We start from the raw sequence: 112355 nt of genomic DNA, 5'->3' as shown, positions 1-112355 counted from the left end.
CAGCCGCGGCAGGCGGGCAAAAGTGGCGGCGCCGGCGTAGCGCGGGATGCGGGAGGAATCGATGGGGCCAAGGTTGCCATTGGCCTCGATGCGCAGCTCTTCCAAGGGAGGAGTCTCCTTCGAGGGTTGTCCGACGGGTGTGACTGCCATCATACACTCGGAGTTGTCTGCTGCGCATCAGTTGTTTACCTGATCCGGCTGCCCCCGCGCCCCGGGCGCGGCCGAGCAGCCCTGCCGCCCGGCTTTCCGCGCCGGCCGTGCGCTCCTCCCCAATTACTCGCTGCCGCCGGCCCCGCCGCCCCGCCCGGAGCCGCGCGGATCCGCGGATTCCAGCTGCCCCGGCACGCTGGCCGGGTAAGTGACTGGGCGGGAACGCACACAGCCGGCGGCGCGGAGCCCTCGAAGTTGTCCAGATAGCAGGGTTGCCCGGTTTCGGCGGGGGCAGCGGCAGCCTGCACTGGGCCTATGGATCCCCAGGCCTACCTGGCCCAGCTGGGCGGCATCGCCCGGACCGGCCAGTTTTTGTCCGCCGGCTACAGCCGACGGGATGTTGCCCGGCTGGCCCGGGTCGCCCGCCAGCCACGGCGCGGCGTCTTTGCCCTGCCGGACTGCAGGCCCGAGTTCCTGGCCGCACTGCACCACAACGCCCGGGTCAGCTGTGCCAGCGCCGCCGGCCACTACGGCCTGTGGCTGCGGGATCCGCCCGCCCGGCACCATCTGGCCTGCAACCACGGACACGGCCGCGGCTTCGTCCGGCACCGGACGGTGCGATTCGAGGGGCCCGCAGAACTCCCCGTGGCCGCCGTCGAAGACGTGGTGCTCCATGCCCTGGGCTGCCTCACTCCCCCGGCGCCCACCGCCATCGCGACGTCGGCGATGCGGCTGCTTGGCGTCCCGCTGGAACTGCTGAAAGCCGAACTCACAGCCGACCGGTCCGGGACAGCCCGGCGGGCACTGCGGCAGCTGAACCTTCGAGCTGAGTCCATCGTTGAAGTGGACGCCCAGCATCTCTTCAGGACCAACGGCATCGGCTACGACGCCCAGGTCCATCTGCCCGGCATCGGAAGGGTCGACTTCCTGCTCGAAGGGTTTCTGATCGTCGAGGTGGACGGCTTCGCGTTCCATTCGAGCCGCACGGCGCTTCGCCGGGACCTGCAGCGAAACAATGCCGCGACCCTTAGAGGTTTCGCGTCGCTCCACTACATGCCCGAGGACATCTGGTTCAGGCCGGAGCACGTCCTGGCCGAGATCCGGGCGGTCCTGGCCGAGGGACCGCGGCACATCCGTTAGAGCCAAGGTCAGGCAGACCCCACAAGACCAACCCGCTGAAACCACCCGCAGCCCAATCCAACCCGATGAACTCACACTTGCGCCGACGGGCCGAGGAGCGTCGGGCAGGCCTCGGGCCAGGGGCTGCCGGACGCTCCCGCCCAGTTACTTGGCCGGCCGCGTCAGGACTTCCGCGGAAATCCGGGGTCGCTGGATCGGCCGCCGCTGCGATGCGGGTGGTAACTGGGAGGGACGGCCCGGGGTGAGGGGCTGAGGCCAGGCCAGGCCAGGCCAAGAGAACCTACCGGCTAGCGGCGGGAACCAGCACCCAGAGCACCTCGACGGGCTCGTCGGTGGGGTTGATCCAGGTGTGCGGCTCCCGGCCAGGGAAGGTGACGGTGTCGCCGGTTCCCAGCTCGAACTCCTCGTTGGTCAGGATGAGCCGGATGCTGCCCTTGACCACGTGGAGCACATCGACGTCGCAGTCCACGGCGTACAACTCGGATTCGCCGCGCCCGCGGGGCTCGATCACGGCCTGGATGATCTGGACCCGGCGCTCGGAGCGGGCGGTGAGCAGGCGTTCCACGATCCCTTCGCCGCCGAGCGAGATCCGGGGGCCCTCGCCCTGCTTGGTGAGGTGGGTTTCAGATGCGGCAAACAGCTCGCCGATCGAGATGGAGAGGACCTGGCACAGCGTCACCAGTGAACTCACGGAGGGCGAGGTGAGATCCCGCTCGACCCTGCTGAGGAAGCCTTTGGTCAGGCCGGTGGCGTCGGCGACCTGTTCGATGGTGAGCCGCTGGGACTGCCGGGCGGCACGGATCCTGGAACCGATGGCAACGGGTACGTTGCTCGGTTCTACGGGTAGAGCCTTCATAAAGGAACCTTTCACGGCCGGCCGCGCGGCCCCATCATTGGTGCCAATCCTAGCCGCAGACCGGTATCGGGACGCCCGGAAGGACACGCCGGAGCAAGACCTTGACTGTTACCCCCGTCACAACTTACTGTTTGGCAACAACTGTTGCCTATGAGGCAATGGGGGGTTGTCTCACTGGCTGCCCTCCCGCAATCTACCGTCAAGCACTAACGGACGCCGGCCGCAATGTTGCGGCCCGGACGCCCTGCGCTGCTTCCGAACAGCTCCAAGGAGCCCCCTTATGGACGCAAGTTTCGTCAACATCGCCATCGTGGTGGTGTACCTCATCGCCATGCTGGCCTTCGGCTGGTGGGGCAAGTCCCGCACAAGGAACAACAGCGACTTCCTGGTGGCAGGTCGCCGGCTCGGGCCCTTCCTGTACACCGGCACCATGGCCGCCGTCGTCCTCGGCGGCGCCTCGACCGTCGGCGGCGTGGGCCTCGGCTACAAGTTCGGCATCTCCGGCATGTGGCTCGTGGTCGCGATCGGCGCCGGTGTGCTGCTGCTCAGCCTGCTCTTCGCCAGCACCATCCAGAAGCTCAAGATCTACACGGTCTCCCAGATGCTGACCCTGCGCTACGGCAGCCGGGCCACCCAGACCTCGGGGATCGTCATGCTCGCCTACACGCTGATGCTCTGCGCCACCTCCACGGGCGCGTACGCCACGATCTTCGTCGTCCTCTTCGGCTGGGACCGCGCGCTGGCCATCGCCATCGGCGGCGCAATCGTCCTGGTCTACTCGACCATCGGCGGCATGTGGTCCATCACCCTGGCCGACCAGGTGCAGTTCGTGATCAAGACGGTCGGCATCTTCCTGCTGATGCTGCCGTTCACGCTCAACGCCGCCGGCGGCCTCGACGGCATCCGCAGCCGCGTGGACGCCAGCTTCTTCCAGATCGACGGCATCGGCGTCCAGACGATCATCACCTACTTCGTCGTTTACACCCTCGGCCTGCTGATCGGCCAGGACATCTGGCAGCGCGTGTTCACCGCCAAGACCCCCACGGTCGCGCGCTGGGGCGGCGCGACGGCCGGCGTCTACTGCATCCTCTACGGTGCCGCCGGCGCCCTGATCGGCCTGGGAGCCCGGGTCGCCCTGCCCGACATCGACGTCAAGGCCCTCGGCAAGGACGTGGTCTACGCCGAGGTCGCCACCAACCTGCTGCCGATCGGCATCGGCGGCCTGGTGCTCGCCGCGGCCGTTGCCGCGATGATGTCCACCGCTTCCGGCGCCCTGATCGCCGCCGCGACCGTGGCCCGCGCCGACGTCCTGCCTTTCGTCGCCGGCTGGTTCGGCAAGAACATCAACACCGACGACACGGACAACCCGGAGCACGACGTCAAGGCCAACCGTTTGTGGGTGCTGGGCCTGGGCGTCGTGGCGATCGTGATCGCCATCATCACCAAGGACGTCGTCGCGGCGCTCACCATCGCCTACGACATCCTCGTGGGCGGCCTGCTGGTCGCGATCCTTGGCGGCCTGGTGTGGAAGCGCGGCACCGGCGTTGCCGCCGCGGCTTCCATGGCAGTCGGGTCGGTCCTGACCCTCGGCACCATGATCGTGCTGGAGATCAACGCCGAGGTCCCGCTGGACGGCATCTACGCCAACGAACCGATCTACTACGGCCTGCTGGCCTCCGCAGTGGTCTACGTCGCCGTATCACTGCTGACCAAGCCGACGGATCCCGCGGTGATGAAGAACTGGCACGACCGTGTTGCCGGCGACGCCACCGAGGAGCAGGAAGAAGTCCCGGCGCTGAGCCACTAGGCCCATGCCCGGCCCGGGAAAACGGGCCAGGCAGCACCGGCTCTCATGACGACGACGGCGGTGCCTCCCACGCGGGGAGGCACCGCCGTCGTGCTGTCCGGATTGTTCCTGAAACAGCCTGTCTGAGGCGGTGCCGTCTACTCTTCTTCCTCGGCTTCACGGAACTCGTCCGTATCGGCGGGCACTATCGGTTGCTCGTCTCCGAGGAAATCCTCCGCGTCGAGCGGGACGTTCCGGTCGGCTTCTTCGAGCAGCTCCTCGTCCACGGTCTCCGCGTCGCCGACCGGGGCGTCCTCGGCAAAGTCGTAGGCAGGATCAGACTCGACGGAGTCCCTGGCCGGCTGGGCGGCCTGTGGTCCGGTGTTGTCCATGGTGCGACCTCCGTGCGCTCGGGCTGCGGCAGTGGTGTTGACGCCGCCCGGGCCCGCAGCCTGACGCCCGGAAACCGGCCGGACGGGCCTGCCGAAGAACCCGCCCTGACCCTTATTCGAACACCGCAGGCGGTGGGGGTCAAGGGCCGTCCTGCCCGGACGCCGCCGGGCAGTAAGCGTGCTTACTTTACGGCGTACCGAAACTTTCCACTGAGGATTGCCAGCCGAAAATCCGCGGAATTGCGGGGTACGCTGGAGTCGCAATGGGGCCGAATCATGCCCTATCAAGCCCAGGAGTTTACGTGTCTCAGCACGCCCCATCTGACCCAAACCATTCTGCCCCAGGCCCCGCCGCGGGTTCCCCGTCGTACCCGGCGGCAAGCCCCGCCGCAAGTCCCACGGCAAGTCCCGCCGCCTCCACGGCGGACATCAAGCGCTGGCGGCAGTACCTCGCGGACGAACGCGCCGAGGCCTCCGTCTACCGCGACCTCGCGCAGAACCGCAGCGGCGAGGAACGCGACATCCTGCTCGCCCTGGCCGAAGCCGAGGGACGCCATGAGGCGCACTGGCTGCAGCTCCTCGGCGAGCATGCCGGCCGGCCGCGCCCGGCCTCGCTCCGCAGCCAGTTCCTCGGCTTCCTGGCCCGCCATTTCGGCTCCGTGTTTGTCCTGGCCCTGGCGCAGCGCGCCGAGAGCCGCTCCCCGTACGCCAACGACCCCAACGCCACGCCGGCCATGGTCGCCGACGAGCAGATTCACGAGGAAGTGGTCCGCGGGCTGGCCACGCGCGGCCGCAACCGCCTCGCCGGGAGCTTCCGCGCCGCGGTGTTCGGCGCCAACGACGGGCTGGTCAGCAACCTGTCCCTCGTCATGGGCATGGCCGCCTCCGGCGTGGGCAGCTCCGTGGTCCTGCTCAGCGGTGTGGCCGGCCTGTTGGCCGGGGCCCTGTCGATGGGAGCCGGCGAGTTCATCTCCGTGCGGTCCCAGCGTGAGCTGCTGGCCGCGACCCGCCCCACCCAGATCACGCTCGCGGCGGCGCCGTCGCTGGACATCGAACACAACGAACTCCTGCTCGTTTACCTGGCCCGCGGCATGTCCCGCGAGGCGGCCGAGCACCGCGTCGCCGAGCGGATGGGGCTGCTGGACTGCGACTGCGATCCGAGCCTTTCGCTGCGGCCGGAGCTTCCCGAGACCGAGGACCAGCACGAGGCAGTGGGCACAGCGTGGAGCGCCGCGGCGTCGAGCTTCTGCTTCTTCGCCTCCGGCGCGATCGTGCCGATCATCCCGTTCCTGCTGGGCATGACCGGGATCGCCGCCCTCGTGGTGTCCGCTGCCCTGGTGGGGATCGCGCTCCTGCTGACCGGCGGCGTCGTCGGTCTGCTCTCCGGCACCTCCCCTGCCAGCCGCGCATTCCGCCAGCTCGCCATCGGCATGGGCGCGGCCGCCGTTACTTATCTTCTGGGCATGGTGTTCGGCGCGGTGGTCGCCTAGTGGACGATCCCGGGCTCCGGGACCGCACCCCGCGGCACAGCCGCGCCCGCAGCGCCGTCAGGGTGGTCCGTAACCTTGCGGCCGTCGTCCTGATCGCCGGAGCGGCCTTCCTGTCGGCCGGACTCGTGTACGGCGATCCGCGTTTTGTTGGTCTGTTCGAGTTCAACGGCGGAGCCGACGCCAAGCCGGCCAGCGCCCCGGCGAGCCACCCCACGGCCAGTCCGGCGGGGCGGAAGGCCGGAATCCCCGCAGACGGATCGCAAATGGCCGTTCCCCCGCCGGGATTCGAAGAGCAGGACCAGCCGCTGGGACAGCCGCAGACGCCGCCGTCCGCCAGCAAGTCCTATAAGTTCCTGGCCACCAACGCCGACGGCGGCCCGGTGGGCTACTCCCCCTGCCGGCCCCTGCACTACGTGGTCAACTCCGCCCTGGCCCCCAAGGATGCCGGGCCGCTGGTGGAAAACGCGATCAAGACCATCTCCGAAGCGACCGGAATCAGGTTCGTCAACGACGGCCCCACGACGGAGGCCCCGTCCCAGTCCCGCGCTCCGTACCAAAAGGCGAGATACGGCGAGCGCTGGGCTCCCCTGCTGATCGCCTGGACCACTCCGGAACAGGCGCCACAGCTCAAGGGTGCCGTGATCGGCACCGGCGGCAGCACCCACTTCAGCTTCGGTGACGGCCCCAAGAGCTTCGTCACCGGCAGCCTGGAACTGGACGCACCGCAAATCACCGAGGACCTGGACCGCGGGGACAACTCGGCTTATGCCACGGCCGTGATCCTGCACGAGCTGGGCCACGTGATGGGCCTGGAACATGTGGAAGACCCCACGCAGCTGATGTACCCCGAGATCGGCGCGCCGGACGGGCTGGCCGCCGGGGACCTGAACGGCCTCTACGAGCTGGGCCACGCCCCCTGCCGCAAGGACCTCTAGGGCCTTCAGGACGGCCCTTGGGCGCCGCGGACTCCTAGCGCTCCAGCACCGCGAGGGCTTCGTCCACCGTGTCCACCAGGAAAATCCGGTTTTCCATCCGCCGTCCCGCGGCAAGGCTCTGCAGCAGGGGCCAGGCCGGGAACCTGCGCAGCCAGTGCTCCTTGCCCACCAGCACCATGGGCGTGATGGTCTCCGGGGCGCCGTAGTAGTTTTCGCAGGCGTCCTGGAAGATCTCCTGCACGGTGCCGCCGGATCCCGGCAGGAAGATGATCCCGCCGTTGCACAGCTCGAGCAGGACGGCCTCGCGGATGGCGTTGGCGAAGTACTTGGCGATGTGCGTGGCGAAGAAGTTGGGCGGCTCGTGGCCGTAGAACCAGGTGGGAATGCCCAGCGACGGCGTGCCGTCCGGATGGCGTTCGACGACGGCGGCCGCCGCCCGCGCCCACGCCGACACCGACGGCCGGAAGCCGGGCACGACGGCGAGGTCAGTCAGCGCCTGCTGGAAATCCGTTTCGTCCGCAACGCTGAGATAGGCGCCCAGGTTGGCGGCCTCCATGGTGCCCGGGCCGCCGCCGGTGGCGACCACCCTGCCGTTGCGCGCCAGCAGGCGGCCCAGCAGCGCCGCCTCGGTGAAGCCGGCCGAGCCGCGGCTGGCGGCATGGCCACCCATGACGCCCACCATGGTTCGGCCAAGGCACAGCTCCGACCGGGTCAACTCCTCGAGCGCATCACCGATCGAGTGGTCGTGGAGGGCCGCCGCGAGCGTCGCGTCCAGGCGGTGCCGCTGGCCCGGGCGGATGCTCCACTGGTAGACCCTGGCGTCCAGGGTGTCCTCGTAGCGGGTCTCCGCAACTCCCGCGTAGAGCTCCTGCGGCGTGTAGAGCCGGCCGCGGTAGGGGTTGAACGGGACCTTTTCCAGCTTGGGAAAGATCAGGGCGCCGCGGCCGCGCAGTGAATCTTCCACGCCGTCATCGAAGGTGCAGCCCAGGAAGATGGCACCCTGCGCGTCGAGGGACTCCAGCGGCTCCCGGCGGCCACGCAGGTCCAGTGACTGGACGTGCCAGCCGTGCATGGACCGCGCGCCTGCCGCGACCAGCCGGTCGAAGCTGCCGACGCTTTCGACCTCAAGGGTGCGCGGACTCGGATGCAGGCTGCGGGCGGCGCTCATCCGGCGGGCCTAGTGAAGCTGGTCCGGGGCGGGTCCGGCCCCTGCTGCGGCTTCCGAGGTCATGTAGGCATCGAGCTTGGCGAGGGTCTGCTCGATGTTGGCCGGGTGGCGGCGGGGGTAGCCGGCCAAGCGGAGGAGGATCCTGGCCCGCACTTCCCGCGCGTCCCACTGCTCGGTGACCAGGGTGCCCGGATTTCCGGCGGCGTCAGCAATCGGATTCAGCAGGTAGCGCCAGACGTGGCCGCCGAAGTGCCGCCACGCGATCCGCCGGCCCTCCTCGAACTCGCAGACCGTGTTGAGGATCTTGTAGTCCAGCTTGATATTCATTTCCATGCCGAACTTCGCGCCGAGGGCCAGCCGTTCGGGACCGCGCGGCTGGGCACCCTTCACGGTGCCCGAGCCGTCGATGACGCTGTGCAGTGCGGGTGTGGCGAGCACTTCGAAGATGGCTTCCGGAGCGGCCGCGATGAAGCGGCTGCGGGACACGAGATATCTGTTGGTCATCCGGCAATCCTAGCCCTGCGTTGTGATGCGGAACCGGTGGTGCAAAATGAGTCATGCAGATTCCAGCACGGCCCTTCGGCGGCCGCCCCCGCATCGGCCTTCCCGTCCGGCTCAGCAGTTCCCTGGACCCCGATCCGCGGGTGGCCGAGGCCAACGCGCTCTTTGACTACGTCGTTGAGCTGGTGCGCGAGGGTGGCGGCGAGCCCGTGCCGCTGACCGGCGCCGAGGGACTGGCCGGGCTCGACGGCGTCGTGCTTCCGGGCGGCGGCGACCTGGACCCCGGGCTCTACGGGGAGGAGGACGGCGGAACCTGCTACGACGTCAACCCGGAGCAGGACCAGCTGGACCTCGCGGTGGCCCGGCAGTCCATCGACGCCGGACTGCCGGTGCTGGGCATCTGCCGCGGGCACCAACTCCTGAATGTGCTCTACGGCGGAACCCTGATCCAGGACATGGACCCGGGCGTCGTGGCGCACCGGGAGCCGGATCCCGTCCATGGCTCGGGCCCCTGGGCCTGGCACGAGGTCGGGATCGCCGGAGGCTCGAAGGTGGCCGGGCTGTACGGCAGCACCGGACCCGCCACGGGATCCGGCGCTGCAGCCGCAGTCACGGTCAAGATTGCCTCCGGCCACCACCAGGCCGTGGCCCGCGTGGCCGAGGGACTTGTCGTGACCGCGGTGGCCGACGACGGGACAGTGGAGGCCTTGGAAGACCCGAAGCGCTGGGTGGCCTCGGTGCAGTGGCATCCGGAGGCCCTGGAACTTCCCGCCGCGGAACGGCAGGCCCCGTTCCGCGCCTTCGTGGAGCTCTGCCGGAGCCGTGCGGCGGCCGCTAGCTAGAGCCGCTGCAGCTCGGCGTCGTGCCGCGCGTCCTCGGTCTCGCTGGCAGCCGGCCCGTCCACGGCCGCCGCGAGCCGTCCGGCGTCGTCCTTAGCGGCACCCTTCCCGGCGCCCTTTTTGGCAGCAACGGCGGCGAACGCCATCACCACCAGGCCCAGCAGGGTGATTCCGGCGCCGGCCCAGATCGGCGAGGTGTAGCCGAGTCCGGCGGTGATGGTCACGCCACCCATCCACGCACCCAGGGCATTGCCGACGTTGAAGGCGCCGATGTTGGCGCCGGAGGCCAGGGTGGGCGCGCTGTCGGCGTACTTCATGACGCGCATCTGCAGACCGGGCACGGTGGCGAAGCCGAAGCCGCCCAGCAGCACCATGGAGGCGATGGTCATCGGCTGGTTGGCCGAGGTGAGGGCGAAGACGACGAGCACCACGACGAGGGCGGCCAGCACCACGAGCAGGGTGCGGTCCACGTTACGGTCCGCTGCCTTGCCGCCGACGGTGTTGCCGATGAAGAGGCCCACGCCGAAGATGATCAGCAGCCACGGCACGGTGGCCGCTGAGAAGCCGGTGACCTCGGTGAGGGTGAACGCAATGTAGGTGAAGGCGCCGAACATGCCGCCGTAGCCGAGGATGGTCACGAAGATGGACAGCCAGACCTGGCCGGAGCGGAAGGCCCGGAGTTCGCCCCGCAGTCCGCCAGCAGCAGCCTCCCCCGCGCCGGTCCTGGGAACCAGGGTGAGGATTCCCACGAGGGCCAGTACGCCGATGCCGGTGATGGCCCAGAACGTGGATCGCCAGCCGGCGGCCTGGCCGAGCATGGTGCCAAAGGGCACGCCCAGGACGTTGGCCGCCGTCAGCCCGGTGAACATGATGGCGATGGCGCCGGCCTTCTTGGTGGGGGCGACCATGCCGGCGGCCACCACCGCACCGATCCCGAAAAACGCGCCGTGGGCCAGGGCGGCAATGATCCGGCCGACCATCATCAGGGCGTAGTCGGGCGCGACCGCGGAGACGAGGTTGCCCGCGATGAACAGCACCATGAGCACCGCAAGGACAGGCTTGCGTTCGAAGCGCGTCACTGCGGCCGTCAGGACCAACGCTCCGACGACGACGGCGAGCGCGTAGCCGGAGATCAGCCATCCGGCGGTAGCCTCGGTGACGCGGAAGTCTGCGGCCACTTGGGGCAGCAGGCCCATGATGACGAACTCGGTGAGTCCGATTCCGAACCCGCCGAGGGCGAGTGCTATCAGGCCGATAGGCATGGATGAGCTCCTTCAAAACTGTACGGGGGGATTTGCGAAGCGTAAGCTATTAGTTGCAGACGCGTTATTTATTGTTGCACACGCAACTATAGCGCGCAAGCAACTACTTTGTGAGCTGCCCGCTCTCCGCTGTTCGGAGCGCGGCTGTCCGAGTTGGAAGGGAGCACAACAGATGGGCATCAAGGACGACGCCGTCGAGGTCCGGGCGCAAGGCTGGCGGACCCTCGCGGCGCTGCACGGGCTGATCGAAGCGGAGCTGGAGCGTTCGCTGCAGGGCGAGGCGCAGCTCTCGGTGGTGGAGTACACGGTGCTGGACGCGCTGAGCCGGCAGGACGGCTGGCACATGCGGATGCAGCAGCTTGCCCGGGCCACGGCCCTGAGCCCCAGCGCCACCACCCGTCTGGTCAACCGGCTCGAGGAGCGGGGCCTGCTGACCCGGATCCTGTGCGCGGACGACCGCCGCGGGATCTACACCGAACTCACGCCCAGCGGGATCGAGCTACTGGAGCAGGCGCGGCCGGTTCACGACCACACGCTGGAGCGCGCCCTGGCCCAGGCGCAGGAGGTTCCGGAGCTCGCCCCGCTGGTGGACGCGCTCCCCCGCTTGCACGCGGGAGTCTAGGCGGCCGGCGCCGGACGGATCCTTCAGGTCCTCGAGCTAGCGGGGCTCGTCACGCGCACGCGGGACGCCCAGCGCCGGCCCGTCCACCTGAACCCCGCACGGCTGGAGGCGCTCACCGCATGGATCGACCAGTACCGGCTGGTCCGCGAGGAGCAGTTCCGCAGCCTCGACGCCGTGCTCCAATCCCAGGCCGCCGCGCGCGGCACCCAGGCAAAGGACTCATCATGAGCAACGCCCTGAAACTCACGGTTCCGGAAGGACTGCCCTTCATCGACTTCGAGCGGGAGTTCGACTTTCCCGTGGCGGACGTCTTCCGGGCCCACAAGGAACCCGAACTCGTCGCCCAGTGGCTCGGCCCCCGGCGGATGACCATGGATGTGGACCACTACGACTTCAGCACCGGCGGCAGCTACCGCTACACGCACACGGGGCCCGACGGCGTCGCCCACCGGTTCAGCGGCGTCTTCCACACCGTCCGGGAGAACGACTTCGCGATCCAGACCTTCGAATACGGCGGCTACCCGGACGTGGTGAGCATCGAGTTCCTCACCTTCCGGGACCTCGGCGGCGGCCGCACCCGGCTGACCGCGCGCGCCGTCTACCCCAGCATGGAAGCCCGTGACGGCATGGCGCAGCCCGGGATGGAAGACGGCCTGACCGAAGGCTACGAGCGGCTCGAGGAGCTGCTGGCCGGCGCGAAGGTCTGAAGCGCTTCGTCCAGCACCCGGCCGAAGTTCGCGGCGTCGTGCGCAAAGCGGCCCAGGAATAGTCCGTCGGCCGCCGCCAGCTGCGGCAGCAGCCCGGGCCCGGCGCTCCCGCCGTAAATGATGGGACAGGCCGCGCCGAGCCCCTGGCGGATCAGCCGCACCACCGCGTTGACGTACGCAGGTGCGGCGGGCTGGTCCGCCCCGATCGCCCAGACCGGTTCGTAGGCCAGGACCAGGCGGGACGTCAACGACTCGTCGCCCCCGGTCGCGGACCGGAGCTGGCGCAAACAGAAGGCCGCAGCCTCCTCGGGGCCCAGCGTGGCGGGTTCGCCGATGCAGAGCAGCGGCGTGAGCCCGGCGTCGACGGCGGCCCCGACCTTGCGGGCCACGAGGTCGTCGTCCTCGCAGAACAGTGCCCGGCGCTCCGCGTGGCCGATCTCCACCAGCGAGACGCCGAGCTCGGCCAGCATGCCCGGGCTGACCTCCCCGGTCAGCGGCCCGTCCCCCCAGGCGCAGTTCTGTGCGCCAAGGAGCACGGGCGAGCCGGCCAGGATTTTCCCGGCCTCGGCCAGGACCGGGAAGGACGGGATGACGAACACCCGGACGTCCCGGCCCGCGGCCAGGGCGGGACGGGCGTCCACCACGGCGCGCACCTCCGAGAGCCAGCGCAGGCTTTCCTGGTAACCCAGATACATCTTGGTGCTGACACCGATGTGCAGGGGCGTGGCGCTGGTGCCGGAGGTGCGGCTCATGGGTCTCCTTTAGGTGGGGCTGGGCAACCGGACCGGATCTAGTCCAGCAGCTCGTCCGCCTTGTTGCTGAACCGCCGGGTGGCGAACATCATCGCCGCCGCCACGAAGGGCAGCACACCCAGGGCGTAGACGCCCATCGAACCCGTGGGCGAATGCGTGGCCTCGTTCACCGCCGTCCGCAGGATCGGGGCGACGAAGCCGCCCAGGTTGCCCAGCGAGTTGATCAGGCCGATGCCCGCCGCCGCGGCGGAGCCGGCGAGGAACGCCGTCGGGTAGGACCACACGACCGGGCCCACGGCGAGGAAGCTGCAGACCGCCAGGGTTATGAAGATCATGCCGAGCACCGGCTGGTGATTGGTTCCGGCCCAGGCCGAGCCGAAGATGCACAGGCCGGTGGAGAGGAACAGGATGGTGCCGAACTTCCGCCGCTTGGCCACGGTGTTGGCCGCCCGGCCGATGAAGTAGCAGGAGAAGATGCCGAAGAACCAGGGCACGGCGATCAGCAGGCCGACGGCGAGGCCCACCTTCTGCCCGGTCAGGGACGAGACCTGCTGCGGCAGGAAGAACGTCACACCGTAGACCGCGATCTGCAGGCAGAAGTAGATCGCGGTGAAGTACCAGACGCGGCCGTTGCGCATCGCGGCGAGGATGCCGCGGGGGCCGTGCTCGTCCTTGATGTTGTCCTCCAGCGCCATGACTTCCTTGAGCGCGAACTTCTCCTCGCCGCTGAGGAACTTGGCCTTTTCCGGACCGTTGATCAGGAAGAAGAAGGCCGCGATGCCTGCCAGGACGGCGAGCAGGCCCTCGACAAAGAACATGACCTGCCAGCCGCGCAGGCCCGGCACCTGGTCACCGATGTTGATCAGCCAGCCGGAGAGCGGGTTGCCGATCATCTGGGAGAACGGCTGCGCCAGGTAGAAGATGGCGAACATCTGCACGCGCACCTTGTTGGGGAACCATTCGGCGAGATACATGATCACGCCCGGGAAGAGCCCGGCCTCGGTGACGCCGAGGAGGAAGCGCAGGATCACAAACGAGGTCTCGCCCTGCACGAAGGCGAAGCAGGCCGAGACAATGCCCCAGGTGATCGCGATCCTGGCCAGCCAGATCTTGGCGCCCACCTTCTTGAGCAGCAGGTTGCTGGGAATCTCGAAGATCGCGTAGCCGATGAAGAAGATGCCGGCACCAAGGGCGAAGGCCGCGGCGGACACGCCCTTGTCTGCGCCCAGGGCGGCCTCGGCGAAGCCGACATTGGTCCGGTCCAGGAACGAAACGACGTACAGAATGACCAGCATCGGCATCAGCCGGCGGGCCGCCTTGGAGATCGCGGACTTCAGGACCGGACGGGCCAGAAGCTCCTTGGATGTAGCGGTGGTTACGGACACAGCACTCTCCTTCGAGTGATGAGGTGGGGTGGTTCCCCCGCGGGCCGGCGGCCCGCGGTTTCTGCTGGCTCCCGCGGTCGGGAGCCGTCAGTGCATGTACAGGCCGCCGTCGACGTTGAGCGTTTGGCCGGAGATGTAACCTGCGTCCTCGCCGATCAGGAAGTGGATCGCGGCCGCAATGTCGCGGGTGCTGCCCACGCGGTTCACCACCAGGTCCTTGACGAGCTCATCCTTGCGTTCCTCGCTGAGCGTCCCGCCCATGATGTCGGTGTCGATCGGACCGGGTGAGATGGCGTTGACGGTGATGTCGTACTCGCCCAGTTCGCGGGCGGTGGCGCGGGTTAGGCCGATGACGCCGGCCTTCGCCACGGAGTACGGGGTTTTGCTGAAGGTTCCGCCGCCGCGCTGGGCGGAGACAGAGGAGATGTTGACGATCCGGCCGAGCCGGTGCTTGACCATCGATTCGGCCGCGCGGCGGGTGGCGTAGTGCACGCCGTTCATGTTGATGTTGAGCACCCGGTCCCACTCGGCGGCATCGAGTTCGAGGTAGGGCACCGGGGAACTGACGCCGGCGATGTTCGCCAGGGCGACGAGCTGCGGCAGTTCGGCCTCGATCTCGTCGATCGCGGCGCGGACCGAGGCCTCGTCGCCAATATTGGCGCCGGCGCCGTGGGCTTTCACGCCGTGCTTTTCCGCCAGTTCCTTGGCCAGGGCCTTGCTGGCGGCGTCGTCCAGGTCGATCACGCCGATGTTCCAGCCGCGCTCGGCGAGGTAGTCCGCCGTGGCCCGGCCGATGCCGCGCTCGGAGACGGCGCCGGTCACGATCACGGTGCGGTCTGTGGGGAATGAGGTCATGGAAGTCTCCTTGAGAAGTTAGGGTGCAGCGGTTGTCAGCCGAGGCGGTTGTCAGCCGAGGGGCGCGGGGCCCAGTTCCTCGATGAGCTTCTGCATGGCGACGTAGGCCTTGTTCCGGTAGGCCACCAGGGCGGCGGTCCGTTCGGCGGGAACGTTTAGGAAGCCGGAGCCGGTCTTGGTTCCGAGCTGGCCGGCGTTGACCTTTTCCTGGAGGATCTGCGGCGTGGCAAACCGCTCGGGGAAGCCGGTCTGCAGTGACTTGTAGCAGAACGCGTACACGTCGAGCCCGGCCATGTCCGCGATCGCGAACGGCCCGAAGAACGGCAGCCGGAAGCCGAAGGTGGTGCGGACCATGGTGTCCACATCCTCGGCCGTGGCGATGCCTTCCTCCACGACCTGCGCGGCCTCGTGGAAGAGGGCGTACTGCAGCCGGTTGAGCACGAAGCCGGTGACATCCTTGACGGTCGCGGTTTCCTTGCCGGTCTCCCCCACGATCGCGCGTGCGGCTTCCACGGTGGCCTCGGAGGTGCCCGCGTGCGGGATGACTTCCACGCCCGGGATGAACGGCGCCGGGTTGGAGAAGTGGACGCCCAGGAAGCGCTCCGGGTTCACCACGACTTCGGCGAGCTTCGCGATGGAGATGGTGGAGGTATTGGAGCCGATGATGGCGTCCGGCCGGGCGGCGGCACTGATCCGGCCCAGGGTGCCGTGCTTGATCTCCAGGACCTCGGGTACGGCTTCTTCGATGTATTCGGCGTCCGCGACGGCCTCTTCGATGTCCTTCGCGGCCCAGAGGTTTTCCTTGAGCCGTTCGGTGGAGCCGGCCGGGAACAGGCCTGCCGCGACGAACTCGTCGGATTCCTTGAGCAGCCGCTCGTAGTTGCTTTGGGCGATCTCGGCGGAGACGTCGGCGAGGGCGACGCGGGCTCCCGCGAGGGCCAGTACCTGCGCGATTCCGCCGCCCATGTAGCCGGAACCGACGACGGCGATGTTACGAGGGGTCATGTGGTTTCAAGTCCTTCCGGGGCTCCTTCATAGGAGTGGATTGCGTCCACCTTGGCCGCGGATGCGGAGGTGTCGTCGAAGCGGTGGCCCAGCCATTCGCCGACGAGTTTCTTCGCCAGTTCCAGGCCGATCACGCGCTGGCCCATGGTCAGCACCTGGGCGTTGTTGGACAGCACGGAGCGTTCCACGGAGTAGCTGTCGTGCGCGGTGACGGCACGGATGCCGGGGACTTTGTTGGCCGAGATGGCCACGCCCAGTCCGGTGCCGCAGATCAACAGGGCCCGGTCGGCCTCGCCGGCGGCGACCTTGCGGGCCGCGGCGACGGCCAGGTGCGGGTAGGCGGTGCTGTCGTCCGGTCCGACGCCGACGTCTTCCACGGACGCGACCCGGGGGTCGGCCTCGAGCAGTTCGCGCAGGGCGTTCTTGTATTCGACGCCGGCTTCATCGTTGCCGACGACGATCCGCCAGCCGGGCTGGGGGTCGGTGGTGCTGTGACTTTGTGTCTCGTGTGACAAGGAAATTCTCCTTCAGCTGCGTTCGATGGAGGCTGCGTAGTCGGCCACCCGGCCGGCGATCAGGCCAAAAGACACGGCGCCGGGGTCCGGGTGGCCCAGGCTCTTCTCGGCCAGCGGCCGTGCCCGGCCCTTCCTGGGGCTGAGCGCCGCGGTGGCTTCGGCGGCCTGGGCGGCCGCGTCGGCCGCGGTCCGCAGGCTGCGGGCCACGCCGTCGCCGTCGTCGATTGCCCGGTTGAAGACGTCGGCGAAGGGAAGCAGCGCGTCCACCATCGTCTTGTCTCCGGCTTCGGCCTTGCCGAGGGTGATGATGGCGTCCCGGAGGGCGTCGACGGCGGCGGCCGCGTCCGCCGCCGTGTAGGTGTCCTTGCTGCCAAGGGCCCGGCCGACGGCGGTGACCGCGGCGCCCCAGAGCGCTCCGGAGGTGCCTCCGGCGCGTTCGGCCCACTGCTCTCCGGCCGCCGCGAGGAGTTCCTCCAGCCCGGCACCGGCCGCGTGCGATTGTTCGGCCGCTGCGACGGCGGCGTCCACGCCGCGGCGCATGCCGATGCCGTGGTCGCCGTCGCCGGCGATCGCGTCGAGTTTGCCGAGGGCTTCCTCGTGTTCGACGACGACCGACTGGGCCACCTTGAGCACGCCGACGGCGGTGGCGGCCAGCGAGGTCGACGCCGCCGTGGCAGCCAGCGCGGGCGCTGCTTCGGCGTCGGCCTGTGCGGAAACGGTCCGGGCCCGGCGCGGAGCCAGGTTGCCCTTGCGGAAGGCGGGGGTGTCGGCCGGCGCGGACCAGAACTTCTCCAGCTCCGGATCCAGCCAGAACAGCGTCAGCGACAGCCCGGACATGTCCAGGCTGGTGACGAGCTCGCCGCATTCCGGTTCAACGATTTCAAGTCCGGCGGCGGTCAACAGGGCCTCGATCTTGCCGAACAGCACGAACAGCTCGTCGTACTTGACCGTGCCGAGGCCGTTGAGGATCGGCACCACGCGGCGGCCCGCGGTTTCCGGCTTGTCCTTGAGCAGTCCGTCCACCAGCAGTGCTGCCAGTTCGCTGGCCGTCGGCAGCGGCTGTTCGGAGATGCCGGGTTCACCGTGGATGCCGAGGCCCACGGACATCATGCCCTCGGGCACCGTGAACAGCGGCTCCGCGGCGCCGGGAAGGGTGCAGCCGGCGAAGGCGACGCCCAGCGAGCGGGTGTGGTGGTTGGCCTTGACCGCCAGCCGCTCCACCTCGTCCAGGTCCAGCCCGGCCTCGGCGGCGGCGCCGGCAACCTTGAAGACCGTCAGGTCCCCGGCAATGCCGCGGCGCTTGCCGATCTCCTCGAGCGGGGCGCTGGCAATATCGTCGGTCACCAGCACGGTGCGGGTCTCGATGCCCTCGGCGTTGAGCTTGTCCTGCGCCTGGCCGAAGTGCAGCACGTCCCCGGCGTAGTTGCCGTAGCTGAGGAGCACACCGCCTCCGGACTCCGCGGCCTTGACGACGCGGTAGACCTGGCCCGCGGAGGGCGAGGCGAACATGTTTCCGCAGGCGCTGCCCGCGGCCAGGCCGGCGCCTACGAGGCCGGCGAAGGCCGGGTAGTGCCCGGATCCCCCGCCAATCACGAGGGCGACCTGGCCGGCCGGCGTCTCGGTGGAGCGGACCACGCCGCCATCCACCCGTGCCACGTACTGGCGGTGGGCGGCGGCGAAGCCGTCGAGGGCGTCGTCCGCGAAGCTTGCGGGATCGTCAAATATCTTGGTCATGATTCCTCGTTGAACCGGTTGGAGCGGCTGGATCAGACGGCGGGCCGTGGGGCGCCGCCGGCTTAGAGTGCGGGGACGGCCACCGGGAGCTGCCGGCCCTGGGACACCAGGGACGTGCCGAGGGCGTACCCGTCGCGCTTGGGCAGGACCTGGCGGCGCAGGTAGTCCTGGTTGGCGGCGGTGACGCTGAGGCCGTCCCCGCCGTAGTGCTCGGTGCAGATGATCCCCTGGAAGCCGACGGAGATGGCGAACTGGAAGGCCTCGCGGTAGCTGATCAGGCCGGATTCCATCGGTGCGGGTATGGCGACGTACTGGTCCTTCGCCCGGTTTTCGTCGCGGATGTAGTTCTTGACGTGCCAGTAGTTGGCGTACGGCAGCGTCTTGTGGACCATTTCCCGCCAGTCCTCGATGGGCCGGTGCAGGCGGATCAGGTTGCCGATGTCCGGGTTGAGTCCGACATTGGGCAGGCCGATGTCCTGGACCAGTTGTACCGACGAGTCGGCGGTCCCGAGGTAGGTGTCCTCATACATCTCCAGGGAGACCAGGAGCCCGAGCTCGGCCGCGTGCCGGCCGACTTCGCGGATCCGGGTGACGGCCTTCTGCCAGGTTTCCTTGTCCCCCACCGGGTCCTGGTGGCCTTCGACGGTCCAGAACCAGAGCTGTTCGCGCTGGGTGGGGGTCAGGGCCTGGTGCAGGCCGATCGAGACGACCTCGCAGCCCAGCTGCGCGGCGGCGTCGAGGGTGCGGTGGGTGTAGGCCAGGTTGTCTTCCCAGTTGGCCTCGTCGATCACGCTGCGGCGGATGGCCGAGATGGCCGGGAGACCGATTCCGGCGTGACCGGCGGCGTCCGTGAGTTCATCCAGCCGGGCCGGGCTGAGGTCCCCCGGGCGCACCCAGCTGTCGGTCAGGTCGGCGTTGGCGAAGCCCGCGTCAGCGACTTCCTCGAACACGCGCTGCCACTCGGCGGCGGGGGCATCCTGGACGGAGGTTCCGTCGGGTCGGACGCCCGGGAACTGCAGCAGGGCCGCGGTGATGGGCCAGTTTTCGGCGGTGTACGACATTGTCACTCCAAATCTTGAATCACATTTCCTATAGGATTCACCCGATAGGAAAGCTTGTCAAGGGTTTTTCATGGAGTGAACCGCGGGCCGACTTGGACGCCGGGGCCTGGTGGCGGGCAGCGGAACTTGCCGCTGCCGGGCATTGCTGCCGGGTTCTGGCCTAGCTGCGCACTTCGCTGTCGTGTACTTCGCTGTCGTGCTGCGAGCGCTGCTTGACGCCTTCGATGTGCGCGATCATCTTCTGGCGCGCGAGCTCAGGGTCGCCGGCCTCGAAGGCCTGCAGGATCTCGGTGTGCTCCGCGATCGCGAAGTCGGCGTCGGTGACGCCGAGGCCGCCGAAGAAGCGGAAGCGCTGCACCTGGCCACCCAGCGCGTTGTACGCGGAGAGCAGGAACTGGTTGTCCGCGGACTCCGCGATGAGCCGGTGGAACCGTTCGTCGGCCTCCCAGTAGGCGCGGAACTCGGAAAAGGATGGCCCCCGGGGCGCCGCTTTGAGGTCGTCGATGGCCTGCGCCAGCTGGGCGGTGAGCTCGGCATCGGCGTGGCTGCAGGCCATGAAGGCGTTGGCCGGTTCGATCACCAGGCGGGCGTCCATCAGGTCCGCCAGCTCGTCCGCGGTGAAGAGCGGCGCCACCCGGTAGCCGCGCAGGGCGGTCCGGCGCACCATGCCGGTGGCTTCCAGCCGGGCCAGCGCCTCGCGCACGGGCGTCGGCGAGACGTCCAGCTCACGGGCCATCCCGTCGATGCTGACGGGCGTGCCGGCTTCGAGCCGGCCGTCCATCAAGGCGATGAGAAGCGCTTCGTAGACGTGGTCGGCGAGGACCTGCCTGCTGACGCCGCGTGAGGCCGGATCCTTGATTGCCATACTGGAATCCTATAGCCGCCCCGCGCCGACGGGCGTAGCGGCGGACGCTGCAGGCCCCGCCTCGCAACGGCGCAACTTAGAAAGCATGCTTATATTGTGATGATCGGGGGCGGCCGCGTTCACTGGTGACGGAGTCGCCTCCCGGGGCGCTGGGCCGCTGCGCCCCGCAGGCGCTGGTGCCCTCGTGATGGAAGAATTGGAAGGTGGAATTAGATGCCCACATGGGTGCAGGCCCTGTTATGGGGAACCGTGGCGGGCGCAGCGCTGGTCCTGGGTTCGGCCATTGCCTGGAAGTGGACCATCGCTCCGAAAATCGTCTCCTCCATCATGTCCTTCGGCGCCGGAGTCCTCATCTCCGCCTTGTCGTTTGACCTTGTCGATGAAGCCGAACGGGGCGGCGGTCTCTGGCCGACCGTGGCGGGATTCCTTGCCGGAGCACTGGTCTATGTTGGGGCGAACGCCCTGCTGGCCCGGCAAGGAGCCAAACACAGGAAGCGCTCCGGCGGCAAGCAACCCTCTGAGAAGGACAAGCCGGGCAGCGGCACCGCCATTGCCATCGGAGCCCTGCTGGACGGTGTTCCCGAATCCGTCGTCCTGGGGCTCGGTCTCGTTTCAGGCGGATCGGTCAGCACGGCCGTACTCGCAGCTGTATTCATCTCCAACGTTCCCGAAGGGCTGTCCAGCACAGCGGGAATGAAAAAATCCGGCCGCAGCGCCGGTTACGTTTTCGGCGTGTGGGGAGGCATTGCCCTCATCTCCGGGCTGGCGTCGCTGATCGGCTATGCCAGCCTGCAAAACGCTCCGGCAGAAATGGTCGCCTTCATCACCGCGATCGCCGCCGGGGCGATTCTGGCCATGCTTGCCGACACCATGATCCCGGAGGCTTTCGAAGAACACCATGTCCTGACGGGCCTCATTGCAGCTGTCGGCTTCCTGACGGCCTTCACCATCAGCCAGGCCGGGGGCTAAAGACACCCCCGGCCGTCGGCCCGCCGGAAGTCAGCGTCAGTGCCCGCGCAGTACCTCAATCACGGACGAGTCGTCCCGCCGGCCGAGGCCCGCGCGCCGGCCGCTGAGGTAGAGCTGCTCGGCCGCGGCGGCGAGCGGCGCCGGGTAGGTGCTCTCCCGCGCCGCCTCGACCACGAGCCCCATGTCCTTGACGAAGATGTCCAGGGCGCTCCGGACCTCGGTGTTGTCCGGGTCCACCATCCGGGAGCCCCGGTCATCGAACATGAACGACGCCGCAGCGCCCGAACGCAGCACTTCCCAGGTCTGCTTCGGGTCCAGGCCCAGGGCCTCGGCGAAGGCCAGGGCCTCCCCCGCCGCGGCGATGTGCACGCCGCACAGCAGCTGGTTGACGAGCTTCACCTTCTGCCCGTCGCCAACGTTGGTGCCCACCACGGGGGCGGAGCTTGCCATCGCGTCCAGCAGCGGCCGCACCACCGCCAGGGCCCGCTCGGAGCCGCTGACCATCATCAGCAGTTCGCCGGTGGCGGCGCGCTTGGTGCCGCCGGAGACCGGCGCGTCCACCAGTTCGACGTCGAACGCTGCCAGCCGCTCTGCCAGCGACACCACGGCGGCTGGCCCGACGGTGGCCATCAGCAGGACCACGGTGCCCGGACGCAGGGTCGCGGCGAGTTCGTCCGCGCCGAAGAGTACCGCGTCGGCCTGGGCCGGCGTCGCGACCATCAGGGCGACGACGTCGGCCTCGGCCACGGCCTCCTTGGCCGTGGCCGCCGGCGCGAGGCCGGGAACAGCCAGCGACTGCGCCCGGCCTTCGGCGACGTCAAAGGCGGCGACTTCGTGTCCGGCTTCGGCGAGGACGACCGCCATCGGTCCGCCCATCGCGCCCAGCCCGATCCATCCGACCTTGGTCATGGGGTTACTTCCTTTCCTGGTGCCGCGGACGTGGCGCCGCGGAAGAGTTCAATGGTGTCGGCGAGCGCGTTCTCGTCACCGACGTTGCCCGCAAAAACGACGTACGGCATGCCCTGCACGCCCGGGGCGGCTTCGTCGGGCCGGAGCACCGAGACCATGCCGGGGAACAACTGGCCGAGCACGGTGGCACGCCTGATTCCGAGACCCCGCACGGCGACGTCGTGCGAGGTGATGCCGCCCTTGGCGATCACCCAGGCGGGCTTGGCGGCAAGGGCAGCCTGGACCACCTCGATCAGGGCCGCGGACACGCTGCGGGCGATCTCCAGGCTGGCGGCAGCGTCGGCGCCCTTGAGCAGCGACCGGGAGGTGTAGAGCAGGACGTCGGAGTCGGCGAGGGCGCTGACCACCCGGGCCGCGGTGTCCGCAATGTGCGCGCCGCGCGCCGCCGGATTGACGAGGTCGGCGACGGACAGTTCGACCTCGGACACGCCGCCTCGTGCCTGCGCCGCAGCGACCTGGCGTGCCGTCTGTCCCACATGGGAGCCGACGACGGCGAGCCCGTGGCCGGCCGGGCGGCCGCCGGGCCAGATGTCCTGCGCCTGCAGGGTCGGCTTGGGGTCGAGCCCTGCGAGCGCACGGACAAAGGACGGCCCGGTGCGGTGCAGGAAAACTTTGCCTTCCCGCTGGACCTGCTGCAGGCCCAGCACGACGATCTCCAGGTCCGCGAACTCGGTGGCGTTGACGATGATGAGCTGCAGGTCGCTGGCCGAGCGCAGGATCTCCGCGACCCGGTCCTCTCCCCCGCGGCGGATGTCCTCGAGGCTGATGCTGAGCACCTGCTCCGGGGTGACGGTGCCGCCGCTTTTCTCCGCGACGAAATCCTTCAGATCGGAGGACCGGTACCCGAAGGTCGCGTCCTTGGCGAACTCGGTTTCTCCGGCCGGGACGGGTTCCCCGCCCACCATGGCCCAGTGCACATCCCCGGCGGTGAAGCGTCCGGCTTCGAAGTACGACGGCGCCAGCAGGACGCCGTCGAACCCCTGCCCGGTGACCTCGCGCCGGACGGCGTCGAGCGTGCGGATTTCGGCCATCACGTGGCCGCGGAGCGTCGAGTCGCTGCGGCTGACCAGGTCCAGGGGTGCGCCGAGCCGCTCCTCGAGCTCGAACAGGGCCCGGCCGGCCGCCTGGTTCAGGGCGACGGCGTCGGCCTCGTCGAGGCTACGGGTGTTGGTCAGGATGAAGCAGGTCGATTCCGGCTGCGCAAGGGCCGCGGCGTACTCGTCTGCCTCAAGCACGGTGACGACGGAGACGCCGTGCACGGACTGCGAACCGGTCGGGTCGTCGTCGAGCACTGCGGTCCGCCGTCCCGTGGCGGCGCGGTAGTCGCGGATCCGCTGCCGGGCATCGGCCAGGCGCACCGGTTCAGGGGCGGGGGCGGGGGCGGCCGCGGCGCCGGGGTGTGCAGTGCGATGTCCGTCGGGGTGGGTTTCGTGGGTCATGCTGTGATCCTTCCGGGTGCCGTGCGGCCGGAGCCGCACGGCACGTCGAGAGGCGCCGGGAGGTCAGGAGACCTGCAGGCCGCCATTGATGTCGTAGGTGGCGGCCGTGATGTAGCCGGCGTCCTCGCTCAGGAGGAAGGCCATCAGCGCCGCGACTTCGTCGCGGGTGCCGACCCGGCCCATCATGATGCCCTCGGACATGGCGGCCTTGCGCTCCTCGCTCAGCGTGCCGCCCATGATGTCGGTGTCGATCGGGCCCGGGGCCACCGCGTTCACGGTGATGCCGAACTCGCCGACTTCGCGGGCCAGGGCACGGGTGAAGCCGAGGATTCCGGCCTTCGAGGCGCTGTAGGCCACCTTGGAGAACGTTCCGCCGCCGCGTTGCGCGGAGATCGAGGAAACGCTGACGATCCGGCCCAGCCGGCGTTCGATCATGCCCTTGAGGACCCGCTGCGAAACGATGAAGGTGCCGCGCATGTTGATCGCGAAGACCTTGTCCCATTCGGCGACGGAAGTCTCCATGAACGGCGTCGGCGAGCTGATGCCGGCGAGGTTGGCGAGGCCGACGATGGGTGGAAGCGACTCCTCGACCTCGGTGATGGCCCGGTCCACCGAGGCCTCGTCCGAGACGTCGGCGCCGACGCCGATCGCCTTGACGGCCCGGTTGGAGCCGATCTCGGCCGCGGCGGCCTTGGCGTCCTCGGCGTTGATGTCCAGGATCGCGACCGACCAGCCGTCGCGGGCCAGCCGGTCTGCCGTGGCGCGGCCAATGCCGCGGGCGGAGGCGGCGCCGGTCAGGACGACGGTGCGTTCGGCGGGGAAAGTGCTGTGTGTCATGAGTGGTTCCTAATGGCTGTCTGCGGCGGGGGCGGTCGCCCGGGGGGCGGAGACACCTTCCGGACGCTTGCGGGCGTAGAGATAGGTGGCGACGGCGGTGATCGCAAGGCAGGCCGCCAGGAAGGTAAGGCCGCTCTGGCTGTTGCCGGTGGCGTCCTTGAGGATGCCGACGATGTACGGGGCCACGAAGCCGCCCAGGTTGCCGAGCGAGTTCACCATGGCGAGGCCGGCCGCTGCTGCGGCGCCGGTCAGCGCCGCGGACGGCATGGCCAGGAACGGGGCGATCGCCGAGTAGATGCCCATGGCCGCGAGGGTCAGGAAGACCATTGCGAGGACCGCGTTGACCGGCAACAGGTAGCCCGCGCCGAGCAGGCCGACGGCGGCAAGCACCATGCTGGCGCTGGCGTGCCAGACCCGGTTGCCGGTACGGTCCGAGCGCTTGCTCCAGAAGTAGACGAACACGGCCGCGATGGCGTACGGGATGAAGACGATGAAGCCCACCTGGACGGTGTCGAACTTCCCCAGCGCCTTGACGATGGTGGGCATCCAGAGGCCCAGGCCGTAGATGCCGCAGACCAGGCCGAAGTACAGGGCCGAGTACGCCAGGGTGCGCGGATCCTTCAGGCCGGCGAGGAAGTTGTGGTTGCCGGACTTCTGCTTCTCGGCCAGTTCCTTGCTCATGGTGGTGGCGAGCCAGTCGCGCTCTTCGGGCTTGAGCCACTTGGCGTGCTCCGGCCGGTCAGTCATGACGAACGGCGTGATGACACCCAGCACAATCGCCGGGATGCCTTCAATGATGTACAGCCACTGCCAGCCGTGCAGGCCCGCAACGCCTTCCAGGCCCAGGAGCATGCCGGACACCGGCGCGCCCAGGGCGTTGGAGACCGGCTGGGCCAGGATGAAGATGCCCAGCACGGTCACGCGCTGCGCGGCCGGGAACCAGAGGGTCAGGTAGAACAGGATGGCCGGGAAGAAGCCGGCTTCGGCCGCACCCAGCAGAAAACGGATGATGTAGAAGGTGGTCTCGCCGTTGACCAGGAACATGGCGGTGGCGAAGATGCCCCAGCTGATCAGGATGCGGGCAATCCACTTGCGGGCACCGTAGCGGTACATGCCGCCGTTGCTGGGGATTTCCAGCAGGGCGTAGCCGAGGAAGAAGATGCCGGCGCCGAGGCCGTACGCGGCTTCGGTGAGGCCGATGTCGCCCTGCATGCCGAGCTTGGCGAAGCCGACGTTGTTGCGGTCCAGATAGGCGACGAAGTACAGCAGGACAATCAGCGGCATGAGCCGCCGGCGGACCTTGCGGAGGGTGGTCTGGCCCAGTTCGCTCAGGGCCGGAGCTGCAGTCAGGGAGGTCATCGCGGGCCTCCACCGGTGATCAGGGTGCCCTGGGAAGGGACGTGCGCGCGCATGAAGACTCCTTTGGCTGGCGGCGTTTCGTTTGAGGGTAGATATCAGATGTCTGATATCTATAGGAGATTCTAATCACACGAAAGTGCAGCGTCAACAGCTTTGGTAAATGAGCCCGGAGGTGGCCAAGCTCAGGGCAGCGCCCGCGGGCGTCAGCTGGCGCCCGCGCGGGTCAGCTGGCGGCGGCGCCGCGGCTGGAGACCGCGAGGTACCGTTCGTAGTCCTCGAAGGTCTGGGTGATGTGGGCGTCCATCGCGGAGCGCGCGGCCGCAGGCTCGCCGGCGGCAATGGCGGCCAGGACCTGTTTGTGGTGGTGGATCGCGTGCCGCTGCACATCCGGGAACGCCGAGGTCTCCCGCCGCATGGCGTACAGCAACGTCGAAAGCTGGCCCAGCAGGGCGGGCACGAACGGGTTGCCGGAGGCCCGCAGCACGGTGTCGTGGAAGGAGATATCCGCCAGGGTCAGCGCGTCCACGTCGCCGGAGTGGTGCGCGGCCTCCATCAACTCGACGCTTTCCGTCATGGCGGCGAGGTCGGCCTGGCTGTGGCGTGAGGCCGCGAGTTCGGCGGCGCCGGTTTCGACCATCCGGCGGACCTCGAGCAGGCGCAGAGCAACCTGGTCCGAGGCCACCCCCCTTGAGGCTGCCCGCATGATCGCGTCCAGGCCGGTCCAGCGCTCGGGCGGATTCACGAAGGTGCCCAGGCCCCGCTTCACGTAGACCACGTCCTGCGCCTTGAGGACCTTCATCGCTTCACGGGCGGTCAGGCGGCTGACCCCTGACTCCTTGGCGATGTCCGCTTCCGGCGGGAGGGCATCGTCGGCCTTGATCTGGCCGCTGAGGATGTACTCGAGGACTTTGTCCACGACGACGTCGACCAGCGTCCGTCGCGTTTCTGCCATCGTGATCCCCTGCCTGCGCGCACTCAAGCGCGCGCTTTGCCTTTCCTAAACACTACTAGACGCACGGCGGCGGTCCCTGCCGCCGTCGTGCCTTAACGAAGAAACGCGAGGTCACTCCGACCCCATCCCGGTGAGGGGATGGGCCGGACGTGACCCCGCGTTGCCTTGGTGCTGGGACCTAGAGTGCCGCGTAAACTTCGCGCAGCAGCTTGGCGGTCTCGGACGGCGTCTTGCCGACCTTGACGCCGGCAGCCTCGAGGGCTTCCTTCTTGGCCTGGGCGGTGCCCGCGGAGCCGGAGACGATGGCGCCCGCGTGGCCCATCGTCTTGCCTTCCGGGGCGGTGAAGCCGGCCACGTAGCCGACGACCGGCTTGGTGACGTGGGCCTTGATGTAGTCGGCCGCGCGCTCTTCGGCGTCGCCGCCGATTTCGCCGATCATGACGATCGCCTTGGTCTCCGGGTCAGCTTCGAAAGCCTCGAGGGCGTCGATGTGGGTGGTGCCGATGACCGGGTCGCCGCCGATGCCGATGGCCGTGGAGAAGCCCAGGTCGCGCAGTTCGTACATCATCTGGTAGGTCAGGGTGCCCGACTTGGAGACCAGGCCGATGGGGCCCTTGCCCGTGATGTTGGCCGGGGTGATGCCGACCAGGGCCTCGCCCGGGGTGATGATGCCGGGGCAGTTCGGTCCGATGATGCGGGTGACCTGCTTGCCGTCGGCGTCGACCTTGGACTGGGCCAGTGCCCAGAACTCGGCGGAGTCCTGGACCGGAACGCCTTCGGTGATGACGACGACCAGGCCGATGCCGGCCTCGATGGCTTCGACGACGGCGTCCTTCGTGAACGCCGGCGGCACGAAGACGATGGAGACGTCGGCGCCGGTCTCGGCCATGGCTTCCTTGACGGTGCCGAAGACGGTGATCTCGTTATCGCCGTGCAGGACCGTGGTGCCGGCCTTGCGGGCGTTGACGCCGCCGACAATGTTGGTGCCGGCCTTGAGCATCAGGGCGGTGTGCTTGGTGCCTTCGCCGCCGGTGATGCCCTGGACGATGACCTTGGAGTCCTTGTTCAGATAAATAGACATAGTCGTGTCCCTTTACTTAGCTGCGTTGGCGAGCTCGGCAGCCTTGTCGGCGCCCTCGTCCATGGTGGCGGCCAGGGTAACCAGCGGGTGGTTGGCCTCGGCCAGGATGCGGCGGCCTTCCTCGACGTTGTTGCCGTCAAGGCGGACGACCAGCGGCTTGTTCGCGGAGTGGCCCAGCTCGGCCAGTGCGCCGACGATGCCCTTGGCGACAGCGTCACAGGCGGTGATGCCGCCGAAGACGTTGACGAAGACGGACTTGACCTGCTCGTCACCCAGGATGACGTCGAGGCCCGCAGCCATGACCTCGGCGGAAGCTCCACCGCCAATGTCCAGGAAGTTGGCGGGCTTGACGTTGCCGTGGTTCTCGCCGGCGTAGGCGACGACGTCGAGCGTGGACATGACCAGGCCGGCACCGTTACCGATGATGCCCACCTCGCCGTCGAGCTTGACGTAGTTGAGGTCCTGCGCCTTGGCCTTGGCCTCGAGCGGGTCCGCGGCGTCCTTGTCTTCAAGGGCGGAGTGCTTGGGGTGGCGGAAGTCGGCGTTCTCGTCGAGGGTGACCTTGCCGTCCAGGGCAACGATGTCGCCGGCGCCGGTCTTGACCAGCGGGTTGACCTCCACGAGGGTGGCGTCTTCCTTCTTGAACACGTCCCAGAGCTTGAGGATCACGGCGGCGACCTTGCCGCGCAGTTCCTCAGCGAAGCCTGCGGCGGCGACGATCTCGTCAGCCTTGGCCTGGTCGATGCCGACGGCCGGGTCGATCGCGATCTTGGCCAGGGCTTCCGGGCGCTCGACGGCGAGCTGCTCGATTTCCATGCCGCCTTCAACCGAGCACATGGCCAGGTAGTTGCGGTTGGCCCGGTCCAGCAGGACGGAGAAGTAGTATTCCTCGGCGATATCGGCACCCTGGGCAATCATCACCTTGTTGACGGTGTGACCCTTGATGTCCATGCCGAGGATGTTGGTGGCGTGCTCGAGTGCCTCATCGGCAGTCTTGGCGACCTTAACGCCGCCGGCCTTGCCGCGGCCACCGACCTTAACCTGTGCCTTGACGACAGTTACGCCGCCGATCTTCTCGGCAGCTGCCTTTGCTTCTTCAGGGGTGTGCGCCACGATGCCAGCAAGCACGGGTACACCGTGCGCCTCGAACATATCGCGCGCCTGATATTCAAACAGGTCCACGGTTTAGTGTCCTTCTACGTCGAAGTAGTTTCTGTACAGCCGGACCCCACGTACTCGCGGTTACCGGGCTGCGGAATAAACGCACCCTGCGACAAGCTTGGAAACGAGCCACACGGCGCAATGCTCCTCTTTCGAACTCTAGTCCTTCGTTTGGACCAGCCCGACCCAGACTACCCGTTATGTGAGTAAGGACACTATTCTATTGAGCGTAGAAAAACCCCTAGATTACGGGGTTTTTGGGGCTTCCGACGGCGCCGCGGAGGCCGCCTTGGGGGCCGGCAAGATCAGCTCGTAACGGTCGCGCGCAACGAAGAAGGCGACGCCGGCGGAGACATTTCCGCAGGCTACGCCGCCGTTGTAGGCGGAGCAGCGCAGGCCGTTGCGCTCGACGTTCTTCCCGTCCTCGAGAACGGGAAGCTGCGAGATCGGACCGGTGCGGGTGCCCTTGGGGCCAAATTCGGTTTCCTGCTGTGTGACGCCGGAGCGGCACTCGCCGTAAACCGCCTTGTCCGGGGTCAGCAGGGCCGTGCCGCCCAGGTAGCCGAGGCCGGTGCCGGCGCAGTCGTCCCGGATGTCCTTTACTTCGGGCTTCGGGTAGGCGGCGAGCTCACAGTGGGCCACCGGCACGGTCGCGAACTTGCCGTTTCCGCTGCCGCCGAAGCCGTTCTGTTCATAGACTAGGTTGATGTGGTCGCCCCGGGCCGAGGTCAGCGAGCAGACGATGTTGCGGTCCATGGTGACGAAGCTCAGGGAGTCCTGGCCGGCGCTAAGTGTCGCCGGGTCCGTCAGGGGTGCCTGCTTGAGCTGCTCCAGGGCGGGCAGCGGAGCCGGCGGGACGTAATCCGGGTCCTTTTGCGTGACGGTGCACGCCGTGGCCGCCAGTGCCAGGAAGGCGGCCAGGATCCCCAAAGATGTCCGTCGCATGCGCTCCATTATGCCGGTCGGCGCGCGGTTGCCGGCGGATCCGCGGGGCGGGTGAGAGCCCCGGTCACGCGTCGATCTTGGTGAGCGGGGCGTACCGCAGCAGGAGCCGCTTTTCGCCGACGCCGAACTTCACCTTCGCGACGGTCTTGTCTCCCGCGCCCTCGACGGCCAGTACGGTGCCGTTGCCGAAGCTGGTGTGGTTGACCTTGTCCCCCACGCTGACAGCGACGATTTCTTTCTGCGGCTGGACCCGGTTCTTGGCGATGGCGGCGGGGACGTCGGCGTTGAACCCTGCCGCTGAGTCCGCCCCGGTGCCGCGGGCGGTGCCGGCCCCCCAGAAGGAGCCGCCGTAGCGGCTTGACCCGATCGATCCGCCGCTCCCCCAGCTGCCGGCCTGGCGGGTGGAGCCTTCCCGCTTCCACTCGACCAGCTCGGCCGGGATCTCCTCGATGAACTGGCTGGCGGGGTTGTACTGGCTCTGGCCCCACATGCTGCGGACCTCGGACCGGGTCAGGTAGAGCCGCTTCCGGGCGCGGGTCAGGCCCACGTAGGCCAATCGGCGTTCCTCTGCCAGTTCCTTGGGGTCGGTGGCGGAGCGCTGGTGCGGGAACAGCCCGTGCTCCATGCCGGTGAGGAAGACCACCGGGAACTCCAGGCCCTTGGCGGTGTGCAGGGTCATCAAGGTGACGACGCCGAGGCGCTTGGCTTCGGCGACGGCGGCGGCTGTGTCTTGGGCGTCCCCGCCCGGCGCGTCCGGGATCTGGTCGGCGTCCGCCACGAGGGAGACCTGTTCCAGGAAGGCGCCGAGGGACCCTTCCGGGTTGTCCCGTTCGTATTCGCGGACGACGGCGACCAGTTCGGCGAGGTTTTCCACCCGGGATTCGTCCTGCGGGTCGGTGCTGGAGCGCAGGGTGGCGAGGTAGCCGGTCTGCTCCAGGACGGCTTCCAGGGCAGCGGCAGCGCCGGAGCCGGAGGCCACCTCGGCCAGGTCGTCGAGGAGTTTCACGAAGCCCAGCACGGCGTTCACGGAGCGGGTGGCCATGCCGGGTGCTTCCTCGGCGCGGCGGGCGGCGGCCATGAAGGAGGTCCGGTCGCGCTGCGCCAGCGACGCGACGGCGCCCTCGGCCCGGTCGCCGATGCCGCGCTTGGGCTCGTTGAGGATGCGGCGCAGGTTGACGTCGTCGTCGGGGTTGACCAAAACGCGCAGGTAGGCGAGGGCGTCCTTGATTTCCTTGCGCTCGTAGAACCGGGTGCCGCCGACCACCTTGTAGGGCAGCCCGACGCGCACCAGGACGTCTTCGATGGACCGGGACTGGGCGTTGGTGCGGTAGAAGATCGCGACGTCGCCGGGCCGGAGGTTGCCCTCGTCCTGCAGCCGGTCGATTTCCTTCGCGATGAACTGGGCCTCGTCGTGCTCGTTTTCGCCTACGTAGCCGACAATCTTTTCGCCGTCGCCCTCGGCCGTCCAGAGCCGTTTCTCCGGCCGGTTGGGGTTCCGGGAGATCACCGAGTTGGCGGCGCTGAGGATGGTCTGGGTGGAGCGGTAGTTCTGTTCGAGCTTGATGGTCCGGGCGTCCGGGTAGTCCTTCTCGAACTCCACGATGTTGCGGATGTCCGCGCCGCGGAAGGCGTAGATGGACTGGTCCGAGTCGCCGACGACGGTGAGTTCGGCGGCGCCGGGGCCCTCGCCGACGATCTCGCGGACCAGGGCGTACTGGGCGTGGTTGGTGTCCTGGTACTCGTCCACGAGCACGTGCCGGAAGCGGCGCCGGTACGAGTCGGCGAGCGCCGGGAAGGCCCGGAACATGTAAACGGTTTCGGCGATCAGGTCATCGAAGTCCATCGCGTTGGCCTGTCGCAGGCGCTGCGTGTAGCCCTTGAAGACTTCGGCGACGGCCTGTTCGAAGGGGTCGCTGTAGTTCGCGCTGGAGGCGTAGCTGTCCGCGTCGATCAGCTCGTTCTTGAGCGCGGAGATCTTGTGCTGGATGGCCTTGGGCGCGAAGCGCTTGGGGTCCAGGTCCAGGTTCTTGGCCACGAGCGTGATCAGGCGGAGCGAATCGGCGGAGTCGTAGATGGAGAAGTTGGAGTTCAGGCCGACGTTGGCCGCCTCGCGCCGCAGGATCCGGACGCAGGAGGAGTGGAAGGTGGAGATCCACATGGTCTTGGCCCGGCCGCCGACCAGGAGCTCGATCCGCTCGCGCATCTCCGCGGCGGCCTTGTTGGTGAAGGTGATGGCCAGGATCTCACCGTGGTGCGCGCGCCGGGTGGCGATCAGGTAGGCGATGCGGTTGCTGAGCACACGGGTCTTGCCGGAGCCTGCGCCGGCGACGATCAGCAGGGCGCTCCCCGCATGCTTGACCGCTTCCTCCTGCTGGGGATTGAGTCCTTGCAGGAGCTCTTCCGCGTTCGGCAGTTGGGGGCGGTCCCAGTCCTCGCCGTTACCAGCGCCGCTTCCGCCGTGGGCCCCGAAAGCGGGTGACCTCAGGTCCGGCATTCCGGTTCCGGCCCCCGGGTTTCCGGACGCTTTCGCGGGCGCGGCCGGATGCGAGGCAGCTTGGAAGGGTCCGTCGGCGTAGGGGTCAAACAACATATCCATGGTGTTAACAAGTCTAGGCGGTGCCACTGACGGCACCGTCCGCGGCAGCCCCGCTCCCGGACGGACATGCCCGTCCCCTCCGCCCGCGGGTGGACATATTGCCATTGTGTCCACGCTTAGGGCTGAAGAATGAGCATGCCCATCTGTGCGGGGCGGCGAGGAATGAGCATGCCCATCTGTGCGCCGGACGCGGACCCGGCTTACCCCACGGAGCCTGACTCCAGCGCCGCCCGGAGCTGCCGCACCGCCGTCGTACCTCCGGCCACGAACCACTCAAGTCCGTTGACGCGCACGACGTCGGTGGCGCCGCCGGCGGCGAGCACGATCGCCTGGCCCGGCAGCCAGTCCCACTCCGGGGAGCTGTGCTGGAACCAGCAGTCCAGCTCGCCGTCGGCCACCCGGCCGAGGTCGCATGAGCCCGAGCCGAACATCCGCAGCGCCGCCGCGGAGGTCGCCGCGGCGTGCCACGGCATGGCGCACATCGGGTCGGCCAGCCAGGTGGGATGGATGTATGTGGCGGCGCCGAGCTCCGCCAGCGGCGTCTCGGCGCGGCCCATGCCATCTGCCTCGCGGGGCCGAAAACTGGTCAGCGCCTCACCGTTGAGGGTAGCCGCGCGGGCGGTGCCGCCGAGCCAGAGCTTGTCCTCTTCCGGCTGGAAGATGGCGCCGAGTAGTGGGCCGGAGGAATCCTTGAGCGCGATCGCGGAGCACCAGTAGCTGGAGCCGTGCAGGAAGTTGTAGGTGCCGTCCACCGGGTCGATCACCCAGGTCCGGCCGCTGCTGCCCTGCTCGGAAGCACCTTCTTCGCCGAGGATGCCGTCGTCGGGCCGGCAGCGCTGCAGCTGTTCGAGCACGTAGGCTTCGGCGGCGTGGTCCGCGGCGGTCACGACATCGGAGACGGACGTTTTCCGCTGCCCCTCCAGCCCTGCCTGCCGCATCAGCAGCGCCAGGTTGCCGGCCTCCCGCACCAGGGCCTCGGCGAGCTGGTAGTCGTCCAGTTCGGGGCTGAGTTCCGCGGTGCTGTGCCGGCCGAGCCGGTGCCTGACAAGTTCGTTGCTGCCTGATTCGCTCACGCGTTCAGCCTATCGGGCGCCCCGAGGTGCTGAACAGGCAGGCCGGGTTGACGGTGGCCCTGCCTGGGACCGGCCGGCCTGGCCCCAGCGAGGGGCGATAATGGAGCCATGGCCAAGACACCCGCCCAGCGGATCAAGAAACACGGCGCGAGCGCGGCCGTTCCCCAGCACCATCTGCCCGCGGTGATCAATCCCAGCACCACCCGCACCCCGCAGAAGGCGCAGAGCAATAGCAGCCTGATCCTGATCGCGGGCGTCGTGGCAAGCCTGTTCCTGTTCTGGTACGTCCACCTGCTGACCCTGGACCAGCTCACCCAGCTCAGCGGCGGCCTCCCGATGCCCGATTCGCTGATCGGCGGCTTCGACCGGGGCTTTGTGGAGCAGCTGCGCTCGGCCATGGACGGTGACGCCCGCGGACAGCTCAACTATGTGCACAAGACGGCAGGGACACTGTTTCCGCTGATCTTCGGCTTCACCTGGTTGCTGCTGATCGGCACGAACGTGGCCAGGAAACCGCTGCGCTGGGCGCTGTGGGCGGTGCCGTTGCTGTTTGCGGGTGTGCGGCTGTGGGGCAACGCGGCCATTGACGCCATGATGTCTGCGGCCACGCTCGACGGCGGCCAGGTCGTCTTGGCGTCGGGGCTCACGGTGGCTGGCTGGGTCCTGTTGGTGCTGAGCCTTGTGGTCGGCGGCGCGGCAGTGTTCCTGGGCCGGAAGAACTCCTCCGCACGGGCAGACGCTTCGGGTTCCGCTCAGGCCTAGCGGTTCGGGATCCAGGGCCGGGGAATTCGCGGCCTCCCCGCTCTGCCGCCCGGTGGACATGCCCACTCCTGGCCGCGAGCAATGAGCATCTTCCCTATATGTCCACTGCTCGACGCCGGCGAGGGGCATACTCAGTGTGCCTCTTCGGCTGAGAATGTTGGCACCACCGGACATGCCCACTCCTGGCCGCGAGCAATGAGCATCTTCCCTATATGTCCACTGCTCGACGCCGGCGAGGGGCATACTCAGTGTGCCTCTTCGGCTGAGAATGTTGGCACCACCGGACATGCCCGCTCCTGGCCCCGACCAATGAGCAGATTCACTATATGTCCCCTGCACGACGCCGGCGAGGGGCATGCCCACCCGGCCGGCCCGACCAAGAGCGTTGGGGCCCCGGGACATGCCCACTCCTGGCAGCGACCACTGAGCATCTTCCCTATATGTCCACTGCACGACGCCGGGGAGGGGCATGCTCAGAAAACGCGATTAGCTGCGGTCGAAACCTGTCACACGAAGCAGCCAGGACCATAAGGAGTCCCGGCCCAGTTCGGCTTTGAGGAAGTCTCGTGCCTGCTGGGCGCGGTCGGGCGCTCCCGCGCTTTCGAAGTGAACCACCGCCTCGGCCAGAGGCTGCCGGGCCGCATCCTTGTCACGCATTGCGATATATGCCCTGCCCAACAGCAGGCATACGTCGCCGAGAATCTGAGGTGTAACGCTTCTCGAGGTTGCACGGATTTCTTCCAGGACGGCCACCGCAGACTCTGCATCGCCAGCTAGATAGCTCCAGTGTGCGCGATTGCGCCGCAAAAGAAGAAGATCGTTTTCGCTGCCGCCGATGACGTCTGTGGCCAACTCGGCGCGTTCGATGCAGCGAAGCGTGTCCTCGTCCGCAATATTTGCTGCGAGGCGCATGGCGGCAGACGCCTTGTTGAATTTCGCCCAGACGTCCAGGTTTTTGGTAGGTGAAAACGTCGCGGCCGCGAGCTCGTGGTACCGCAGACCGTCTTCGACTTTGTCACACAGAAAAGCCACGTTTCCGATGACCCAATAAGCCTTGCCAGCAAGCTGATCGTCAACATCGTCAGAAATGACGCCAGCAAGAGCCTTGCTCTCATCCCAAGCCTCAGCCAGTTTTCCGCCGTCTGCCAATGCAGCGATCAGCGCCTGCCTTGCTTTTACGTTGATTTCTATGTCCGACTCCGCGGATGTGAGATTCGCAGCAGCTCGAGCAGATTCCGCGGCTCGCTCCAGCAGACCCGCGCCCTGGCGTGCCTTCGCGAGCAAAATATGAGTGCGGGCCTGGTCGCGGGGAATCGGTGGCTCCGCCAGGTCCGATATGAGGCTGGCGGCCAAAGCCGCACAGTCCTCAAAACGTTGGGCATCCAGAAGATTTTCGGCTTGGAGGAAAGTCATGTTCCACCACGAAGTGGGGTCCCCGTCACGCAAAGCGATCTCGGCCGCCCGCTGCGCACTGCCAGCCGCCTCGGCGAAGGCATGGTTGCTGCGCTGCTCATGTGCTCGGAGCTCAGCGGCTGCGTACAGCGGTGAAACAGAGTGCATGAATCAATTATCGGTGGCTGCGCAGGAGAATAGGTATACGGCGCGCGAGCTGCCTCTGTGTGAAAACGCAAGAGGAGCGCACGAATAACACAGCGTTCAGGCAAAGCGAGTAAATCGTTACAATGCGGCGTGTCTATAGCGCTTATACTAATCCTGCATCACATGAGTCACATCAGCCTCTCACGTACCAGGAGTTCTAAATGAAGAAAACCCTCGCAACGCTCCTCGTGGCCGGCGCTCTGGCAGCAGCAGGTCTTTCGGCCTCGGCAGCTGTCTCGGCCACCGGTGACAACGCCGGACAGACCGTAGTGGCTGTGGACTACTGGCCGAACTCCACCCCGAAGAACTAACGGAGTCAGCAAACCGCAAAGGGCGGGATTCGGATTCACATCCGACTCCCGCCCTTTGTTTTGCCTGGCAACAATTTAAGCGGCCCAACCGCCGTCGTTCGTTACGCGCCACTGCGGAACTACTGCGAAACCGAGCTGTCCTGGCTGATGAGGGCCTCAACGGCCTCGGCGGGCGCCGGGCGCCCGAAGTAGTAACCCTGGCCGCTGGCGCAACCCAGCCGGACCAGCTCGTCGGCCTGTTCGGCGGTCTCGATTCCCTCCGCCACCGCCTTGAGCCCGCAGGCATGGATCAGGTGCAGCACGGCCTCGACAAAGCTGCCCTGCTCCGCGTCCGTTCCCAGGCCGTCGATCAGGCTCTTGTCGATCTTGACCACGTTCACGGGGAGCCGGCGAAGGTAGCTGATGGAGGAGTATCCCGTGCCGAAGTCGTCGATTTCGAGCTGCACGCCCAGCTGGCGCAACCCGCTCAGGGAGTACTTGTCCACGTCGCCGCCGGTGACGGCCATGGACTCGGTCAGTTCGATGATGAGGTTCGCGGCATCCACGCCCGTCTCGCGGAGGATGTCCTGGACGTGTTCGATGAGCTCGAGGTTCTGCAGCTCCGTGGTGGAGATATTGACCCGGACGGAGAACTCGCTGTCCAACTCCAGCCGGTCCTGCCAGTCCCGAAGCTGCCGGACCGCGTTGCGCAGCACCCAGTGCCCCAGCTCCACGATCATCCCGGTCTCCTCCGCCAGCGGAATGAACTGGTCCGGCATCAGGAGCCCGCGCTCCGGGTGGTTCCAGCGGACCAGCGCCTCGACGCCCTCGATCCGCCCGGTGGCGAGCTCCACCACCGGCTGGTAATGCAGCGTCAGCTGATCCTCGAGGATCGCCTCGCGCATCTCCGTGACCATGAGGCTCTGCAGCCTGCGGGCGTAGAGCAGCGCCGGTTCGAAGACCTTGATCCCGCTATGCGGCTGCGCCTTCGCGGCGTACATGGCCGTGTCGGCTTCCATCACCAGGTCGTCGGCGGACTGGCCCGGTTCGGCCACGCGGACGCCGATGCTGGTGCCACAGGTGACCCGCAGGTCGCCGATCTCCAGGCTCTCACTGAGCGCCTTCAGGATCCGGTTGGCTACCCGACGGGCCCGCACAAGGTTGGATTTGGGCAGCATGACGGCGAATTCGTCCCCGCCCAGCCTCGCCACGGTATCGGTGCCCCGGACCGCGTCCTGGAGGCGCCGGGCAATCACGCGCAGGACATCGTCCCCCGCGCTGTGTCCCAGCGTGTCATTGATGCCCTTGAAGGAATCAAGATCAAGAATCAGCAGGGCCGGCGGCATTTCGCCGCGGGACGTCTCCGCCAGCGCGTGGCTGAGCACCGAGTTCAGCGCCGTCCGGTTGGCCAGCTGGGTCAACGGATCGGTCAGCGCCATCCGTTCTAGCTCGACCTGGGCCTGGCGCAACATGGCGGTCCGGCTCTCGACGCGCTCTTCGAGCTCCTGGTAAATGGTCTGCAGGTCATCGGCCATCAGGTTGATGCCTGCGATGACGGCGGCGACGTCGTCGCGCGCACCGGAGTGGGGAATCCGGGTGCTTAGGTCCCCGCTGGCGATCCGGACAATGCCCTCCACGAGCGCATGGAGCCGGGGGTCTGGAACATCACTTTTCACTCGTATAAGGCCTTAACCACTCGAGGGCTTCTATCCGCGAAATGAAGAACTCCGCCGGGATCGCTTCGGATCTTGAGCGCAGCAGGTAATGCGCAATGACACGGTCCACGGGGCTCTCGCCGACCAGCGCGAACGCCGACGCCGCGATGGAACCAACGTAGACCTGGCGCGCTTCCACGCTGACGCCGACGACGCCGGAGATGACCAGCAGCACCGGAACCCTCTCGCCGCCGGCGAGCATTCGGACTGCTTCACCGGCCACCCGCGCTTCCGGGCCCTCGATCTCCCGGTTCGGCGGCAGCGCGACTTCAATGATGCCGCCCTCGAGCAGCCGGACGCCGATGACGGGCTCGGCAGGAGCTTCCGCTGCTGAAACGCCCGGCTCCGTCAGTGCCAATCCCGCCAGGCTGAGCTCTGTCAGGGACCCGGACGACGACGGCGTCCCGGCGTCGGGTGCCTCAAGTACGGCTGGCGTTTCCTCGGGAATTTGCCCGTCCGGGGCAACGGGGGCTTCGACTGTCATCGGACAGCAACCCGAGGGACGCAGGCCAGCCGTGAAGGGGCGCTGGTGTGGTCGCCGAAGGAAGTCGCTGCCAGGCGCAGCGCAACCAGCTGATCAGACATGTGCCCCCACAGACTACAAAGTCGGCATTTCGGCGTGCGCTGGACCCATTTTCCCGCACGAGGCACCGGAGCGTTCCGGTGAATGCCCTCATAATAGTGCAAGTAAGCGCATATATGAGACATAAGACACCCCCGCGACACAGAATCGCCGAGAGTCCCACATTTGCGCGGGCGCGGCAATTCCGTAATTACCGGGCGAAGTATTGGCGAATGCTCGACAACGAGCTTGAGCCGCTGTATCCGAGATCAGCCGGGCCGGCATGGACAGCGTCGTCGGGCGAAAAAATGCTGACCCCGAGGGTGCCGCCTTCAACGTCCTTGATGCTGTCCAGCAGGGCGGGCATGGCCTGTTCCAACGTCTGGGTAAGCGCTGCCTTGTCCGCACTTTCACCGACCAGTTTCACCGTGATGAATTTGCCGGAGGTGTTAACGTTGGCGTCGGCCTGGACGGCGGTCACCCCCGTGACGGATATTCCGGCTTTCTGCAGGGCGGCCTCCAGCTGATCCGCCTCGGAAGGCCCGCCCAGGCCGCAGGCCGCCAATGTTGCCGCGAGAATGCCCATGATCAGTGCTCCTGCAATGGGGTGAAATAGCTTCTTCATTGATAACTTCCGCTATGGTCCGGCGTCGGGCGGCTCACGTTCATTGCTTTCGCGAGATGCTTGAAACGGTCGAGCTGACCTGGCCGGGGTCCGAGGTCAGGAACTGCTGGGTTGACTCCCTTTGAGCGTAGTCGGCGATCGGTCCCTGGTGCTCAAGACTGCCGGTGGACTTCACGTACTCGCCGCCGTCGTGATAGCCGATCCCGGCAACGCCGGGCGCCACGGCGGGATTAGGCAGTGTGACCTTGACCGCGCCATTGTCCTGGCTGGCCGAAACTCTTCCGTCCTGTCCCACCGTGAGGTCCCCGAGATCGACTTTGGGGACTGGATCACCCGCGTGCTGCAGTGCAAGGACGTCGATGCGGGCCGGTATCGGCGCGGAGTCCACCGGAGAGCCAAAGGTCACGACGTTCGTCACGTTGAAGCGGTTGGTGAAGGAAGTGTCCGACGCCAGGGCGGCGGCAATCATGCCGCCCTGCGAATGGCCGGACAGCATGACAGGCGCCCCGTCCGGGATCCCTGCGTTTTCCATGGCCAGGCGGACCGCCTGGGACGCCGTGGACAAGTTGCCGCCGGCCAGTTCCAGGTTGCCTGTCAGGTCGGTGGCGTTGGCAGCGCCGTCGGGGTACCAACGCGTGGTTCCCGGGATGCTGACGATGTAGGCGTCCGGTTCCCCGGGCTTGTGGACCGTGGTGATGCGGACGGCCGCGTCGGGTGTTCCAGGTTTGCCTTCGTCGCCGTAGGCGGCATTGGTGGTCTGCAGGATCGCGCTGATGGTCGAGGGCACCGGGGTGTTGAATCGGCCGTCCTTGTCCGTCCCGGCGGGTTCTCCGACCGGGACGGGGAGCGGCTCGCCAGCCACCGGCCGCCCATCGTCGAGGAGATGCGGGTTGTAGGTACCCACGCTCAGCGTGGTGGCGGCCAAGGAGAGGAGTCCGGCCCTGAGCAGGACGCCGTTCGACGCGATTTCGGTGAGCGAGGGGGGCTCGCCGGTGCTCAGCCACCGCATGCCCATGTCTCCGTAGTGCCCGACTTGGTCCAGCACGTTGGCCTGGGCATCCATCAGGTTCCTGACCGGCAGGGGCGCGCCGTCCTGGAGCCAGTTCCAGCCGAAATCGCTCGCGGCTCCCACCGTGCTGAGGATCTTGCCGCCCTGGTTCCAGAGATCCCCTGCCGTGTCGGCAACCCCGCCCGCCAGCCGGTCCAGCCCCAGTCGGTGGAAAAGGGAGCCGCCGGCCCCGGAACGGCCGGCGTTGCCGGAACCGTTGCCGGAACCGCCGCCGGAACCGCCCGACCCGCCGCCATGGTTGCTGGCTTCGAGCTGCTCTTCGACGTTGCGCGCCACCGCGTCCGACGCCGCCTTGAGCGCGTTTCCCGCCCCGATCAGCCGCTGCCGGTGCCCGGCCCATTCGTCCTTGAACCGCTGGCCGTCCTTGCCGGCCCAGGCGGCGGCGGCAATGGCGGGGGTCAGGCTGGCGCTCATCGCCAGCAGCCGTTCGCCGGCCCGGTCCAGTTCTTCGCTGAGCCGGCGTCCGGACTCCACATCCATTCCCTGCAGGCTCATCGTCGCGCCGCCGGACCCGCGGAGCCGGCGAGAAACTCGCGCGACCCGAGCAGCCGCCAGAACAGTTCCCTGGCCACATCCCCCGGCGGAACGTCCACCATCACGAGGGAACGGCCGCCGTCGTCGCCGCTGGTCCGCACCGAATACAGCTTTTCCGCCAGGTGCCAGACATCCGCGGCGCGGAAGGCAGCCGTTGTCCCGGGCTGGGCCGCCACCACGTCCAGGTGCACGGTGCAGCGCGGGGCCAGGACGGCGTCCTTCACGTCGCGCTGCAGCTCGGCGCTGCCAAGGGATTGAAGCTGCTGCGGGCTGATCGGTGTGCGGCCGCCGTCCATGCTGCGGGCGCTTCCTGGGCCGGCCTGGAGCTCCGCAAAGTCCGGAAGAATCCGTCGCACGGCGGACCAGGCGTGCTGTTCCTCGAACAGGGCCACCTCGACGACGTCCTGTATCCCGGTCACGGCCCTCCCCGCGTCCGTGGTCCGGATCCGCCGCCGGTAGGAGACGGCGATTCCGCGCCCGCCAGCCAGGCCCAGGTCGGCGTGCGCGGAGTGCACCCCGGTCCGGGCGACGACAGTGACCCGGATCGGGGCACTGACGGCGATCAGCACGGCCAGCAGCCATTGATCCGGCATCGTGCCGTCCGGGCCGACAATGCCTGCCTCGCGAAGTTCCGCGTCGAGGCGCCGGGTGTCCGCCGGCTCCAGCGAGCCCAGTGCCAGGGCGTTTGCGGACTGCTGGTAGGCGGCAAAGTCGATCTCCGGTTCGGCGGCAAGTGCCCTCAGCGCCCCGTCAACGGCGGCCGCCCAGGCCAGCCCGCTGATCTCAAAAATGTTGAGATCAGGATCCCCAATACTTTGCCGCACGATTCCCCCCAAATAGTTCAGACCGTGCGCTCACCCTACTGGCTAGGCGCGACCGGCGGGATGGGGAGAACTCCCCTGCACGCGCGCATGCTTGCGCACAACGAGCTCCTGCCGGACGCGCTGCGCGACGACCAGTCCCAGTGCCGCCGTGCCAATCGTGATGGGGTACCCCATCAGCCGTTCCAGCGTGCCGGGTTCCGGAACCCGCGTCCCCGTCGCTCCGCCGGCGATGAGCGCGGCCAGGGCGACCGCGCCGCAGGCAAGGATAAACCAGCCCAGCGGTGTCTGTTTACGCCAGAGCCAGCCGACCAGCAGGAGGGCCAGACCGCCGGCGGCGAAGTACATGAGCGCGCCGGCCACGTGCCAGCCGGAGCCGGCGTCTTCCGGCACCAGTCCCACGATCACGGTTCCCGCGCCCGCGGTCAGGCTCAGCGAGCGGGCGGCAAACGCCGCGGTCGACGGCGACGGCCGGCCCGGGGCCACGGCGAGCCTGGTTCCGGCCCGGGCGGCAACACCGATCACGGCCGAGCTGAGCAGCAGCGCCCCGACCATCATGCCGATCCCCTGCACCACGAACGAGGCATTCATCAGCAGGTGAGCCGGCGAGCAAACGTCGCGGCCGGAGAATCCGCCGCAGCCAAGGGCGCCGAGATCGCTGATGTAGCCGGTGCGCCGGCTGTACGGCTCCCGGCCCGCCCAGGCACCGATCACCGCCGCCTCGGCGACGAAATACTGCAGCACGCTCAATTTCGCGAGCGCGCCGAGATAGAACCGGGTGGAGGCCACATCGGGGATGTAGAGGAGCTCCCGGGAAACCGTCGGGGCAGAGGCTGTCATGCCAAGAGCGTAGTACGCGCCCCCACCTTGTATGCTTGTATCCGTGTCCCGACGGGCCGGCCGACGGCCGCCCGTCTGTTCGCCCGCCCTCGTAGCTCAGTGGATAGAGCACGGCTCTCCTAAAGCCGGTGTCGTTGGTTCGATTCCAATCGAGGGCACTTGGACTCCCAGACGCCGGGCGCCGGCCCGGAACTTGACCAGCCCTCTGAGCCGCGCTTTGAACTGCGCGCCTACCTGCTGGGCAGCTGGAGCGTGGACCGCACCATGCTGGACCGGACCACCGGCAGCCGCGGCACCTTTAACGGCGTCGTCCGTTTCACTGAAACCAACGACGGCGGCCTCCGCTTCCGCGAAGAAGGCACCGTGCAGTGGAACCCGGCCGGCGGCGCACCCTTTACCGGCCCGGCCAGCCGCGAGTATCTGCTCAAACCCTCGGCAACACCGGCGACGATGGACATGTTCTTCCCCGACGGCCGGCCCTTTCACCGCATCGGCTTCGGCGGGCAGGAAAACCGGGACCAGCATTGGTGCGATCCGGACACCTACCGGGTTGGCTACACCAAGCTCGGTCCGGATGACTTCCGCTACCGCTGGGATGTCACGGGTCCGGCCAAGGACCTGCTGCTCGACTCCGTGCTGCGCCGGTCGGCTGCGCACGATGTGGCCGGCGTGCCCGTGGCGGCCGGACCGGCAAGCGTGAATCCCCGCATCGTGGTGTCCGCCGTCTGCGTCTTTGACGACGCCGGACGCCTCCTGACCGTCCGCAAGCGCGGGACGGACAAGTTCATGCACCCGGGCGGCAAGCCCGAGGCCGGCGAGACCGCGGCCCAGGCCGCCTCCCGCGAACTCGAGGAGGAAGTGGGAATCATCGTCGCCCCCGGAGACCTGGTGCCCTTCGGCAGCTGGCTGGCGGAGGCCGCGAATGAGGCCGCCACCCAGATCGAGGCCACGGTGTTCACCGCGCCCACCCTCATCAACTCGACAAGCGGCCCGACCGCGCAGCCGTCGGCGGAGATCGCCGAGATCCGCTGGCTGGACCTGTCCGGCGAGTTGCCGGACGACCTGGCACCCCTGCTCACGGACCACGTGCTGCCGCTGCTCGCGGACCAGGCGACCCAGGCGGACCGCCGAAGCTAGAGTTCCGGCACCGCCTCGGCGGCCACCGCGGTGGCCTCGGCGAACTGGGTCCGGTAGAGCTCCGCGTAGCGTCCCTCGGCGGCGAGCAGCTCGTTGTGCGTCCCGCGCTCAACGATCGTGCCGTCCTCGACCACCAGGATGGCGTCGGCGGCGCGGATGGTGGAAAGCCGGTGCGCGATCACGACGGCGGTGCGGCCTTCGAGCGCCGCGCCAAGCGCTTCCTGCACGGCGGCCTCGTTGGTCGAGTCCAGCGCGGCCGTGGCCTCGTCCAGGATCACGACCCTCGGCTGGGCGATGAGCAGGCGGGCGATGGTGAGCCGCTGCCGTTCGCCTCCCGAGAGCCGGTAGCCGCGCTCCCCCACCACGGTGTCCAGCCCGTCAGGCAGGGAGCGGATCATGTCCTCAAGACGGGCCTGGCGCAGCACGTCCCACATCAGCTCCTCGCTGGCGCCCGGGCGGGCCAGGCGCAGGTTGGAGGCGATGCTCTCGTGGAACAGGTGCCCGTCCTGCGTGACCATGCCGAGGGTTTCACGCATCGAATCGAAGGTGAGGTCGCGGACGTCCACGCCGGCGCCGGACCCCGCACCGCCGAAGCGGACTGCACCCGAATCTACGTCATAGAGCCGTGAGAGCAACTGCGCGATGGTGGACTTGCCGGCGCCCGAGGAACCCACCAGGGCCACGGTCTGGCCCGGCTCCACCCGGAAGCTGATCCCGTGCAACACTTCCTCGCCGCCGCGGGTATCCAGCGTGGAGACGTCCTCGAGGGAGGCCAGCGAGACCTTGTCCGCCGAGGGGTAGGAGAAGCGGACGTCGTCGAACTCCACCGAGAGCGGGCCGCGCGGCGATTCCACCGCGTCCGGCTTTTGCTGGATGAGCGGCTTGAGGTCCAGGATCTCGAAGACGCGCTCAAAGCTGACCAGGGCGCTCATGATTTCCACCCGGGCGTTGGAGAGCGCGGTGAGCGGCGCGTAAAGGCGGGTGAGCAGCAGTGCCAGCACGACGACGTCGCCCGCGGCGAGCTGCCCGCCAAGGGCCAGCCAGCCGCCCAGGCCGTAGACCAGCGCGAGGGCCAGGGCCGAAACCAGGGTCAGGGCCGTGACGAAGGTGAACTGGAGCATTGCGGTGCGGACGCCGATGTCCCGGACGCGGCCGGCGCGGAGGGCGAACTCGCGGGATTCCTCGTCCGGCCTGCCGAAGAGCTTCACCAGGGTGGCGCCTGGGGCGGAGAAGCGTTCCGTCATCTGGGTGCCCATGGCGGCGTTGTGCTCGGCCGCCTCGCGGCGCAGCTCGGCCAGCTTGGAGCCCATCCGGCGGGCCGGGATGAGGAAGATCGGCAGCAGGATCATCGCCAGCACGGTGACGAGCCAGGACTTGTTCAGCATCACCACGAGTGTGAGGGCCAGTGCTACCACGTTGCTGACGACGCCGGAGAGCGTGCCGGCGAAGGCAGACTGCGCGCCGATCACGTCATTGTTGAGCCGGCTGACCAGCGCCCCGGTGCGGGTCCGGGTGAAGAACGCGATCGGCATCTTCTGCACGTGGTCGAAGACCTTGGTGCGCAGGTCCACGATCACGCCCTCGCCGATGGTGGAGGACAGCCAGCGCGTCACCAGCCCGAGCCCGGCCTCGGCGACCGCCACGATCGCGATCAGCACGGCCAGCCAGATCACCGTGCCGGCGTCCGCCTTCGCGATGATCGCGTCCACCACCTGGCCGGCGAGCACCGGCGTGGCGACGGCGAGGACCGCCATCACGATGGACAGCAGGACGAAGGCGATCAGCCGGCCGCGGTGTGGCCGGGCAAAGCCGAACACACGCTTGAGGAGTTCCTTGGAGAACGGCTTGGAGCCGCTCGAGGCGCGGGTGATGTTGTAAAGGGAGCTCCAGGCAACCCGGTCCATGCTCATTTGTTGGTGCCTTTCGGGGCGTTCGCGCCCAACAGTTCGGTGACGACGCCGTCGACGACGTTCCAGCGCACGTCCAGGCGCACGTTTTCCAGCAGCCGGCGGTCGTGGGTGACGAGCAGCAGGGCGCCGTCGTAGCTGTCGAGGGCTTCCTCCAGCTGCTCGATCGCGGGAAGATCCAGGTGGTTGGTCGGCTCGTCGAGGACCAGCAGGTTCACTCCGCGGGCCTGCAGGAGCGCCAGCGCGGCCCGGGTCCGTTCGCCGGGTGAGAGCGAGTCAACGGGCCGGGAAGTGTGGTCGGCCTTGAGTCCGAACTTGGCCAGCAGGGTGCGGACCTCCGCCGGGGTTTGGTCCGTCAGCACCGCTTCGACGGCGTCGGCAAGCAAGAGGCGCCCGGCCAGCAGCCCGCGGGCCTGGTCGATTTCCCCGACCGCCACCGAGGCGCCCATGGACGCGTCGCCGGCGTCGGGCCGCTGCACGCCGAGCAGCAGGCGCAGCAGGGTGGACTTGCCCGCACCGTTAGGCCCGGTGATGCCGATCCGCTCGCCGGCGTTGAGCTGCAGGTTCACCGGCCCCAGGGTGAAGTCCCCCTGGTGTACGACGGCGTCCCGCAGGGTCGCGACGACGGCGCTGGAGCGCGGCGCCGCCCCGATGCTGAACTGCAGCTGCCATTCCTTGCGTGGTTCCTCGACTTCCTCGAGCCGGGCGATCCGTGATTCCATCTGGCGGACCTTCTGGCCCTGCTTCTCCGAGGACTCGGTGTTCGCGGCCCGGCGGATCTTGTCATTGTCCGGGCTCTTCTTCATCGCGTTGCGGACGCCCTGGGAGCTCCATTCACGCTGCGTGCGGGCGCGGGAGACCAGGTCTGCCTTGGTGGAGGCGAACTCTTCATAGCGTTCCCGGGCGTGCCGGCGGGCCACGGCGCGTTCCTCCAGGTAGGCCTCGTAGCCGCCGTCGTAAACCGCGACGGAGTTCTGCGCGAGGTCCAATTCCACGATCGTGGCCACGCAGCGGGCCAGGAACTCCCGGTCGTGCGAGACCAGGACGACGCCGCCGCGCAGGCCCTGGACGAAGGCCTCCAGCTTGGCCAGGCCGCCCAGGTCGAGGTCGTTGGTGGGCTCATCGAGGAGCACGATGTCGAAGCGGCTCAGCAGGAGGGCCGCGAGCGCCACCCGGGCGGCCTGCCCGCCGGAGAGCCCGGTCATCGCGGCGTCGGGTCCCACCTCGAGGCCCAGGTCCGCCAGCACCGGCGGAATCCGGTCCTCCAGGTCCGCGGCGCCGGATGCCATCCAGCGGTCGAACGCCGCCGAGTACGCGTCCTCGGAGCCGGGGGCACCGCCCCCCAGCGCCTCCGCGGTGGACTCCATGTCCGCCGTCGCCTGGCCGCAGCCGGTACGCCGGGCGATGTAGCCGGCCACGGTTTCGCCGTCGATCCGTTCATGCTCCTGCGGCAGCCACCCGACGAACGCGTCGGCCGGGGCAAGGCTCACCGTGCCCTCCTGCGGCTGGTCGACGCCGGCGAGCAGCCGCAGCAGCGTGGATTTGCCGGCGCCGTTGGCGCCCACGACGCCGACGACGTCGCCCGGCGCGACGGTGAGGGAGAGTTTGGAGAAGAGCGTCCGGTGGTCGTGACCACCGGAAAGGTCCTTGGCAACAAGGGTTGCAGTCATTCGTCCATTCTCTCATCGAGGCCCAAAACGGACGGTCGCAGGCAGCCGTCCGGGGCCGGAAATTCGCTGAAAATCCGCCGACATCCCGCCGGGCATAGAAGAACCCGCTGGTCCGGACTTGGGGGGTGTACGGACCAGCGGGTTCGAGCATCTAGCATAGTTGAATCGCCGGCGCCGGTAAAATCGCGGCGGCCCCGCCTCCAGAAGTTTCCCAGGGAACAGCGGGAATGTCCGACGAGCCGACCAAGGGAACCCCATCAATGATTTCTGCCTTACAGTGGTCCACCCTGTTCGTGTGCGCACTCGTTGCGCTGTTCCGGACGCCGTCCGCCCTGCGCGGCGAGAATCGCTCGCTATTTGGCGTCTTCGCACTGGCCACCTTCGCCGTGATGCTCAGTATCGAGTCCAACTACACGGTCATTGATGCCTGGCTCGGTTCGCACAACTACGCGAATCTCCTGCTGCGCTTCGTGATTTATGGAACTGTCCTGCTTGCCGGGTACAAAATCGCGCGGGGCTTCGGCCACCCAACCACTGTCCCGCTTCTCCTGGGTCCGGTGGGCCTTTCCGTGCTGGCGGTCATTGCCCTCGCAACGATCGTTCCGTTCCTGATGGCCAATACGGCGGGCACCTCGGTGGGGATGGCGGCAATTCCGGACCAAAGCGAAGATAACAGGCAGCTGATCCGGCTCTACACGGCGGCCGGGCGGCTGTATCCCGCCTACGTTGCAGGGTGCCTCTTGCCAGCCACGGTCGGGGCCATGCGGTCCCGGCTGCCCGGGCTGGTCCGTAGCGGTGCGGCCGTCCTGTCTGTCGGCGCTGCAGCCATGATCCTGCTGGTGTTCGGTGAACTGCTTCCCGGTCCGCTGGTCTTCCTCCAGTACTTCATCAGCTCGACCGCGGTGCTCGGGCTGGTGGCGGGTTTGGCCCTGATTTGGCTGGGAAGGGTGGCCGCGCGTCGCGGCTCGCGAAACTACCCGTCCTTGGCCGACGCGCACCGCGCGCCGGGTCAAGAAAACATTGCGGCTGAAGAATTATGATGATGTGAAGGTCGCGGCACCGGGCTTCTCCGCCGGTGTGGCGGCCCGGCAGCTCAGTCCGCGCACGACCCTGCAGAAAGTCATAGATGGCACTACCCGCCAAAGCGTTTCAACTCTGGCTCCATAGCGTTGCCCCGGCAATGAGCACCGCGGACATTTGTAGGATCTCCGGCCTCAAGCGCACCACTCTGGCGCAGCAACTGGTGCGCGGCAAGGTCGCCGAAACCACCGTGGTGAGCATCAGCCGGGCGCTCGGCCTGAACCCCGCTGAATCGCTCGCCAACTTCAGCACATTCGCGGACCTGACCCGGCTGGCGCAGCCTCCCACCCCCGCCGAGCTTGTCAGCCAGGTCGCCACCATGGACCTGTTGCAGGCCGTCATCACCCGTTCTGCCGCGGATCCCAAAGACGGCTCCGGGACGCTCCGCGCGCTCAGCCCGGCCCCGCACGCCACCTCGGTGCGGAACTGGGTGGACGCCATTGACGACGGCGAACTCCGCCACCGCGTTTCCGCCGCCACCGGCGTCGCCCCGCAGAACTATTCGGCCCAGCTGACCGCCAACCGACTCTCGCCGGAACTTGCCGTGGCAACCTCGCGCGCCGGAGGCGTGGGCTTGACCGGCGGCCTCGTCGCGACCGGGCTGATTACCGAGGCTGAAGCCGGCTGGCCCGTGGATGCCCGGCAGTCCGCACTGGATGCCCTCTCTGACGGCGAGCTTGTTGCCCTGGCCGGGGAGCGGCTCCAAGCCCTGGGCAAGACGCTGCGCCGCCAGGAGCAGGAGCAGGCGCAAACGGAAAAGATTTGGGAGAACCTCGGATGATCGTCACGGCCCTGCAATGGAGCACCTTCGCAGTCTGCACCCTCGTCGCGCTTGCCCGGATACCCAGCGCCCGGCGGGGTGAAAACCGGCCCGTCTTCTACGTGCTGGTGCTCTTGATGGCGGCCATCCTGCTGAGCATCGAGGAACCGTATGACGCCATTGACGGCTTCCTGGGCGGCGTCAATGTAGCGAATGTGGTGCTGCGGTTCGTTGGCTTTGCCGCGGTATTCTTCCTGGGCCTCCAGATCGCGAAAGGCTTCAGCGCCGAGGACGCCCGGCGCTTCCTAACGGGTCCGGTGGGCATCGGCATGGGGGTGCTGTCCTCCGCCGTGGTCATCGTTCTTTTCCTGATGATGGACACGGCCGGGTCATCCGCCGGGCTCGTCGAGGTCGCCGCAAAGAGCGGCCGCAACCGCGTACTCGTGGAGTACTACGGGGCCGCCGGCCGGCTTTATCCGGCCTTTGTCCTGCTGGCACTGCTTCCCGCGATGATCCGGACGGCCGGCAGCCGGCTCCCGCTGATCATCCGCGGCAGCGCCGTTTCCCTGGCCGTCGGCTCTGTGGCAATGGCCTTGACGCTGGGCTTCCCGCTCATTCCGCCCGGACTGGGTTGCTGGAGATTTGTCATCAACTACACCGGCATTCTTTTCCTGGTGCTCGGGCTCGTCCTGATCTGGGTGGGGCGGATGGCTGCGAAGCGGAGGCCGCGGTCGCAGCCCGCCGGAACGTCCGAATGATGCAGCTCCTGCGGACGACGCCGCGATAGATTCAACATAGTAGGTGAGGTACCCCGAAGGCCCGCGGTGTCAGCGGCGGCCACGGCGGCGCAGAGTCAGCAGGAGGTGGACATGCTCGAATGGGGCACGCTGATCATCTGCGGCATAGCCCTGCTGCTACGTCTGCCGGATGCCCTCCGCGGCAGGAGCAGGGCAGTTTTCGGGATCCTGTTCCTCGCCACGCTGTGCAGCCTGCTCAGCATCCATGGACCCTACGCGGCCATCGACCGGGCGCTGGGAAGTTGGAATCTGACCAATTTGATCTTGCGCTTCATCGTCTTCGGAATGGTCTTCCTAGTGGGGTCGCGGCTGGCCAGGGGACTCGGCGCCACCCGTGCGCACGGCTTGATCACGGGCCGTGCGGGACGCTGGGGGCTGGCAGCCGCTTGCCTGGCGGTGACGGTGGCGTTCCTGCTGATGGATACGCGCGGTTCGTCGACTGGGCTTCAGGATGTGGCGGACAACGCCCGGAACGCCGTCCTCGCCCCGCTCTATGCGGCAGCCGGCCGCAGCTACCCGGCGTTCGTTTCGCTGCTCCTGCTCCCTGCACTGCTGGCAGTTATCAAGGCAACCCTGCCACGGCTGGTGCGGACCGGCGCCGCCTTGACCATGGTGGGAGCCGTCGCGGCCATTGCGAGCGTCCCCGTGTCCTTTGCCCCGGAGTCGTGGGATTTGCCCCGGTTGTTCGTCAACTACCTAGCGGTGCTCGGATACGTCTTGGGACTCCTCGCCTTCTGGCTCTCCGGGCAAAGCGGCCGGCCGCCACGTAACACTCCGGCAACGTTTCCAAAGTAGTAAGCCAGGGGATTCACAAAATCATTAGAGCGTGAGAGAATCATGAATGTGTGAAAACGCCAGCCGGCTTTCGTGAATGGGGATTCAGTCTTACGGATCCCGGCGGAGCGTCCAAGCGCCATTGGGGGGATGAGTGGTAGCGGTCCGCAAGGACCGCTCCCACTCAGCCTGTTTAACGGGCCTTGAGCTTCGGCTGGCCGCTTGATCCCCGAAAAAGAAGGCTCAGCGCTGGAATCTTAGGGTCAGCAACTGGAACGGCCGCAGTGCCAGCTCCGCGGCACCGTCCCGAATCGTTACGCCTGGTGCGTCCGCGGGACGCTCCAGGAGGTCCACGGTCCACACCCCCGTGGCGGCGAAATTGGCTGAGACCGTGCCGGCGGAGCGCTCCCCCAGTGACTCGTACAGGCGGACGATCACGTCGCCGGAGCCGTCCTCCGCCAGTTTGACCGCCTCGATCACGAGGCCGGGATTGGAGACCGTGAACAGCGGCTCCGCACCGCGGGCTCCTCTGACCACGCGCGGGGTGAGGTTGGTGCGGTAACCCTCCTGGACAGCGTCGGCGATGCTGGCGCCGGGCCGCACGGTGACCGTCAGTTCATGCCAGCCGCGGTCCGCGTTCGGGTCCGGGAACTTGGGTGCCCGCAACAGCGAAACCCGGACGATGGTGGTGGTGCCGCCGTCGTCCGCGCGGATCCTTCGGGTGACGTCGTGACCGTAGCTGGAGTCGTTCGAGACCGCGACGCCGTACCCGGACTCGGCCACGTGGATCCACCGGTGCGCGCAGATCTCGAACTTGGCGGCCTCCCACGAGGTGTTGAGGTGGGTGGGCCGGAACACATGGCCGAACTGCGTCTCCGAGGCGGAACGGTCGGCCCGGACGTCGAAGGCGAAGCCGAGCTTGAGCAGCTTCTCGCGTTCCTGCCAGTCCACCCCGGTCGAGATCGCCAGCGACGCCGCGCCCGGCTCCAGCCGGATCCGTTGGGTCACGACGGAGGTTCCGGCCAGCCGCTCCACCACGACGACGGCGGCCCCGCCGTCGCGTTCCAGCGTCACGGAACGGGCCTCGGTCAGCGGGGTGACGTTGCGGCGGTAGAACGCGTCGATGTCCCAGGCGTCCCATTCGTTCGGGGTGTCCCGGTGCAGCTCGAGCAGGTTGCCGAACTCCCCCGGCGCGATCGCTTCACGGCTGCTGCCGTGGTCCCGCAGCGAGACCAGGAGTCCGTCGGCGTTCACCACGGCGCGGATGATCCCGTTGTCCAGCACGTAGCCGCCGTCGGCGTCCGTGGACTGCACGGGTGCGGCCGCGCGGACGGGCTTGGCGGCGGCGAGCGCCGGGACACCGCGGCGGGGGTGCGGGGCGGCGTTGAGCAGGAACTCCTGCTCGCCCTCCCCGAGCACGGCCGCGGCGGCGCTGGCGATGATCGCCTCCAGCTCGCGGGCGACGGCGGCGTAGTTCCGTTCCGCGTCCTGGTGCACCCAGGCGATCGAACTGCCGGGCAGGATGTCGTGGAACTGCTGCAGCAGCACCAGCCGCCAGAGCCGCTTGAGCTCGGCCGCCGGGTACGGGGCGCCGGTTCGGACCGCCGCGGTGGCGCACCAGAGCTCCGCCTCCCGGAGGAGGTGCTCGCTGCGCCGGTTGCCCCGTTTGGTGTTGGCCTGGCTGGTGTACGTGCCGCGGTGGAGTTCCAGGTACATCTCGCCCACCCAGACCGGGAGGCCCTGGTATTCCTGCTCGGCGCTGGCGAAGAGCTCCGCGGCCGAGCCCAGCCGCACCTTCGGCGATCCTTCCAAGTCAGCGTTGCGCCGCGCCGCCGCCAGCATCTCCCGGGTGGGTCCGCCGCCGCCGTCGCCGTAGCCGAACGGGAGCAGGGACATGGTGCCGCGGCCATGGTCGCGGTAGTTGCGCTCGGCGTGCGCCAGCTCCCGGGCGCTGATTTCGGAGCTGTAGGTGTCCACCGGCGGGAAGTGCGTGAAGAGCCGGGTGCCGTCGATCCCTTCCCAGTGGAAGGTATGGTGCGGCATCCGGTTGACCTGATTCCAGGAAATCTTCTGGGTCAGGAACCAGCGGCTGCCGGCGGCCTTGACGATCTGCGGCAGCGCGGCGGAGTAGCCGAAGGTGTCCGGCAGCCAGGCTTCCTGGCATTCGACGCCGAACTCGGCCAGGAAGAAGCTCTTGCCCTCCAGGAACTGGCGCGCCATGGCTTCGCCGCCGGGCATGTTGCTGTCCGATTCGACCCACATGCCACCCACCGGGACGAACTGGCCGGTTTTGACCTTTTCCCGGATGCGCCCGAACAGCTCCGGGTAGTACTCCTTGATCCAGGCCAGTTGCTGCGCCGAGGAGCAGGAAAAAACGAACGCCGGGTCCTCGTCCATCAGCGCCACGACGTTGGAGAACGTCCGCGCGCACTTCCGGATGGTTTCCCGGACGGGCCACAGCCACGCGGAGTCGATGTGCGCGTGGCCGGTGGCGACGAGCTGGTGGGCCGAGGCGTAGGCCGGCCGGGCGAGCACTTCGGCGAGCGCCGCACGGCCGGCAGCGGCGGTCCCGGGGACATCGTCCGGGTCCATGACGTCCAGCATCCGTTCCAGCGCCCGGAGGATCTCATGCCGTCGGGGCAGCTCCATCGGGAGTTCATGCATGAGCCCGCTCAGCGTGGCGATGTCCTGGTGCAGTTCCCAGACGGCCTGGTTGAGCTCGGCGATGACGATCGGACCCAGCCGGTACTGCGGCTCGGTGCCGGCGGTCGCCTTATCGCCGTATGGAGTTGCTGCGAAGGTCCAGCCCTGCGACAGGTCGGGGTTCGCAGCGGCTTCGACGAAGAAGTCCACGGACATGCCGCTGCCCAGCAGCTTAAGGGGGATGTACTGGTTCCGCGGGGAGATGGCCTTGATCACCGATCCGTCGGCCCGCCAGGCCGTGCCCTCGCACTGGAATCCGGGTAGATCACCGCTGAAGCCCAGGTCCACCAGGATTTCGACGGCGGTGTCCGCGCTGCTGCCCCAGGAGTCGGGGACCTCGCCCTGGAGGCGCAGCCACTTGGTGCTCCATGGCTGCCCCCACGCCGCGCCTTGATCCTGCGGGATGAACTTCTGCCGCAGCGCGTCCTGCACCGGGACCGGTTCCCCGGGGACGTCCCAGCTGCTCAGCGCGAGCGGGACGCGGCGCGGGTACACGGCGGGGATGATGCGTTCGCGCAGAAAGCGGTCCAGCCGGACTTCCGTGAGACGGCGGTCGTCGTGCAATGTGATCCTCTTAGCGCTGGTGCCGGTGTTGCGAAGTCGTGGTCGACCCTTGTGTCCAGTCGATGGATAAAATCTACGTCGGCCGCCGCGGTTAAGCCAACGTGGGTTATGCGAGCGCGCCGCTGGCCGACGACTGCCGCATGGACACGCGTTCGTGGCCGGCGTAGACGTTCAAGGTGGTGCCCCGGCTGAACCCGGCCAGGGTCATCCCGCTGGCCTCGGCGAGTTCCACGGCCAGGCTGGAGGGCGCGCTGACGGCGGCCAGCACCGGGATCCCGGCCAGCGAGGCTTTCTGCACCAGTTCGAAGGATGCCCGGCCGGAAACCTGGAGCACTGTCCCGCTCAAGGGCAGCAGGCCTTCGCGCAGCGCCCAGCCCACCACCTTGTCCACCGCGTTGTGCCGGCCCACATCCTCGCGCAGGCAGAGCAGCTCGGCCGAGCCGTCGTCGGAAATCCGGAAGAGTCCCGCCGCGTGCACGCCGCCGGTGACGTCGAAAACGGCCTGCGCCTCCCGGAGCCGGTCCGGCAGCGAGGCGAGGGTCTCGACCGGCACGGTCAGCGGGTCCGCGGCGGGGCTGAAGTGCGAGGACTTGCGCACGGCGTCGATTGAGTCGGTGCCGCAGATCCCGCAGGAGCTGGAGGTGAAGAAGTTGCGCCCCGTGTCGGGCCGGACGACGTCGGGGCGCAGCTGCGCTTCGACGACGTTGAAGGTCTGGACCCCGTCCTCGTCCTCGCCGGCGCAGAAGCGCAGCGAGACGAGTTGATCCGGCGACCAGATGACGCCCTCCGAGACCAGGAACCCGGCGACAAGGTCGAAGTCGTTGCCCGGGGTCCGCATCGTGACGGAGAAGGACAGATTGCCCAACCGGATCTCAAGCGGCTCCTCGACCGCCAGCACGTCTTCCCGGTGCCGGACCGGGAACTCGAGCGCCTGGGGCGAGCCGTCCAGGACAAATTTGTGCACCTTGCGGCGCTGTGTCACGCGGCCCATCGGATACTCCTCATCAGCGTTAAGTACGGGTTCGGCCGCCTGCTGCGGCGGCTCGCCCCTGAATCCATCATGAACTCTGCCCGGGTGTCAGCCAAGCAGCCCGCTCCAGTCAACCGGTCCCTCCGGTGCCGGCTTCCTGGCGGTGCGCTTGGTGGCCGGTTTGGCGGCAGCCTTCGCGGCGGCCGGCTCCGGAAGGGCGGCTCCCCAGGGCAGGGCAAACGCCGGCACGGGCTCCCCCAGCTGCACGCCGTGCGGCGGGACCACCATGATGCCGTCGGCCGCCGCCAGTCCCCGCATCATGCCCGGACCGGTGTGCTGCGCCGGCGATGCCATCCCGTACAGCATGCGGAACGGCATCAGTCTGGTCCGGCCGGGGTCGGGCTCGATCATGGTCCCGCACGGCACCTCGGTCACCGGCGGCGGCGTCCCGTGGCCTAGCGCGGCCAGCAGCGGGGCGCCGATGGTGGACAGCGCCATCATGGCGGCGAGCGGGTTCCCGGGGAGCCCGATGACGAAGCGTCCGTCCGGCAGTTCGGCCAGCACCGCGGGGTGGCCCGGGCGCATGGCGATGCCATCGATCAGCAGCCTGCCGCCCAATTCCGCGACCGTGCGCCTGAGATGGTCGGTGCCGGAGCCGCCGGTGCCGCCGGTGGTAATGACGACGTCGGCCGGGAGTGTCTCGCCGGCCGGCTCCGCGCCGCTGACAGGATCGTGACCTGTGCCGGGGTCGTCGGTGTCTTCGAGCGCGGCAAGCCATTCGGCGTCGCTGTCCCCGATCTTGACCTCCCCCGCGCAGATTCCGCCGAGCATTTCCACGACGGCGGCGAGCTGCGGCCCGAACGTGTCCCGCACCTCCCCTGGCGCGGGGACGCCGGTGCTGACGACTTCGGCGCCGGTGAGTACCAGTCGCACCATGGCCTTGCCGAGCACCGGCAGGGCGTCGTGACCGGCCAGGGCGGCCAGGGCCAGATGCGCGGGGTTGAGCACGGTGCCTGCCTTAATCAGCAGCTCTCCGGCGGCCGCTTCCTCCGCGGCCTTGCGGATGTGTTCGCCGTTGCGCGGTTCCCCGGGCTTGGCGCCGCCGGCCAGTTTCAGGACCGGCAGCCCGTCCTCGTCCGGGGCGATGACGCCGCTCTCGCTGCGGAGCACGGCTTTCGCGCCCGGCGGGATCAGTCCGCCGGTGTTGATCGGGCTCGCCTGGTGCGGGGCCAGTCGCTGGCCCGGCTCGGCGAGGATCCAGGGGCCGCTACCGTTGACCGCCCAGCCGTCCATCGCGGAGGAGGCATAGTGGGGCATGTCATGCAGTGCTGTCAGGTCCTCGGCCAGTGTCCGGCCCAGGGCATGCCGAAGCGGTATGGGCGAGGACGGGATGGGCGCGGCGCAGTCGAAGGCGAGTTGCCGGGCTTCCTGCCAGCTGTGGGCGAGATGCCGGTGCGGCGCCTCTGCGACGGCCTCCGCGGCGGCGTCGTCGTTGTGGGCGTCATTGCCGACGGAGGTGTCGGCATCCGGTCGCGTTGCGGACGGTTCGGACACGGAATCGTCGTCGTCGGCTCCGCTGCTGCCGTGAGGGGGTTCCGGGGTCATGCCCCGGAAGCCTCGGCGGCGGCGTACTCCTTGGCGAGCTTCCGGGCCACGCCCATGGCGGCCTGCATTGACACGCTGTCCGGCGCCTGGCCGGACCCGGACGCCAGGCCGGCGGCGAAGCCGGCGATGAAGGTGGTCAGCGGCGCGGCCGGCCGGACGACGGAGTGGGCGGCCACACCGGCCAGTCCCAGCACTTCGTTGATGTCGATCTCGACATCTTCGAGCTCAAGGGCCTGGAGCAGCGCACGGCACCAGTCTTCAAGCGTTTCATCCTGGCTCTTCACCGTTTGCCTCCAAAGTTGAGTTGGGCCCCAGCGCCCCGGACGGGCCCCGACCGGGCGTGGACACCCCCATGGCGGAGGCATCGTCCCAGGTGTCCACATCGTCGGTGGAACCCGGCGGAACCGGAACCTTCCGCAGCTCAAGACTAGCAAGGAGGGAGAAGACCGAGCCCCCCTCGAGGGCGTTCCGCCGCGCCGCGTCGGCGACGGCGCCTTCTAGCGCGACCGTGCCATAAAGTCCCACGAGGGGTTGCATACGGCCGTCCGCCGAGACGGCGACGAGCCCGTCGACGGGGCTGGCAGCGGCGCCACCCGGGGCATTGGCGGGGACATCAGCCAGTGCGTCGAGCAAGGCGCGGACGGCGTCGGCCACGCGGGGCATGTCGCAGGCCAGCACGAGGGTCAGAGGCGCCGCGCCGGCTCCGGCCGGCTCCCCGCGCCCAACGGCGGCAAGCGCGGAAAGGCCGGCGGCGATCGCGGCGGCGGGTCCGCCAAACGGCGGGTCCTCGCGGCAGTCGAGCACATCCGATGGGAGGTCACCGGGGTCAGGACCGACGACGACGGTCCGGCGGGCGCCCCGGGCAGCCTGCAGCGACCGACTTAGCAGGGTGCCGCCGTCGACCGTCAGCAGGGCCTTGGGTACGCCGCCAAGCCTGGCGGACCGGCCCCCGGCGAGTACGACAGCGTCAAATTCCACCAGTCCAGCCTAGCCGCTTCGGCCTCACCGGGCCGGTATCAGCCCGCTGTGCCCAGTGCGCCTTCTCAGTGCGCCTTTTCGGGGAGCAGGAACGGATCCCAGGCGGGTGTCGGCTTCTCCAGTTCCTTGATCTGCCAGATCGCGCCCTTCGGCGGCCCGGGAACGAAGCCCAGCTTCCAGCCCATTTCGGCCGGCGTGTGGTCCCCTTTGGCGTTGTTGCAGCGCAGGCAGGCCGCCACCAGGTTCTCCCACGAATCCGCACCGCCCCGCGACTTGGGGTGGACATGGTCGATGGTATGGGCAGCCTTGCCGCAGTAGGCGCAACGGTGGTTGTCCCTGCGGAGCACTCCCCTGCGGCTCACTGCCGTCAGGGTGTTGTAGCGCGGCCTGATGTACCGGTTCAGCAGGATCACCGTCGGTCGGCCGAGGATATCCTGCGGACCCACCACGGGGTCGTCCCCCTCGGCCACCACGCTGGCCTTCCCGGTCAGTACAAGCACCAGCGCCCGGCGGAAGGTGACTACCGCCAGCGGTTCATATCCAGCATTCAGAACGAGAGTGCGCATCCGCATACCTCTTCACGGCCGCACCCGCCAGGGGCACGAGGGCCGGCTGCCCTGTGCATGGTCGGGCTATGGATCGACACCACAAGAGTAAACACCGAAGGCCCGGATTGCCGAATTTTTCTTTACCCGGGCTTCCGGGTCGCGCCTCGACGGCCGGCCGGTAACGAGCCGCAAACGGCAAAGGACCCCTGCCGCGTCGGCAGGGGTCCTTCACAAAGCTTCAGGCGTTAGACGCGCCTAAGTCCTAGCCGCCGACGCGGATGAAGACCGGGCCGGAGCCGACGTTGACGCTGTAGAGCGCGGTGGTGCCGCCGTTCCAGCCGCCGTGGACGGCCATGCCGTTGCCGACGTAAACGGCGATGTGGGCCATGCCCATGCCACCGTTCTGGTAGTAGGCGAGATCGCCCGGCTGGGCCTCTGCGGCGCTCACGGTGCGGCCCAGGGACAGGTAACCCGCCGGCCAGCCGTGGTAGTGGACGCCCACTGCGGCCAGCGCGTTGGTGGCCAGCATGGTGCAGTCCTGAGAGACACCGATCTGTGCGTAGGCAGCTGCGGCGATCGAAGCGCCCATGCCGCTGACGGCGGCCGGAGCCTTGGTGTCCAGCGACGCGGTGACCGCGGTGCCCGTGCCGGCACCGGTGGCGGCGGTGTCCGCTTCCTGGACGTTGACGACGGGCTTGGCCGCCTCGACGACCGGAGCCGGAGCGGTGGTGACAGCAGGCTTCTCGTAGGAGATCGCGATGCTGGAGGCCGCGGAGATCGTGGCCGGCGCGTTGGACTGTACTTCCATGGCCGAAGCGGAAGTCGATTCGCGCTGAACGTTGGTCTCGGCAGCGTTGGCTGCGATACCGCTGGTCAGGACCAGGCCGGAGGCAGCAGCGATAACCGCGGCCTGGCGACCCATACCACCGGCGTTGTCGCCGACGGCCTTAGCAATGACAGCCAGCGAGTTGGTCTTGGTGACCTCCGCGCGGTGGCGTGCAATGGTTGCACGAGTAGTCATTCAGTTCTCTCTTTCGTGATCCTTGGGTCCGCGCTGCTTGCAGGCGGGACCGAGGACGCTCCGGCATCTTGGGGGTACGCCGGATCGCCCCGAAACGGGTTTCTTAGCGAAGGGTGTACTGCGAAGACGCGCCAAAAGCGGGAACTGCGTTGTTTGATCCAGTCCGGGCACCGGCAAGGGCGACACGGAGCATGGAATTCAGCGGGCTCAACTGAGCCTCGCCGGCGCGAGAACGCGCAGCATTGTGGCGTGAAGACACGAAAGTAGCCTCTCCCAATGCCTACGAGGTGAGCTGTCGGATTCGGATGGGAGTCACCCGGCCGCGCTGCTTCCTGGGAAGCTTTGCGACTTAACCCCAAGGTCTTCTTGCGAAGACCAAAATTGGTTCCCCCGCCCCTGCCAGACGATGTCATGCGAACGGACCTTGAGCGGTGGCAGAGTTAGGCAATCCACTCAAGAGCGCCAACTTCGGAGAAGTTGGCGTGCTTCATACGGTACAACAGTTGGGACTCAATGTCACATTCAGATCACGGCGTGTCACAGAAACGCGAGTGGTCCCTCGGCTTGGCTAAAGCCAGCCGAGCGGGTCAACAACTTCCCCGTTGACCATCACCTCGAAGTGGAGGTGGCAGCCGGTGGAGGCGCCGGTGGTTCCGCTCATCGCCACCACATCGCCACGGGAGACCTGCTGGCCCACGTGGACATCGGAGGACGACAAGTGGTTGTACGTGGTCTCCAGGCCGTTGCCGTGGTCGATTACCACCCGGTTGCCGCCCCCGTAGGGGTGCCAGCCGGAGAAAGTTACGGTGCCGCTCGCGGCGGCATGCACCGGGGTGCCGCATTGGGCCGCGTAGTCCTGGCCCCGGTGGAATTCCCCGACGGCGCCCGTGATGGGACTGACCCGGTAGCCGAACGGCGAGGCCGTGACCATGGCATCCAGCGGCGCCCCGAGGCTGCCCGCGGAGGCTGCCCGGGTGATGCTGCCGACGGACTGGGCGCTCAGCAACTGCTTGAGCTTGCTGTCCGGGTCACCCTTGGTGGTGACGGCCGTGCGGTTGAAGTTGATTTCGGCGGCCGGGGCCTTGACCTCGGGCTGAGCCGCCGCGGAAACCGAACCGGACCTGGCCGCATCGGTGGCCATCACGGGGCCGGTGGCCGGAACTGTCACGGTGAGGACCAAACCCGTAGCCGCCAGGGCAATGCCCGCCTTCTGCCCCACGCCGCTGACAGCGGCGAAGTCTGTTACCTGACGGAACGGGCTGCGCCGGCCGCGGCGCGCTTCGCGGTGTGCGTCACGCGGGCGTTCGTCGAGGACGACGGCGGCCGGGCGCGGCTCCGGAGCGGGACCGGTCGCACGACGGCGGCCCCTGACGGTCTGGGTGGTCAAAAACGGTTCCTCTCTGGATAGCCTGCGAAGTTAGCTGTCGGATTCGGGTCAGAGAGATCAAAGACCCGGTCCGCCGGTGCAAGCATCCAGACGCAGGGGCATCCACGGAGGTCCCAGTTTGAATTGCTTGCCGCTAGCGGACTTCACCCCAAGGCTGCTGAATCAACAGCCGGTTGTGGTTCCCCCGCCTCTGCCAGAAGGTGAATCGCCGACTGATCCGCTGGCAGAGCTCGGCTCCGGATCAGATAACGCTTTAGTATCAGTGCTTGTCATCAACTATAGGGGATTAAGGCAGGCGGTAATAATTCCGTTATCTCGCCTGTGCACAACTTACCGCCTGTTTCGCGGCAGGATTTTGACGCCGGGTTACCCGAGCGTAACGAAGACATGGGCGGCGACCTCGGGAGGCAGCTCAAGGGCGCCTTCAATGTCGGGGACCCGGACCGAGATGTACTCCCCCACCCGTTCCAGCGACACCCTGGCGCCGGGACGGATTCCGCCCTCGTCCAGCTGGACCAGCAGCTCCGGCTCGACCTGGATCGGCTCGGCCAGCCGGCTGACGGTGATCCGCGAGTCGGCACCGTAGCCGGCCATGGCGTCAAGCAGGTTGACCACGGCGCCGCGGTCCGGCGTCGGAAGCCCCCCTAGTTCGGCGAGTCCGGGAATCGGGTTCCCGTAGGGGGACACGGTCGGGTGGTCCAGCATTTCGAAAATGCGGCGCTCGACCCGTTCGCTCATTACGTGCTCCCAGCGGCACGCTTCCTCATGGACGTAGGCCCAGTCGAGCCCGATCACGTCGGCAAGCAGCCGCTCGGCCAAGCGGTGCTTGCGCATGACCTCGATGGCGCGCTTCCGGCCCGTTTCGGTCAGTTCAAGGTGCCGGTCGCCGGAAACAACCACGAGGCCGTCGCGCTCCATACGGCCGACAGTCTGGGAAACGGTGGGGCCGGAGTGCCGGAGCCGTTCGGCGATGCGGGCGCGGAGGGCGATGATGTTCTCTTCTTCAAGTTCCAGGATGGTCCGAAGATACATCTCGGTGGTATCGATCAGATCCGTCATTCAGCTCAGCTCCTCGAGCGCCGTCCTTGCGTCAATCCCACCGTACAGCGTGCGGGATGCGCCCTGGCGAGATCCGCCGTACGTCACCGCATAGCCTAGCCTATTTTGAATTAGTCCGGATAATCTGATGGCTGCCGCGCGGACCCGTGCGCTACGCCGCGCCCGGCTCCCGGCCGCCGTCTCAATGACCGGACTATGACGGGCGTTATTCCCGCCCGCATGGGGCCGTCGGGCAGAATAAATAGCGGGTCCCGGTCACGCCCGGCAGAGCCCGTCCAAGCCCCGCCACACACCCAGCCGAAAATTGGAGCCCCTGTGAGCGACACCAGCATCACCATCCCCGCGAACCTCCTGCCCAAGGACGGCCGGTTTGGCGCCGGCCCGTCGAAGGTCCGGCCGGAGCAGATGGAGGCCCTGTCTGCGGCGGCGGCGACGCTGCTGGGGACCTCGCACCGCCAGGCCCCGGTCAAGAACCTCGTGGGGTCGGTCCGGACCGGGCTGAGCGACTTCTTCCGCGCCCCGGAGGGCTACGAGGTCATCCTCGGCGTCGGCGGCTCCACGGCGTTCTGGGACATTGCCAGCTTCGGCCTCGTGGAAAACAAGGCGCAGCACCTGTCCTTCGGCGAATTCGGCTCGAAGTTCGCCGCGGCCACCAATAAAGCCCCGTTCCTGGCCGAGTCCTCGATCATCAAGTCCGAGCCCGGCACCCGCCCCGGGGCGCAGGCCGAGGCCGGCGTCGATGCCTACGCGTGGCCGCAAAATGAGACCTCCACCGGCGTCGCCGCGCCGGTCAAGCGCGTGGCCGGCGCCGATGCAGGCTCCCTCGTCCTGGTGGACGCCACCTCCGCGGCCGGCGGCCTGGACGTGGACGTCGCCGAAGCCGACGTCTACTACTTTGCCCCGCAGAAGAACTTCGCCTCCGACGGCGGCCTGTGGCTGGGACTGTTCTCCCCGGCGGCCTTGGAGCGCGCCGCCCGGATCAAGGCCAGCGGCCGCTGGATCCCGGACTTCCTGGACCTCCAGACCGCGATCGACAACTCGCGGCTGAACCAGACCTACAACACTCCGGCGCTGGCCACCCTCGTGACCCTGGACGCGCAGGTGCAGTGGCTCAACGCCAACGGCGGCCTCGACTTCGCCGCCGCGCGCACCGCCGACTCGGCCGGACGCATTTACCGCTGGGCCGAGGCCTCCGCCTACGCCACGCCGTTCGTGGCCAGGGCCGAGGACCGGTCCAACGTGATTGCCACCATCGACTTCGACGACTCGATCGACGCCTCCGCCATCGCCAAGGTCCTGCGCGCCAACGGCATCGTGGACACCGAGCCGTACCGCAAGCTGGGGCGGAACCAGCTGCGCATCGCCACCTTCGTGGCGATCGAACCCGACGACGTCTCCGCACTGCTCGAGTGCATCGACTTCGTCGTCGGCGAGCTCAGGAAGTAGCCACCGCGCCGTCCCTTTCCAGGACGCGTCAGCGGTCGACGGCGTCGTCCGGGTCTTCCTCCCGGGCGGCGCCACCGGTCGCCGAACTGCCGGGGACGACCCGGAAATACCGCAGGCCCCGCGCACGCCGGTTGAAGGCGATCCGCAGCTGCTTCGCCCGGACAATCCAGACTATGCCGTTCAGGGCCGCGATCAGCCCGGAGGCCGCCGCCACACCCATCGACCAGCGCGCGCCGGCGACGTTCGCCACCCAGCCGACCAGCGGTGCGCCGATCGGGGTGCCGCCCATGAAGATCGCCATATACAAGGCCATCACCCGGCCGCGCATCACCGGGTCCGTGGTGGTCTGGACGTAGCCGTTGGCGCTGGTCATCATGGTGATCGCGAACAGGCCGACCGGCACCAGCGCGACGCCGAACCAGAAGTAGTCCGGCGCCAGCGCGGCGAGGCCGGAGGTCAGGCCGAAGGCGCCGGCCGCGCCGAAGATCACGCGCATCCGCGGCCGGCCCCGCCCGGCCGAGAGCAGCGCTCCGGCGACGGAACCGATCGCCATGATCGAGTTCATCAGGCCGAAGGCGCCGGCATCGAGGCCGAATTCGGTGCCGACCATGGCAGCGATAAAGAGGACGAAGTTCAGCCCCAGGGTTCCCACGATGAACACCCCCACCAGCACAACCACAATGTCGGGCCGGAAGCGCACGTAGCGCAGGCCCTCGCGGATCCGGCCCTTGCCGGCCGGGGCCCGGGGCAGCTGGCGCAGCGAGGCTGCGGGGATTTTGGCCAGGCTCAGGAGCAGGGCCAGGAACGTGACGGTGTTGACCAGGAAGACCCAGCCGGGCCCAATGGCCACGGTGAGCAGGCCGGCGACGGCGGGGCCGATCATCCTGGCCACGTTGAACGAGGCGCTGTTGAGGGCGACGGCGTTGGGCAGGTAGTCGTCGCGCACCAGTTCGGAAACAAAGGTCTGGCGCACCGGCGCGTCCAGGGCGGAGACGACGCCCAGCAGCAGGGCGAAAATGTAGACGTGCCAGAGCTGCGCGGCCCCGGACAACACCAGGGCACCGAGCGCTGCGCTCAACAGGGCCATGGAGGACTGTGTCAGGACCAGCAGCTGCTTGCGGTTGAAGCGGTCGGCGACCAGCCCGGCGACGGGGGCGAGGAAGAGCTGCGGTCCCAGCTGCAGGGCCATGGTGATGCCCATGGCGCCGGCGTCCTGAGCGCTCAGGTGGTCAAAGACCAGCCAGTCCTGCGCGGTGCGCTGCATCCAGGTCCCGATATTGGAGATCAGGGCGCCGATGAACCAGATCCGGTAGTTCAGGATGTGCAGCGATTTGAAGGTGGACCTCATGTCCCGGCCTTCCGTTGCACGCTCCCGAACGGCCCCAAACCGTTAGTCGGCCTCGACGGCGGACTCGTCCTGGACCGCTCCGGCGTCGGCTCCTGCTTCGGCAGGCTCTGCTTGCGCCTCCGCGGCACCGTCGTCGGCGGTCTCGTCCGACGTAGCCGCCGCGGCCTCGGCAACGGGGGCTTCGGCGGCGTCGTCCTGTTGCGCGTCTTCCGGGCGCACGCGTTCGGCCCACGGAACCCACTCCGGGGCCAGGATGGAATCCTCGGAGGGCAGCAGGCCCAACTCATCCACCGTCACGGTCTTGGAGCGGGAGTTGCGGGTCAGCACCGCGTACCACTGCCAACCGCCGTAGCCGGGCAACTTGGACTCGAAGAGGTGCGTGACCAGGCGGTCGCCTTCGCTCTTCGCGCCCAGGTGCCGGCCGATCTGCTCCGCCGGCGCGATGCCTTCCACGGCGGCACGGGCCGCGTCGACGGACGCGGCCAGGAAGGCGTCGGGCTTGCCGACGCGCCAGACGGGCACGCCGTAGCGCGGCTTGGATCCTGCTTTGGCGCCGGCGGCCTTGGCGGCCGCACCGGCCGCCGCGGCGGCGTTCTGTTCAGGTTCCGGAGTCATCGCAGAGCCTTACGCGTCCAGCTCGTCGGCGACCTTACGAAGCGCGACGGCGATCGCCTTGGCCTTGTTGCCTTCCGGGTACTTGCCCGCGGACAGCGTTCCGGAGAGGTTGTCCAGCACGCTGACGAGGTCCTGCACCAGCGGTGCGAGGTCCTTCGCGCTGGGCCGCTTGGCCTTGGCGATCGACGGGGTCTTGTCCAGCACCCGCAGGCCCAGGGCCTGGGCTCCCTTGCGGCCGTCGGCCACACCGAATTCCACCCGGGTTCCGGCTTTGAGCTCGGTTACGCCCTCGGGCAGCGCCGACTTGGGCAGGAAGACCTCCTGGCCGTCTTCGCCTGCGAGGAATCCGAAGCCTTTTTCCTTGTCATACCACTTGACCTTGCCGGTAGGCACGTAATCAACCTTCTTCGTTCTGCGGGGACGCGGCCGGCGGTCACCGCATCCGCATGGATATGCGGGTTCAGGGTGTGACTGCCCGGACCGTGTTGGTCTGTTCCTCCAAGGTTATCCTGCCTTGGCCACTTTGACGGCTTGAGGCGCGGGCGAAGCCGGGCTGTTAGCGTTGCCTCCATGACACCACAGCGCTTCCGGCGGCCCCTCTTGATTCTTGCGGCCGCCGTTGCCGCGCTCTCGCTGGCCGCCGTCGGAGCCGTCATGGTTATGGCCTTCAACAACGCGGTGGCGCCGGCATGGATTACGTCCACCGCGCTGTACGGGCTGCCGGTGGCGTTCCTGCTCATGCTCGCCCTGGTGATCGACGCCGTCGCTGCCCGGCGCCGGACGCCCGGGCACGGCGGAGGGTAACGTTGGACTGATGTCCCTTATCCGCGCGCTCAGCAAGGAACTGCAGGCACGCAGCGACGACTCGTTGCGGGCCCTGTTCTCCGCGCGGCCGGACCTGATTTCCCCCGCGGTGCCGGATTTCTCCGCCCTCGCCGCCCGAGCCAGCGGCCGGGTCAGTGTGCAACGGGCGCTGGAACGGCTGAACCGCCCGCAGATGCAGGTCCTCGAAACCCTGCATCTGTGCACCAACACGGACACCGGACACAGCGCGTCCGCCGCGACGCTCAAGCGGCTGATCAACGGCTCTTCCGTCGCCGCGCTGGACCGGCTGCTGCACTCCCTGCAGGAACTGGCGCTCGTGCACCGGGCCGACCCCCCGCACGGCGTGGGCGCAGCCGCGGGCCGGCAGCGCCACTACCTTCCGGTCGGCAGCCTCAAGGACGTCATCGGCATCTACCCGGCCGGGCTGGGGCGCAGCTACACCGAGCTTGTCCGGCTCCAGCCCGCTTTCGCGCAGCGCGTGGTGCAGCTTGTCGGCGAACTGCACGGCACCGGCGCCGACATCGCCCCCGCCAGCACCCCGATGGAGGCGGCGCTGTCGCTGCAGCACTGGACCGCGTCGCCGGAGGCCCTGCAGGCGATCCTGGCCACCGCACCGGAGCGCACGACGGCGCTCCTCGCCCGCTTCGGAAACTGGGCCATGGGCGCGGTGCCCCAGGCGCAACGCCGCGCGTCCGTGCTGAACGAGGGCCCCGACGTCGGGCCCGTCGACTGGCTGCTGGCCCGCGGCCTGCTGGTGCCTCTGGACGCCGCCCATGTGGAACTCCCGCACAGCGTGGGCGTCTCGCTCCGCGGCGGCTTCGTCATTGAGCACTTCGCGCTCAGCCCGCCGGTGCCGAGGCTGGGACAGACCAGCGCTTCGCTGCGCCGCAATGCCGCGCTCGGCGCCATCGCCGAAACCCTGCGGCTGACCGGTGAACTGCTGTACGCCGTGCGCGAGCAGCCGCTCGCCACCTTGCGCAGCGGCGGCGTGGGCGTCCGGGAAATGAAGCGCCTCGCCGACGCCCTGCGGATCGGGCTGCATGAGGCCGGCGTCCTCGCGGAGCTGTGCGCCCTCTCCGGGCTGCTCCGCCTGGACGTGGACAGCTCAGCCTGGATCCAGGCGCCGCAGCTGGAATGGCTGACGCTGCCCCGGCAGGAGCAGTGGCTGTGGCTGGTCAACGCCTGGCTTGCCAGCGAACGGGTCCCGTCGCTGGTCGGGCAGCCGGTCAGCGGTGTCGCCACCGCGCAGGCGCACCGCGGCCCCGCCGGCAGCGCCATCAATGCCCTCTCCGCGGAGGCGCAACGGCCGGACGCCCCCGTGGTCCGGAAACGGATCCTGGAAATCCTCAACGAACTCACCCTGGAGGCGGCCGCGGCCGACGGGGAGGCACCGGTGCTGGACGCCGCCGCCGTGTTGGAACGGGCCGACTGGTCGCAGCCGCGGATGGCGCGGCGCTTCAGTTCGCTCATCCAGGGCGTCCTCGCCGAAGCCGAAATGCTGGGCCTGGTCGGATCGGGCGCGCTTAGCCAGATCGGGGCGGCGATCGCCGTCGAACAGCCGGACGAAGCCCTGGCCATCCTCGGCGAGCACCTGCCCGCGGCGCTGAACCACGTGCTCCTCCAGGCGGACCTGACCGCTGTCGCCCCCGGCTACCTGGACCCGGAATTGAGCGAGAAACTCCTGACCATGGCCGACGCGGAGGGCCAGGGGCCGGCCACCATCTACCGCTTTTCGGTGGCGTCCGTCCGGCGCGCCCTGGACGCCGGGCAGGACGCCGGCGCACTGATGGATTTCCTGCGCGAGCACTCGGCCACCGCCGTGCCGCAGCCGCTGCAGTACCTCATTGAGGACACCGCCGCGCGCCATGCCCGGCTCCGGGTGGGACCGGCCGCGAGCTTCATCCAGAGCGAGGACGAAACAGCCCTGCTGGAGCTGCTCAACACCCCGGCAGCGTCCGGGCTGGGCCTGGTCCGGATCGCGCCGACCGTGCTGGTCTCGCACGCCGCACCCCGGGAAGCCGCCCAGTTGCTGCGCGGGCTGGGCCTGTCCCCCGCGGTCGAGGAAACCGGTTCCGCCGCCGTGCGGCTGCGCCGCAGCACCGCGGCGCCGGGCAGCGTCCGGCCGGTCTACACCGCCCCGCGCACCGCTCCCGCGGACGCCGACGTCGACGCCCAGCTCGCGGTGCTGCGCGACGGCGGTTCACCTTCCTCCTTCTCCGACGCCACCGCAAGCCGCGGGGCCGGGGCAGCCGGCGGCGAGGCCGCGACGCAGCTGGGCCTGGAGACCCTGCAGAAGGCCATCCGGCTCAAGCAGCGGGTGGTGATGAACATCGTGGACGGCCTGGGGAATGCCACCCGCGAAACCGTTGTTCCGGTAGCAGTGAATGGCGGGCGTGTGCGCGTGTTCGATCCGGCCAAGGAAACCGAGCGTGTCCTGTCCATCCACCGGATCATTGACGTTGAAGCCACAGAGGAATTGCTCCAGTGAATGACGGACCGCTGATCGTCCAGAGTGACAAGACCATCCTGCTGGAGGTGGACCACGAACAGGCCACCGAGGCGCGCCATGCAATCGCGGCGTTCGCCGAACTGGAGCGCGCCCCGGAGCATGTCCACAGCTACCGCCTCACGCCGCTGGGATTGTGGAACGCCCGGGCCGCCGGCCTGGACGCCGAACAGGTCCTGGATACGCTGCTCAAGTACTCCCGGTTCCCGGTGCCGCATTCCCTGCTGATCGACATCGAAGAGACCATGTCCCGTTACGGCCGGCTGCGGCTGGAGAAGGATCCCCAGCACGGCCTCGTGATGCGCACCTCCGACTATCCGGTCCTCGAGGAAGTCAGCCGCGCCAAGAAGATCGCTCCGTTGCTGGGGCCGCGGATCGATGCCGAGACCGTGGTGGTGCATTCCTCCCAGCGCGGGCAGCTCAAGCAGCTGCTGCTGAAGATCGGCTGGCCTGCGGAGGACTTCGCCGGCTACGTGGACGGCACGCCGCACCCCATCATGCTCAACGAAACCGGCTGGAAGCTCCGCCCGTACCAGCAGCTCGCGACGGAGAACTTCTGGGCCGGCGGCAGCGGCGTCGTCGTGCTCCCCTGCGGGGCCGGCAAGACCCTGGTGGGTGCCGCCGCGATGGCCACGAGTTCCACCACCACGCTGATCCTGGTGACCAACACGGTGTCCGCGCGGCAGTGGAAGGACGAGCTGCTCAAGCGGACCTCGCTCACCGAGGAGGAGATCGGCGAATACTCCGGCTCCGTCAAGGAAGTCCGCCCCGTCACGATCGCCACCTACCAGGTGCTCACCACCAAGCGCGGCGGGCTGTACCCGCACCTGGAACTGGTGGACGGCAACGACTGGGGCCTCATCATCTACGACGAGGTCCACCTGCTGCCGGCGCCGATCTTCCGGATGACCGCGGACCTGCAGGCGCGCCGCCGCCTCGGGTTGACCGCCACCCTGGTCCGCGAGGACGGCCGCGAGGGCGAGGTGTTCAGCCTGATCGGACCCAAGCGCTATGACGCCCCGTGGAAGGACATCGAGGCGCAGGGCTACATCGCCCCCGCGGACTGCGTCGAGGTCCGGGTCGATCTCCCCCGGGACGAACGGGTGGCCTATGCCATGGCCGAGGACGCCGACAAGTACCGGCTCTGCGCCACGTCCGAGACCAAGACCGGGATCGTGGAGCGGCTCGTGGCTGAACACGCCGGCGAGCAGTTGCTCGTGATCGGGCAGTACATCGACCAGCTGGACGAGATCGGCGAGCGCCTGCAGGCGCCGGTGATCAAGGGCGACACCTCGGTCAAGGAGCGCCAGCGGCTCTTCGACGCGTTCCGCGCCGGGGAGGTCCAGACCCTTGTGGTGTCCAAGGTCGCCAACTTTTCCATCGACTTGCCGGAGGCCTCGGTGGCGATCCAGGTTTCCGGTTCCTTCGGCTCACGCCAGGAGGAGGCGCAGCGGCTGGGACGCCTGCTGCGGCCCAAGCAGGACGGCCGGGCCGCGCGCTTCTACTCGCTCGTGGCCAGGGACACCCTGGACCAGGACTTCGCCGCGAAGCGCCAGCGCTTCCTGGCCGAGCAGGGCTACGCCTACCGGATCATGGACGCCAAGGACGTCGGCGCCGGCAACTAGCGGACGCCCATTCAACACACATCCGCCTTTCAGAAAACTCACAGAGTCTGGGAGCATCATGGGAACCATGAAAAAGAACGGTCCCGAAGCCAAGCTGCTCGTCGTCGATGATGAACCCAACATCCGCGAGCTGCTCTCTACCTCGCTGCGCTTCGCCGGGTTCGAAGTTGTCTCCGCCGGTACCGGCCGCGATGCCCTCGCCGCCGCGGAGCTCCACTCGCCGGACCTCGCCGTCCTCGACGTGATGCTGCCGGACATGGACGGGTTCACCGTCACCCGCCGGCTGCGCGCCGCAGGCAAGCACTTCCCGGTGCTGTTCCTGACCGCCAAGGACGACACCGAGGACAAGGTCACCGGCCTCACGGTCGGCGGCGACGACTACGTCACCAAACCGTTCAGCCTCGACGAGGTGGTGGCCCGCATCCGCGCCGTGCTGCGCCGCACCCAGCCGCTGCAGGACGACGACGCCGTCATCCGCGTCGATGACCTGGAGCTCGACGACGACGCCCACGAGGTGCGCCGCGGAGGCACGGTGATCGAGTTGTCCCCCACCGAGTTCAAGCTGCTGCGCTACCTCATGCTCAACCCGAACCGGGTGCTCTCCAAGGCCCAGATCCTGGACCACGTGTGGGAGTACGACTTCAACGGCGACGCCTCGATCGTGGAGTCCTACATCTCCTACCTCCGGCGCAAGGTGGACATCGACCCCGCGGCGCCGGCCCTGATCCAAACGAAGCGGGGCGTCGGCTACGTGCTGCGGACGGCTGAGAAGCGCTGACCTTGCTGCACCGATGGAGGGCGGCGTCGCTGCGGTCGCAGCTGGTCGCCATCATGATGGCCCTGATGCTCGTGGCCCTCACCGCTACGGGCGCGGGCACGCTCGCCCTGCTGCACAGCTACCTGCAGGGCCAGGTCGACGACAAGCTCAAGGCCGCCGTGGGTTCGGCCCGGCAGCAGCAATCCTTCAGCCAGCTGCAGGACCAGAACCCGAACGTCCCCACCGACTATTCACTGATGCTTTTCAGCCCGGGCCAGTCCGCCTACGTGTTCGGCGGCAGCAAGGGCTCGCGCCCGGCCATCAGCAGCATTACGCCCCAAGAGGCCCACGACCGCGGCGAGGCTCCGTTCCAGGTCCGCGGCACCGACGGGCGGAACTGGCGGGTGGTGGCCGTCAACGTGCTGGACGGCAACCAGCGCGCCGCCGTCGTCGTGATCGGACTGCCGCTGTATCCGGTGGATTCGGTGATGGAGCACGCCGTCCTGGTGGTGGTCGGCGTCGGACTGCTGACCCTGGTGCTGGCCTTCTTCATCGCTACCTGGACCGTGACCCGGTCCTTCCGGCCGTTGGCGCGGGTGGAAAAGACCGCGGCTGCAATCGCCGCGGGCGACCTGTCGCGGCGTGTGGAAGTAGAGAACCCGGACACCGAGGTCGGCCGGCTCAGCCGGTCCCTCAACGCCATGCTGGCGCATATCGAGTCCGCCTTTGCCGCCAGAATGGCCTCCGAGGAGAGGATGCGCCGCTTCGCCGCCGACGCGTCCCACGAACTGCGCACCCCGCTGGTCACAATCCGCGGCTTTTCGGAGCTCTACCGGCACGGCGCCCTGGCCACACCCGAGGACGTCGCCACCGCCATGGGGCGGATCGAGAGCGAAGCCAAGCGGATGGGTGCGATGGTGGAAGACCTGCTGCTGCTGGCCAGGATCGACGAACAGCGCCCGCTACAGCAGAAGCCGGTGGACCTGCTGCTGCTTGCCCATGACGCCGTGGTTGATACCCAGGCCAGCGACCGCAGCCGGGTGATCTCGCTCCGGGGCCTCGACGGCGGCGCGGGAGCTCCGGCCCCGGTGATGGGCGACGAGGCGAAGCTACGCCAAGTGGTCGGCAACCTCGTGGGCAACGCCCTGCGCTACACCCCGGATGGCACCCCGATCGAGCTCGCCGTAGGGGTGCGGTCCGACGCCGACGGGACGCGCCGCTCCGTGATCGAAGTCCGTGACCACGGGCCGGGCGTCTCGGAAGAGGAGGCGGCCCGGATCTTTGAACGCTTTTACCGTGCGGACACCTCCCGGACCAGGGAGACCGGCGGCAGCGGCCTCGGACTGGCAATCGTGGCGGCCATCGTCGGCTCGCACTCGGGCTCGGTCCGTGTCCAGCCCACCGAGGGCGGCGGCGCCACCCTGGTGGTCAGCCTCCCGTTCCTGGCGGAATCGGAGACGCCGGAGGCCGAGACAGCAGAAGCGGAGCTGAAGGGCGCTGAGTCGGACGCTGATGCGGGCGTGGAGCCAGGGCTGGACTCGGGCGGCGCGGCGCGCGGGTAACCCTTTCGGTGGAGTCGGGTTTTCCACATAGGGAGCTTCTCCGCTGGGGCAGGCCGCGGCGCCTTCCTAGGCTGACAGTGTCCGGAAAATCCGGATATCCCCATCCCCGGCACCCGTGAAAGGCCCTCCCGTGAGCATCATTTCCGTCGATACCGAACTGCTCCAGCTCAAGTCCGCCAACGTCCAGGCCACGGTGGAAAGAATCAGCGCCGACGTGCAGGCCATGAGGCACGGGCTGGACGAACTGCAGGCGAGCTGGCGCGGATCGGCCGCCACCAATTTCCAGGCCCTGCTCGCAGAATGGACCCTGACCCAGGGCAAGGTCGAGGCCTCCCTGGCTTCGATCAATCTCGCGCTCAGATCCGCCGCCGCCAGCTACGCCCAGGCAGAGCTGAGCAACGCCCAGCGGTTCGGCTAGCGGCAAGGGCCGGCCCACGGCCCACGGCCCCTGTGCGCCTCCTAGGCCTCGGGAGTGCCCTGGTGGAAGCGGAGCCGCCATTGGGCGCCGTCCAGGACCCACAGGGAGCTGCGCAACGCCGTCCCCGTGCGGGTGTGGCTGCGGTAGGTGAGCAGCACGGCGCCCTCACTGAGGCGGTCCGCGGCCAGAAGCTCCAGCTCGGCGGGCACACCGGGATCATCCTCGAGAGCCATCATCATCTCGTCGCGGGTCCAGAGCCGTCCGGAACTGCCGATCTCGGTGAAGTCCGGGTGCAGCAGCACTCCCGTGCGCCCCAGATCCGAGCGCGTCTCGGGGAGCAGCAGCTCTCGCTCCAGCGCCACGACGGCTGCCTCCGGGTCCAGGCCGGCCGCCGCAGCGCGGGATTCCTCCTCCAGTTCGCTAAAGAGATCAGGCTCAGCGAAAAGGGTGGATTCGCCGAACAGCGTGGGCTCAGCGATCAATTCCCGCGTTCCGGCTTGAGCGGACGACGCCTGCCGGGACTGTGCCTGGGCTGCGGGCGGGGCCTGCGCGGCCGGAGCCTGCTGCGCGGCGGGGGCGGTCTGCACGCCGGCGGCGGCCGCGTCTCCGGCGCGGACGAAGCCGGGGCCTTGCCGTACCGCGACGCCCTGCTGGTAGGCGGTGGCGGCGGCCCTGGCGCGGTCATCCGCCGCCTCGTTGAGGTCGTGTCCGGCGTGTCCGCGGACCCATTCGAAGGTGTATTTGCGTCCGGTGAGCGCCTGATCGATCTCCTTGATCAGCTCAACGTTGAGCACTGGCTTGCCGTCGGACTTTCGCCAGCCCTTCCGCTTCCAGCCCGGCATCCACTTGGTCACCGAGTTGATGACGTACTGGCTGTCGCACAGAATGTGCAGGTCCTCGCCCGGAAGGTGCGCCGTGGCCCGGAAGAGGTCCAGGACAGCCATCAGCTCCCCCTGGTTGTTGGTCCCGTGCGGCCACCCGCCGGCACGCCAGCAGTCGTCACTCACGTACCAGGCCCATCCGGCCGGACCGGGATTTCCTAAAGCCGAACCGTCGGCCGCTGCTGTAATCGTCACTGCACTATCCTGCCAGACCTCCGCCGCCCGACGCTCCCGCACCACCGGGCTTAACGCCGACGGCGGCCCCACCAGTGGTGGGACCGCCGTCGTCGAACTGGCCGTCGCTGACGGAGAACCGTCAACATACGCGTTCAGGGCTTGGTAGCCGGGTGGTTAGAAACCGCCCATGCCGCCCATGCCGCCCATGTCGTCGCCGCCGCCCATGGCCGGGGAGTTCTTCTCCGGCTTGTCGGCCACAACGGCCTCGGTGGTGAGGAACAGGCCGGCGATGGAAGCCGCGTTCTGCAGGGCAGAGCGGGTGACCTTGACCGGGTCGTTGATGCCGGCAGCCAGCAGGTCGACGTACTCGCCGGTTGCTGCGTTCAGGCCGTGGCCTGCGGGCAGGCCGCGGACCTTGTCGACAACGACGCCGGGCTCGAGGCCGGCGTTGAAGGCGATCTGCTTCAGCGGGGCGTCGATGGCTACGCGGACGATGTTCGCGCCGGTTGCCTCGTCACCTTCGAGCTGCAGGTTGGCGAACGCCTTGGCGCCGGCCTGGATCAGGGCCACGCCACCGCCGGCGACGATGCCCTCTTCGACAGCAGCCTTGGCGTTGCGGACGGCGTCCTCGATGCGGTGCTTGCGTTCCTTGAGCTCAACCTCGGTTGCGGCACCGGCCTTGATGACTGCAACGCCGCCGGCCAGCTTGGCCAGGCGTTCCTGCAGCTTCTCGCGGTCGTAGTCGGAATCGGAGTTCTCGATCTCGGCGCGGATCTGGGACACGCGGCCGGCGATCTGGTCGGCGTCGCCGGCACCTTCGACGATGGTGGTCTCGTCCTTGGTGACAACGACCTTGCGGGCCTTGCCGAGGAGTTCGAGGCCGGCGGTCTCAAGCTTGAGGCCAACTTCCTCGGAGATGACCTGGCCGCCGGTGAGGATGGCGATGTCGGCCAGCTGTGCCTTACGGCGGTCACCGAAGCCCGGAGCCTTAACGGCGACGGACTTGAAGGTGCCGCGGATCTTGTTGACGATCAGGGTGGCCAGGGCCTCTCCCTCGATGTCCTCGGCGATGATCAGCAGCGGCTTGTTGGACTGCATGACCTTTTCGAGGACTGCAACCAGTTCCTTGACGTTGGAGATCTTGGAGTTGACGATCAGGATGTACGGATCCTCGAGGACCGTTTCCTGACGCTCGGCGTCGGTGACGAAGTAGGCCGAGATGTAGCCCTTGTCGAAACGCATGCCCTCGGTGAGCTCCAGCTCGAGGCCGAAGGTGTTCGACTCCTCGACGGTGATGACACCTTCCTTGCCGACCTTGTCCAGGGCTTCGGCAATCAGGGCGCCAATTTCGTTGTCGCCGGCGGAGATGGACGCGGTGGCGGCGATCTCTTCCTTGGTTTCGATTTCCTTGGCGGAGGCCAGGAGCTCGCGGGTGACCGCTTCAACAGCCTTCTCGATGCCGCGCTTGAGGGACAGCGGGTCGGCGCCGGCCGCGACGTTGCGCAGGCCTTCCTTGACGAGGGCCTGGGCCAGCACGGTTGCCGTGGTGGTACCGTCACCGGCGACGTCGTCAGTCTTCTTGGCAACTTCCTTGACCAGCTCGGCGCCGATCTTCTCGTAAGGGTCGTCCAGTTCGATCTCCTTGGCGATGGAAACACCATCGTTGGTGATCGTGGGGGCGCCCCACTTCTTTTCGAGGACGACGTTGCGTCCACGCGGGCCGAGGGTGACCTTGACGGCGTCGGCGAGGATGTTCAGGCCCCGCTCAAGACCGCGGCGTGCCTCTTCATCAAATGCAATGATCTTGGCCATAACGGCAGTAGTCCTTTCGGGACAGTCGTTAAGAATGAACCTTGCGCTGCGGTGCCCGCGACGGACGATTCCTGCCCGGCAGCCTCTGTACGCCGCCGGGCCGGGGATCTCACCCCAGCCAGGTATTTCTCTCGCTCCCGGTCCGCCCGCCGCCTCGACGCAGCCGGCTGAACCGGGGCGTCGAGTTAGCAGTCAATACGCGGGAGTGCTAACTCCATAATTAGCACTCCCCCGGGGAGAGTGCAAGCAGTGGTGACGTCGGGGTCCGCCACCGCCGGGCGCTCTTCGCTAGGAGCGATCAGGAGCCGGCGCTGCGGGCGGTTTCGCTGCCGGTCATCTCGGCGTTGTTGTCCGGGCCGTAGCTGTAGACCATGTACGCGGCGGCGGTGACGTCGCCGTTGCTGTCGAAGTTGATCGGGCCGGAGGCGCCGTCGTAGTTGGGGCGCTTGCCGGCGCGGAGGGCGGCCACGCATTCCGGGTAGGACTTGCAGGCCGCGGACTCCCCCGAGGGGGCGCCGGCGCCCGTCGCCGTCCCGCCGGACACGGCGACCAACTTCGAAGCGATGGAGGTCCCGGCGTCGTCCTCCGCGGCGGCGGCGGCGACGGCGGCAAGGTTGACGGCGTCGTACGTTTCGGCGGCGAACGCCATGTCCTTCAGGCCGGGGTCGACGGCCACGAGTTCCGCCTGGAAGTGCGCGGAGGGGAACGTGCCGGGCAGCACCCCGCGGGCGCCATCCAGGGCCTTGGACCCAAGGCCGTCGCCGTACTGGTTGACGGCGCCGTCGCTGAGGATGAGCTTTTTCCCGGACAGGCCCGCGTTGTTGAGCTCGGCGATGGCGCCCTGGGCCCCGTCGCGGGCCACCAGCACGACGGCGTCCGGGGAGGCAGCCTTGGCCGCCGCTGCCGCCTGTTGCGCCTGGCCGGCCTTGAATTCAGCGTCCACGGAGGTTCCCAGGCCCGCGGCCTTCGCGGCCGCCGAGACGGCCACGGAGACGTCCTTGCCGTAGTCGCCCTCCTCGTGCACCACGGCAAGGGTCTGGGCGCCGCCGTCCTTGGCAAGCTTGACGAGGACCGAAGCCTGCGCAATGTCGGCGGCGGCGGTCCGGAAGTAGTAGCCGCCGCTCTTGTACGTGCTGAGCCCCGGCGCGGTGTTGGCCGGGGAAATGAGCGCGACCTTGGCGCGGGCGAGGACGTCGATAGCGCCGGCGGCGCGGCTGGAGTCAGTGGGCCCGATCACGACGTCGGCCTTAGCCGCCACCAGGTCCTTGGCCTGGGCCGCGGTGTCCGTGCCGATGGACTCCGGCAGCAGCTCCACGGGTTTGCCCTTGTGGCCGCCCGCCGCGTTGATTTCCTTGACCGCCAGCTTCGCCGCCGCCAGCTGGGGCGCGTTCAGGAAGTTCTGCTTGCCGGTGTTGTCCAGGATCAGGCCGATCCGCAGCGTGCCGTCGCCGCTCGCCTCCGCGGCGTCCACCCGGGCATTGCCGGCGGGACCGGCGCAGGCGCCGAGCGCCACGGCTGCGGCCACACCCGCGGCCGCGGCACGGCTGAACCGCCCAAGGTTCGACGTGTGCTTGTTGTTCTTTCGGGCAGCTGCGGTTGAAGGGAAAACCACTAGGCGGGCCGGACGCTTTCGGCCTGCGGGCCCTTCTCGCCCTCGCCGACTTCCAGTTCCACCCGCTGGCCCTCAGCCAAAGCGCGGTAGCCCTCGCCCGCGATCGCGGACCAGTGCACGAAGACGTCGGCCCCGGAGCTGTCGACGGTAATGAAGCCGTAGCCTTTTTCTGCGTTGAACCACTTGACGGTCCCCAATGCCATGTTCTCCACACTTTCAGCTAGCTTGCTAACGGCCCACCCCAATGTGCGCCGCGGTATGCGAAACGAAGTCCGCAGACACTCTACCCACAGCCTTCCACCCGTTCCCGGGCAGGGTCCCGGCCCGGCCGGGAATAGTTATTCAGGCGTAACCGAAGCCGGCGGCCAGACTGTGGCTAATTGAAACCGGGGCCGAGGACGATGACCAGCGGCATCTGGAATTCGGCCGAATCCACCAGGGTGCCGATTCCGAGGAGCGAGCCCAGCTCTTCGGCGTTGGCCTTCTGGGCCGGGCCGTTGTAGAAGACCACGGAGGTCTGCTGGGGTGCGCCGCCCCAGTTGCCGAGCGGGCCGGCGGCCCAGCCGGCGGCGGTGACCGTGGAGCCGATCCGGCCGGCCAGGCCCGCCGTCCCGGTTGCGTTGTAGACGGCCACCGGTTGCGTCTTGTCCACGGCACCGGTCCTCGTGGCCGAGGGGGTGGCCGAGGGGGTTGGCTTGGAGGCTGCCGGCGCAAGGCTGCCGGTCGGCGTGCTGCTGGCGGACGGCGTACTGCCCGCCGCGGCGGTGGTGGGTGCCTGCGACGCCGCGGCGTTGTTGCTGGCCTGGTCCGCGGTCATGGCCGAGCCGCCGGCGGGACCAAAGCCCAGGTTAGGCAGCAGGAGGAAGGCGACGAGGCCGACTACCAGGGCCGCGGCGCCAGTGGCGAGGACGGGGCCCAGACGGCGGGCTCCGGGAGCGGCGACTGTCCGGTGGACACCCTGGCGCGTGGAGGCCTCCGGGACCCGATCAAATTCATCCCGAGCGTACTTGGTCATGGTAAAACGACGTCCTTGCTGATTTCTGGCTGATGGCCCGCCGCCGGAATCCGCGCGGATTTCCGCGTTTGCGGCCGGACTTCACGCGCTCTTACGCGTCCGAGCCCAAACGGCGTGCAGTGCGGGCACGTTGTCGTGACGTACGTAGTCTACGCAATCTCTTGACCAGCATGGGATCGTGGGCCAGCGCCGCCTCGGTGTCGATCAGGGCGTTGAGGATCTGGTAGTAGTGCGTGGCGGAGAGGTCAAAGAGTTCCCGGATGGCTTGTTCCTTGGCGCCGGCGTACTTCCACCACTGCCGCTCCAGGGCAAGCATCTGCTGCTCCCGGCTGCTCAACGGCGAGTCCTCGAAGACTGCCGCGAGCACGGCGTCGGCGTCATCCGCCGGCAGGTACTCGGGTGCTGCTTCGGCCACTGCACACTCCCAGGTTCGTTCCGATAGGTCTCCCCCACATGTTACGGCCGAATAACAGGCTTGTCATTTAGCGGGCCCGGCCGGCGTCCGGGGCTCCTGCGAGAATGAAGCCGTGCCTGATTCATTTAATCCCGATGCGCTCTTCGAACTTGACCCCGCCGCCGAGGCAGTGGACCTCGCGGCGATGGCGCGCCTTCCCCTGGACGGGCTGGTGGCGCCGGACTGGGCCGCGGCGTTGGCCCCGGTCGAGGGGCAGCTGCGGTCGGTCCTCGAGTTCCTCGCCGCCGAGACGGCCGACGGCCACGAGGTGCTGCCGGCGCCGTCGAACATCCTCCGGGCCTTCCGGCAGCCGCTCTCCGGCGTGCGGGTTCTGATTGTGGGCCAGGACCCCTACCCCACACCGGGGCACGCCGTCGGGCTGTCCTTCGCGGTGGACGGCGGCACCCGGCCGATCCCGCGCAGCCTCGCCAATATCTATAAGGAGCTCGACGCCGACCTCGGGCTGCCGCCCCGCGTCCACGGTGATCTCAGCCGCTGGGCGGAGCAGGGTGTGCTGCTGCTCAACCGCGTCCTCAGCGTCCGGGCCGGAGCCGCCGGTTCGCACCGGAACAAGGGCTGGGAGGCCGTCACGGCGGCCGCCATCAGGGCCGTCGGGCAGCGGCACCGCGACGACGGCAGCCCGGCGCCGCTCGTGGTGGTCCTCTGGGGCAAGGACGCGGAGGGCGTGCGGCCGCTGCTGGGCTCCGCCGCCGTGATCGCCAGCGCCCACCCCAGCCCGCTCTCGGCCTCGCGCGGGTTCTTCGGCTCGCGGCCCTTCAGCCGCGCCAATGAGCTGCTCACCGCCCAGGGCGACGGCACCGTGGACTGGGAACTGCCGCCCCTGCCCTGACCCGGTTCTTGGCTAGGCTTAGCTCCATGACTTCCGTCCCCGCCACCACCACCGCCAACCGGAACTCCCGGCCGCAGACCAACCTCACGGTCCTGCGCCGCGAGCAGCTCTCGCCGCACATGGTCCGGATCATCGCCGGCGGCCCTGGTTTCGCCGCCTTCGTCAACAACGGCTATGTGGACCGGTACGTCAAGATCGCGTTCCCGCAGCCGGGGGTCGACTATCCGCAGCCGCTGGACCTCTGGGCCATCCGGGAGTCCCACCCGCGGGAAGAGTGGCCGCACACCCGGACCTACACGGTCCGTTGGGTCGACGAGGCGGCGGCCGAACTGGCGATCGACTTCGTCATCCACGGGGACGAGGGCCTGGCCGGCCCGTGGGCCGCCTCCGCCCAGGCCGGGGACAGCCTTGTCTTCACCGGCCCGGGCGGGGGCTACAACCCGGACCCGGCGGCGGACTGGTACCTCTTCGCGGGCGACGAGTCCGCCCTGCCGGCGATCAGCGCCGCGATCGAGTCACTCCCCCGGGACGCCCGCGGCCTGGCCTTCCTGGAGGTGGACAGCGACGCCGACGTCCTGGCGATCGACGCCCCCGCCGGTGTGGAACTGCGCTGGCTGCTGCGCCGCGGGACTCCGGCCGGAAGCGGGACCCTGCTGGTGGACGCAGTACGCGACGCGCTATGGCCGGAGGGCCGAGTGCACGTCTTCGCGCACGGGGAGCGCGGCTACATGAAGGGCCTGCGCCCGGTGTTCTTCGCCGACCGAGGCCTCGAACGGGGCCAGGTCTCGCTCTCCGGGTACTGGGCCAGCGGCCGGGTGGAGGACGACTTCCAGGCCGAAAAGAAGCTGCCGATCGGCAAGATCTAGCCAACCATCCTCGGCTAACGCGGGCTGGCGCCGCGGAGTTTCCCCACTTATGCCGCCACGACGCCGGGACAGGCCGGCGCGGCGGGCTGACACGCCGTCGGAGTCCGGCAAAGGTGGGAAACCTCGGCGGCTCAGGCTGCCGGCAGACGAGCCATCTTCGCCGTCGTTAGCGGCGGCGGGCGCGGCGCCGCTCGTTGCTGGCCAGGCTCCGGGTCAGCGGCCGGGCGAGGGTGTCGCCGAGAACAATGCCGGCCGCGACGCCGAGCACGATCGCCCCGGCGTTGAGCATCCCGCCGGCCCCCATCAGGATCTCGGACTCTTCAATCGTCAATACATACATGGAACGGAATATAGTCAGGCCCGGCAGCAGGATGAGCGCCGCCGGCACAGCCACGACCAGCTGCGGGGCCCCCATCCGGAGCGCCACCACGCGGGCCAGGAGGCCGATGACCACGGCGGCGAGGGCCGGCGCGAACCGGGGACCGATGCCGATGGCCGTGCCGCCGATCAGCACCAGATGACCGACGACGCCGACGGCCGCCGTCGGCAGCAACAGCTTCAGCGAGGTCTGCTCGGTGACGCCGATCGCGACGACGGCGATGGCCACCAGCGGAACCAGCACCCACAAAGGATACTTAGGCGGGAATGTCTCGGTGACGTCGATGGACTGCATGCCGGTCATGGCCCCCACCACGAAGCCGACCGCGATCCCGGCGACCAGCGCACCGAAGGTCAGCATGGTGGACAGGAACCGGCCGGCCGCGGTCACCGGGAAGCCGTTGATGGCGTCCTGCACCGAGGAGACGAGCCGTCCGGTGGGCAGCAGCAGCAGGATTCCGCCGACTACCACGATGGCGGGGGCTATCTGGATCCCCAGCGGGCTCCCGAAGCGCCACAGCAGCAGGGCGATCAGGGTGACGACGAAGGAGCATGAGGCCGTGATGAAGAAGTCCGGGGTGCGCCAGCGGCCCAGCTGCCGCGCCAGCAGGCTGATCAGCAGGTTGGACAGGAAGGCGATGCCGGAGGCGGCCACGCCTCCGCCCAGCACGCCGACAAACACCGCGGAGAAGACGCCGAAGGCCACGGTGACCATCCAGCGCGGGAAGGGCTTCGAGCTGTGCGTGATCTCCTCGAGCCGTCGCACCGCTTCCTCGCGGCCCACGCCGCCTGCCACGATGTCCGTGACCAGCTGGTGGACCTGGGCGAGGCCGGCGTAGTTGTTGGTCCAGGACCGCACCACGCGCAGCAGCGAGATGGGCGTCTGGTCCTTCGGCGCATAGTTGATGGCCACCGACTGGTTGGTGATGTCCACCTCGATGTTCTTCAGCCCCAGCGCGGCGGTGATGGCAATGATGCTGGTCTCCACTTCGAGGGCACCGGCGCCGTAGCGGAACATCGATTCGGCCAGCTTGAGGGCGAAGTCGATGGTCTTGCGGGCGGAGGTGTCCACGCCTCCGACCTGGATCATCGGGTTGGCGTAAGGGCTGCCGGCCAGCCGGTCGACGATGCTCAGCGGCGCCGTGGGCGGGTTCTCACCCTGGACCAGCCTGCGGAGCATGCGTTTGGCGGCGGCGTTCTGGCGCACCTGCATGGGCGACATCGGCTCGGTCCGGGGCAGGCCGTCCGTCTGCGGCCCGCGGCGGCCGTCGGGTGGTTTGGTCATTCCGGCCTCCTCATTTCACCTTGCGGGCGGTCTAGTAGAACTGCTGGCCCGTGCGCCGCGTGTACAGCTGGCGGGCGACGCGCTCCCCGGCGGCCATCCAGGCCTTGTACTTCAGCGGGCTCAGGACCTGGTCGTAGCAGCCGACGAAGTCCGTGACGGTCTTGCTGAAGCTGGTCTTGAACAGGCCGAGGCCGTGGAACGGGTTGGACGTGTCCTTCAGCTTGTCGCTGGGCGGCGTGCCGCAGAAGTCGTATTCGGTGCAGCCGAGTTCCTTGAGCTGGTTGATGGCCGTCCACTGGACCAGGTGCGAGTCGCCGTACTGGCTGCGCTTCTGCAGGGAACCACCGTCCTTGTAGGTACCCTTGCGTCCGTAGTTGATCACGAAGGCCCCCACGGAGGGCACGCCGTTTTCATAGACGAAGAGCAGCCGGCCCTGGCCGCGGTCCACGAAGTTGGTCCAAAACTGGCGGTAGTACTCGTACTCGCGGACCCGGACCTGGGACTTGGCCTCCACGGTGTTGGTCATCAGCGCGTACATCGCCCGGAAGTTCTCTTCGGTCGGCTCCACGTTGTGGACCTCGACCTCTTCGCGGATGGCCCGCCGGACGGCGTTGCGGCCGCGGGAATGCAGGTTGCGCAGCAGCTGGTTTTCCTGCGGCGAGATGTCCAGCAGCGCGGTGGAGTCGTTGGGCTGCAGGTTGTGGGTCTTGACCAGGCCCGCGCCTTCGATGACGCGCCGCGCGTCCTCCGACAGGACGATGTCGGGCTCGATCTTGATGGCGAACACCCTCAGCCGGGCGCGCTTGACGAAGTCGGCGTTGGCGGCCGCGATGCCGGGGATGTCCTCCACCGAGGCGACATCCGGGCCCTTGATGAGGTACCAGAGCTTGCCGAGGACGGGGAAGGACTTCTCCAGGACCAGGTTGTAGCTCGTGTAGTCGGCCGTCTCATAGACCAGGTGGAGGGGCTTCCAGCCGAAGTGCTGCTTGACCTCGGCGAAGGCCTCGGATTGAAGCAGATTCCCGCCGTTGGGGTTCGCGGTGACGTGGGCGTCCCAGTTGGCAACCTCTTCGGCGGAGGCAAAGCGGGCAGTGAATTCTCGCAAGGGTGCGGTATCCAATCTTTGCGGAACGAGCTTCGGCGGCATGGCTGGCATGCAGCATCAAGTCTATCGGGAGGCCGGCGGCTGTCAGGGCGCCGCGGCCCTGTGCCGGCCGTCGCACCGGGGTTACGCTGAAGGTATGGATGCGCAGCCGGAACCGTCAGCCGTCCGCCGGCAGTTCCGTCCGCGCGGGGCCGGGAAGCGCCGGCCCGGTGTCGAGGCGCTGGCCCTGCTGGTGCTGCTGGGCGCTTCGGCCCTCGTGGCGGCGCTCGGCGGACTGGCCAGCGCCAGCAACGTCGACGGATGGTACGCGGCCGCGGACAAGGCCCCGTGGTCCCCGCCGAACTGGCTCTTCGGGCCGGTCTGGACGATCCTCTACATCGCGATGGCCGTGGCGGCATGGCTGGTCTGGCGCAGCCGGGCGGAAGGCACCAGGGCCGCACTCACCGTCTACGCCGTGCAGCTGGTGCTGAACATGCTGTGGACCCCGGTCTTCTTTGGCCTGTACCCCGCGCTGGGTTCCCCCGCGCTGTGGATCGGCCTCGTCATCATCGTGTCGCTGGCGGTCGCGGTGGCTGCCACCATACTGCGTTTCGGCCCGATCAGCCGCACCGCCGGGCTGCTGCTGCTCCCCTACCTGTCCTGGATTGTGTTCGCCTCGTCACTGAATCTGTGGGCGGCACTGAACAACTAGGAAATCAGCACTCCACCACGTTGACGGCGAGGCCGCCCATGGCGGTTTCCTTGTACTTGGAGCTCATGTCCTTGCCGGTCTCGCGCATGGTCACGATTACCTCGTCGAGCGACACGCGGTGTGAGCCGTCGCCCCAGAGGGCCATCTTGGCGGCGTTGATCGCCTTGGCCGCGGCGATGGCGTTGCGCTCGATGCACGGGATCTGCACCAGTCCGCCGATCGGGTCGCAGGTCAAGCCGAGGTTGTGCTCCATCGCGATCTCGGCGGCGTTCTCCACCTGCTGGGGCGTTCCGCCCATGACCTCGGCCAGGCCGGCGGCCGCCATTGACGACGCCGAACCCACCTCGCCCTGGCAGCCCACCTCCGCGCCGGAGATCGAGGCCTGTTCCTTGTACAGCACCCCGATGGCTCCGGCGGTCAGCAGGAATTTGACCACGACGTCGTCGCGGTCCTGCTGGGTGGCTTTGTCCATGCCGGGGGCGAAGTGCAGGGCGTAGTAAAGCACGGCCGGAATGATACCCGCGGCGCCGTTGGTGGGCGCCGTGACGACTCGGCCGCCCGAGGCGTTTTCCTCATTTACGGCGAGCGCGATCAGGTTTACCCATTCCTGCCAGTACTTCGGGTCCCGATAGTCGGGGTCCTGGCCGCGGTTTTCCTTCATCAGCCGTTCGTGCCAGTCGGGGGCCCGACGCCGGACCTTGAGCCCGCCCGGGAGCAACCCCTCGCGCTTGAGGCTGACCTCGACGCAGCCTTCCATCACGGAGTAGATGTGCAGGAGGCCTTCGCGGATCTCTTCTTCGGTGCGGGAGGCGCGCTCGTTGACGAACATGATCTCGCCGATCGAGAGCCCTTTGGACTGGCAGCGGCCCAGCAGTTCAGCGGCCGTGCGGAACGGCAGCGGGAGTTCCTTCTTGGACTCTGCGAGTTCCTTCAGCGCCGCGTCCTCCTCGCCCTCGCGGACGATGAAACCGCCCCCGACGGAGAAGAAGGTGGCGCTGTGCACGACGGCGCCGTCGGCGTCGGACACCGTGAACGTCATGCCGTTGGTGTGCCGGGGCAGGATGGTCAGCGGGCGCAGCACCATGTCCTTCACGCCGTAGGGCAAGGCGACGGATCCGGCCAGTTGCAGGGTGCCCGTCTGGGCAATGGCGGCCAGCCGGTCCTCGACTTCCTCGGGGAGGATCTTCTCCGGGTGGAATCCCTCGAGCCCGAGCAGGATGGCAGTCATGGTGCCGTGGCCGTGGCCGGTGGCGGCGAGGGACCCGTAGAGGTCCACGCGCAGCGACGCCACGCGGTCCAGATTCCCCGAGGCCTTGAGCTCCTCGGCAAAGACGGCGGCGGCCCGCATCGGTCCCACGGTATGCGAACTCGAAGGCCCGATCCCAATGGAAAAAAGATCAAAGACGCCAACAGCCATGGCCGGGTTCCTAACTGGATAAATGTGGGGTTGGAGCGGCAGGTATGCTGCCCTCGACGGGCCGGCGGAGCCGGGCTTTTCGAAAGCGTGCGTCAAAGCGACGAAGGAGCAGCACGCGTGAAAAGTCCGGTCCGCCGGGCCCGGAGCCAAACCGGAAAGAGATCGGCCCCGGGAAGCGGTCAGCCTAGGTTATCAACCGAGGGGTAGAGCGGGTGGGCGGCAGCGAGGGCTTCGACGCGGGAGCGCAGACCGGACAGGTCCGCTCCGGCGTCGGCGGTCAGCGCCTCAGCGATGATATCCGCAACCTCGGCAAACGCGGCCTCGCCGAAGCCGCGGGTGGCCAGCGCCGGGGTGCCGATCCGCAGCCCCGAGGTGACCATCGGCGGGCGCGGGTCGAACGGGACGGCGTTGCGGTTGACGGTGATGTCGATTTCCGCGAGGCGGTCCTCGGCTTCCTGCCCGTTGAGCTCGCAGTTGCGCAGGTCCACAAGGACCAGGTGCACGTCGGTGCCGCCGGAGATCACGGAGATCCCCTTGGCGGTAACGTCCGGCTGGACGAGGCGCTCGGCGAGGATCCGGGCGCCGGCCAGGACACGTTCCTGGCGTTCCTTGAACTCGGGCGAGGCAGCGATCTTGAACGCCACGGCCTTGCCGGCGATGACGTGCTCCAGCGGGCCGCCCTGCTGGCCCGGGAACACAGCCGAGTTGATTTTCTTGGCGATGTCGGCGTCGTTGGAGAGAATGATGCCGCCGCGCGGACCGGCGAGGGTCTTGTGCGTGGTGGAGGTGGTGACGTGCGCGTGCGGCACCGGTGACGGGTGCAGTCCGGCGGCCACGAGGCCGGCGAAGTGGGCCATGTCCACCATCAGGTAGGCCCCCACCGAGTCGGCGATCCGACGGAACTCCGCGAAGTCGAGCTGGCGGGCGTAGGCGGACCAGCCGGCAACGATGAGCTGCGGCTTGTGCTCCTGGGCCAGGCGCTCCACCTCGGCCATGTCGATCCGGTGGTCATCCTCCCGGACCTGGTACGGGATCACGTTGTACAGCCGGCCGGAGAAGTTGATCTTCATGCCGTGGGTCAGGTGGCCGCCGTGTGCCAGGTTCAGGCCCATGATGGTGTCGCCCGGACGGATCAGGGCGTGCATGACCGAGGCATTGGCCTGCGCGCCGGAGTGCGGCTGGACGTTGGCGTACTCGGCACCGAACAGGGCCTTGACCCGGTCGATCGCGAGCTGCTCGACGACGTCGACGTGTTCGCAGCCGCCGTAGTAGCGCTTGCCCGGGTAGCCCTCGGCGTACTTATTGGTCAGCACCGAGCCCTGCGCCTGCATGACGGCCTTGGCGGTGTGGTTTTCCGAGGCGATCATTTCCAGCCCGTCGCGCTGGCGGGTGAGCTCGGCGTCGATCTTCGCGGCGATCTCCGGATCCAGCGCGGACAGTTCAGCGTCCAGGCTCGGCGAAACGACCTGCTCGAATACCGCGGTGTTTGTACCTGCGGCCGCCGCGGCGCTCACAGTTCGCCGCCGTTCTTGGACGCGTAATCCTGCGCGGAGAGCAGCGGGCCGTCCGCTTCGGCGGCGACCTTGAAGAGCCAGCCGGCGCCGTAGGGGTCGCTGTTGATCAGCGCGGGGTCGTCGACGACGGCGGGGTTGACTTCGGTGACCTCGCCCGTGACCGGGGCGTACAGGTCCGAGACGGACTTGGTCGACTCGACCTCGCCGCAGGTCTCCCCCGCGGTCACCGCGGATCCGACCTCGGGCAGGTCAACATAGACGATGTCGCCCAGGGCGTCCGTGGCGACCGCGGAGATGCCGATAGAGACAACGTTCCCGGCCTCCCGCGCAACCCACTCGTGCTCGTCGGAGTACTGCAGTTCAGGGGCAACTTTTGCCATGTGTTTTTCCTTTGCGTTTGAAAGTCGTGGGCTACATCAATTGTGGCTGGGTTACGGAGTGACCGTGGCCGGGTTACGCGGCGGGGTTCGCCATCCTCCGCGTGCTCGCTCGTTCCTCGCTTAGACGCACGCTTCCGGATGACGCGCCCCCGCCGCTAGTGGCCAGTTCAGTTTTTCGGGGCCAGGAGTTCTCCGGAAAGAACCAATGGCCGTTGGAATCTTCCAGGGCCGAGCCGCGGTAGGCGGTATAGGCCCCAGCACCTTTGGCTTTCAGAAGTGTCTCCCAAGGTGATGGGAACGGGAGGTGAGCTGACATTGAGGGGCCGGCCGGGCTGGGTTTTCGAAAGCGTGCGTCTAAGCGAGTGACCGCCGTCGGGGTTCCCTGACCGAGCTTGCGAGGTTAGGGGGACGGCGGGAAAACGAGCGAGCACGCGTGAAAACCCAGACGGACGGTCCCGGAGCCAGCCACGGCTCCGGGACAGACCCAGCAGGGCTACTTTTGGCGCTTGTAGAAAGGCAGTGCGACAACTTCGAACGGCTCGGTTTTGCCGCGCAGGTCGATGTCCAGGGCGGTGCCGGGTTCGGTGAACTCGACGTCGACGTAGGCCATGGCGACCGGGTAGCCCAGGGTGGGGCTGGGCTGGCCGGAGGTGACTTCGCCGACCGTGTTGCCGTCCTTCAGGACCGGGTAGTGGCCGCGGCCGGCCCGGCGGCCGAGGCCCTTGAGCCCGACCAGCTTGCGCCCGGCGGTGGAACCGGCGCCGGCTTCCTTCTTCGCGGCCAGTGCCGCCTTGCCGACGAAGTCGCCCTCCTTGGACAGCGCGACGACGGGACCCAGCCCGGCGGCGAACGGGTCTCCTTCGAGGGAGAGCTCGTTGCCGTAGAGGGGCATGCCGGCTTCGAGCCGGAGCGAATCGCGGGAGGCCAGGCCGGCGGGCATCAGCTCGCCGTCCTCGGCGATGGCGATGAGCGCCTGCCAGAGGGCGGCGGCGTCGTCGTTGGAGACGAAGATTTCGAAGCCGTCCTCACCGGTGTAGCCGGTGCGCGCCAGCAGCAGGTCCTGGCTGGCGCCACTGACCATGAACGGGACGTCGACGGCGGCGTAGTACTTCAGGCCGGTGACGAGCTCGTGCTGCGCGGCGGGGACCAGGCGGAGCAGGATGGCCTCCGCTTTGGGGCCCTGGACCGCGATCAGCGAGGTCTCGGCGGAGGCGTCGTGGACCGTGACATGGAACCCGCCTTCTTGGGCAAAACCGGCCCGTTCGGCCAGGGCCGCGGCGACGACCTTGGCGTTCCCGGCGTTGGGGACGACAAGGAACTTCTCGTCACCGCGGCGGTAGGTGATGAGGTCGTCGATGATGCCGCCGTCCTCGTTGCAGATCAGCGAGTACTTGGCCTTGCCGACCGCCATGGCGGAGATCTTGCCCACGAGGGCGTAGTCCAGGAAGGCTGCGGCGTCGGGGCCGCTGACCCAGACCTCGCCCATGTGGGAGAGGTCGAACAAGCCCGCGGACTTGCGGACGGCGTGGTGTTCGGCGAGTTCGGAGCTGTACTTGAGCGGCATCTGCCAGCCGCCGAAGTCCGTGAAGGAGGCGCCGAGCTTCTTGTGCTCTTCGTAAAGTGCTGTGTAGTTCTCAGTCATCGTTGGCTGTCCCTAGTCGTTGGAGGCGGAGGCGGAGTCGTCGGAGTGGTCTTCGAAGGCTTCGAGGGGAGGGCACGAGCAGATCAGGTTGCGGTCGCCCGCGGCGCCGTCGATCCGGCCGACCGGCGGGAAGTACTTGTCCTGCTTGAGCGTGTGCACCGGGAAGACGGCCTGTTCGCGCGGGTAGCTGCGCTCCCAGTTGGTGCTGATGACGGCTGCCGCAGTGTGCGGAGCGTTGCGCAGCGGGCTGTGCTCCACAGTGAAGTCGCCGTGGGCCACCTGGTCAATCTCGGCGCGGATGGCGATCATGGCCGTGATGAACCGGTCGATCTCGCCAAGGTCCTCGGACTCGGTGGGCTCCACCATCAAGGTCCCGGCCACCGGGAACGCCAGGGTGGGCGCGTGGAAACCGTAGTCGATAAGGCGCTTGGCGACGTCCTCGGCGGTCACACCGGTCTTGGCCGTGAGTTCGCGCAGGTCCAGGATGCACTCGTGGGCCACAAGACCGCCCTCGCCGGTGTAGAGCACCGGGAAGTAGTCGTTGAGGCGGGCCGCGATGTAGTTGGCCGCGAGCAGGGCCGACTTGGTGGCCTCGGTCAGGCCCTGTCCGCCCATCAGCTTCACGTAGGCCCACGAAATCGGCAGCACGCCGGCCGAGCCGTAGCGGGAGGCGGAGATCGGGGTGCCCTCGGCGCCCTTGGCCGGATCGGCCGCGTTGCCGGGCATGAACGGGGCCAGGTGGGCCTTCGCCGCGACAGGTCCGACGCCGGGTCCGCCGCCGCCGTGCGGGATGCAGAAGGTCTTGTGCAGGTTCAGGTGCGAGACGTCGCCGCCGAACTGGCCCGGCTGGGCCAGACCGACGAGGGCGTTGAGGTTGGCGCCGTCAATGTAGACCTGGCCGCCGGCGGCGTGGATGGCGTCGCAGACCTCGCGGACGTCGGCGTCGTACACGCCGTGCGTCGACGGGTAGGTGATCATGATCGCCGAGAGGGCGTCCTTGTGCAGCTCGATCTTGGCCTGCAGGTCAGCGTGGTCGATCGTGCCGTCGGAGGCGGTGGCCACGACGACGACCTTCATGCCGGCCAGCACGGCCGAGGCGGCGTTGGTGCCGTGCGCGGAGGCCGGGATGAGGCAGATGTTGCGCTGCTCGTCGCCGCGGGAGAGGTGGTAGCCGCGGATGGCGAGCAGTCCGGCGAGCTCGCCCTGGGAGCCGGCGTTCGGCTGGATGGAGACCTGGTCGTAGCCGGTGATCTCGGTCAGCTGGGCTTCGAGGTCCTCGATCAGTTCGCGCCAGCCGGCGGTCTGGGATTCGGGCGCGAAGGGGTGGATGGACGCGAACTCCGGCCAGGAGATGGCTTCCATCTCGGCCGTCGCGTTCAGCTTCATGGTGCAGGAACCCAGCGGGATCATGGTGCGGTCCAGGGCCAGGTCGCGGTCCGAGAGGCGGCGGATGTAGCGCAGCAGTTGGGTTTCGGAGCGGTGCGTGTTGAAGACCGGGTGCTGGAGGTAGTCGGAGGTGCGCTCGACGGCGGAGTCAAGGCCGAAGCCGGCGTCACTGTCCGATTCTGCGTCTGTGACGCTCGCGCCGAAGGCGGCGACGACGTCGACGACGATTGCCGCCGTCGTGGCCTCATCGGCGGAGATGCCGACCGTGTCGGCGTCGACGGCGCGCAGGTTGATGCCCTTGGCGTCGGCGGCGGCGATGAATTCCGCGGCCCTGCCCGGCACGGAGACGGTCACGGTGTCGAAGAACGAGGTGTGCAGCACGTCCAGACCGGCGGCCTTCAGCGAGGCGGCAATGGTCCGGGCGTGGCCGTGGGTGGTCTCGGCAATGGCCTTCAGCCCGTCAGGGCCGTGGTAAACGGCGTAGAAGGAGGCCACGATGGCCAGCAGCGCCTGGGCGGTGCAGATGTTGGAGGTGGCCTTTTCACGGCGGATGTGCTGTTCGCGGGTCTGCAGCGCCAGCCGGTAGGCGGGGACGCCGGCGTTGTCCTTGGAGACGCCCACGAGACGGCCGGGCATGGAGCGCTCCAGGCCCTTCTGGACGGCCATGTACGCGGCGTGCGGACCGCCGAAGAACAGCGGCACGCCGAAGCGCTGGGCGGAGCCGACCGCGATGTCCGCGCCCTGTTCGCCCGGGGAGGTGATCAGGGTCAGGGACAGCAGGTCCGCGGCGACGGTGACGAGCGCGCCGCGCTCCTTGGCGTCCGCGATGACAGCCGAGTGGTCGAACACGCGTCCGGAGGCACCGGGCTGCTGCAGTACGACGCCGTTGATGGCGCCCTCGGGCAGGCCCTTGGACAGGTCCGCGACCTCGACTTCGAAGCCGAGGGCCTCGGCGCGGCCCTTGACGATCGCGATGGTCTGCGGGAGGCAGTCGGCGTCGAGGACGGTCTTTCCGTCGTGGGCCGTCTTGTTCTTGTTGGCCCGGCGCATCATCAGCACGGCCTCGGCGACGGCGGTGGCTTCGTCCAGCAGCGAGGCGTTGGCGATCGGGAGCCCGACGAGGTCCTGGACCATGGTCTGGAAGTTCAACAGCGCCTCGAGCCGGCCCTGGGAGATTTCGGGTTGGTACGGCGTGTACGCGGTGTACCAGGCCGGGGCCTCGAGGATGTTGCGGCGGATCACGGCCGGAGTGACGGTGTCGTAGTAGCCCTGGCCGATCATCTGCACTGCGGTCTTGTTCTTCGATGCCAGCTTGCGCAGTTCGGCGAGCACTTCCACTTCGCTCAGCGCTGCGGCGAGCGCCAGGTCGGAGTCCTGCCGGATGTCCTTCGGGACGGCGGTATCCACCAAGGCGTCGACGGTGTCGTAGCCGACAGCCTTCAGCATGGCGTCGACGTCGGCCTGGCGGCGGGCGCCGATATGCCGGTCAACGAAGGACGTGGAGGCTGAGGTAACAGTCACAAGGAACTCCATAACTAAGGCGGCGCAGGGTACGCCACATTGATTCGGGTTCCTCCCCGCTCTGTATTGGACCTGAGAGTTTCCGCGCAGCCGCTTTCGCGAGGCTCCGCTTGCACCGTCGGTGAGCACAGCGCATCACGTGACGCACTTGCTGCTTTCCAGAGTTGCCTTGCCGCGGCGGTACATGGGCCTGAGAGATTCCTGGGGAGGGTTTGCTCCTACGGCGCCTGCTTGTACCTACTTGCAGAACTCTCCCGCCGCAGATCAAAGGCATATTCAATTGCTCGTGACCGTAGTCACAACTCCCATTGTCCTATGCCGGAGGCACGTCCGCAAACTCCGGCACCCGGGGCGCTTCAGCGTTACGGTAGAGCGGTCGCCAAGAGGCGGCGGCGCGGGCGGTTACTGGGCGAGTTACTACACAAGGAGAAAATTTATGCTGGAGCGAAGGCCATTCGGGAACACTGGTCTGGAAGTCTCCATAGTGGGGCTCGGTGCCGGCCAGATCGGTGAAAGTGAGGTCACCGAGGCCGAAGCCTCCGAGGTGCTCAACGGGGCATTGGATCTCGGCGTCACGCTGATCGATACCGCCGCCAGTTACGGGCTGAGCGAAGAGCGCATCGGCCGGCACCTCGGCGGACGCCGGGACGAATTCGTACTGTCCACAAAGGGTGGGCCCAAGATCAACGGCCAACGGGATTGGTCACCGGGCAGCGTGCTGGAGAGTATCGAACAGTCCCTGCGCTTGACCCGGTCGGAACGGATCGACGTCTTCTATCTGCACTCATGCCCGCTTGAAATCCTGCGGCGCGGCGATCTGCAGGACACCCTGGACCAGGCAGTCGCCGCCGGCAAGATCGGTGTCGCCGGCTACAGCGGAGACAATGCGCCGCTCGCATTCGCTGTGGAGTCCGGCCGGTTCGGCGCCATCGAAACCAGCGTCAACATAGCCGACCAGTGGAATCTCCGAAACGTTCTCCGCCCCCGGCTCGGCCCGGGAGTCATCGCCAAGCGCCCGATCGCGAACGCGCCGTGGCGCTTCGCTGAACGGCCGACCGGGAACTACGCGGAGCTCTACTGGGAACGTCTGCGGGCCCTGGAACTCGACCCCGGGGACATGGACTGGGCCGAGTTCGCGCTGCGCTTCACGGTGTACGCACCCGGCGTGGACACCGCCATTGCCGGCACGGCCAAGCTCTCCCACCTGCGCGCGAACATCACGGCCGCCAGCCGGGGCCCCCTTCCGGCTTCGTCACTGGAAGGCATCGACCGCTCCTGGCTCGCTGTTGGCTCCGACTGGCCGGCCTCGACCTGACGGCCCGGCAGGCCTAGAGGCCCTCAGCTGCGCAGGCGTTCGACGGCGGCCAGCAGGCTTTCGACGTCGCCGGTCACCTCTGCCGGCGCCTCGCCGGGCCCCCGCGCCAGCATCGCGTTGAAGTACAGCCCGTCCCCCATGTAGAGCACGGGCTTGGCCATGGCGGGTCCCACGTCAGCGGCAAGGAGCGCCAGCCAGCTCGCCTGGACCCCGGCCATCCGCCGCAGGGTCTCGGCGTGGGCCACTTCGGCCAGCCGGGTGGCAGCCACGAAGACCCGGTCCAGCGGGGTATCCGCCCACACCGAGGACTTGATGAAGTACGCGGCCGCTCCCTCCGGTGCAGCGGCCATGGCCGCCAGGTCCGCGGCGAGGAGCCGGTCCAGCCGCTCCAGCAGCACCGAGATCATGGCTTCCTTGTTCGGGAAGTGGTACAGCAGTCCGCCCTTGGAGACGCCGGCCAGCCGGGCGACCGCGTCGAGCGTCGCGGCGCGCTCACCCTCCGCAATAAGCAGGGATTCGAAGGCATCGAGGACGGCTTCGCGGGCTACGGGTTTTCTGGCCATGGCTCCCATCATGCCTGTCGGGACTCGAATTTCTTAACTGTACCGTCTGGACGGTAAAGTTAACCTCCATGAGCACCGTATCCCTGTCCGCAGCTACCCGCACCGTCCCGGCCCCGCGCTCACCCTGGCGTGACTGGCTGGCCTTGTCGCTGCTGATGTTCCCGGTACTGCTCGTAGCCGTGGACAACACCGCGCTGACCTTTGCCCTGCCGGCGATCGCCCGCAGCCTGGATGCCACCGGCGTGCAGCTGCTGTGGATCGTCGATGCCTATCCGCTGGTCTTGGCCGGCCTGCTCGTGGCGATGGGCAGTCTGGGTGACAGGTTCGGCCGCCGCCGGCTGCTGTTCGTCGGCAGCACCGGCTTCGCACTGGTTTCCGCGGTGACGGCCTTTGCGCCCACCGCAGAGTGGCTGATCGCGGGACGGGCCGGGCTGGGCTTCTTCGGCGCCATGCTGATGCCGTCCACCCTGTCCCTGATCCGCAATATCTTCCCGGAGCCCAACCGGCGGCGGCTCGCGGTGGCGATCTGGGCCGCAGGCTTCTCCGGCGGCGCCGCGCTGGGCCCCATCTTCGGCGGCTGGCTCGTGGAGCACCTCTGGTGGGGTGCGGTCCTGCTGGTCGCCGTGCCGATCATCCTGCCCCTGCTGGTCCTCGGCCCCGCGCTGATCCCGGAATCGCGGGACCCTAACCCGGGCAGGGTGGACGCGCCCAGCATCGTCTTGTCCCTGCTGGCCATGGTTCCGGCGGTCTACGGCATCAAGATCCTGGCGACCGACGGCGTGGCGCCGGAACCGCTCGCGGCCCTCGGAATCGGGCTGCTGATGGGGTACGCCTTCGTCCGGCGGCAGCGCCGGCTGGCGGCCTCGGCGTCCTCCGCTCCCCTGTTGGACCTCAGCCTTTTTGGCAACCCGGTCTTCGGCACCGCGATCACCGCCAACGTCCTGGCCCTGTTTTCGTACAACGGTTTCATCCTGTTCCTCGCCCAGCATTTGCAGCTGCTAGAGGGGCAGTCGCCTTCAGAATCCGGCATGGCGATGATCCCGGCACTCGTCGCCACCGTCGTCGCCGGGCTGCTCGTGGTCCCGCTGGTCCGCAAGGTCCGTCCGGGGTTCGTGGTGGCGGGCGGCCTGCTCCTCAGCGCTACGGGTTATGGCCTGGTGGCCTTCGGGGACCACGGCGCCGGGCCCGGCGTGCTGCTGGCCGCCCTGCTGGTGCTGTGCCTGGGTGTCGGCGCGGCCGAGACCATCTCCAACGACCTGATCCTTGGGGCGGCGCCGGCGGCGAAATCGGGTGCAGCGTCCGCCATCTCGGAAACCGGCTACGAGGTGGGCTCCCTGCTCGGCACCGCCATCCTCGGCTCCATCCTGACCGCCTCCTACCAGCGCAACCTGCAGCTGCCCGCCGGCGTCGCTGGGACGGCACCGGCGGAGGCCGCGGCCCAGGCCGGCGAGACCCTCGCCGGGGCCGCCGAACTGGCCCATGCCCTCCCGGCTCCGCTGGCCGAGGCCGTGATGGCCTCAGCCCGGGCCGCATTCGACTCCGGCGTGCACATCACGGCCGCCATCGCCCTGGTGCTGATGGCCGGCACCGCGGTCCTTGCCGCCGTCGTGCTGCGCAAGGTACCGACAGCGAACTAGGCGCCGGCGTCAGGGCACCTCTGTTCAGGTTGCGTCGCCTGTCAAGGGGTTAAATGCGAGCGTCCGACGCCGGGAGGGAACCCGGCGTCGGACGCGTGGAAACCGCGTAGAAGTAAGCGCCTACTTCTTGGTGTCCGGCGTGGTGACGCTGGCGGTGGCGCGCATGGTTTCGGCGTTGACCATCCAGGCGTACTGCTCGAACTTGGCAATGAACTCGTGCAGCAGGTCGGCGGTGGTGGGGTCTTCCTCGTCCACCTCGTCGTGCACCTTGCGCATCGTGCCGACGGCAGCCTCGAGCGCGGCGACGATCTTGTCGATCGCGTCCTTGGTGTTGATCAGGCCGGCCGGGAATTCCGCCAGTGCGGTGGACTTGGACACCGTGGAGCTGCGGCCGTCCGGCAGTGCGTGGAGGGCGCGCATGCGCTCGGCCAGGTCGTCGGCAAAGCCGCGGGCTGCCTCGATGATCTCGTCAAGCTGCAGGTGAAGGTCGCGGAAGTTGGTCCCCACGATGTTCCAGTGCGCCTGCTTGCCTTGGACGTGGAGCTCGATCAGGTCCACGAGAACGGCCTGCAGGTTGCTCGTCAGGGTGGGCGTTGCTTTCATGCATCCTCCTTGATAGGAACGGCTTGGCGTTATGCCTCAGACGCTACCCCAAGGAGCAGACGCACGCGATGGTCGCGGCGCAATTTCACGATTAGCTTACTAAGTAACCTTAGTAAGCTTCCCGGAGTCGGCTCAGACGGCCTGGTTCAGCACCGGCCCCTGCGGGAAGATGGCCCGGGTGATCCCCCCGGCCGTGGCCTCGGAAAGCTGGGCGAGGTAGTCGTTCCGGCGGCGCGGCGTGATCCGGGACTGCGGTTCGAAGCCCTGGTCCGGGTCATCCGCGTAATGCGCGGTGAGACCGTCACGCATGAGGCGGATCGCCTCGGCGCGCTGCTGCGACACGGCGGCGTGCGTGGAGCCCAGTTCGGCTGCCAGGTCCTTGACGGTCCGGTCGCCGAAGTAGATCTCCTCGACCACGTAGCGCATCCGCTCCGGCAAGGACTTCACGGCCGCACGGAGGTACTGCAGCCGCTCATCCGCGAGCACCGAGCTTTCCGGGGACAGGGTCTCCGCGGCGAGGGTGTCGACGACGGCGTCGTCGAGCGGCGTGAGGGTGCGCGACGCGTCCGCGAGGGCGGCTTCCACGACGCTTTGCTGGACGCCGAGCGCGGAGGCGATCTCGTCAACGGAGGGCGTGCGTCCGAGAGCCGCCGCCAACGTTTCCTGGACGGACATGGTCTCTTTGATCCGGCGGCGTGCCGAGCGCGTGGCCCAGTCGCTGGCGCGCATCTCATCGGCGAACGCGCCAAGGATGCGGCGGCGCGCGAAGGCGCCGAAGGGCACGCCAAGGTCAGGGTCGAAGGAGTCGGCCGAGGTAATCAGAGCAACGGCGCCAGCCGACGCCAGGTCATCGCGCGAGAGGTGGGACGCCTTCGAGCACAAATCTGAGACGAGATAGCCGACCAGCGGAAGGTGCTGGGTGACCATCTCATTGCGTTCCACGCGATTCAATAGTGTGTCCCCCCATGAGACGGATCAGGAGCTTTAAAACCCTGAGAGCCGCACCCGCAAACGGTCCCGCACTCCCCCCATGGGAGGCGGTGTTCGAAGCTCGGGCGCAGCACCCAGAACGAAACCTATCACCTGATCCGGAATCTGCGTGTACCCTCAGGGAAAAGCTTGGCGGAAAATGCGGGAAGCCGTAATTTGGCCGTGATGGCAGGGGGAATGGGGCCCATGGGTGCAGGGGATCTTTCGGCGGCGCTGTGGCAGGAACGGCGGCAGTTGGAACTGCTCCTGTTCAGGTTGGAAACCCAGCGTCTGCACGTGGCGGCCGGCAACATCCATTGGCTGACCTTCACCGCTTCCGAGGTGGAAGCCGTGCTGGACCGCCTGCGCTTCGAAGCCCTGGCCCGCAATGTCGAGTCCGCGGCGGTGGCGGCCGAATGGGGCTTGCCGGCGCAGGCAACGCTGGTTGAACTGATTGCCGCCGCGCCGCAGGGGTCGTGGCCCACCGTCCTGCAGGAGCATCTGGATGGACTGCGCGACTTGATGGGCCGGCTCGGCGAGGCCGCCCGCGCCAACGAGGAGATGCTCCAAAGCCTGCACCGCCCCGCAGGCCCAAGCGACCCTGCCGGAGTCCTTGAACAGCTGACGGTCGCCGGGAACATTGAGCGGGCCCTCGCCATTACGCGCCGCGCAACCCAGCCGCTGATGGCCAATTACCTCGGCGACGACGCCAACTCGCACTGATTCGACACGCCGGATTAGGCGGCCGGCGCTTCCGACGACGTCGTCCTCCGACGTCGTGTGGTGGCCTGCTTCAGTCGACGGCGGGTCGAGTGGGGCGGCCGGCTTCAGCCGACGGGGCGGCCGCCGGAGGCAGCAGGCCGCGCAGCGCGTCCTCGGTGCCGGGACCGGACTCGGCGCCTGCTTCAGCTGCCGCCAGGTTCGCCGCAGCGATCGCCTCGATTACTTCCCGCCGCTGGATCGGAACGCCGCGGGGCGCCTCGATGCCGATCCGGACGCCGTCCCCGCGCCCTTCCAGAACAGTGATGACGATGCCGTCGCCGATCATGATCTGTTCGCCCGGCTTGCGTGTTAGTACCAGCATTCTCTCAATCTACCCTTCGCGGCCGGACGCTGCGGCCCACGGCGCCGGCCGGGGCGCCGGCCGGCCATCGATCCAGCCCACCGGCAGGCCGAGGGCCTCCACGCTTTCTGGCGTCCCGGTGTCCGCTGCGCCCACCACGGCCACCGCGGCCACCTCGAGCCGGGCCCGCAGCAGGCCCACCCAGCGGGCGGTGTCCTCGTGCTTGCGCCCGGCGTCGACCACAACCCAGAGCTGGTCCGGGGAAAGCGCCGAGATCGCCTGCAGCCGGGCCAGGGTGTTGCGGGCCTTGCCGAGTCCGAAGGCCGCCAGCACCGTCTGCTCCGTCTCCACGGCGTGGGCGCGGGCCGCCGTCGCGCTCTGGCGTCCGTCCAGGTGCAGGTGGCCGTAGGCGCTCAACTCTCCGGCGGTGCGCACGTCCGCGCCGCCGGCGGCGATGGACATGGCCAGGGCGGTGTCCATCGCGTCGTCGCCGAGACCGACCAGCACCACGAGGTCCCCGGTGCCGCTCAGCGGGACCGGCACCGCGGACCGCACCGGCACCGGCGCCAGCGCGGTAGACCGCACGGACGGCGAAGGTGCCGCCTGGTTGTGGGCCGGGGCGCTGCGCTCCCCCACGCCGTTGCCCGGGCGTTCCGCCCGGGCCGGGTCAGGCTGTCCCGCTCCGGCCGACGTCGGCCGGAGCCCGGAGCCGAGCTGGTCCAGCAGTTCGGCGAAGTCCGGCGACCCGGTCGAGACGCCGGGGGCGCCGGTCCGGTGCAGGGTCAGTTCGGCGGCGTCGGCTTCGGCCAGCAGGGCGGCGATCGCGTCGCCCTGCAGCTCGTGGCCGGGGGCCGCGGCAACCCGCGTGCTGCCCGGCGCCTCCGGGCGCCGCGGCGCTTCCCGGACGGTGTTCCGCGGGGCGTCTACCGGTGTGGCGGCGGCCCGCTCCACGATCTCGCCCTCGGACAGGATGTCCGCATCCGGCACGACCTCGCCGGTGACGACGTCGTGCTTGGGCTGGACCTCGACGACGGCCTCGTAGCGGTTCGCTGCGAACAGCCCGGCGATGCCGGGACTGATCACGCGCTCGGCGGAAACGATGCGGGCCGACGGGCCGTACTGGGCCTCGGCCTTGCTGCGGATTTCCTCCAGCGAGGCTCCCTTAAGCCGATAGCGGTTCGGCATGGCGCACGACTCCTACAGTTTCGATCCGGACGTTGGCGGAAGTGACTTCGCGGTACGAAAGCACCGGGACGGACCCGGGCTGGGCTCCGATGAGCCGGTGGATGGCCGGGCGCAGCGCCGGGGCGCAGACCAGGACGGCCTGCCGGTTGGCGGCGGCCGCGGAGTCCACCGCGTTGCGCACCGAGCGAAGCACGGCGTCGAGCCGGTCCTGTCCCATCACGATCTGGCTGCCGCCCTCGGCCGGGCGCATATCCTCCAGCATGGATTGCTCCAGGAGCGGGTCGATCATGATCACGTTGAGCACCGGGCCCTCCATGAACTTGGCGGTCAGCGCCGGACCGAGTGCCTGGCGAGCCGCCTCCACCAGCGACTCCGGGTCGGTGGACACCTTGGCCCGGAGGGTGAGCGCCTCGTAGATGCGGGCCAGGTCGTTGATGGGGACCTGTTCGTCGAGCAGGCCCTGGAGCACGCGTTGCAGCTCGGCGAGCGAGAGCAGCGCGGGGGTCAGTTCGTCGACGGCGGAGGGGCTCTGCTTGCGGACGCCCTCGGTCAGCACCCGGACGTCCTCCCGGGACAGCAGCCGGGCGGCGTTGCCCGTGACGATCGAAGACAGGTGCGTGACCAGCACCGAGACGCGGTCGATCACGGTGGCCCCGGTCATCTCGGCGTTGTGCCGCATCTCGGCCGGAATCCATTTCCCGGCGAGCCCGAAGACCGGCTCAATCATGGCGACGCCCGGGAGCGAGTCCAGCGAGTCGCCGAGGGCCAGCATCTGCCCGCCCGGGGCGGTGCCGCGGCCGGCTTCCACCCCGGCGATCCGGATGGCGTAGGTGGCCGGCGGGAGATCCACGTTGTCCCGGGTGCGGACCGGCGGGATGACCAGGCCCAGTTCCATCGCGATCTTGTGCCGCAATGACCGGACCCGGGCCAGCAGGTCGTCGGACGCGCCGGAGACCATGTCGACAAGGTCGGGGGCCAGCAGGATCTCCACGGGGTGGACGCGCATGTCCTCCAGCAGCTTCTCGTTCGGGTCCAGCTCCGGGGAGTTCAGGGCGGCGGCCTCGGCGTCGCGGGCCTGTTCCGCCTGCTGCTGGCCGGCGGCGGTGCGGCGCGAAGCCAGGATCAGCCCGGCGCCGACCAGGATGAACGGGATGGGCGGCATGCCGGGGATGAGGGCCATGGCGAGGGCGGCCACGCCCGCGATCATCAGGGCGTTGGGTGACTGCAGCAGCTGCGTGGAGGCCGTCCGCCCCATATCCGCCTCCGCGTTGGACCTGGTCACGATCATGCCGGTGGAGACTGCCATCAGCAGCGCCGGGATCTGGGTGACAAGTCCGTCACCCATGGTCAGCAGGCCGTAGGTGTTGAGGGCGTCGCCGATTTCCATGCCGCGCTGCAGCATGCCGATGGCGATGCCGCCAATGAAGTTGATGATGATGATGATGATGCCGGCGATGGCGTCACCCTTGACGAACTTCGAGGCGCCGTCCATGGCGCCGTAGAAGTCGGCCTCGGCCGAGACCTCGGCGCGCCGCTCCCGGGCCTGGGTGTCGGTAATCAGGCCGGCGTTGAGGTCGGCGTCGATCGCCATCTGCTTGCCCGGCATGGCGTCCAGGGTGAACCGCGCCCCCACTTCGGCGACGCGCTCAGCGCCCTTCGTGACCACCACGAACTGGATGACCACCAGGATCAGGAACACGACGGCGCCGATGATCATGGAGCCGCCCACGGTCACCTTGCCGAAGGCCTCAATGACCTGGCCGGCGTAGCCGTTGCCCAGGACCAGACGGGTGGAGGCAACGTTGAGGCCCAGCCGGAACAGCGTGGCCACCAGCAGCAGCGAGGGGAACACGGAGAAGTCGAGCGGCTTCTTCACGAACATGCTGGTCAGCAGCACCAGCAGCGCCAGCAGGATGTTGCACACGATCAGGAAGTCCAGCAGCGGCGCGGGCACGGGAACCACCAGCAGCAGCACGATGCCCACGATGCCGATCGGCACCGCCAGCCGGGCGAGCCTGTTGTTCATGATGCGGTCCTTTCACAGACGCTGGTTCCAAAAGTGTTCCCGAAAGTGTTCCCGAAAATGTTCATAGCGCGGCTCCGGCCATTCGGTGCAGCCCGGCTCCGGCTCCGCGGGCCTTGAGCGACATGACGAAGGCCAGCACCCCGGCCACGGCGTGGTAGAAATCCACCGGGATCTCCTGCCCCAGCTCGCAGGCGCCGTGCAGCGCCCGGGCGAGCGGGATGTCCTGGACCATGGGCACGTTCTTCGCCTCGGCCTCCTGCCTGATCCGCGATGCGACGTGGCCGGCGCCCTTGGCCACCACCCGCGGGGCCGACTTTCCGGGCTCGTACTTCAGCGCGACGGCGACGTGCGTGGGGTTGACGAGGACGACGTCGGCGTCCCCGATCGCCGCGATCATGCGGTTCCGGCTCATGGACAACTGCCGGGCCCGGCGCTGGGAGCGGATCAGCGGATCGCCTTCGCTGCTCTTGTTCTCGTCCTGGACTTCCTTCTTGGACATCCGGGTCTTCTTCCGGTTCCGGCGCATCACCACGAAGAAGTCCACGGCCGCCAGGGCGATGCCGGCGAAGACGGCGAACTGGACCAGGGAGGAGATGCCGCCCCCGGCGGCCGCGACGACGCCGGACACCGGAAGGCCGCCGGCGGTGAGCAGCACCGGTATGAGCCCCTGAACGACCGAATAGAGCACGAGGCCGACGACGGTGGCCTTCAGCAGCGCCTTGACGCCGCCCCAGAGCGCCTGGGTGCCGAAAATGCGCTTCAGCCCGCTGAGCAGTTTGAAGTTCTCGAAGTCCAGGCGGAACTTCTTCAGGTGGATGCCGCCCTGCAGCGCCGAGCCGACGAGGACCACAACGAGCACCACGATCAGCATCGGCCCGAGGACTCCGGCGAGCGAGCCGAGGCCGTCTTCAAGCGCCTTCACGGCCCTTGCCGGGTCCGGCTGCGCCATTACGCCCCGGACGCTGAAGAGCTGGTCGGTGGCCGCGTTGGCCCCGCGCTCCACGGTGGCCGGGATCATCACGGCGGCGGCGCCCACGGCCAGCCACGCGGTGAGGTCCTGCGAGCGCGAGAGCTGGCCCTTGGAGCGGACCTCTCGCATGCGTTTGTCGGTGGCTTGTTCGGTTTTTTCCTGTGAATCCGCCATCAGCCCACCCCCAGCACAGTCTTGGCGGCCTGCCCGGCGAGGGTGGAGACGATCCTGGGCAGGGCCAGGAAGAGGAATCCTGCCAACGAGAGCGTCAGCATGATCTTGAGCGGGAAGCCTAGCGAGAAGGCATTCAGTGCCGGCGCCACCCGGGTCAGCAGGCCGAGCCCGACGTCGGCGAGGAACAGCACCACCAGCAGCGGCCCGGCGATCTGGACGGCGGCGAGGAACATGCCGGTGACCGCGGCGACCATGGCCTGGACCGGCTGGGCCAGGTCAAGGCCGCCGGCCAGCGGCAGGGCGGCGAAGCTTCCGGTCAGGCCCCCGATGACGAGCTGGTAGCCGTCCGAGGAGAACAGCAGGGCAAGCGCCGCCATCTGCAGCAGCCGGGTGAACTGGGCGCCGTTGACCATCATCTGCGGGTCGAAGGCCTGGGCCATCTGGAAGCCGCTGAAGAGGTCGATCAGGCTGCCGGCGGACTGGACCGCCGCGAAGACCAGCATGACCAGGAAGCCCAGGACCAGGCCGGTGACGAGTTCCAGGACCACTCCGGTGAGGAACCCGGCCGTGTCGCGGGCGACGTAGCCGGCGGAGAGCCGCTGCGAGACGGCCAGGCCCAGGCCGACGCCCAGCATGGCTTTGATCCGTCCGGGGAAGGCCTGGTGCGCGAAAGGCGGTGCCACGATCAGGAATGCCGTCATCCGGACGGTGGCCAGCAGGAGGACTTCCAGCCACGTCTGGTCGATCGGGATGCCCACCTCACAAGCCTCCGAGCAGGGAGGGGATCTTGGCGAAGAGGTCGTTGGTGAACGCGACCATCTCCGAGATCATCCAGTGCCCGCAGATCAGCAGCGCCACCGCCACGGCGGCCAGTTTGGGCACGAAGGAGAGGGTGGCTTCCTGGAGTTGGGTGATGGACTGCAGCAGGGAAATCGCCAGGCCCACCACCAGCGCGGTCACCAGCACCGGCGCCGAGAGCTTGGCGGCCACGATCATCGCCTGGAGGCAGATGTCCAGGACGGCGTTGGCGTTCATCCCGAGCCTGCATAACTTTGGATCAGCGAGGTGATGATCAGGCCCCAGCCGTCCACGAGGACGAAGAGCAGGATCTTGAACGGCAGCGAGATCATGACCGGCGGGAGCATCATCATGCCCATCGACATCAGGGCCGCGGAGACGACGAGGTCGATCACGAGGAACGGGATAAAGATGACAAAGCCGATGATGAAGGCGGCCCGGAGTTCGGAAATCATGAAGGCCGGGATGAGCGTCTGCAGCGGCACCGCTTCCGGGGTGGCCGGGTTCTCCATGCCGGCGGCGCGGGTCATCAGCGCGATGTCTTCTTCGCGGGTGTGCGCCAGCATGAAGTGCTGCAGCGGCCCCGAGCCGGCGCTGAGCGCACCGTTGAAATCAAGGGTGCCGTTCAGGTAGGGCTGCACGCCGATGGTGTTCATCTCGTTGATGACCGGCCACATGACAAAGATCGACAGGAAGAGGGCCAGGCCCGCCAGCACCTGGTTGGGCGGGATGGAGGGCAGCGAGAGCGCGTTGCGGGTCATCGCGAGCACCACGAAGATCTTGGTGAACGAGGTCATCATCAGCAGCAGCGCGGGCGCGACGGACAGCAGGGTGATCCCGATCAGGGTCAGGACCGCCGTGGAGGGCTTTCCGTCCATGCCGTTGATCTCAATGTTGACGCTGCCGGTGTCCGGGCTGGCCGGCGGGGTTGGCGGAACCGGCGGCACGGGGGCAGTGGCGTGGCCGGCGGAGGCGTTGAGCCAGAGCAGCAGGACGGCGAAGAGCACTGCGGCGACGCCGAGGGCCAGGAACCTGGCGGGTCGGCTGATGGCGGTGGAGGGGACGCGGGCGGAGCGGGCGGTGGCACGGCGGATCAATTGCGGCGTCCGCTCCTGAGAGCGGCAGCGGCCTGCTTCCAGGTGGAACCGGCCAGAATCGACCCGGCCAGGATTGACCCGCGCATCGGCGGGTGGGCCGCGGCGGGCAGGGTCCCGCGCCCCGGGGTGGTCCGGGCGTGGGATTCGCGGTGGATGGAGCTGCGGCGGGACAGCGGCCGGTCCGGTGCCCCGGGCTCGGCACCGGGCAGGCTGCCGTCCTGGCCGGTGGACCCGGCCTCGTTCAGGGGCGCGGCCGAGGCAGCGGCTCCGGCTCCGACTCCCGCGCTGGCGAGGATCTGCGCGAAGGCGCCGGCGGCACCGCCGCGGCGGGGCTCTGGAGCCAGGTCTTCGATGGCCTCTTCCGGGATGTCTCCGGCGTGCAGGACATTGACGGCGTGGTCGGTGACGCCGAGCAGGAAGCGCTGGCCACCGGCGTCGACCACCACCACGGAGGCCCGCTGGCCGACGCTTTGGCGGCTGACAACGCTCAGGGCGGCGTCAGCCCGGCGTCGTCCCGTGCCTTTGCCGAGACGGCGCTGCAGCAGCCAGATCAGTCCAAGCACCGCGCCCAGGGCTACGGCTACCCGCAGCCCGAGGATCAGCGAGTCCATTCAGCTAAGCCCCTCGGCCACGTCGAGGATCCGGGTGATCCGCACGGCATAGTCCTGGTCCAGGACCACGACCTCGCCGTGGGCGATCAGCCGTCCGTTGAGCAGGACGTCGGCCGGGGCGCCCGCGGAACGGTCCAGTTCGATGATCTTGCCCGGTTCGAGCGAGAGCACGTCGCGGACGGACATGCGGGTGCGGCCGATCTCCACGGTCAGGGCCATCTCGATGTTGTTGATGCGGCCCAGCCGGCCGGCCACCGTGTCGCCGCCGCCGAAGAGGTCGCCGGCGCGGTCCTGGCTGGCGCCGTGTTCGCGCAGCCGGACCGCGAACCATGCCGCCGGGCTGGTGCCATCGGAGAGTTCGAAGACGGCAGTATCCGGGTCCGAAAGCAGCCCGGAAGCGTCGGACTCGCGCAGGTCGGAGAGCACGCCGGCGCCGAAGACCGAGCTTGCGCTTTCCATCGCCGGGCGGAGGACGTCGGTGACGGAGACGACGCCGGGCTGGCCGCCGGCCATGCCCCCGGCCGCCTCGTCCAGGAAGGTGCGGTCGCTGAGCATGAGGGCGAGGTCTGCGGTCACGGAGCCGACGAAGGTCGCGGTGACGGCCTGGCGGGCGTAGGGGGCTGCGGCGCGGGCCGGGACCAGCGCGACAACCTTCAGTGCTACCGGGCTCGGCAGCTCCTCAACGAGCCGTTCCGCCGACGATTCATGCTTGGTCAGGGTGATGCTCATTGGTTATTCTCCTCGATTGTGACAATGACGGCAGCGGCCCGGGACCCGTTGCGAGCCGGGGCGGCGGTGGCCAGCCTCGTGCCGTCCAGGGTGAGGTCGAACGGCCGGTTTTCCAGGTGCGGGAGGGTCAGGACGTCCCCCACCGCGAGGCCCAGCACCTGGCTGGGGGTGACGTACGAGGTCGAGAGCCGCACCGAGAGTTCCACCGGGACGCGCTCCAGTTGCGCACTGACGCGGGCCGCCGCGTTGCCGCGGTCGTCCGTCGGGTTGACCTTCTTCAGCCGGCCCAGCAGGATCCCCGCCGGCACCGCCAGGGTGGCCGGGGCACTGATGTTGCCGACGTTGATCGTGAAGGCGGCGACAATCATGAGTTCGCTGGGTGCTGCGGCCTGGGCGAACTGGGAGTTGTACTGCACGGTGTCCACCCGGATGGTTTCGCTCAACAGCGGCCCGAGCGAGTAGCCGAGGTCCTCGAGGGCCTCGTCCATGAGTCCCTTGACCAGGGCCTGTTCAATCTGCGTGAACTTCCGGTCCGGCATCACCGTGTCATTCGAGGCGCCCAGCATCCGGTTGATCCAGCCCAGGGCCGACGGGGCGGGGAACTGCACCACCAACTTGGAATCGTGCGACTCCACGGTGCACAGCACCATGGCGGTCACGGCCGGCAGGGAGGCGGCGTACTCGTCGTAGCTCTGCATGCCGACGTCTTCGAGCCGCACCACGGACTTCACGCGGACCTTGGCGGTCAACTGGGTTCCCCACTGGCGGGCGAACGTCTCGAAGGCGAGTTCCAGGACGCGGCTGTGCTCACGCGCCAGCGTCGCGGGACGCCGGAAGTCATAGACGCTGACGGTCCGCTCCCGTACCACTTCCCGCTCATCCAGAACACTCACGGTTGCCACTATCGGCAAGGGATCCGCCGTCGTAAGCAGTCTGCCGCGGGCAATAAATGGGGCAATACGCAGCAGGCGAAAAAGCCGCTATCTCTGGCTGAGCTTCAACGCCTCGGGAATGAGGGCCCGGACGACGTCGGGCTTGTCGGAGATCACCACGATGTCCACCCGCCGGTTTCGCTCCATCAGCGCAGGCGTGGAATCGTCGTTGACCTGCCGGGCCGAGCCGAAAGCGACGGCCCCGATCCGTTGCTGCGGGATCCCGCCGCGGTCCACCATGTAGCGCAGCACGTTGACAGCACGTGCCGAGGACAGCTCCCAGGTGGACGGGTACGCAGTGATGCCCTTCGCCGCGTGGCCTTCCACCATGATCTCCAGCGCCGCAGAACGAAGGATGGGCGAGATGATGTGCAGCACCTGGGACGCGCGGTTGGTGAGCTCGGGACGGTCAGGGGCGAAGAAGGCCTGGGAGCCGATGAGCTTGACCGTCAGTCCGCGCTGGTCGATTTGGAACTCGACGTTCTGGCTCAGCCCGGCGGCGGCCAGGCCAGCTTTCATCTTTTTCTCGAGGGCGCGCAGCCGGTCCACTTCCTTCTTGGCGGCGGCCAGGGCCTCGTCTTTCGCTTTCTTGTTGTCCGACTGGACGGCTGCGAAGGCCTCCAGGTCCTTGTTGACAAATTCGGGCGGGACCACCGTTCCGGACGCGGTGTCCACGGTTTCCGAGGCCACTGCGCCGAAGCCGGTGGCGAGCGAATTGCGCAGTTTCTCGAACTTGTTCGCGTCGACCGTGGACATGGCATAGAGGACGATGAAGAGGCACATGAGCACCGTGACCATGTCCATGTAGGAAGCCATCCAGCGTTCGTCGACGTGGTGCGCTTCGGGCTTCTTGCGGGGCCGCCGGCGTCCGCTCACGCTGCGGTGTCCATCGACTCCACTGTGCCGTCTCCGCTCGGCGCCTTGCGGCCCTTGTCGGCGCTCTTGAGCTGGTGCTCGGGAACCATGGACCGGAGCCGTTCGGCCAGCAGCAGCGGCTGGGCGCCGCCCTGCACGGCGAGCATGCCTTCCATCACGAGCGTCATACGTTCGATGTCCAGCTCCGAGAGCCGGGCCAGGCGCGAACTGAACGGCAGCCAGATGAAGTTGGCCGAGAGCAGGCCCCACAGGGTCGCGACAAAGGCGGCGGCAATCATGTGCCCCAGCTCATCCGGCTTGGAGAGGTTTTCCAAGACGTGGGTGAGGGAGACAACAGTTCCGACGATCCCGACCGTCGGGGCGTAACCGCCGAGGCTGGCGAAGAACTTCGAGGAGGCGTGGTCGCTGCGGGACTTCGTGTCAATCTCGTCCTCCATCTGCAGCCGGAGGTCCTCGGCGTCGGTGCCGTCGGCGATGTTCTGCAGGGCACGGGCCAGGAACGGATCCTTGACGCTCGCCGCCTCTTCCTCGAGGGAGAGCAGGCCCTCGGCGCGCGCCTTTTCCGCGAAGCGCACCATCTGGTCGATGCTTTCCTGGGGCTTCGACGTCTTTCCCATGAACATTGCCGGCACGGCCTTGAACGCCTGAATGACGTCCTTCAGGGTGTTGCCCGCCAGCCCGATGGCTAGGGTCGCTCCGAAGACCAGGACCAGGGGCCCGGGCAGCAGCAGGGCGGTGATGCTGCCGCCTTCAATGACCACCATGGTGACGACGGAACCAAACGCGAGGAGCAGTCCAATGATTGTTGCGGGATCCATGGCTTACTTCCTTGGTGGTTCAGGTGCGGAGGGGCCGGCGTCGTCCTCCGGCCCGGCAGGCGGGACCAGGCTCAGCGGGAAGCCGGTCACCGCGGGAAAGTCCCGGGCCTTGCTCAGGACGTAGGCACGGTAGTCGGCAATCAGTTCCACCACCTCGGCGAGGCTTTCGAGCACGACGTAGGCGGCGCCGTCGAGCGTGACCAGGTGGGTGTCCGGGCTCTCGTGGATCCGTTCAATCAGGTCCGGATTGACCGCGAAGCGCGTTCCGTTGAGGCGAGTGACAACGATCATGGGCCGATTCTCTGGGGACTGCCCGGCTGGTCGGCCGGACGGCGGGATGGGGTGTTCTCCCCTTACTGTCGGCCGACCGCACGCTTTCGTTAGGCGCCGGCGCTCCCCCGGTTCCTCTCTCACTTATGGGTGCTCAGACCCGGGTTTAGCCGCCATAAGTGAGAGAGCAACGCGGGCGTGTGGATAACCTGAGCGGCGTCGGTGCGGTTACGGCCACAATGGTCCGCATGCGAGCGCCCGCCCCTTTGCCCGTCCACTTGTCGGCTGCCCCGTTCACGGTGTACGAGGCGCGGGCGGCCAGCCTCGGCAGGACACGGCTGCGCGCCTTGGACCTGACCTCGGCGGGCCGCCTGATCTACCTGCCCGGGGGCTGGGATTTTGAGCTGCGGGGCTTGGCGCGGGCTCTCTCAGCCGCGACGCCGGGTGGCTGGATTTCGCACCTGAGCGCCGCGGTCATTCACGGCCTGTGGCTTCCGTCGTGGTTTCGCGGATGCCGGGAACTGCACCTCAGCAAACCCCGCTCGCTGCCCGCGGTCCGGCGCGAAGGAGTGGTGGGGCATAGAGTGCTGGTGTTCCCGGAGGAGGTCATGGCGCTGGACGGCATGGCCATCTCGACGCCGGCACGGACTTGGCTTGACCTGGCCCGCCGGTTGCCCCTGGGGGATCTCGTGGCGATCGGCGACCAGTTGGTGCGCCAGCCGCGGAGGGGTTTGGAGATGCGCACCACGGCATGGGCCACGCCGGACGAGCTTCGGGCCATGCTGCGGCGCCACCCGAAGATCCAAGGGATAGTGAAGGCCCGGCAGGCGGTGGAGCTGGTCCGCGCTGGGGCCGACTCCGCGCCGGAGACATTCCTGCGGCTGGCCCTGACTGCCGCCGGGCTTCCCGAGCCGGAGTTGCAGCTGAAGCTGGTACCGGAGGACCCATACTCTCCGCCCGCAGACCTTGGTTATCGCAAGCAGCGCATAGCCATGCAATACGACGGCGCCCATCACCGCACGCCCGCACAGCAGTCCCGGGACAATCACCGGGACGAGGTGTTCAACGCAGCAGGCTGGCGCTACTTCAAGTTCAATGCCGATGACCTGGCCAACGATTTCCGGGCCGCCGTGCGTAAAGTCAGTCTCGCTCTGCGCAGCGCTTGAGCCGGCAGCCCTCACGGCCGGCTACCTACGGATCCCCCGCTCTGAAGTTGCTCTCTCACTTACGGCGGCTATGACCGGCTCTTGCCAGCCATAAGTGAGAGAGCAACATTGGTGCGCCGCGGACGGCGGGCACTGCAGGTTAGCGCTTGAGGTTGCCCAGTTCCTGCAGGACCTCGTCGGAGGTGGTGATGATCCGGGCGTTCGCTTGGAAGCCGCGTTGAGCGACAATCAGGTTGGTGAACTCCTGCGACAGGTCCACGTTGGACATCTCCAGCGAGCCGCCGGCCAGGGTGCCGATACCGGCGTCGCCCGCGGCGCCCAGCAGGACGTTGCCGGAGTTGGCGGTGGCGACGTAGGACGAGCCGCCGGCCTTCTCCAGGCCCGCCGGGTTGGTGAACTTGGCCAGAGCGATCTTGGCCAGGACCTGCTTGACGCCGTTGCTGAAGGACCCGATCAGCGAGCCGTCGTTGCCCAGGGTGAAGGACTCAAGCTTGCCCACCGGCGCTCCGTTCTGGCCGGCGACGGTCAGCGAGCTCATGCCGGCAAAGGCGGAAACCTGCGATAGATCGACGTCGATGCCGCCGAGTGCCAGCGTGGAGCCGGACGTGAGCTTGCCGTTGGCGAAGGTCATGGTCATCGAACCGGTGGTAGCACCGTCAACCCCCTCCACGTTCCAGCTGTTGCCGCCGTTGGGGGTGAACTTCAAGCTGATGTCGCGGGCGGCGCCGGTGGCATCGTAGACCTTGACCACACGCTGCAGCGGAGCATCCGTCACAAGGGCTTCACCGGGGAGGTTCCCATCCATCGTGACCTTGGACGTGGGAGTCGCGATCATGGTGTTGGGGTTGAGCGTGATGTCGCCAATCGCGCCGGCCTGGTTAACCACGCCGTTCTGGGCGGTCCAACCCTGCAGGATGCCGCCGTCCGGGCTGACCAGCTGGCTGGCGGCGTCGAACGTCATGGATCCCGCACGGGTGAACAGCTGCTGGCCGCCCTTGCTCGTAACGAAGAAGCCGTCGCCGGAGATCATCATGTCCGTGGCACGGCCGGTGCTCTGCGAGGAGCCCTGGGCGAAGTTGGTGCTCACGCCGGCGACGCGGACGCCGAGGCCGATCTGGGCCGGGTTGCTGCCGCCGGACTCCCCCTGCGGCGCGGACGCGCCCTGGGTCATCTGCGAGAGGGTGTCCTGGAACTGCGTGGAGGACGCCTTGAAGCCGGCCGTGTTGACGTTGGCGATGTTGTTGCCGGTGACATCCAGCATGGTCTGGTGAGCACGAAGGCCGGAGATTCCGGAGTACAGCGAGCGGAGCATGGGAACTGCCTTTCTACGGGAGGAAACTGGTCAGGAAGCGGCCGGCGCGGTAAGGCCGGTGATGGAGTCGAGGGGGATGGAGAGATCGCCGACCTTGACGGTCGGTACTGCGTTGGCGAAGGAAACCGAGCTGGCGATTCCGGTGCCGGTGGTGCCGTCGGCGAGTTTGTAGTCAACCGAGTGGCCGATCAGCTGTGATGCTGCCGAGCGCATCTGGAGGGAAAATCCCTCCTTGCTGTTGGAAGTCAGTTCGGTCATTTTTTCCATCATGGAGAGCTGGATGGTCTGCGCCATCATCTGGTTGGTATCCATGGGGGCGCTGGGGTTCTGGTTCTTGAGCTGGGCCACGAGGAGGGACATGAACACGTTGGCGTCCATGGACTGCACGGGGGCCCGGACGGCGGCAGCCTGCGGGGTCGTCCCCGCGGCCGTGATCGGCTGGGGGGCGATGGGCTGGATGGTCATGGGTCGGGTTCCTTCGTGTCAGACGAGAATGTCGAGGGTGGTTTGGGGGCCGTTCAGGATCCTGGTGCTGCGCAGCGAGGCTTCGTCCGCCAGCTGGTCCCAGCGGTGTCCGGGCCGCGGTTCCCCGCGTCCGTCCGGGCCGCCGCTCCCGGCGCCGTTCCGGGCACCGGCACCGCCGCTGTCGGCGTGGCCTGCGTCCCGTGCGGAGGCGTCCTGTCCCCCACCGGACGGGCCGCTGTAGTCGGAAACGTCCAGGCTCGCGCCGAATCCTGAGTCCGCGAGCTCCTTGCGGAGGTCCGGCAGGATTGCCCGCAACGCCTCGCGGCCGGTGTCCGCGGGGGCGAAGAGTTCGATCCGGACGCCGGCGCCGTCGATGTGGGCCCGCACGGTCAGCGGTCCCAGGTCCTCCGGGCTGAGCTTTAGGGTCATGACGTGCTGGCCGTGCGGCGCCCCGGCGAGGGTGAAGAGCGGCTTGGCCAGCTGGGGCTGGAGTGCCGGCTGGGGCGAGGCAGCCGGTGCCGGGGAGGCCGCGGCGGCCGTTCCGGCGCTGGGCGTCGCAGGCCCGGAGGCCGGGCCGGGTGCGGCCAGGGCCGCCGCGCCGGCCGCCACTACACCGTCGGCCGGGACGGCGGCCAGCGGGACGGCGTCCGGGGCCGGACGCGTGGGGCCGGCGAGTTTGTTCACGCCGACGACGCCGGACGTCACGACGTCGGCGGGCGTTGCGGTCGGCGCGCCGGACCCGTTGAAAGTCGCCGATGTGGCGGGCAGGGGGACGGCGGGCGAGGGCACTCGGGGGGTCGCAGCCGGGCCGGCCTTCCCGCCGGCCGGCGTCGTTGCCGCGTCGGGGGCGGAGGACGCTGCCTGAACTCCGGCCGGCACCGGAGCGAAAGCCGCCGACGCCGCAGGCGGAATCGACGCGACAGCCACCGGAGCCGCCGTCGTGGGCGCAGTCTGCACGGCAGGGGCGCTTGAGGAGCCAGCAAGGGCGGAGGGTGGAAGGTTCGAACCGACGGAGGCCCCGGCAGGGGTGGCTGCCGGGCCGGTCACCGCCTCCGCTGAAAGTGCACTTGCGGGAGTAGCGCCGGCGTCGCGATTCGCGGCCATGCTGCCCACGGCACCGGAATTGATCCAGCCCACAGCGGCCATGGTGTTGGAGGTGGAATCGGAAGCCGACGCCAGATCCGCCGTCGACGCGTCGGACGGTGCCGGCACGGTGCCCAATCCCTGGTTCGCGTCCGTCGTCGTCTCAGCATCGGGCGAGGTCGCCGGGACCGGATTCGCTGCAGATACAGGTACGGAAGGCACCGAACCTGAGGGAGCGTCAGGGGTGGGAGGCACCAAACCCGAGGAAGCGTCCGGGGTGGGAGGCACCAAACCCGAGGCAGCGTTGGGTACGGGAGGCACCAAACCTGAGGCAGCGTTCGGAACAGACGGCACCAAACCTGAGGCAGCGTCCGGAACAGACGGCACCAAACCTGAGGCAGCGTCCGGAACAGACGGCACCAAACCT

At 68.3% G+C, this 112355-nt stretch carries 107 protein-coding genes, 1 tRNA gene, 2 pseudogenes and 4 riboswitches (1 of these 114 only partly in view); of the genes and pseudogenes, 33 read left to right on the top strand and 77 right to left on the bottom strand.

The features are described from left to right. On the bottom strand, positions 1–105 hold the beginning of the coding sequence (gene speB / locus HNO80_RS06805; protein ID WP_175322079.1) for an agmatinase. It extends 984 nt beyond the left edge of the window; the window shows 105 of its 1089 coding nt (coding positions 1–105); it begins with the start codon at positions 103–105; the stop codon falls past the left edge of the window. A gap of 360 nt (positions 106–465) precedes the next feature. On the opposite strand from speB, the gene HNO80_RS06800 reads away from it, so the two are divergent. Then, entirely contained in the window at positions 466–1290 is an 825-nt protein-coding gene (locus HNO80_RS06800; protein WP_175322078.1) for a DUF559 domain-containing protein, read from the top strand. 280 nt (positions 1291–1570) lie between these two features. Here HNO80_RS06800 and HNO80_RS06795 read toward each other — a convergent pair whose 3' ends face one another. Beyond that, positions 1571–2146, bottom strand: a complete 576-nt coding sequence (locus tag HNO80_RS06795; RefSeq protein ID WP_175322077.1) for a helix-turn-helix domain-containing protein — start codon at positions 2144–2146, stop codon at positions 1571–1573. Between the two features lie 280 nt (positions 2147–2426). Here HNO80_RS06795 and HNO80_RS06790 point away from each other — a divergent pair, with 280 nt between their 5' ends. Beyond that, positions 2427–3953: a sodium:solute symporter family protein gene (locus tag HNO80_RS06790; RefSeq protein ID WP_175322076.1), complete on the top strand. Its 1527-nt coding sequence runs from the start codon at positions 2427–2429 to the stop codon at positions 3951–3953. 137 nt (positions 3954–4090) lie between these two features. Here the strand turns inward: HNO80_RS06790 and HNO80_RS06785 are convergent, their stop codons facing one another. After that, a complete protein-coding gene (locus HNO80_RS06785; protein ID WP_175322075.1) occupies positions 4091–4324 on the bottom strand; it encodes a hypothetical protein in 234 nt (77 codons plus the stop codon). 302 nt (positions 4325–4626) lie between these two features. Between HNO80_RS06785 and HNO80_RS06780 the strand changes: the two genes are divergently transcribed. After that, entirely contained in the window at positions 4627–5814 is a 1188-nt protein-coding gene (locus tag HNO80_RS06780) for a VIT1/CCC1 transporter family protein (RefSeq protein ID WP_175322074.1), read from the top strand. Continuing rightward, entirely contained in the window at positions 5814–6749 is a 936-nt protein-coding gene (locus tag HNO80_RS06775; RefSeq protein WP_175322073.1) for a matrixin family metalloprotease, read from the top strand. The genes HNO80_RS06780 and HNO80_RS06775 overlap by 1 nt, the downstream gene beginning before the upstream one ends. Before the next feature lie 34 nt (positions 6750–6783). On the opposite strand, the gene HNO80_RS06770 is transcribed toward HNO80_RS06775, so the two are convergent. Together HNO80_RS06770 and HNO80_RS06765 are read right to left on the bottom strand one after the other, a co-directional pair. Further along, positions 6784–7917, bottom strand: coding sequence for an LOG family protein (locus HNO80_RS06770; RefSeq protein ID WP_175322072.1), 1134 nt, complete (start codon positions 7915–7917; stop codon positions 6784–6786). 9 nt (positions 7918–7926) lie between these two features. Further along, entirely contained in the window at positions 7927–8421 is a 495-nt protein-coding gene (locus HNO80_RS06765) for an SRPBCC family protein (protein ID WP_175322071.1), read from the bottom strand. A 53-nt stretch (positions 8422–8474) separates the two neighbouring features. Here HNO80_RS06765 and HNO80_RS06760 point away from each other — a divergent pair, with 53 nt between their 5' ends. After that, positions 8475–9260 (top strand): gamma-glutamyl-gamma-aminobutyrate hydrolase family protein, encoded by a 786-nt coding sequence (locus tag HNO80_RS06760; protein WP_175322070.1) that lies wholly within the window; start codon positions 8475–8477, stop codon positions 9258–9260. Here HNO80_RS06760 and HNO80_RS06755 read toward each other — a convergent pair. After that, entirely contained in the window at positions 9257–10519 is a 1263-nt protein-coding gene (locus tag HNO80_RS06755) for an MFS transporter (protein WP_175322069.1), read from the bottom strand. The two genes, HNO80_RS06760 and HNO80_RS06755, sit on opposite strands and share 4 nt — an antisense overlap. 172 nt (positions 10520–10691) lie before the next feature. On the opposite strand from HNO80_RS06755, the gene HNO80_RS06750 reads away from it, so the two are divergent. From HNO80_RS06750 to HNO80_RS06745, 3 genes and pseudogenes are all read left to right on the top strand, one after another. Then, the gene (locus HNO80_RS06750) at positions 10692–11141 is read left to right on the top strand and encodes a MarR family winged helix-turn-helix transcriptional regulator (RefSeq protein WP_175322068.1); all 450 of its coding nucleotides are present in this window, start codon (positions 10692–10694) and stop codon (positions 11139–11141) included. 21 nt (positions 11142–11162) lie between these two features. Further along, positions 11163–11369 (top strand): annotated as a pseudogene (locus HNO80_RS17925) (ArsR/SmtB family transcription factor); the annotation flags it as partial. Next, positions 11366–11848 carry an SRPBCC family protein gene (locus HNO80_RS06745; protein WP_175322067.1) on the top strand — a complete coding sequence of 161 codons (483 nt, stop codon included), beginning with the start codon at positions 11366–11368 and terminating at the stop codon, positions 11846–11848. The pseudogene HNO80_RS17925 and the gene HNO80_RS06745, both read left to right, overlap by 4 nt. Here the strand turns inward: HNO80_RS06745 and HNO80_RS06740 are convergent. The 8 genes from HNO80_RS06740 to HNO80_RS06705 form a co-directional block, all read right to left on the bottom strand. Next, positions 11806–12600 carry a triose-phosphate isomerase family protein gene (locus tag HNO80_RS06740; protein WP_175322066.1) on the bottom strand — a complete coding sequence of 265 codons (795 nt, stop codon included), beginning with the start codon at positions 12598–12600 and terminating at the stop codon, positions 11806–11808. The genes HNO80_RS06745 and HNO80_RS06740 overlap by 43 nt on opposite strands. A 38-nt stretch (positions 12601–12638) precedes the next feature. Next, a complete protein-coding gene (locus HNO80_RS06735) occupies positions 12639–13985 on the bottom strand; it encodes an MFS transporter (RefSeq protein ID WP_175322065.1) in 1347 nt (448 codons plus the stop codon). An 87-nt stretch (positions 13986–14072) separates the two neighbouring features. Beyond that, a complete protein-coding gene (locus HNO80_RS06730) occupies positions 14073–14840 on the bottom strand; it encodes an SDR family NAD(P)-dependent oxidoreductase (protein WP_175322064.1) in 768 nt (255 codons plus the stop codon). 51 nt (positions 14841–14891) lie between these two features. Then, the gene (locus tag HNO80_RS06725) at positions 14892–15845 is read right to left on the bottom strand and encodes a 3-hydroxyacyl-CoA dehydrogenase family protein (RefSeq protein ID WP_175322063.1); all 954 of its coding nucleotides are present in this window, start codon (positions 15843–15845) and stop codon (positions 14892–14894) included. Beyond that, a complete protein-coding gene (locus HNO80_RS06720; RefSeq protein ID WP_175322062.1) occupies positions 15842–16360 on the bottom strand; it encodes a ribose-5-phosphate isomerase in 519 nt (172 codons plus the stop codon). The genes HNO80_RS06725 and HNO80_RS06720 overlap by 4 nt, the downstream gene beginning before the upstream one ends. Before the next feature lie 12 nt (positions 16361–16372). After that, the gene (gene dhaL, locus HNO80_RS06715) at positions 16373–18094 is read right to left on the bottom strand and encodes a dihydroxyacetone kinase subunit DhaL (RefSeq protein WP_175322061.1); all 1722 of its coding nucleotides are present in this window, start codon (positions 18092–18094) and stop codon (positions 16373–16375) included. 62 nt (positions 18095–18156) lie between these two features. Beyond that, positions 18157–19155, bottom strand: a complete 999-nt coding sequence (locus HNO80_RS06710; RefSeq protein WP_175322060.1) for a sugar phosphate isomerase/epimerase family protein — start codon at positions 19153–19155, stop codon at positions 18157–18159. A gap of 160 nt (positions 19156–19315) precedes the next feature. After that, positions 19316–20020 carry a GntR family transcriptional regulator gene (locus HNO80_RS06705; protein ID WP_175322059.1) on the bottom strand — a complete coding sequence of 235 codons (705 nt, stop codon included), beginning with the start codon at positions 20018–20020 and terminating at the stop codon, positions 19316–19318. A 213-nt stretch (positions 20021–20233) separates the two neighbouring features. Between HNO80_RS06705 and HNO80_RS06700 the strand changes: the two genes are divergently transcribed. Further along, complete coding sequence (locus HNO80_RS06700) at positions 20234–20989, top strand: ZIP family metal transporter (protein ID WP_175322058.1); 756 nt, start codon at positions 20234–20236, stop codon at positions 20987–20989. Positions 20990–21025: 36 nt separating this feature from the next. Here the strand turns inward: HNO80_RS06700 and HNO80_RS06695 are convergent, their stop codons facing one another. The 10 genes from HNO80_RS06695 to HNO80_RS06650 form a co-directional block, all read right to left on the bottom strand. Next, complete coding sequence (locus tag HNO80_RS06695; RefSeq protein WP_175322057.1) at positions 21026–21898, bottom strand: NAD(P)-dependent oxidoreductase; 873 nt, start codon at positions 21896–21898, stop codon at positions 21026–21028. Further along, positions 21895–23397, bottom strand: a complete 1503-nt coding sequence (locus HNO80_RS06690) for a four-carbon acid sugar kinase family protein (protein WP_175322056.1) — start codon at positions 23395–23397, stop codon at positions 21895–21897. Before HNO80_RS06690 ends, HNO80_RS06695 begins: the two co-directional genes overlap by 4 nt. A gap of 63 nt (positions 23398–23460) precedes the next feature. After that, entirely contained in the window at positions 23461–24234 is a 774-nt protein-coding gene (locus tag HNO80_RS06685) for an SDR family NAD(P)-dependent oxidoreductase (RefSeq protein WP_175322055.1), read from the bottom strand. 9 nt (positions 24235–24243) lie between these two features. After that, positions 24244–25593: an MFS transporter gene (locus HNO80_RS06680; protein WP_175322054.1), complete on the bottom strand. Its 1350-nt coding sequence runs from the start codon at positions 25591–25593 to the stop codon at positions 24244–24246. Between the two features lie 223 nt (positions 25594–25816). Next, complete coding sequence (locus HNO80_RS06675; RefSeq protein ID WP_175322053.1) at positions 25817–26545, bottom strand: FadR/GntR family transcriptional regulator; 729 nt, start codon at positions 26543–26545, stop codon at positions 25817–25819. Positions 26546–26723: 178 nt separating this feature from the next. Then, positions 26724–27626, bottom strand: a complete 903-nt coding sequence (gene sucD, locus HNO80_RS06670; RefSeq protein WP_175322052.1) for a succinate--CoA ligase subunit alpha — start codon at positions 27624–27626, stop codon at positions 26724–26726. Positions 27627–27638: 12 nt separating this feature from the next. Continuing rightward, entirely contained in the window at positions 27639–28808 is a 1170-nt protein-coding gene (sucC, locus tag HNO80_RS06665; protein WP_175322051.1) for an ADP-forming succinate--CoA ligase subunit beta, read from the bottom strand. 225 nt (positions 28809–29033) lie between these two features. After that, positions 29034–29741: a hypothetical protein gene (locus tag HNO80_RS06660; protein WP_175322050.1), complete on the bottom strand. Its 708-nt coding sequence runs from the start codon at positions 29739–29741 to the stop codon at positions 29034–29036. A gap of 55 nt (positions 29742–29796) precedes the next feature. Then, positions 29797–32328, bottom strand: a complete 2532-nt coding sequence (gene pcrA, locus HNO80_RS06655; RefSeq protein ID WP_175322049.1) for a DNA helicase PcrA — start codon at positions 32326–32328, stop codon at positions 29797–29799. Positions 32329–32528: 200 nt separating this feature from the next. Further along, positions 32529–33401 (bottom strand): inositol monophosphatase family protein, encoded by an 873-nt coding sequence (locus HNO80_RS06650; RefSeq protein ID WP_349627255.1) that lies wholly within the window; start codon positions 33399–33401, stop codon positions 32529–32531. Between the two features lie 108 nt (positions 33402–33509). On the opposite strand from HNO80_RS06650, the gene HNO80_RS06645 reads away from it, so the two are divergent. Beyond that, positions 33510–34163 carry a hypothetical protein gene (locus HNO80_RS06645; RefSeq protein WP_175322048.1) on the top strand — a complete coding sequence of 218 codons (654 nt, stop codon included), beginning with the start codon at positions 33510–33512 and terminating at the stop codon, positions 34161–34163. Between the two features lie 486 nt (positions 34164–34649). Here HNO80_RS06645 and HNO80_RS06640 read toward each other — a convergent pair whose 3' ends face one another. Continuing rightward, positions 34650–35723: a hypothetical protein gene (locus tag HNO80_RS06640; RefSeq protein ID WP_175322047.1), complete on the bottom strand. Its 1074-nt coding sequence runs from the start codon at positions 35721–35723 to the stop codon at positions 34650–34652. A 200-nt stretch (positions 35724–35923) separates the two neighbouring features. Here HNO80_RS06640 and HNO80_RS06635 point away from each other — a divergent pair, with 200 nt between their 5' ends. Continuing rightward, on the top strand, positions 35924–36073 hold the full coding sequence (locus HNO80_RS06635; protein WP_175322046.1) for a hypothetical protein: 150 nt from the start codon (positions 35924–35926) through the stop codon (positions 36071–36073). A gap of 119 nt (positions 36074–36192) precedes the next feature. Here the strand turns inward: HNO80_RS06635 and HNO80_RS06630 are convergent, their stop codons facing one another. From HNO80_RS06630 to HNO80_RS06605, 6 genes are all read right to left on the bottom strand, one after another. Then, positions 36193–37728, bottom strand: a complete 1536-nt coding sequence (locus tag HNO80_RS06630; RefSeq protein WP_175322045.1) for a putative bifunctional diguanylate cyclase/phosphodiesterase — start codon at positions 37726–37728, stop codon at positions 36193–36195. After that, positions 37718–38251 (bottom strand): DUF7793 family protein, encoded by a 534-nt coding sequence (locus tag HNO80_RS06625; RefSeq protein WP_175322044.1) that lies wholly within the window; start codon positions 38249–38251, stop codon positions 37718–37720. Before HNO80_RS06625 ends, HNO80_RS06630 begins: the two co-directional genes overlap by 11 nt. Positions 38252–38540: 289 nt before the next feature. Then, the gene (locus HNO80_RS06620; protein WP_175322043.1) at positions 38541–38954 is read right to left on the bottom strand and encodes a hypothetical protein; all 414 of its coding nucleotides are present in this window, start codon (positions 38952–38954) and stop codon (positions 38541–38543) included. A gap of 40 nt (positions 38955–38994) precedes the next feature. Continuing rightward, the gene (locus HNO80_RS06615) at positions 38995–40518 is read right to left on the bottom strand and encodes a lipase family protein (RefSeq protein ID WP_175322042.1); all 1524 of its coding nucleotides are present in this window, start codon (positions 40516–40518) and stop codon (positions 38995–38997) included. Beyond that, on the bottom strand, positions 40515–41381 hold the full coding sequence (locus tag HNO80_RS06610) for a hypothetical protein (protein WP_175322041.1): 867 nt from the start codon (positions 41379–41381) through the stop codon (positions 40515–40517). Before HNO80_RS06610 ends, HNO80_RS06615 begins: the two co-directional genes overlap by 4 nt. 42 nt (positions 41382–41423) lie before the next feature. Further along, positions 41424–42218 carry a DUF998 domain-containing protein gene (locus HNO80_RS06605; protein WP_175322040.1) on the bottom strand — a complete coding sequence of 265 codons (795 nt, stop codon included), beginning with the start codon at positions 42216–42218 and terminating at the stop codon, positions 41424–41426. Between the two features lie 85 nt (positions 42219–42303). Here HNO80_RS06605 and HNO80_RS06600 point away from each other — a divergent pair. From HNO80_RS06600 to HNO80_RS06590, 3 genes and pseudogenes are all read left to right on the top strand, one after another. Further along, a tRNA-Arg gene (locus tag HNO80_RS06600) sits at positions 42304–42376 on the top strand. Position 42377: 1 nt separating this feature from the next. Next, positions 42378–42851: pseudogene (locus HNO80_RS06595) on the top strand (DUF6314 family protein); the annotation flags it as partial. A gap of 63 nt (positions 42852–42914) precedes the next feature. Beyond that, positions 42915–43355: an NUDIX hydrolase gene (locus tag HNO80_RS06590; RefSeq protein WP_175322111.1), complete on the top strand. Its 441-nt coding sequence runs from the start codon at positions 42915–42917 to the stop codon at positions 43353–43355. Here HNO80_RS06590 and HNO80_RS06585 read toward each other — a convergent pair. Next, the gene (locus HNO80_RS06585; protein ID WP_175322039.1) at positions 43352–45265 is read right to left on the bottom strand and encodes an ABC transporter ATP-binding protein; all 1914 of its coding nucleotides are present in this window, start codon (positions 45263–45265) and stop codon (positions 43352–43354) included. The genes HNO80_RS06590 and HNO80_RS06585 overlap by 4 nt on opposite strands. Further along, positions 45262–46932 carry an ABC-F family ATP-binding cassette domain-containing protein gene (locus HNO80_RS06580; RefSeq protein WP_175322038.1) on the bottom strand — a complete coding sequence of 557 codons (1671 nt, stop codon included), beginning with the start codon at positions 46930–46932 and terminating at the stop codon, positions 45262–45264. Before HNO80_RS06580 ends, HNO80_RS06585 begins: the two co-directional genes overlap by 4 nt. Positions 46933–47159: 227 nt before the next feature. Here HNO80_RS06580 and HNO80_RS06575 point away from each other — a divergent pair, with 227 nt between their 5' ends. The 4 genes from HNO80_RS06575 to HNO80_RS06560 all read left to right on the top strand — a co-directional run bounded on the left by HNO80_RS06575 (position 47160) and on the right by HNO80_RS06560 (position 50364). Then, the gene (locus tag HNO80_RS06575) at positions 47160–47972 is read left to right on the top strand and encodes a hypothetical protein (RefSeq protein WP_175322037.1); all 813 of its coding nucleotides are present in this window, start codon (positions 47160–47162) and stop codon (positions 47970–47972) included. An 86-nt stretch (positions 47973–48058) separates the two neighbouring features. Beyond that, complete coding sequence (locus tag HNO80_RS06570) at positions 48059–48793, top strand: hypothetical protein (RefSeq protein WP_175322036.1); 735 nt, start codon at positions 48059–48061, stop codon at positions 48791–48793. Beyond that, positions 48790–49530, top strand: coding sequence for a hypothetical protein (locus tag HNO80_RS06565; RefSeq protein ID WP_217500669.1), 741 nt, complete (start codon positions 48790–48792; stop codon positions 49528–49530). Before HNO80_RS06570 ends, HNO80_RS06565 begins: the two co-directional genes overlap by 4 nt. Before the next feature lie 111 nt (positions 49531–49641). After that, the gene (locus HNO80_RS06560) at positions 49642–50364 is read left to right on the top strand and encodes a hypothetical protein (protein WP_175322035.1); all 723 of its coding nucleotides are present in this window, start codon (positions 49642–49644) and stop codon (positions 50362–50364) included. Between the two features lie 222 nt (positions 50365–50586). Here HNO80_RS06560 and HNO80_RS06555 read toward each other — a convergent pair whose 3' ends face one another. From HNO80_RS06555 to HNO80_RS06520, 9 genes are all read right to left on the bottom strand, one after another. Further along, positions 50587–53610 (bottom strand): alpha-mannosidase, encoded by a 3024-nt coding sequence (locus tag HNO80_RS06555; RefSeq protein WP_175322034.1) that lies wholly within the window; start codon positions 53608–53610, stop codon positions 50587–50589. A 106-nt stretch (positions 53611–53716) separates the two neighbouring features. Then, complete coding sequence (gene fdhD, locus HNO80_RS06550; RefSeq protein WP_175322033.1) at positions 53717–54601, bottom strand: formate dehydrogenase accessory sulfurtransferase FdhD; 885 nt, start codon at positions 54599–54601, stop codon at positions 53717–53719. Between the two features lie 87 nt (positions 54602–54688). Then, positions 54689–56185 (bottom strand): molybdopterin-binding protein, encoded by a 1497-nt coding sequence (locus HNO80_RS06545; RefSeq protein ID WP_175322032.1) that lies wholly within the window; start codon positions 56183–56185, stop codon positions 54689–54691. Then, positions 56182–56469, bottom strand: a complete 288-nt coding sequence (locus tag HNO80_RS17775) for a DUF6457 domain-containing protein (protein WP_349627252.1) — start codon at positions 56467–56469, stop codon at positions 56182–56184. Before HNO80_RS17775 ends, HNO80_RS06545 begins: the two co-directional genes overlap by 4 nt. Beyond that, positions 56453–57163, bottom strand: coding sequence for a molybdenum cofactor guanylyltransferase (mobA, locus tag HNO80_RS06540; RefSeq protein ID WP_349627251.1), 711 nt, complete (start codon positions 57161–57163; stop codon positions 56453–56455). The genes HNO80_RS17775 and mobA overlap by 17 nt, the downstream gene beginning before the upstream one ends. A gap of 65 nt (positions 57164–57228) precedes the next feature. After that, a complete protein-coding gene (locus tag HNO80_RS06535) occupies positions 57229–57729 on the bottom strand; it encodes an HNH endonuclease (RefSeq protein ID WP_175322031.1) in 501 nt (166 codons plus the stop codon). 244 nt (positions 57730–57973) lie between these two features. Beyond that, positions 57974–58732: an NlpC/P60 family protein gene (locus HNO80_RS06530; protein ID WP_175322030.1), complete on the bottom strand. Its 759-nt coding sequence runs from the start codon at positions 58730–58732 to the stop codon at positions 57974–57976. A 263-nt stretch (positions 58733–58995) separates the two neighbouring features. Beyond that, positions 58996–59154, bottom strand: a riboswitch (cyclic di-AMP (ydaO/yuaA leader). A gap of 146 nt (positions 59155–59300) precedes the next feature. Next, the gene (locus tag HNO80_RS06525) at positions 59301–60119 is read right to left on the bottom strand and encodes a M23 family metallopeptidase (protein ID WP_175322029.1); all 819 of its coding nucleotides are present in this window, start codon (positions 60117–60119) and stop codon (positions 59301–59303) included. Between the two features lie 4 nt (positions 60120–60123). Further along, positions 60124–60332: riboswitch (cyclic di-AMP (ydaO/yuaA leader) on the bottom strand. A gap of 153 nt (positions 60333–60485) precedes the next feature. After that, complete coding sequence (locus HNO80_RS06520) at positions 60486–61178, bottom strand: iron-dependent transcriptional repressor DtxR (protein WP_175322028.1); 693 nt, start codon at positions 61176–61178, stop codon at positions 60486–60488. Between the two features lie 315 nt (positions 61179–61493). On the opposite strand from HNO80_RS06520, the gene serC reads away from it, so the two are divergent. Then, positions 61494–62624, top strand: a complete 1131-nt coding sequence (gene serC, locus HNO80_RS06515; RefSeq protein WP_175322027.1) for a phosphoserine transaminase — start codon at positions 61494–61496, stop codon at positions 62622–62624. A 28-nt stretch (positions 62625–62652) separates the two neighbouring features. On the opposite strand, the gene HNO80_RS06510 is transcribed toward serC, so the two are convergent. From HNO80_RS06510 to HNO80_RS06500, 3 genes are read right to left on the bottom strand one after another with little or no spacing between them, the layout of a single operon-like run. Beyond that, complete coding sequence (locus HNO80_RS06510; RefSeq protein ID WP_175322026.1) at positions 62653–63972, bottom strand: MFS transporter; 1320 nt, start codon at positions 63970–63972, stop codon at positions 62653–62655. 42 nt (positions 63973–64014) lie between these two features. Then, on the bottom strand, positions 64015–64587 hold the full coding sequence (locus HNO80_RS06505) for a DUF3027 domain-containing protein (protein ID WP_175322025.1): 573 nt from the start codon (positions 64585–64587) through the stop codon (positions 64015–64017). Between the two features lie 9 nt (positions 64588–64596). Further along, a complete protein-coding gene (locus HNO80_RS06500; RefSeq protein ID WP_175322024.1) occupies positions 64597–64980 on the bottom strand; it encodes a cold shock domain-containing protein in 384 nt (127 codons plus the stop codon). Positions 64981–65157: 177 nt separating this feature from the next. Here HNO80_RS06500 and HNO80_RS06495 point away from each other — a divergent pair, with 177 nt between their 5' ends. The 6 genes from HNO80_RS06495 to HNO80_RS06470 all read left to right on the top strand — a co-directional run bounded on the left by HNO80_RS06495 (position 65158) and on the right by HNO80_RS06470 (position 72280). Next, entirely contained in the window at positions 65158–65391 is a 234-nt protein-coding gene (locus HNO80_RS06495) for a hypothetical protein (protein ID WP_175322023.1), read from the top strand. A 10-nt stretch (positions 65392–65401) separates the two neighbouring features. Further along, positions 65402–67900: a helicase-associated domain-containing protein gene (locus tag HNO80_RS06490; RefSeq protein ID WP_175322022.1), complete on the top strand. Its 2499-nt coding sequence runs from the start codon at positions 65402–65404 to the stop codon at positions 67898–67900. Next, entirely contained in the window at positions 67897–69543 is a 1647-nt protein-coding gene (locus HNO80_RS06485) for a DNA repair helicase XPB (RefSeq protein ID WP_175322021.1), read from the top strand. The genes HNO80_RS06490 and HNO80_RS06485 overlap by 4 nt, the downstream gene beginning before the upstream one ends. A 67-nt stretch (positions 69544–69610) precedes the next feature. Beyond that, entirely contained in the window at positions 69611–70321 is a 711-nt protein-coding gene (locus HNO80_RS06480; RefSeq protein WP_175322020.1) for a response regulator transcription factor, read from the top strand. Between the two features lie 2 nt (positions 70322–70323). Continuing rightward, complete coding sequence (locus HNO80_RS06475; RefSeq protein ID WP_175322019.1) at positions 70324–71862, top strand: sensor histidine kinase; 1539 nt, start codon at positions 70324–70326, stop codon at positions 71860–71862. Between the two features lie 130 nt (positions 71863–71992). Continuing rightward, positions 71993–72280 (top strand): WXG100 family type VII secretion target, encoded by a 288-nt coding sequence (locus HNO80_RS06470; RefSeq protein WP_175322018.1) that lies wholly within the window; start codon positions 71993–71995, stop codon positions 72278–72280. A 41-nt stretch (positions 72281–72321) separates the two neighbouring features. Here the strand turns inward: HNO80_RS06470 and HNO80_RS06465 are convergent, their stop codons facing one another. From HNO80_RS06465 to HNO80_RS06440, 6 genes are all read right to left on the bottom strand, one after another. Further along, the gene (locus tag HNO80_RS06465) at positions 72322–73356 is read right to left on the bottom strand and encodes an RNase H family protein (protein WP_175322017.1); all 1035 of its coding nucleotides are present in this window, start codon (positions 73354–73356) and stop codon (positions 72322–72324) included. Between the two features lie 156 nt (positions 73357–73512). Beyond that, positions 73513–75150 (bottom strand): chaperonin GroEL, encoded by a 1638-nt coding sequence (groL, locus tag HNO80_RS06460; RefSeq protein ID WP_175322016.1) that lies wholly within the window; start codon positions 75148–75150, stop codon positions 73513–73515. A 298-nt stretch (positions 75151–75448) separates the two neighbouring features. Beyond that, a complete protein-coding gene (locus tag HNO80_RS06455) occupies positions 75449–76675 on the bottom strand; it encodes an ABC transporter substrate-binding protein (RefSeq protein ID WP_175322109.1) in 1227 nt (408 codons plus the stop codon). Between the two features lie 86 nt (positions 76676–76761). Then, positions 76762–76965, bottom strand: coding sequence for a cold-shock protein (locus HNO80_RS06450; RefSeq protein ID WP_175322015.1), 204 nt, complete (start codon positions 76963–76965; stop codon positions 76762–76764). Positions 76966–77138: 173 nt separating this feature from the next. Beyond that, positions 77139–77777 (bottom strand): LytR C-terminal domain-containing protein, encoded by a 639-nt coding sequence (locus HNO80_RS06445; RefSeq protein WP_175322014.1) that lies wholly within the window; start codon positions 77775–77777, stop codon positions 77139–77141. A 91-nt stretch (positions 77778–77868) separates the two neighbouring features. After that, positions 77869–78192 (bottom strand): DUF3263 domain-containing protein, encoded by a 324-nt coding sequence (locus HNO80_RS06440; RefSeq protein ID WP_502707826.1) that lies wholly within the window; start codon positions 78190–78192, stop codon positions 77869–77871. 184 nt (positions 78193–78376) lie between these two features. Between HNO80_RS06440 and HNO80_RS06435 the strand changes: the two genes are divergently transcribed. Both HNO80_RS06435 and HNO80_RS06430 read left to right on the top strand, forming a co-directional pair. Next, complete coding sequence (locus HNO80_RS06435) at positions 78377–79081, top strand: uracil-DNA glycosylase (protein ID WP_175322107.1); 705 nt, start codon at positions 78377–78379, stop codon at positions 79079–79081. Between the two features lie 26 nt (positions 79082–79107). After that, positions 79108–79947, top strand: coding sequence for a siderophore-interacting protein (locus HNO80_RS06430; protein ID WP_175322013.1), 840 nt, complete (start codon positions 79108–79110; stop codon positions 79945–79947). A 166-nt stretch (positions 79948–80113) separates the two neighbouring features. Here HNO80_RS06430 and HNO80_RS06425 read toward each other — a convergent pair whose 3' ends face one another. Both HNO80_RS06425 and HNO80_RS06420 read right to left on the bottom strand, forming a co-directional pair. Further along, positions 80114–81610, bottom strand: coding sequence for a threonine/serine exporter family protein (locus tag HNO80_RS06425; protein ID WP_175322012.1), 1497 nt, complete (start codon positions 81608–81610; stop codon positions 80114–80116). A 31-nt stretch (positions 81611–81641) separates the two neighbouring features. Next, on the bottom strand, positions 81642–82715 hold the full coding sequence (locus HNO80_RS06420) for a lipid II:glycine glycyltransferase FemX (RefSeq protein ID WP_175322011.1): 1074 nt from the start codon (positions 82713–82715) through the stop codon (positions 81642–81644). A 136-nt stretch (positions 82716–82851) separates the two neighbouring features. Here HNO80_RS06420 and HNO80_RS06415 point away from each other — a divergent pair, with 136 nt between their 5' ends. Continuing rightward, positions 82852–83406 carry a TspO/MBR family protein gene (locus HNO80_RS06415; protein WP_175322010.1) on the top strand — a complete coding sequence of 185 codons (555 nt, stop codon included), beginning with the start codon at positions 82852–82854 and terminating at the stop codon, positions 83404–83406. A 4-nt stretch (positions 83407–83410) separates the two neighbouring features. On the opposite strand, the gene HNO80_RS06410 is transcribed toward HNO80_RS06415, so the two are convergent. The 5 genes from HNO80_RS06410 to gcvP form a co-directional block, all read right to left on the bottom strand. Beyond that, a complete protein-coding gene (locus HNO80_RS06410; RefSeq protein WP_175322009.1) occupies positions 83411–84823 on the bottom strand; it encodes an L-serine ammonia-lyase in 1413 nt (470 codons plus the stop codon). A 179-nt stretch (positions 84824–85002) separates the two neighbouring features. Beyond that, positions 85003–86337: a serine hydroxymethyltransferase gene (glyA, locus tag HNO80_RS06405; protein WP_349627248.1), complete on the bottom strand. Its 1335-nt coding sequence runs from the start codon at positions 86335–86337 to the stop codon at positions 85003–85005. Continuing rightward, positions 86334–86717, bottom strand: a complete 384-nt coding sequence (gene gcvH, locus HNO80_RS06400; RefSeq protein WP_175322008.1) for a glycine cleavage system protein GcvH — start codon at positions 86715–86717, stop codon at positions 86334–86336. The genes glyA and gcvH overlap by 4 nt, the downstream gene beginning before the upstream one ends. Before the next feature lie 493 nt (positions 86718–87210). Then, positions 87211–88359 (bottom strand): glycine cleavage system aminomethyltransferase GcvT, encoded by a 1149-nt coding sequence (gene gcvT, locus HNO80_RS06395; RefSeq protein WP_175322007.1) that lies wholly within the window; start codon positions 88357–88359, stop codon positions 87211–87213. 12 nt (positions 88360–88371) lie between these two features. Continuing rightward, a complete protein-coding gene (gene gcvP / locus HNO80_RS06390) occupies positions 88372–91278 on the bottom strand; it encodes an aminomethyl-transferring glycine dehydrogenase (RefSeq protein WP_217500668.1) in 2907 nt (968 codons plus the stop codon). A gap of 39 nt (positions 91279–91317) precedes the next feature. After that, positions 91318–91433, bottom strand: a riboswitch (glycine riboswitch). Between the two features lies 1 nt (position 91434). Then, positions 91435–91533: riboswitch (glycine riboswitch) on the bottom strand. A gap of 169 nt (positions 91534–91702) precedes the next feature. Here gcvP and HNO80_RS06385 point away from each other — a divergent pair. Next, entirely contained in the window at positions 91703–92581 is an 879-nt protein-coding gene (locus tag HNO80_RS06385; RefSeq protein WP_175322005.1) for an aldo/keto reductase, read from the top strand. A 23-nt stretch (positions 92582–92604) separates the two neighbouring features. Here the strand turns inward: HNO80_RS06385 and HNO80_RS06380 are convergent, their stop codons facing one another. Further along, positions 92605–93144: a TetR/AcrR family transcriptional regulator gene (locus HNO80_RS06380; RefSeq protein ID WP_175322004.1), complete on the bottom strand. Its 540-nt coding sequence runs from the start codon at positions 93142–93144 to the stop codon at positions 92605–92607. 68 nt (positions 93145–93212) lie between these two features. Here HNO80_RS06380 and HNO80_RS06375 point away from each other — a divergent pair, with 68 nt between their 5' ends. Then, the gene (locus HNO80_RS06375; protein WP_175322003.1) at positions 93213–94781 is read left to right on the top strand and encodes an MFS transporter; all 1569 of its coding nucleotides are present in this window, start codon (positions 93213–93215) and stop codon (positions 94779–94781) included. A gap of 120 nt (positions 94782–94901) precedes the next feature. Here the strand turns inward: HNO80_RS06375 and HNO80_RS06370 are convergent, their stop codons facing one another. Both HNO80_RS06370 and HNO80_RS06365 read right to left on the bottom strand, forming a co-directional pair. Continuing rightward, a complete protein-coding gene (locus tag HNO80_RS06370) occupies positions 94902–95384 on the bottom strand; it encodes a Dps family protein (RefSeq protein WP_175322002.1) in 483 nt (160 codons plus the stop codon). Between the two features lie 132 nt (positions 95385–95516). Next, on the bottom strand, positions 95517–96335 hold the full coding sequence (locus HNO80_RS06365) for a sigma-70 family RNA polymerase sigma factor (RefSeq protein ID WP_175322001.1): 819 nt from the start codon (positions 96333–96335) through the stop codon (positions 95517–95519). Between the two features lie 225 nt (positions 96336–96560). On the opposite strand from HNO80_RS06365, the gene flgN reads away from it, so the two are divergent. After that, entirely contained in the window at positions 96561–97076 is a 516-nt protein-coding gene (gene flgN / locus HNO80_RS06360) for a flagellar export chaperone FlgN (RefSeq protein ID WP_175322000.1), read from the top strand. 70 nt (positions 97077–97146) lie between these two features. Here the strand turns inward: flgN and HNO80_RS06355 are convergent, their stop codons facing one another. The 13 genes from HNO80_RS06355 to HNO80_RS06295 form a co-directional block, all read right to left on the bottom strand. Next, a complete protein-coding gene (locus HNO80_RS06355) occupies positions 97147–97437 on the bottom strand; it encodes a carbon storage regulator (RefSeq protein ID WP_175321999.1) in 291 nt (96 codons plus the stop codon). Positions 97438–97446: 9 nt separating this feature from the next. Beyond that, entirely contained in the window at positions 97447–98601 is a 1155-nt protein-coding gene (locus HNO80_RS06350) for a hypothetical protein (protein WP_175321998.1), read from the bottom strand. Then, a complete protein-coding gene (locus HNO80_RS06345) occupies positions 98579–100627 on the bottom strand; it encodes a flagellar biosynthesis protein FlhA (RefSeq protein ID WP_175321997.1) in 2049 nt (682 codons plus the stop codon). Before HNO80_RS06345 ends, HNO80_RS06350 begins: the two co-directional genes overlap by 23 nt. A 61-nt stretch (positions 100628–100688) precedes the next feature. Beyond that, entirely contained in the window at positions 100689–101771 is a 1083-nt protein-coding gene (locus HNO80_RS06340) for an EscU/YscU/HrcU family type III secretion system export apparatus switch protein (protein WP_175321996.1), read from the bottom strand. Next, on the bottom strand, positions 101771–102529 hold the full coding sequence (locus tag HNO80_RS06335; RefSeq protein WP_175321995.1) for a flagellar biosynthetic protein FliR: 759 nt from the start codon (positions 102527–102529) through the stop codon (positions 101771–101773). Before HNO80_RS06335 ends, HNO80_RS06340 begins: the two co-directional genes overlap by 1 nt. A gap of 1 nt (position 102530) precedes the next feature. Continuing rightward, complete coding sequence (gene fliQ, locus HNO80_RS06330; RefSeq protein WP_175321994.1) at positions 102531–102806, bottom strand: flagellar biosynthesis protein FliQ; 276 nt, start codon at positions 102804–102806, stop codon at positions 102531–102533. Next, on the bottom strand, positions 102803–103663 hold the full coding sequence (fliP, locus tag HNO80_RS06325) for a flagellar type III secretion system pore protein FliP (protein ID WP_502707827.1): 861 nt from the start codon (positions 103661–103663) through the stop codon (positions 102803–102805). Before fliP ends, fliQ begins: the two co-directional genes overlap by 4 nt. Then, entirely contained in the window at positions 103663–104277 is a 615-nt protein-coding gene (gene fliO / locus HNO80_RS06320; RefSeq protein WP_175321993.1) for a flagellar biosynthetic protein FliO, read from the bottom strand. Before fliO ends, fliP begins: the two co-directional genes overlap by 1 nt. Continuing rightward, entirely contained in the window at positions 104278–105006 is a 729-nt protein-coding gene (gene fliN, locus HNO80_RS06315) for a flagellar motor switch protein FliN (protein ID WP_175321992.1), read from the bottom strand. It abuts the gene before it with no gap. Then, complete coding sequence (locus HNO80_RS06310; protein ID WP_349627247.1) at positions 105003–105899, bottom strand: flagellar motor switch protein FliM; 897 nt, start codon at positions 105897–105899, stop codon at positions 105003–105005. The genes fliN and HNO80_RS06310 overlap by 4 nt, the downstream gene beginning before the upstream one ends. 87 nt (positions 105900–105986) lie before the next feature. Further along, complete coding sequence (locus HNO80_RS06305) at positions 105987–106814, bottom strand: OmpA/MotB family protein (protein WP_175321991.1); 828 nt, start codon at positions 106812–106814, stop codon at positions 105987–105989. Beyond that, complete coding sequence (locus HNO80_RS06300) at positions 106811–107632, bottom strand: motility protein A (RefSeq protein WP_175321990.1); 822 nt, start codon at positions 107630–107632, stop codon at positions 106811–106813. The genes HNO80_RS06305 and HNO80_RS06300 overlap by 4 nt, the downstream gene beginning before the upstream one ends. A gap of 3 nt (positions 107633–107635) precedes the next feature. Further along, positions 107636–107923, bottom strand: coding sequence for a flagellar FlbD family protein (locus tag HNO80_RS06295; RefSeq protein WP_175321989.1), 288 nt, complete (start codon positions 107921–107923; stop codon positions 107636–107638). Between the two features lie 227 nt (positions 107924–108150). Here HNO80_RS06295 and HNO80_RS06290 point away from each other — a divergent pair, with 227 nt between their 5' ends. Next, positions 108151–109068, top strand: a complete 918-nt coding sequence (locus tag HNO80_RS06290) for a DUF559 domain-containing protein (RefSeq protein WP_175321988.1) — start codon at positions 108151–108153, stop codon at positions 109066–109068. 139 nt (positions 109069–109207) lie between these two features. Here HNO80_RS06290 and HNO80_RS06285 read toward each other — a convergent pair whose 3' ends face one another. Genes HNO80_RS06285 through HNO80_RS18065 form a run of 3 tightly spaced genes read right to left on the bottom strand, consistent with a single transcriptional unit; the run spans position 109208 to position 111802 of the window. After that, complete coding sequence (locus HNO80_RS06285; protein ID WP_175321987.1) at positions 109208–110380, bottom strand: flagellar hook protein FlgE; 1173 nt, start codon at positions 110378–110380, stop codon at positions 109208–109210. A 30-nt stretch (positions 110381–110410) separates the two neighbouring features. Beyond that, the gene (locus HNO80_RS06280) at positions 110411–110845 is read right to left on the bottom strand and encodes a flagellar hook assembly protein FlgD (protein WP_175321986.1); all 435 of its coding nucleotides are present in this window, start codon (positions 110843–110845) and stop codon (positions 110411–110413) included. 18 nt (positions 110846–110863) lie between these two features. After that, entirely contained in the window at positions 110864–111802 is a 939-nt protein-coding gene (locus HNO80_RS18065; RefSeq protein ID WP_217500667.1) for a flagellar hook-length control protein FliK, read from the bottom strand. Between the two features lie 145 nt (positions 111803–111947). Between HNO80_RS18065 and HNO80_RS17770 the strand changes: the two genes are divergently transcribed. Beyond that, positions 111948–112355, top strand: a 408-nt coding sequence (locus HNO80_RS17770) for a hypothetical protein (protein ID WP_217500666.1), incomplete at its 3' end; no start/stop codon positions are given.

The organism is Arthrobacter sp. C9C5, from assembly GCF_013359735.1.
Lineage (GTDB): Bacteria > Actinomycetota > Actinomycetes > Actinomycetales > Micrococcaceae > Arthrobacter.
Note: the sequence above shows the minus strand (reverse complement) of the source record. Positions and strands in the feature narration are given on the sequence as shown.

Excerpts from the sequence above, each read along its gene's own strand:
- HNO80_RS06800 (WP_175322078.1), top strand. The coding sequence starts at position 466 with ATGGATCCCCAGGCCTACCTGGCCCAGCTGGGCGGCATCGCCCGGACC.
- HNO80_RS06795 (WP_175322077.1), bottom strand. The coding sequence starts at position 2,146 with ATGAAGGCTCTACCCGTAGAACCGAGCAACGTACCCGTTGCCATCGGT.
- HNO80_RS06790 (WP_175322076.1), top strand. The coding sequence starts at position 2,427 with ATGGACGCAAGTTTCGTCAACATCGCCATCGTGGTGGTGTACCTCATC.
- HNO80_RS06785 (WP_175322075.1), bottom strand. The coding sequence starts at position 4,324 with ATGGACAACACCGGACCACAGGCCGCCCAGCCGGCCAGGGACTCCGTC.
- HNO80_RS06770 (WP_175322072.1), bottom strand. The coding sequence starts at position 7,917 with ATGAGCGCCGCCCGCAGCCTGCATCCGAGTCCGCGCACCCTTGAGGTC.
- HNO80_RS06765 (WP_175322071.1), bottom strand. The coding sequence starts at position 8,421 with ATGACCAACAGATATCTCGTGTCCCGCAGCCGCTTCATCGCGGCCGCT.
- HNO80_RS06760 (WP_175322070.1), top strand. The coding sequence starts at position 8,475 with ATGCAGATTCCAGCACGGCCCTTCGGCGGCCGCCCCCGCATCGGCCTT.
- HNO80_RS06755 (WP_175322069.1), bottom strand. The coding sequence starts at position 10,519 with ATGCCTATCGGCCTGATAGCACTCGCCCTCGGCGGGTTCGGAATCGGA.
- HNO80_RS06750 (WP_175322068.1), top strand. The coding sequence starts at position 10,692 with ATGGGCATCAAGGACGACGCCGTCGAGGTCCGGGCGCAAGGCTGGCGG.
- HNO80_RS06745 (WP_175322067.1), top strand. The coding sequence starts at position 11,366 with ATGAGCAACGCCCTGAAACTCACGGTTCCGGAAGGACTGCCCTTCATC.
- HNO80_RS06740 (WP_175322066.1), bottom strand. The coding sequence starts at position 12,600 with ATGAGCCGCACCTCCGGCACCAGCGCCACGCCCCTGCACATCGGTGTC.
- HNO80_RS06730 (WP_175322064.1), bottom strand. The coding sequence starts at position 14,840 with ATGACCTCATTCCCCACAGACCGCACCGTGATCGTGACCGGCGCCGTC.
- HNO80_RS06725 (WP_175322063.1), bottom strand. The coding sequence starts at position 15,845 with ATGACCCCTCGTAACATCGCCGTCGTCGGTTCCGGCTACATGGGCGGC.
- dhaL (WP_175322061.1), bottom strand. The coding sequence starts at position 18,094 with ATGACCAAGATATTTGACGATCCCGCAAGCTTCGCGGACGACGCCCTC.
- HNO80_RS06710 (WP_175322060.1), bottom strand. The coding sequence starts at position 19,155 with ATGTCGTACACCGCCGAAAACTGGCCCATCACCGCGGCCCTGCTGCAG.
- HNO80_RS06705 (WP_175322059.1), bottom strand. The coding sequence starts at position 20,020 with ATGGCAATCAAGGATCCGGCCTCACGCGGCGTCAGCAGGCAGGTCCTC.
- HNO80_RS06700 (WP_175322058.1), top strand. The coding sequence starts at position 20,234 with ATGCCCACATGGGTGCAGGCCCTGTTATGGGGAACCGTGGCGGGCGCA.
- HNO80_RS06695 (WP_175322057.1), bottom strand. The coding sequence starts at position 21,898 with ATGACCAAGGTCGGATGGATCGGGCTGGGCGCGATGGGCGGACCGATG.
- HNO80_RS06690 (WP_175322056.1), bottom strand. The coding sequence starts at position 23,397 with ATGACCCACGAAACCCACCCCGACGGACATCGCACTGCACACCCCGGC.
- HNO80_RS06685 (WP_175322055.1), bottom strand. The coding sequence starts at position 24,234 with ATGACACACAGCACTTTCCCCGCCGAACGCACCGTCGTCCTGACCGGC.
- HNO80_RS06680 (WP_175322054.1), bottom strand. The coding sequence starts at position 25,593 with ATGACCTCCCTGACTGCAGCTCCGGCCCTGAGCGAACTGGGCCAGACC.
- HNO80_RS06675 (WP_175322053.1), bottom strand. The coding sequence starts at position 26,545 with ATGGCAGAAACGCGACGGACGCTGGTCGACGTCGTCGTGGACAAAGTC.
- sucD (WP_175322052.1), bottom strand. The coding sequence starts at position 27,626 with ATGTCTATTTATCTGAACAAGGACTCCAAGGTCATCGTCCAGGGCATC.
- HNO80_RS06660 (WP_175322050.1), bottom strand. The coding sequence starts at position 29,741 with ATGGAGCGCATGCGACGGACATCTTTGGGGATCCTGGCCGCCTTCCTG.
- pcrA (WP_175322049.1), bottom strand. The coding sequence starts at position 32,328 with ATGGATATGTTGTTTGACCCCTACGCCGACGGACCCTTCCAAGCTGCC.
- HNO80_RS06645 (WP_175322048.1), top strand. The coding sequence starts at position 33,510 with ATGGCCAAGACACCCGCCCAGCGGATCAAGAAACACGGCGCGAGCGCG.
- HNO80_RS06640 (WP_175322047.1), bottom strand. The coding sequence starts at position 35,723 with ATGCACTCTGTTTCACCGCTGTACGCAGCCGCTGAGCTCCGAGCACAT.
- HNO80_RS06635 (WP_175322046.1), top strand. The coding sequence starts at position 35,924 with ATGAAGAAAACCCTCGCAACGCTCCTCGTGGCCGGCGCTCTGGCAGCA.
- HNO80_RS06625 (WP_175322044.1), bottom strand. The coding sequence starts at position 38,251 with ATGACAGTCGAAGCCCCCGTTGCCCCGGACGGGCAAATTCCCGAGGAA.
- HNO80_RS06620 (WP_175322043.1), bottom strand. The coding sequence starts at position 38,954 with ATGAAGAAGCTATTTCACCCCATTGCAGGAGCACTGATCATGGGCATT.
- HNO80_RS06615 (WP_175322042.1), bottom strand. The coding sequence starts at position 40,518 with ATGAGCCTGCAGGGAATGGATGTGGAGTCCGGACGCCGGCTCAGCGAA.
- HNO80_RS06605 (WP_175322040.1), bottom strand. The coding sequence starts at position 42,218 with ATGACAGCCTCTGCCCCGACGGTTTCCCGGGAGCTCCTCTACATCCCC.
- HNO80_RS06585 (WP_175322039.1), bottom strand. The coding sequence starts at position 45,265 with ATGAGCATGGACCGGGTTGCCTGGAGCTCCCTTTACAACATCACCCGC.
- HNO80_RS06580 (WP_175322038.1), bottom strand. The coding sequence starts at position 46,932 with ATGACTGCAACCCTTGTTGCCAAGGACCTTTCCGGTGGTCACGACCAC.
- HNO80_RS06575 (WP_175322037.1), top strand. The coding sequence starts at position 47,160 with ATGTCCGACGAGCCGACCAAGGGAACCCCATCAATGATTTCTGCCTTA.
- HNO80_RS06570 (WP_175322036.1), top strand. The coding sequence starts at position 48,059 with ATGGCACTACCCGCCAAAGCGTTTCAACTCTGGCTCCATAGCGTTGCC.
- HNO80_RS06565 (WP_217500669.1), top strand. The coding sequence starts at position 48,790 with ATGATCGTCACGGCCCTGCAATGGAGCACCTTCGCAGTCTGCACCCTC.
- HNO80_RS06560 (WP_175322035.1), top strand. The coding sequence starts at position 49,642 with ATGCTCGAATGGGGCACGCTGATCATCTGCGGCATAGCCCTGCTGCTA.
- fdhD (WP_175322033.1), bottom strand. The coding sequence starts at position 54,601 with ATGGGCCGCGTGACACAGCGCCGCAAGGTGCACAAATTTGTCCTGGAC.
- HNO80_RS06545 (WP_175322032.1), bottom strand. The coding sequence starts at position 56,185 with ATGACCCCGGAACCCCCTCACGGCAGCAGCGGAGCCGACGACGACGAT.
- HNO80_RS06535 (WP_175322031.1), bottom strand. The coding sequence starts at position 57,729 with ATGCGCACTCTCGTTCTGAATGCTGGATATGAACCGCTGGCGGTAGTC.
- HNO80_RS06530 (WP_175322030.1), bottom strand. The coding sequence starts at position 58,732 with ATGACTACTCGTGCAACCATTGCACGCCACCGCGCGGAGGTCACCAAG.
- HNO80_RS06520 (WP_175322028.1), bottom strand. The coding sequence starts at position 61,178 with ATGACGGATCTGATCGATACCACCGAGATGTATCTTCGGACCATCCTG.
- HNO80_RS06510 (WP_175322026.1), bottom strand. The coding sequence starts at position 63,972 with ATGAGGTCCACCTTCAAATCGCTGCACATCCTGAACTACCGGATCTGG.
- HNO80_RS06505 (WP_175322025.1), bottom strand. The coding sequence starts at position 64,587 with ATGACTCCGGAACCTGAACAGAACGCCGCCGCGGCGGCCGGTGCGGCC.
- HNO80_RS06495 (WP_175322023.1), top strand. The coding sequence starts at position 65,158 with ATGACACCACAGCGCTTCCGGCGGCCCCTCTTGATTCTTGCGGCCGCC.
- HNO80_RS06490 (WP_175322022.1), top strand. The coding sequence starts at position 65,402 with ATGTCCCTTATCCGCGCGCTCAGCAAGGAACTGCAGGCACGCAGCGAC.
- HNO80_RS06480 (WP_175322020.1), top strand. The coding sequence starts at position 69,611 with ATGAAAAAGAACGGTCCCGAAGCCAAGCTGCTCGTCGTCGATGATGAA.
- groL (WP_175322016.1), bottom strand. The coding sequence starts at position 75,150 with ATGGCCAAGATCATTGCATTTGATGAAGAGGCACGCCGCGGTCTTGAG.
- HNO80_RS06450 (WP_175322015.1), bottom strand. The coding sequence starts at position 76,965 with ATGGCATTGGGGACCGTCAAGTGGTTCAACGCAGAAAAAGGCTACGGC.
- HNO80_RS06445 (WP_175322014.1), bottom strand. The coding sequence starts at position 77,777 with ATGACCAAGTACGCTCGGGATGAATTTGATCGGGTCCCGGAGGCCTCC.
- HNO80_RS06435 (WP_175322107.1), top strand. The coding sequence starts at position 78,377 with ATGGCGCGCCTTCCCCTGGACGGGCTGGTGGCGCCGGACTGGGCCGCG.
- HNO80_RS06430 (WP_175322013.1), top strand. The coding sequence starts at position 79,108 with ATGACTTCCGTCCCCGCCACCACCACCGCCAACCGGAACTCCCGGCCG.
- HNO80_RS06425 (WP_175322012.1), bottom strand. The coding sequence starts at position 81,610 with ATGACCAAACCACCCGACGGCCGCCGCGGGCCGCAGACGGACGGCCTG.
- HNO80_RS06415 (WP_175322010.1), top strand. The coding sequence starts at position 82,852 with ATGGATGCGCAGCCGGAACCGTCAGCCGTCCGCCGGCAGTTCCGTCCG.
- HNO80_RS06410 (WP_175322009.1), bottom strand. The coding sequence starts at position 84,823 with ATGGCTGTTGGCGTCTTTGATCTTTTTTCCATTGGGATCGGGCCTTCG.
- gcvH (WP_175322008.1), bottom strand. The coding sequence starts at position 86,717 with ATGGCAAAAGTTGCCCCTGAACTGCAGTACTCCGACGAGCACGAGTGG.
- gcvT (WP_175322007.1), bottom strand. The coding sequence starts at position 88,359 with ATGACTGAGAACTACACAGCACTTTACGAAGAGCACAAGAAGCTCGGC.
- gcvP (WP_217500668.1), bottom strand. The coding sequence starts at position 91,278 with ATGGAGTTCCTTGTGACTGTTACCTCAGCCTCCACGTCCTTCGTTGAC.
- HNO80_RS06385 (WP_175322005.1), top strand. The coding sequence starts at position 91,703 with ATGCTGGAGCGAAGGCCATTCGGGAACACTGGTCTGGAAGTCTCCATA.
- HNO80_RS06380 (WP_175322004.1), bottom strand. The coding sequence starts at position 93,144 with ATGGCCAGAAAACCCGTAGCCCGCGAAGCCGTCCTCGATGCCTTCGAA.
- HNO80_RS06375 (WP_175322003.1), top strand. The coding sequence starts at position 93,213 with ATGAGCACCGTATCCCTGTCCGCAGCTACCCGCACCGTCCCGGCCCCG.
- HNO80_RS06370 (WP_175322002.1), bottom strand. The coding sequence starts at position 95,384 with ATGAAAGCAACGCCCACCCTGACGAGCAACCTGCAGGCCGTTCTCGTG.
- flgN (WP_175322000.1), top strand. The coding sequence starts at position 96,561 with ATGGGTGCAGGGGATCTTTCGGCGGCGCTGTGGCAGGAACGGCGGCAG.
- HNO80_RS06355 (WP_175321999.1), bottom strand. The coding sequence starts at position 97,437 with ATGCTGGTACTAACACGCAAGCCGGGCGAACAGATCATGATCGGCGAC.
- HNO80_RS06350 (WP_175321998.1), bottom strand. The coding sequence starts at position 98,601 with ATGCCGAACCGCTATCGGCTTAAGGGAGCCTCGCTGGAGGAAATCCGC.
- HNO80_RS06345 (WP_175321997.1), bottom strand. The coding sequence starts at position 100,627 with ATGAACAACAGGCTCGCCCGGCTGGCGGTGCCGATCGGCATCGTGGGC.
- HNO80_RS06340 (WP_175321996.1), bottom strand. The coding sequence starts at position 101,771 with ATGGCGGATTCACAGGAAAAAACCGAACAAGCCACCGACAAACGCATG.
- fliQ (WP_175321994.1), bottom strand. The coding sequence starts at position 102,806 with ATGAACGCCAACGCCGTCCTGGACATCTGCCTCCAGGCGATGATCGTG.
- fliO (WP_175321993.1), bottom strand. The coding sequence starts at position 104,277 with ATGGACTCGCTGATCCTCGGGCTGCGGGTAGCCGTAGCCCTGGGCGCG.
- fliN (WP_175321992.1), bottom strand. The coding sequence starts at position 105,006 with ATGAGCATCACCCTGACCAAGCATGAATCGTCGGCGGAACGGCTCGTT.
- HNO80_RS06300 (WP_175321990.1), bottom strand. The coding sequence starts at position 107,632 with ATGGATCCCGCAACAATCATTGGACTGCTCCTCGCGTTTGGTTCCGTC.
- HNO80_RS06295 (WP_175321989.1), bottom strand. The coding sequence starts at position 107,923 with ATGATCGTTGTCACTCGCCTCAACGGAACGCGCTTCGCGGTCAATCCG.
- HNO80_RS06290 (WP_175321988.1), top strand. The coding sequence starts at position 108,151 with ATGCGAGCGCCCGCCCCTTTGCCCGTCCACTTGTCGGCTGCCCCGTTC.
- HNO80_RS06285 (WP_175321987.1), bottom strand. The coding sequence starts at position 110,380 with ATGCTCCGCTCGCTGTACTCCGGAATCTCCGGCCTTCGTGCTCACCAG.
- HNO80_RS06280 (WP_175321986.1), bottom strand. The coding sequence starts at position 110,845 with ATGACCATCCAGCCCATCGCCCCCCAGCCGATCACGGCCGCGGGGACG.